Origin of the sequence: Pseudomonas sp. NFIX49 (genome assembly GCF_900115915.1) — a bacterium.
Lineage (GTDB): Bacteria > Pseudomonadota > Gammaproteobacteria > Pseudomonadales > Pseudomonadaceae > Aquipseudomonas > Aquipseudomonas pharyngis.
Map to the genome: position 1 here is coordinate 217,165 of NZ_FOYE01000009.1, position 115,343 is coordinate 332,507.

Below are 115,343 nucleotides of genomic sequence, written 5' to 3' on the forward strand. Positions count from 1 at the left end.
CCAGACCAGCCAGCGACGCTCCAGCACGGCCAGCAGGCCGTCGCTGAGTTTGCCCAGCAGCGCCAGGACGATGATCGCAGCCAGCACGATGTCCGGCCGCGAAGTTTCGCGACCGTCACTGAGCAGGTAACCCAGACCTCTGGTCGCGGCGATCAGCTCGGCCGCCACCAGAAACATCCACGACAGGCTCATGCCGCTGCGCAATCCTGTGAACAGGCCGGGCAGGGCGGCGGGCAACAGTATCCGTCGCACCAGTTGCAGCGGGCTGAAGCCGTAGATGTGCCCGACCTCCACCAGTTTGCGGTCGATGTTGCGGATCGCCGCGACCACGTTGACGTACACCGGGAAGAACGCGCCGATGGCGATCAGAACGATTTTCGAGGTCTCGTCGATCCCCAGCCATAGCAGTAACAGCGGCACCCAGGCCAGGCTGGGAATCGACCGCAGTGCGGCGAACGTCGGTTCCAGATAGGCCTCGGCCTCACGGCTCAGGCCGACCCACGCGGCAAACACCAGCGCCAGGCTCGCGCCGATGGCAAACCCCAGCAGCACGCGAATAAGGCTGGCGCCGATGTGATTCCACAGGGCGCCTTCGGCGAGGTCGGTGAGGGTCAGGGCAATCTCGCTCGGCGCCGGCATCTGGTAGGACGGCAGCCAGCCGATGCGTACGATAAATTCCAGGGCGATCACGATCAGCAGTGGCAGGGCCAGGCCTTTAAGGCGCCGACGCCAGAGCGGATTCAGCAGTGGGAGTCTTCGGCGTGGTGCCGGCACGGCGAGGCGGGCGGGCAAGTCGTTGCTCATGGACGGTTCTCCGCTCACGACAAATCCGCGACGGACGCGGACTTGTCATGAGCCTGATCGGTTACTGGGCGGCGGCGACTTGCTGGAAACCGGTGTCGATCAACTGATCGATGACCTGATCGACATTCACCCCACGGCGCACCAGTTCTTCGGAGACCAGAATCGGCGCGGCGGCTTTCGAGGCCAGCACGTCCCTGGCGGTCAACTGCGGGCTGCTCAGGTCGGTGCGCGACAATTGCAGTTTGGCCACGTCCAGCGGCAGACCGGATTCGCTGGCGAGCAATTTGGCCAATTCGTCGGGGTTCTTCACCGACCACTCGCGGGCCTGCTCATAGGCCTTGATCACGGTGTCGATGGTTTGCGGGTGTTGCTTGGCGTATTGCTCGGTGACGCTGACCACGCCGTAGCTGTTGAAGTCGCGATTGCGGTACAGCAGGCGCGAACCGGCCTGCACCTGACTGGCGGCCATGTGCGGATCGAGGCCGGCCCAGGCGTCGACATCGCCTTTCTCCAGCGCGGTGCGGCCGTCCGGGTGCTGCAGGTGCACCAGTTCCACGTCGTCCTTTTTCAGCCCGGCCTGTTGCAGGGTGCGCAGGGTAAACAGGTACGGATCGGTGCCTTTGGTGGCGGCGATTTTCTTGCCCTTGAGGTCGGCGACAGACTGGATCGGCGAGTCCTTGCGCACCACCAGCGCGGTCCACTCGGCGCGGCTGTAGACGTAGACCGATTTGATCGGGCTGCCATTGGCGCGACTGAGCACGGCGGCGAGGCTGGCCGACGAGGCGAAATCCACGCCGCCGCTGTTGAGGTATTCCAGCGAGCGGTTGCTGCCCTGGCTCAGCACCCAGCTGACTTTGCTCTGGGGCAAGGCTTTTTCCAGGTAGCCCAGATGTTTCAGCGCCAGGCTGACCGGCGAGTAATAGGCGTAATCCAGATGCACTTCGGCCGGCGGCGCTTCGGCAGCGTGGGCCAGAGGTTGCAGGCTCAGGGCTACAGCGCAGGCCGCGAGCAGCGTTTTGACGCGGGAAAACGGTAAGAAGGGTTTCATGGGCACGCTCCGGCAAGGCAACAGATTCTTATGTCCAAAAAGATATTTTTATCGAATGCTTCCTGCATGAATGGAATATTGCAGGCTCTGTGCCATGTACGTTTTGTCCCGTATTTACGGGGGGTGACGCCGGTTTTGCAGGTTTGAAGTGTTGCAGGGAAAACACTGTGCCGAGCCACTGTTGCTCGGCAAACAGTGCAACTGGAAGGTGCTGAGCTTATGCGCTAATAGAATTTCAAATCTCATTTGTAAGAGCGTTATGGTCTATAAAAATCCCTTCTGCAGGACTCGCCATGAAGCTCTCACGTTTCCTACGCGCCGCGTTGACCAGCGCACTGTTTGCCACGCCATTGACCTACGCTGCCGAACCCTTGGTCCTGCACGTCGGCGACCAGAATTACTACAACATCCGCGCGTCCATAGAAGCGTCCGGCGTATTGAAGGACACGCCTTACACGGTTGACTGGAAACACTTCCAGGCCGCTGCTCCGTTGGCCGAAGCGTTGCAGACCGGGTCGCTGGATCTGGGTTTCCTGGGGGATTCGGGTTTTCTGTTTCTGGCCGCTAAACAAGCGCCGGTTAAGCTGATCGGTGTGTCACGACAGAATCCGGACACCATCGCGCTGTTGGTGCCCAAGGATTCTCCGGTGAAAACTATCGAGGACCTGAAGGGCAAAAAAGTCGCTTACTGGCCGGGTGCCTGGAGTCAGCAACTGACCTTGCGGGCACTGGAGCAGGGCGGTTTGCCGGAAAATTACGTCGACTTCGTCAAACTGATGCCAATCGATGCGGCGGCCGCGCTACCGCAAGGCAGCATTGACGCGTTCCCGGTATGGGAGCCGTACATTTCCCAGCAGATCGTTTTCTCCGGCGCCCGGCCGATTCTCACGGCGAAAAACCTGATGCCGGGCTTGAGCGCCATCGCCGCGTCTGCGCCGTCCATCGACAGCAAGCGCGAAGCGATCGCCGATTTCCTCGGACGTTTGAAGCAGGCCAGGGCCTGGGTCGACAGCCACACCGACGAGTACGCCGACCTGTGGGCGAAGAAGGCCAACCTCGATCAACAGGTTTCGCGGCACTGGTTGCGCCAGGCGCACATGACGGTCGGCCCGGTGGATCAGCAGGCTGCCGCCGATCTGCAAAGCACGGCCGACTTCCTGTTCAAGGTCAAGGCGCTGCCGGCTCCGCTGGCCACGGCCGGTATCATCGACAGCTCGTTTCAACAGGCGCTGGCGCGCTGAGCGAGCGCCGGAACCAAACCCTGTGTATCTTTATCCAACCTCGGCCCATCTCAATGGGTCGCAGGGAGGCAGCAGCGGCGAAGGAGTTTTGCCAATCGACAACATGACCGCAACGGTCGGGCTCAAGGCAAAACATGACACAGTGGTTCAAGCTTTTCTGTGCGATGGCGGTAGCCGTCGGGTTGGCCGGATGCATCGCCGCTCCCATCGAAATGACCGCGCAGACCGAAGCCCGGCTCAAGACTCAGGCGCCTGTGCGCTTTCTATTGACCTTCGATGACGGCCCCAGCGCTTCCAGTCTTTTCAACCCCACCGACACCGTACTCGACAGCCTCAAGGACAACCCGCTGCAACCGGGGATCAAAGCGGTGTTTTTCGTCCAGACCCGCGCACCCCGAGCGGGCAACAGCGAGATCGGTCGGCGAGTCATGCGCCGCGAGCACGCTGAAGGGCACATTCTGGGCTTTCACACCGCCACCCATTGGCACACCAATCATCGATTGCTCGATCCCCAAGAACTCGAAACCTCGCTGACCAACGGTTCGGCGGACATCGCGGCAATCACTGGCGCGCCGCCGACGTTATTGCGTCCGCCATTCTGGAACTACGACAAACGCACCTTCGCCGCCTATCAGCTGCACCATATGCAGGTGTTGCTGACCGACCTGAGCGCCAACGACGGCAAGATCTGGGGCTTCAACGCCAGCCCCCGGCGGCGGGCGAACATGCTGCGACAACTGTCGGAAGTCCGCGAACGGATTGCTCTTGGCGAACTGCCCACTGTGGACGGGGTGATTCCGGTGGTGGTGACCTTCCATGACCTCAACCGCTACACCGCGCGCCACACCCGCGAGTATCTGCAGATTCTGCTCGACAGTGCCGCCGCCACCGGCGTACGACTGGCAGGCAAACCGTTCTATGACGATCGCGCGGCGCTGGAAAAAGCTGCGCTGGCGCGCACGGTGCGCGAGTCGTCGAAACCGGTGAATCTGCCGGGAATATGGAACTGGATCTGGGACCATGACGCCCATTGAGAACCGCGATTTGAAGTTGTGAAGCGGTTGGCAATTTTTACACTGGGCGGCAGGGGCGGGGCAGTGAAAGCTCATCTATGCTGATCGGGTCGCCCGAGCCAAAGCCTGTGAGGCGTGCCCCCATGATTGCCATTGCCGACATTTGCCGCATCGTCGAATCCGGCTTTTCGCCGTTGTATTGCGACTGCACCGAAACGGCGCAGGGCCTCTTGCAGATCAAGGTTTACGAACCCGACAGCGGGCGTGTCGAGTTGCTGCTCAATGGTGTTTCTCCTGAGCATCTGGTCACCATTCGTGACATCTCCAATTTCATCGGTGAATTGCGCACGGAAATGAGCGCCGGACGCCGGGCGTTCGCCGGCTGAGAGTCAAAGGCGTCGTTGAAAGGCGCGGACGATGCTCAGCGTGGCGTCACTGACGTTCAGATTCTGCACCGCATCCAGCGGGTGCCAGAGGCAGTCGACGATCTCGTTCAGCGGGCGAACCTGCTCAATGTTCAGCACCGACGCCTCGTAGACGTGGTGGCGGGTGCTGCCGTTCTGCAACTCCATCAGATAAAGCATGTCATCGCTGTCCAGGCCGGTCTCTTCCTTGAGTTCTCGGGCGGCGGCTTGCGCGCGGGTCTCTCCCGGTTCGACGGTGCCCCCCGGAAGCGTCCAGCGGCATCTGGGTTTGCGCACCAGGAGAATGTGTCGATCCTGTTCGCAGATGACGGTTGCTCGTACTTTCATGTGTTACCCGATTGCCGTTTGTCATAAATCTGTCATGAATTAGCAATATTTGGGCCGCTGCCGGTTTAGAGCTTCTGAGTGCCCGGCAGCGGCAAAAGTGCCGGAGACTTGACGCGGCTGCGGTGCGACGTCCGGTCGGCACGACTGCGTGTTGCGGGTGTAAGGTGCAAAAGTTCGTTAGAAGACAGGAGGTGCCTATGAGCATGGCGATGCTGAACAAAATGCACATGAATGGCTACGACGTACTCAGCGTGAACAACGGCCCGTGGCGGGTCTGCACGCAGGGTGACCGGCTCGCTTCGTTTGCCAGTCGCGAAGAAGCGCTGGCCTACGCCGCCGCACTGCCGGGGTACAAAAGCCGTGTACGCGGTCGCAAGACAGGCTGAAGGCCTGTGGAGAAAAAGCCCCGGATGTCCGGGGCTTTTTGTTGTGGACCGGGTGGGTTTCAGTGGACTTTGGTTCGGCTGATGGCGCGGGCTTTCACTTCCCGGGCATACAGCTGCAGGCGCTCTTCATCGCTTTGCAGCACCTCGCAGGATCGCAGTACCGCCTGGGCGTCCGCCTCGTTGCCCGACTGGCGCAATTGCTCGGCAATGCGCTTGAGGTCCACCGCCGACCATCTCAAGTCCGATGCCACGCTTTGCAGGTCACGTTGAAGTTCGTGTTCGTATTCATTGAGCCGCATGATCACCTCCGGAACATTCTCGGTAAAACAGAGTAGCCGCATTTTTTGGGAGTGGGGCAAGGTCATCTGTCGGTGAGCTGATTGGTCCGGTTTTCGAGGAGTACAGGCAGAGCGCTACGATGGATGTCCGAACAGTTACAGGTTACATTCGCGTTTTTTTCAGATGAAGGAATCACCATGCGGATGTTGATCGGGGGCATGCTGTTGGTAGCATTGGCCGGTTGTTCGTTGCCTGCGTCACTGGTGCCGGGCGAGCCGAATGTCAGCAAGACCAGCAACAAGACTCCCAAGGACTACGCCGCGTGTGTATTGCCGTTGTGGCAGCAGGACGTTGCCAAGACGTCCCAGACAGCGATTTCCAATGGCTACCGGATCACCGCGCCGAGCATCGTCACCGCTGACGAGATTCTCGATGTGGTCAAGTACAAGGACGGCAGCCGCGTTTCCCTGTATCAGGGGCCGCCGTGGGCGAAGTCCGGATCGTTGCGCAAAGCGGTGCGCGACTGCCTGTGAGGTCGAAATAAAAAAAGCAGAAACCGGAGATCGGTTTCTGCTTTTTTTTGCCTGCTGATCGAGCTCAGTCCGAGATGTCGGTGAGCGGAATGCCGGCGCCGCCGGTCTTCTTTTCCCGGCGATCCTGCATCCAGTCTTCCACCTGACTGTTGAACCCCGCCGGTGCCTTGCGCCCGACCTTTCTGGCGATGTCGAGGATGGTCTGCTGGGCGAGGGCTTCTTCCATGCGCTTTTGCGCGGTCATCATCGCGGCGTGAATCGAGCAGGTGCCGTCCAGCGCCCAGTCCGGCGGCGAGCCATCGAACAGCGCGCAGCGTCCGCGAATGTCCCGGCATTCGAAAATGTTCTTGGGACCATCGATGGCATTGACGATGTCGAGCAGGGTGATTTCTTCCGCCGGACGCGCCAGGGTGAAGCCGCCGCGCACGCCACCGGTGGATTCCACCAGCTTGCCTTTGGCCAGTTTGGTGAAGATCTTCGCCAGGTAATCCAGCGGCACCCCTTGCAGCTCTGCCAGGTCACGCACGCTGGCTTCACGACTGTCACCGCCGCTGCCCACCAGAAAGGCCAGGCAGTGAATGCCGTACTCGACCCCCGCACTGTAAAGCGACATAACTATCTCCGACTGTATTTGTCGCCGATGTTATCAGGGTTGTTCGTGGCAAACAAATCGAGAGCGCCTTGAGTGTTTGGCTATTAGGATCCCGGATTTCTTGATTTCAGCTGAATCAACGAGTCGAAGAGGGTGGCTCCGTTCAATCTGAGCTATCGAAGTTTTCGATGCTAATCATCACAAAATCTGACTTGTCGGATATAACGGCGACCAATACAGTCGCCGTTATCCGGTGAGCAGCCTTCCGCGTTCTTGAAAAATACAGACGTGTCCGCTCCCGATGATGTGAATCCTTCCACCTCATTCAGTGACTTGGCTTCGTGCCTGGAGAGAACAATGAAACAGCACATTCTGGTAATCGGCGCAGGTTTCGGTGGCATGTGGACGGCATTGAGCGCCACGCGTCTGGTCGACATTCACAATCGGGACAACATCGACGTAACCGTGTTGGCGCCGCAAGCCGAGCTGCGCGTTCGCCCACGTTTCTACGAGCCGAATGCCCACACACTGGCCGCGCCACTGGGCGATCTGTTCGACGCGGTTGGCGTCAATTTCATCAAGGGCGCCGCGAACACCATCGACGTACAGGCGAAAACCGTGGGCTACACCGACGCAGCCGGTGCGCAACAGGTGTTCAGCTACGACAAACTGGTGCTGGCCTCCGGCAGCGGCCTGGCCCTGCCGGACACCCCGGGTGTGGCGCAATATGCGTTTGACGTCGACCAGATCGAAGCTGCGATCCGCCTGGAAAACCATCTGGATTCCCTGATCGGCCAGCCTGAAAGCCAGGCGCGCAACACCGTGGTCGTCGCCGGCGGTGGTTTCACCGGTATCGAAACCGCCACTGAAATGCCGGCGCGTCTGCGGGCCGTGCTGGGCGACGATGCCAATATTCAAGTGATCATCGTTGATCGCGGGCAAAAAGTCGGCGCGTCCATGGGCGAAGCGATCAGCGTGTCGATTGCTGAAGCTAGCGAAGAGCTGGGCGTGGAATGGCGACTGGGTGTGTCGGTGGTGTCCGTCGATGAAAACGGCGTGACCTTGTCGGACGGCCAGCGTATCGAGGCAAAAACCGTGGTCTGGACCACCGGTGTACGTGCCAGCTCCCTGACCGAGCAGATTCCTGCCGAGCGTGATCGTCAGGGCCGTCTGCACGTTGATGCCAACCTGAAAGTCATCGGCCAGGACGACATCTTCGCCACCGGCGACGTGGCTTACGCGGCCACCGACGATGTCGGCAACTTCGCCCTGATGACCTGCCAGCACGCGATTTCCCTTGGTCGTCACGCCGGCAACAACGTCGCAGCGCAGATCCTCGGGGTCGACCCAACGCCGTACAGCCAGCCGAAATACGTGACCTGCCTCGACCTCGGCGCCTGGGGCGCGGTGTACACCGAAGGCTGGGATCGTCAGGTGAAACTGGTCAAGGAGGAGGGCAAGTCGCTCAAGACCCAGATCAACACCCAGTGGATCTACCCGCCGGCGGCTGACCGCGCGAGCGCGCTGGCGGCTGCGGATCCGATGATTCCCGTGGTCGCGTAAAACGACGTGTCGCAGACAATCCCGCCCGGTTGACGCTGGGCGGGATTTTTTTCGTTCAGATTCCGCAGACCTCTCCGGTAAGTACCACCCGACCGAACTCGGCGTTGGTCTCCTGAGGTGTGATGGCGAGCAACTGGTCGAGGCGAATTTCCTGTTGCGCGCCCTGTTGTTCGATCACCAGAAATTCTTCTTTGTCACTGCTGGTTCGCGTGGTCACGGCCCGGGCCATCAGACGCTGACCGTCGACCAGCTCGATGTCCAGCTGATAGCCGCGCAGGCAGGCGATTTCCAAGTAGTCGTGCAGATCACAGTTCAACGGCTGATAACGGGTCATGGCGTTACTCCTCGAAACCTTGCGCGATGATGAAACGATCCGGCTCGTGCATCAACCTTCATGCGGCGGTGTTGATGGCGGCAGGGAACGGCGCGGATCAGATTCTGCGGGAAGTGTAATGCGCGGTGACAGTTGATTGCGGGCTTTTTTCCCGCGAGCACTAGGCTTTGAATGCCGGACCATTACAGGCCGGGATTGCTGTTTTGGGAGGAGTGTTTCTTGATTCAAGGAGCGACCGATCATGGATGATCTGGTGAAGGAAGTGATTCCGCTTTTGCAATACCTGGTCCCGGGGTTTGTTTCGACCTGGATTTTCTACACGCTGACGGCCTTCAAGCGACCGGATACGTTCGGCCAGATTGTGCAGGCGCTGATTTTCACGTTTGTGATTCACGGGATGGTGCTGGGGATTGGGGCGGTTTGTGTGTGGGTGGGGGAGGAGGGGTTTTCCATAGGAAAGTGGGATGCGAAGGCTGAAGCGTCGTGGGCATTTTTTGCGTCGCTGGTACTCGGGTTGTTGGCCTGTTGCCTGTCAGCGAATGGCAAGTTACATGGTTGGTTGCGCAGCAGAAACGTCACGAAACAATCTTCCTACCCCAGTCAATGGTTCAGCGCATTTGCGAAATATGATCGCGTTATCACCCTGCATTTGGATGATGAAAGGCGCGTCCTGGGCTGGCCGGTGGACTGGCCACCCGAGTCAACCAGCGGGCAGTTTGTGATGCAATATCCCTGCTGGATCAACGAGGATGGAACGGAGGTGCCTATTAGTGCGGAATTTTTGCTGATAGATTCCACGAGGGTTAAATGGGTTGAATTCAGCCCTGTATCAGAGGGTTCATCATGACCGCCAGAGCATCACAACCAATACCGCCACATATAAAGCGTCTTTTTGTAGGGCCGGACGGAAAGCGGCTGGAGAAACCATTGATCGAGGCATCAAAGGCACCTCCACCGCCGAAATACCCTCCATATCCGCAAGCCCATTCCTAACCCCATCCATCCTTCACCGCCCGGCGAATGCCCTCCAGCAACATCGCAAACGCCGGGTTGTCGTTGTTCTCCCGCCAGATCAGATGCAGCTCGCTCTGCACCCCTTCGCCCAGATCGATCTCGCGAAACACCACATTCCTGAACACCACGCTGGTCGCGCAACGCGGCACCAGCGCCAGGCCCATGCCCGCATTGACCAGCGCCAGAATCGTCAGCGAAGACCCCAGCCATTGCACGTAATCCGGGGCGACCCGGGCCGAGCGCAGCATGCCGGTGAGCAATTCGTTGAACGGCGGATAGGCCGCGTGGGAATACATCAGGAACGGCTGCCCATCCAGATCCTTCACTGAAACCTCGTCGGCCTCGGCCAGTCGATGGCCGCTCGGCACCGCCAGCACAAACGGCTCACGCACCAGGCATTCGGTGGCGTAACCAGGCTCCAGCAACGGCGCGCGGACGATCCCCAGGTCGATGCGTCGGGCGCGCAAGGCCTCGTGTTGCTGATAGGTGTTCATTTCGGTCAGGTCGATCTTCACCTGCGGCTGCTTGAGGCGCGCCTCGGCGATCACCTTGGGCAGAAATTCATACACCGCGCTGCCGACAAAACTGATGTTCACCGAGCCGATATCACCCTCGGCAAAACGTCGGGCGGTGACGGCGGCCTGTTGTGCGCGTTCGAGCAGATTCTGCGCCTCGATGAAAAACGCCCGGCCGGCAGCGGTGAGCGCCACGCTGCGTGTGCTGCGGGTGAACAGGTCGACGCCCAGGTGATGTTCCAGTAACTGGATCTGCCGGCTCAGTGGCGGCTGGGTCATGTTCAACCGCTCGGCGGCGCGGCGGAAGTTGAGTTCGGTGGCGACAGTGGTGAAGCAGCGCAGTTGGGTCAATTCGAACATTGATCTAATCCAGGTATCAATCGAATGCCAAGTTAGATTAGACGGGATCAATCACCCCGTCCATGATCGCTCTACGCCTGAACAGGCCATCCCTACAAAAACAAAGATCGGGAGTCGCCCCTTGAATACCCTCCAGAGTCCGCCGGACATCACGGTACTCGCCCGCGCCGCCGCCAAGGTCAAGCGCCATGTGCTGCCGCTGTTCGTGGTGATGTTCATCGTCAACTACATCGACCGGGTCAACATCGGCTTCGTGCGCAGTCATCTGGAAACCGATCTGGGTATCGGCGTCGCTGCCTATGGCCTTGGCGCCGGTCTGTTTTTCATCGGTTACGCCTTGTTTGAAGTGCCGTCCAACATGCTTCTTCAACGCTATGGCGCCCGCGCCTGGCTGACGCGGATCATGTTCACCTGGGGCGCAGCGGCGATGGCCATGGCGTTCGTCAAAGGCGAAACCAGTTTCTACGTGCTGCGCTTCATTCTGGGCGCTGCCGAGGCCGGGTTCTTCCCGGGGATCATTTATTACTTCACCCAATGGCTGCCGGCCTCTGAGCGCGGCAAGACCATGGCGGTGTTTCTCAGCGGCTCGGCAATCGCTTCGGTAATTTCCGGTCCGGTGTCCGGAGCGCTGTTGCATATCAGCGGTCTGGGCCTGCACGGCTGGCAGTGGATGTTCCTGATCGAAGGTGCCGCGTCGGTAGTGCTCTGCGGGTTTGTCTGGTTCTGGCTGCAATCCCATCCGCGTCAGGCCAAGTGGCTGAGCGAGGAGGAGCGTGAAGCGCTGGTGACGGCAATCGCTGAAGAGCAGCGCGCCCGCGAAGCGACTCACGTCGCCAGACCTTCGATGTTCAAACTGCTGGCGGACCGGCAGATTGCGCTGTTCTGTTTCATCTACTTCTCCATCGCCCTGACCATCTACGGCGCCACTTTCTGGCTGCCGAGCATGATCAAGAAAATGGGCAGCCTCGGCGACTTCCAGGTCGGGCTGCTCAACTCGGTGCCGTGGATCATTTCCATCATCGCGATGTACGGCTTTGCGGCGCTGGCGGGCAAGTGGAAATTCCAGCAGGCGTGGGTCGCGCTGACCCTGGTGATCGCCGCGTTCGGCATGTTCATGTCCACCACCGGCGGGCCGATTTTCGCCTTCGTCGCGATCTGTTTTGCGGCCATCGGCTTCAAGGCGGCTTCGGCGCTGTTCTGGCCGATTCCGCAAAGCTATCTGGATGCGCGCATCGCGGCGGCGGTGATCGCGCTGATCAACTCCATCGGCAACCTCGGCGGCTTCGTTGCGCCGACCGCGTTCGGTTTTCTGGAACAGACCACCGGCTCTATCGAGGGCGGTCTGTATGGCCTGGCCGCGACTTCGCTGGTAGCGGCAGTAGTGATCTTCTTCGCCCGCATGGCGCCAGGCGCCAAAGGCAAAACCCCGGCAAAGCCTGAACCCGAAACTGCCGTTGTGCCGACGGCCAACCCGGTGGCGAGCCACTGATTCCGACTCAACAGGAGCGTCATTTTGAAAATCACTCGCGTAACCGTCACTCCGATCGCTTTCCGTGATCCGCCGCTGCTCAACGCCAGTGGCATCCATGAACCGTTCGCCCTGCGCTCGATCATCGAGATCGAGAGTGACAACGGCTACATCGGCCTCGGCGAAAGCTATGGCGATGCCCCGGCGTTGGCGATCCAGCAACAGTTGCAGTCGCAGTTGATCGGTCTCGATCCGTTCAACCTCAATCAGCTGCGTCGGATCGTTCAGGCGACGGTCGCTGCCAACAAACCGGCCACTCTGGCGGGGGCTGAACTCGCCCCCGGTTCTCACGCCAGCAAGGCCGTCAGCAACGCGTATTCGGCGTTCGAAGTGGCGTTTCTCGACTTGCAGGCCCGTTACCTGAATGTGCCGCTGGTGGATCTGCTGGGCGGTGCGGTGCGCGACGAAGTGCCGTTCAGTGCCTACCTGTTTTTCAAGTATGCGCAGCACGTCGATTCACCGTACAAACCGGACAACTGGGGCGAGGCGCTGAACGAGCAGCAAATCGTCGCCCAGGCGGCGCGGATGATCGAGGCGTACGGTTTCAAGAGCATCAAGCTCAAGGCCGGCACGTTGCCGCCGGAGCACGAAGTGGCGTGCATCAAAGCGCTGAAAAAGGCCTTTCCCGGTTATCCGCTGCGCATCGATCCCAACGGCAACTGGTCGCTGGAAACCTCGATCCGCATGGCCGAGTTGCTGGGTGATGATCTGCAGTATTACGAGGATCCGACCCCGGGTCTCGACGGTATGGCCGAGCTGCACAAACGCACCGGGCTGCCGCTGGCGACCAACATGGTGGTCACTGACTTCGACGAGTTCCGCCGCAGCGTGGCGCAGAACAGCGTGCAGATTGTTCTCGCCGATCACCATTACTGGGGCGGCCTGCGTGACACCCAGACCCTGGCGAAAATGTGCGACACCTTCGGCCTCGGCGTGTCGATGCATTCCAACTCACACCTGGGCATCAGCCTTATGGCCATGGCGCACGTGGCGGCCGCCGTGCCAAATCTGGACTACGCCTGCGACACCCATTATCCGTGGCAGGAGCCGGATGAAGAGGTGATCAAGGGCGGCAAACTGCCGATCGTCGATGGCTGCGTGACGATCACGCGTGCGCCGGGCCTGGGGTTGGAACTGGATCACGATCAACTGGGCAAGCTGCATGACCAGTACCTGACCTGCGGCATTCGCCAGCGCGATGATGTGCGGCAGATGCAACGCTATAAACCTGACTGGAAAGCGCTGAAGCCGCGATTCTGATCGAGCAAAACCAGAGGGCGCCAAACGGCGCCCTCGATTGTTTCAAAGCGTGCGCATTAACCAGTCGCGAAACGCCTTCAGCGACGCCAGCGACTCATTGCGCGCCGGGTACACCAGGTAATAGCTGCGCCGGCTGCTGATCGGTTCACCCAGTTGCAATAGCTCGCCGTTGTGCAATTCATCTTCCACCAGAATCCTCGGCACCAGCCCGATCCCGATATTGGCGCGCACGGCCTGGATCAAGTGCGAGGTCATCTCGAAACTTGGGCCAATGCGCATGCTGCGATGGGGCAGGGCATGATGGCTGAACCACTCGGACCAGGCCTGAGCGTTGCTACTGACATTGAGCAGCAGTTGCCCGGCGATGTCCTTGTCGGCCGCACGGCGTTCGGCATCGGACAGCTGCGCACTGGCGATCACCACCAGTTCTTCGGTGTGCAGGCGGTGAGCGGTCAGCCCCGGCCAGTCACCGCCACCGACGCAAATCGCCGCGTCGATTTCGCTGGTGTCGAAGTCAATCGTCTCGATGCGTGAATGCAGGTGAACGGTCATGCCAGGGTGCGCGGTGTAGAAATCCTTCAAGCGCGGCAGCAGCCATTTCGAGCCGAAGGTCGGCAGGGTCGCCAGGCGCAAACTGTGGATGCCAGAGCCAAACGCCATGGCCTGCAAGGTCGCACTTCGGATCTGGCCGAGGGCTTCGGACAGTTCGCGCTGATACATGCGCCCGACGTCGGTGAGAATCACCCGCCGGCCTTCACGGCTGAACAGGCGCATGCCGAGCATCTTTTCCAGAATCTGCACCTGCCGGCTGACCGCGCTTTGGGTCAGCGACAGTTCGTGGGCGGCGCGGGTGTAGCTTTCATGGCGTGCGGCGGCTTCAAATGCCAGCAGCAACGACATCGAGGGAGTGAGGGTTCGCGGATTCATTCGTTTTAGTCATGGATTGCGGGTCGATTTTACGGTTGTCCCGGCGTCGCTCTGCAATGAACATAAGGCCTATGAGATGGCGGGAGCGTGACGCAATCATTCATTGCGCACAACTGTTCACCGCCACACGGCCCGTTTTTGACCGAGATTGCACTTCCGATGATTGCTCAGCTGTCGCCTTCCACCCCGTTGAACACTGACTACCAACAGTTTCTCAAAGCCCTTGAAACCAGCGGCTTTCGTGGCGAAATCAGTGCCGACTACGCCAGCCGCGTGGTGCTGGCCACCGACAACTCGATCTATCAGCGCTTGCCGCAAGCGGCGGTATTCCCGCGTGACGCCGACGACGTGGCGCTGCTGGCCCGTCTGATCGCCGAACCGGCTTACCAGAAAGTGGTGATCACCCCTCGCGGTGGCGGCACCGGCACCAACGGCCAGTCGTTGACCGACGGCATAGTCGTCGACCTGTCGCGGCACATGAACCGCATTCTCGAAATCAACGTTGAACAGCGTTGGGTAAGGGTGCAGGCCGGCGTAGTGAAGGATCAACTCAACGCCGCCCTGAAATCCGCCGGGCTGTTTTTCGCCCCGGAACTGTCGACCTCCAACCGCGCTACGGTCGGCGGCATGATCAACACCGACGCCAGCGGCCAGGGCAGTTGCACCTACGGCAAGACCCGCGACCACGTGCTGGAACTGCACATGGTCCTGCGCGGTGGCGAGCGCTTGCACGGTCGCCCGCTGGAAGAAAGCGAGCTGACAGCGGAATGCGCCCGCGAGGGCCGGGCCGGCGAGGTGTATCGCTGTGCGCGGCAGATCATCGATGAGCAGGGCGAGCTGATCCGGGAAACCTTCCCCGATCTCAACCGCTGCCTGACTGGCTACGACCTGGCGCACCTGCGCGAGGCCGACAACCGTTTCAACCTCAACAGCGTGCTGTGCGGCGCCGAGGGTTCGCTGGGGTTTGTGGTCGAGGCCAAACTCAACGTATTGCCGATCCCCAAGCACACGATGCTGGTGAACATTCGCTACGCCGGCTTCATGGATGCCTTGCGCGATGCCCGGGCGCTGATGGCGCTCAAGCCGCTGTCGATTGAAACAGTGGACTCCAAAGTGCTGTTGCTGGCGATGCAGGACATCGTCTGGCACGGCGTCGCCGAGTACTTTCCGGAAAGCGCCGAGCGGCCGACGCTGGGGATCAACCTGGTGGAATTCTGCGGCGACGATCCCGAGGAGCTGCAACGCCGGGTCGAAGCCTTCGTCCAGCACTTGGGCAACGACGCCACGGTCGAGCGCCTGGGCCACACGCTGGCCGTCGGGCATGCGGCGGTGAATCGCGTCTACGGCATGCGCAAACGCGCGGTGGGTTTGCTCGGCAACGTCGCCGGTGAAGCGCGGCCGCAGCCGTTCGTCGAAGACACCGCCGTGCCGCCGCAGCACCTGGCCGAGTACATCGCCGAGTTGCGCGACCTGCTCGACAGCCACCAATTGCAGTACGGCATGTTTGGTCACGTCGATGCCGGCGTGCTGCACGTCCGGCCGATTCTCGACATGAAAGACCCACAGCAAGCCGCATTGGTGCGTCCCGTTTCGGACGGCGTCGCCGCGCTGACCCAGCGTTACGGCGGCCTGCTGTGGGGCGAACACGGCAAGGGCCTGCGTTCGGAATATGCGCCGGCGTTCTTCGGTGAGTTGTACCCGGCGTTGCAAGCCTTGAAGGCGGCGTTCGATCCATTCAACCAGTTCAATCCCGGCAAGATCGCTACGCCGGACATTCCCGGCGCGGCGTTGCTGAGGATCGACGAAGTGACCCTGCGCGGCGAACTCGACCGGCAGATCAACGAGAAAGTCTGGCAGGACTACGGCGCGGCCATGCATTGCAACGGCAACGGCGCCTGCTACAACTTCGATCCCGACGACGCCATGTGCCCATCGTGGAAAGCCACCCGCCAGCGTGCGCAATCGCCCAAGGGCCGCGCCTCGCTGATTCGCGAATGGCTGCGGTTGCAGGGCGAGGCGGGGGTCGACGTGTTGGCCGATGCCAGTCGCCGTCCGCCGTTTTTCAGCACGTTGCTGCAGCGCTGGCGTAACAGCCGTGCGCAGGAACAGGACTTCTCCCACGAGGTGTACGACGCCATGGCCGGGTGCCTGGCGTGCAAGTCCTGCGCGGGGCAGTGCCCGGTGAAGGTCAACGTGCCGGACTTCCGTTCGCGGTTCCTTGAGCTGTATCACACCCGCTATCTGCGGCCGGCGCGGGATTATCTGATTGCTTCACTGGAGTACACGATTCCGTACATGGCGCGGATTCCGTTTCTCTATAACGGCTTGATGGGCGCCTCGTTCAGCCGGCGCTTGATCGAACGTCTTGGCGGCATGGTCGATGTGCCGTTGCTCAGCCGTTTCGATTTCCACGCGGCTATGCGTCGCTGGCAGGTTCAGCCGGCATCGGTCGAGGCGTTGTCGGCGCTGTCTGCATCCCAGCGCGAACGCAGCGTGGTGCTGGTGCAGGACGCCTTCACCCGGTATTTCGAGGCGCCGTTGCTGGCGGATCTGATCGAGCTGATTTCGCGTCTCGGCTATCAGGTCTACCTGGCACCGTTCAGTGCCAACGGCAAGCCGCTGCATGTGCAGGGCTTCCTCTCGGCGTTCAATCGCGCGGCGTTGCGCAATGCCGGGCAATTGCGCGCGCTGGCCGAGATCGGTGTGCCGTTGGTAGGGCTCGACCCGGCCATGACCCTGGTCTATCGCCAGGAATATCTGAAAGTCCCGGGCATGGAGAAATGCCCGGAGGTGGCGCTGGTGCAGGAGTGGCTGCTCAAGATCATGCCGGAGCAAGTCGGAAAGCGCCGCGACGAAACCTTCCGCCTGCTGGCGCACTGCACCGAAAAAACCAACGCTCCGGCCGCCACTCGGCAATGGGAGCAGGTGTTCGAGCGTGTCGGTCTGAAGCTGGCGACCCAGGCCACTGGTTGCTGCGGCATGTCCGGCACTTACGGGCACGAAGCGCGTAATCGCGAGACCTCGGCGGTGATCTACGAGCAATCCTGGGCGAAGCAGATCGAGGCGCCGTTGGAGAAGGGCGAAGCACTGGCCACCGGCTATTCCTGCCGCAGTCAGGTCAAGCGCCAGGCCGATCGACAGTTGCGCCATCCGTTGCAGGTCGTGCTGGAAACCCTGCGCACCGCGTGATCGCTGTTTGAGAACCGCTAGCGATTAGATCGGTTTTTCATGTTATAAGGTAACGCAAATTTTACGGCCGCTTTCGGGCGGCTGCATCGATCAACCTTTCGATTGCGATACTTCCATGACGATTGCGGTTCCCCGTTCTGCCCCCTCGGCGACTGGCCGGTTGCTGTCCATTGATGCGCTGCGTGGCCTGGTGATTCTGTTCATGTTGCTGGACCACGTGCGCGAAACCTTTCTGCTGCATCGTCAGGTCACCGACCCGATGGACATCGCCAGCACGGAACCGGCGCTGTTCTTCAGTCGCACCCTGGCGCATCTGTGCGCGCCGGTGTTCGTGCTGTTGACCGGGTTGTCGGCGTGGCTGTTCGGCGAGAAGTACGACGGCAAGGCTGACGTCAGTGCCTTTCTGTTCAAGCGCGGTTTGTTTCTGGTGGCGCTCGAATTCACCCTGGTGAATTTTGCCTGGACGTTCCAGCTGCCACCGACTGTGATCTACCTGCAAGTGATCTGGGCGATCGGCCTGAGCATGATCGCGCTGTCGCTGCTGGTCTGGCTGCCACGCTGGCTGTTGTTGACGCTGAGCCTGGCGATCATCGCCGGGCACAATCTGCTCGACGGACTGCACTTCGCAGCGGAGTCGGCGCTGCACATACCGTGGGCGATCCTGCATGACCGGGGCTGGATCGAGGCCAGCGAGACCTTGCGTCTGCGCACCTCGTACCCGTTGTTGCCGTGGATCGGCGTGATCGGGTTGGGTTACGCGCTGGGGCCGTGGTTCGCTCGTGCGGCCGATGCCGGGGTGCGTCAGCGCCGTTTGTTGATCGGTGGCATCACCGGTTTGCTGGGCTTTGTGGCGCTGCGGCTGGTCAACGGTTACGGCGAGAAACCCTGGGCCTTCGGTGACAGCGGTGTGCAAACCCTGATGAGTTTTTTCAACATCACCAAATACCCGCCGTCGCTGTTGTTCATCACATTGACGGTGAGTGTCGGACTGTTGCTGTTGCTGGTGTTCGAACGCGCACAGGATCGGCGCTGGATTCGCTGGCTGACGGTGTTCGGCTCGGCGCCGATGTTTTTCTACCTGCTGCACCTGTATGTGCTGAAGGTGCTGTACCTGATCGGCGTGGCGCTGTTCGGGCTTAATCAGGGCACCTATTTCGGTTTCTCTTCGGTGACGGCGGTTTGGCTGGCGGCGATGGTGCTGGCGGTCGCGTTGTTCCCGGCCGTGCGCTGGTTTTCGGCATTGAAGGCCCGGCGTCGCGACATTGCCTGGCTGAAGTATCTGTAGAACGGCTCAGCCCGTTTTGCCATCGCGGGCATGGCGGGCGAAGTCGATAAACGCCTTGAGCGGCGCCGGCACATGGCGCCGGCTCGGGTAATACAGGTGCAGGCCGGGATAGTACGGGCACCAGTCCGCCAGTACCTGCACCAGCCGCCCGCTTGCCAAGTGCTCGCGGGCCATGTCCTCGAACACATACGCCAGTCCCAAGCCCTGCAACGCCGGGCCGACCATCAGGCTGACATCGCCCAGGGTCAGCGGGCCGTTGACTTCGATTTCCTGATCGATGCCACCGCGTTCGAATTCCCAACGATACAGCGCGCCGCTGGGAAAGCGGTGACGGATGCAGGGCAGGGCGTGCAGATCCTCGGGTTTTTGCGGCGCGGCGTGCCGCTCGAGAAATGCCGGCGAGGCGACCACCACCGAGCGCAAGGTCGGGCCGATCGGCAGCGACACCATGTCCGCCTCCAGCCGATTGCCGAACCGCACCCCGGCATCAAAACCTGCGGCGACGATATCCAGCAGCGCATCGCTTTCGACCACTTCCAGGCGGATGTCCGGATAGGCCTGCAGGAACGCCCCGGCAATCGGCAGCAACACCAGTTCGCAGGCCTGACGTCCGGCAGTGATACGCAGGTTGCCGGAAGGTTTGTCGCGAAAGTGATTGAGGTCTTCGAGCGCGTCGTCGATGTCGCGAAATGCCGGTTTCAGCCGCGCATATAACCGCTCGCCCGCTTCGGTCAGCGCCACACTGCGAGTGGTGCGATTGAACAGGCGCACGCCCAGGCGATTTTCCAGAGCGCGCAACGAATGGCTCAGCGCCGACGGTGTCAGGCCCAGATCCACCGCTGCACGGCTGAAATTCAGGTGCTGGGCGATGCAAAGAAAGATCGACAGATCCGCCGTGGACGGGTTTTTCATTTGTGAACACCTTTCACAAAGTCATGCAAATTTGTTGGGATTATCACATCAGTAGCACGGCTTTAAAGTCGACTCAACTCATCAAGAAGGCCCGGCAATCTCGCCAGGGTCACCGACAGGAGGAGTTGATATGCGTACCTGGCTGATTACCGGAGCTTCCCGTGGTTTTGGCATCCTTATCGCTGAACAGGCCCTGCGTGCCGGTGACGCGGTGATTGCCACCGCCCGCAACCCGCAAGACATCACCGACCGCCTCGGCGATCACCCGAACCTGCTGGCGGTGCGGCTGGACGTCACTCGCGAAGAGGAAGCCCATCAAGCGGTGGCACAGGGCATCAAGCGCTTCGGCCGCATCGACGTGCTGATCAACAATGCCGGCTTTGGCGTGTTGGGCGCCGTCGAAGAAACCAGCGCCAGCGAAACCGAGCGCCTGTTCGCCACCAACGTGTTCGGCCTGCTCAACGTCACCCGCGCCGTGTTGCCGCACATGCGTGCCCAGCGCAGCGGACGGGTCATCAACATCTCGTCGATTGGCGGTTATCAGGCCTACGTGGGCTGGGGTGTCTACGGCTCGACCAAGTTCGCAGTGGAAGGCATCAGCGAAGCGTTGCATCAGGAACTGGCGCCGCTGGGCATTCATGCCACGGTGGTCGAACCGGGCTTCTTCCGCACCGACTTCCTCGACGAACAATCGCTGATCAAGACCGCACTGGTGCTGCCGGACTACGACGAAACCGTTGGCAAGATGCGCACGTTTGCCGAAGCGGCCAACCATGCCCAGCCGGGCGATCCGCTGAAGTTTGCCGAAGCGATGCTGGCGCTGGTCAACGCGCCGAACCCGCCGCAACGGCTGGCGCTGGGCAGCGACACGATTGCGCGAATCGAAGCGAAGAACCGCTTGGTGGCGCAGGAGTTGGCCGAGTGGAATGAGCTGGCGTTGTCCACGGATTTCAAGGACTGACCTGGCCCCTCGTTGAAGCTATCGCAGGCTGCGCTCTATTGATCGCAGCCTGATTTTCTTTTCATTGGATGAAATCATGACAAACGTCTCCCAACACACGGGCGCGCGCGACAAGCTGCTGATCCTCGCAGCCATTTGCCTGTCGGCTCTGGTCCTTCCGTTAAGTTTCACTGGTGGCGCGGTGGCAACGCCGGCCATTGGCGGTGACCTGGGCGGCAGCCCGGTGGCGCTGACCTGGATCACCAATGCGTTCATGTTGTCGTTTGGCAGTTTGCTGATGGCAGCAGGGGCGTTGGCCGATGTCTATGGACGCAAGCGCCTGTTCACCAGCGGAATGCTGTTGTTCACCGCCGCGTCGATTGCCCAGAGCCTGGCACCTTCGGTGTTCTGGCTCGACGTATTGCGAGCGGTTCAGGGCGTGGCCGGTGCGGCGGCTCTGGCCAGTGGTTCGGCGGCGCTGGCGCAGGAATTCGAAGGTCATGCGCGCACCCGTGCGTACAGCATGCTCGGCACCACGTTTGGTATCGGTCTCGCGTTCGGCCCGTTGGTGGCCGGAGCGTTGATCGAGGCGTTCAACTGGCGCGCGATCTTTGTGTTCACCGCGCTGATCGGTGTGATCGCGATGGTCTTCGGTCTGCCGCGCATGCGCGAAACCCGCGACCCCGACGCCAGCGGTCTCGACTGGCCGGGCACCGTGACATTCAGTTCGATGCTGGCGCTGTTTACGTTCGGTGTGATTCAGGCACCCGAGAGCGGTTGGGGCAGTCCGTTGGTGGTTGGTCTGCTGGGTGCTTCGGCGCTGTTGCTGGCGCTGTTCGTCTGCATCGAAATGCGCGTCAAACGTCCGATGCTCGATCTGACGCTGTTCCGCTTTCCGCGCTTCGTCGGCGTGCAGATGCTGCCGATCGGCACCTGCTATTGCTACATCGTGCTCGTGGTCATGCTACCGCTGCGTTTTATCGGCGTCGAAGGCTTGAGTGAAATCGATGCCGGCCTGCTGTTGCTGGCGCTGTCGGCGCCGATGCTGGTGGTGCCGATGCTCGCGGCGTCCATGACCCGGTTTGTCTCGGCCGGCATCCTGTCGGGCGTGGGTTTCCTGATAGCTGCCATGGGGCTGCACTGGCTGAGCCTGTACAACGTCGGCGAGCCGAAATTTGCGCTGGTGGTGCCGATGGTATTGATCGGAATCGGTGCGGGTCTGCCGTGGGGTTTGATGGACGGACTGTCGGTCAGCGTGGTGCCGAAAGAGCGCGCCGGCATGGCGGCCGGGATTTTCAACACGGTACGGGTGGCGGGTGAGGGGATTGCACTGGCCAGTGTCGCGGCGATTCTTGCCTCGCTGCTGCATACCGATCTGCAAGCCGTAGCCAGCGGTGCAGACACCGCGCTGATTGCGGAGACGGCGCACCGGGTGACCACCGGCGACATGGCCCATGCGATCAACACGGTTCCGGGGTTGGATAATGAACGTCTGGTGCAGGGTTACGCCTCGGCGTTCCAATATCTGCTGCACATCCTGACGATCATCACCCTGGTGTCGGCGGCTGTGGTGCTGGGGCTATTAAGCAAAGATCGGACGGTGTCGGAACCCCAACAGGCTGCGGCATAAATGAAAAAGCCCGGAAGCGCAAAACGCTTCCGGGCTTTTTTCATTGGATCAGCGGCGATCCAGCCACACCGTCTGCGCATTGCAGAACTCGCGCACGCCGAAGTGCGACAGCTCGCGGCCGAAACCGCTTTTCTTCACGCCGCCGAAGGTCACGCGCGGGTCGCTGGCGGAGTAACCGTTGATGAACACGCCGCCGGTTTCCAGTTCGCTGGTCAGTTGCTGGGCCAGGGCGACGTTGGCGGTGTAGATCGTGGCAGTCAGGCCGAACTCGCTGTCATTGGCCAGCGCTACAGCGTGGGCGCAGTCGCGAGCGGTGATGATCGAGGCCACCGGGCCGAACAGTTCCTGCTTGAACGAGGTCATGCGGTCGGTGACGTCGGCCAGTACGGTCGGCTCGTAGTAGTTGCCCGAACCCTCTACTTTGCCGCCGCCGAGCAGCAGGGTGGCGCCTTCTTCCAGGGTGTCGCGCACTTGTTGATCGAGTTCGTCACGCAGATCGAAACGGGCCATCGGGCCGATGTAGTTGTCGGCGGACAATGGGTCGCCCATCTTCAACTGGCGGGTGGCTTCGACGAATTTGCGGGTGAATTCTTCGACCACACCTTCTTCGATGATCAGGCGTTTGGCGGCGGCGCAGACTTGCCCTGAGTTCTGGTAACGACCGATCACCGCCGCTTGCACGGCTTCGTCGATATCGGCGTCATTGAGCACGATAAACGGATCGGAGCCGCCCAGTTCCAGTACGCATTTCTTCAGCGCGGCACCGGCCTGTGCACCGATGGCCATGCCGGCGCGGACGCTGCCGGTCAGGGTTACGGCTGCAATGCGCGAATCGGCAATGGCGGTCGAAACGCCTTCCGGGGTGACGTTGATCACTTCAAACACGCCATCGGCAAAACCGGCGCGGGTGAAGGCGTCGCGCAGCAGGTAGGCGCTGCCCATCACGTTCGGCGCATGTTTGAGCACGTAAGTGTTGCCGGCGATCAGGGCCGGGACCGCACCGCGCAGCACTTGCCAGATCGGGAAGTTCCACGGCATCACGGCGAGGATCGGGCCGAGCGGACGGTATTCGATGCGCGCCTTGCCGCCTTCGACCAGCGTCGCTTCGGCGTTGAGCATGGCCGGGCCGTGTTCGGCGTACCACTCGCAGAGCTTGGCGCATTTCTCGATTTCGCCACGGGCCTGGGCGATCGGCTTGCCCATTTCCCGGGTGATCATGGTCGCCATGGCTTCGCTGCTGTCACGCAGAGCACCGGCCAGCGCAGTCAGGGCGCGGGAGCGATCCTGCAGCGGTTTGCGTTTCCACTTGTTGAAGCCGAACGCCGCGCGGGTCAGCGCAGCATCGAGGGCTTCGGCGGATTCGAAGGCGTAATGACCGATCTGCTCGCCGGTGGCGGGATTGATCGAGATAGCGTGGGTCTGGCTGGAAATCGGGCTCATGGCGTCGTCCTGCGAGGTCAGTGGATGCGCTCAGAGTAGGGTGGCGTTTGGTTTCTGGAAACTGAATAATAAAGAGCGTTTCTTTCACGATTGGAGAATGACTGTGGATCTGGTGCAACTGGAAATCTTCAAGGCCGTTGCCGAGCACGGCAGCATCAGCGCTGCGGCGGCGCAGATCCATCGCGTGCCGTCGAACCTGACGACGCGCATCAAGCAATTGGAGGAGGACCTGGGCGTCGACCTGTTCATCCGTGAGAAAAGCCGCTTGCGCCTGTCGCCGGCGGGCTGGAGTTTTCTCGAGTACGCGCGGCGTATTCTCGATCTGGTGCAGGAAGCGCGAGCCACGGTGGCCGGCGAGGAACCGCAAGGCGCGTTCCCGCTGGGCTCGCTGGAAAGTACGGCGGCTGTGCGGATTCCCGGTCTGCTGGCGACCTACAACCAGCAACATCCGAAGGTCGATCTGGACCTGTCGACCGGTCCGTCCGGGACGATGATCGACGGTGTGCTCTCCGGGCGCCTGGCGGCCGCGTTTGTCGACGGCCCGGTTTTGCACCCGGCGCTGGAGGGCATTCCGGCGTTCGAAGAGGAAATGGTCGTCATCTCGCCGCTTCACCACGGGCCGATCCAGCGCGCGGCGGACGTGAATGGCGAGAACATCTATGCGTTCCGCTCGAACTGCTCCTATCGCCATCACTTCGAAAAATGGTTCAGCACCGACGCTGCGGTGCCCGGCAAGATCTTCGAAATGGAGTCCTATCACGGCATGCTCGCCTGCGTCAGCGCGGGCGCCGGTCTGGCATTGATGCCGCGCAGCATGCTGCAGAGCATGCCCGGTTGCGCGACGGTCAGCGTCTGGCCGCTGGCGTCGGATTTTCGTTATCTGACGACGTGGCTGGTGTGGCGCCGGGGCACGGTGTCGCGCAGTCTGAGTATGTTTGTGCGTTTGCTGGAGGAGCGCGGTGTGGTGCGTGCAGAAGAGAATTGACGCTCTGGGTTCGGGTCTTCTCCATGAAGACCTGCTCATTTGATTGAAAAGCGTGCCCGGTTCGGTGATTCGCCGAACCGGGCATTTTTCATTGGCCGTCGATGCTGCGAGGCAGGTCGAGTGGATTGGCGTCGCGCAACACCTCCGGCAGCAATGCATCGGGAAAGCCCTGATACGCCACCGGCCGCAAAAAGCGCTCGATCGAGGTCATGCCGACCGAGGTGAAGCGGCTGTCCGAGGTGGCCGGGAATGGGCCGCCGTGTACGGTGGCGAAGGTCACTTCCTGGGGATGGGCGAAGGCGTTGACCACGATGCGTCCGGTGCGTCGTTCGAGGATCGGCAGCAGACGCTGGGCCAGATCCAGATCGCGGTCTTCAAGGTGAATGGCTGCGCTCAGTTGGCCCTTGAACGTGCGGGCAACTGCCAGCAGTTCTTCCTCATCGCTGACCGTCACCAGCAGTGCAGCCGGGCCGAACACTTCATGGGCCAGTGCGGTTTCGTTGAGAAAGTGCTGACCACCGACTTCCAGCAACGCCGAGCGGCCCTCAAACTGGCCATCCGACGGCGCGCCGACCGCCACCAGATTCGCCCCCACGCTTTCCATCGCCACCAGGCCGTTAACGTATGACCCGTGAATCCCCGGCGTCAGCATCGTACGCGCTGGCGCTTCGCTGACCCGTTTGATCATCGCATTGCGCAGCGCTTGCAGACCTTCGCCTTCAATCGCGATCAGAATCGACGGACACAGACAGGCCTGCCCGACATTCACCAGCATCCGCTCGATAAAGCCATCGCCGATTTCTCCGCCACGCGCGGACAGCGCTGCGGGCAAAATGAACGTCGGGTTGACGCTGGTCATTTCGGTGAAAACCGGAATCGGATCAGGCCGCAACTGCGCGCGGCGATAAAGCGCCATGCCGCCCACCTCTGAACCGGTGAACGTCACCGCTTTAATCAAAGGATGATCGACCAGCGCCTCACCGATCGCATTGCCGCCACCGCGCACCATGGAGAAAACCCCTTCATGCAAGCCATGCGACTGCACCGCTTTGCGGATAGCGCGAGCCTGGATTTCCGATGCGCCGGGATGTGCGTTATGCGCCTTGAGAATCACCGTCGCACCGGCCGCGAGTGCCGACGCAGTATCGCCACCGGCTACCGAATAGGAGATCGGAAAATTGCTCGCACCGAAGATCGCCACCGGGCCGATGGCGACTTTCTGCAGGCGATGATCCATCCGTGGTCGCGGCTGGCGATCAGGTTGCGCCGGGTCTATCGCCAGTTGCAGAAAGCGCCCCTTGCGCACCACCTCGGCGAACTGACGGAACTGGGTCGCGGCCCGGGCGGCTTCGCCTTCGAGCTGCGCCTGAGGCAGGCCGGTTTCCAGCGCGGCGCGGGCGGCCAATTCTTCGCGTACGGCGTCTAGGTTGTCGGCGATGCTTTCGAGAAACGCCGCACGTTCGGCCAGCGAAGTGTGGCTGTAGCTGTCGAAGGCCGCGTCGGCGAGGGTTGCCGCCTGATCGACCTGCGCTGCACCGCCGAAGGCGAATTCCGGTTCGATCAGCGTGTTGGTTGCCGGATTCAGCGCCTTCATCGTGCCCTCGGTGGCGGGGACGTCAGCGGCGCCGATCAGCATGTGGCCGGTCAGAGTCATTTTGCGTCACCTTGCGACTGAAGGTTGGCGATCAGTTCGTCTGTAGTGGTGATGACATGAGCGAAGGTCGGGCCGTTGAGTTCGTGGGCGGCGTGCATCATTTCCTCTTTAAACGCGGCGGTCGCATCGCGCACCAGCGTGACGTGATAGCCGAGTTCCGATGCATAGCGCGCGGTGGCCTCGATGCAGGTATTGGCCAGCAGGCCGACGATGATCACGTGGGTGACGCCTTGCTGTTTCAGGCGAAAGTCCAGGTCGGTGTTGGCGAAACCGCTGGAGCCCCAGTGTTCCTGGACCACGATGTCGCCGTCCTTCGGCGCGAAATCCGGGTGCCATTCACCGCCCCATTCGCCGCGCGCAAAGTGGTGCATGTGCATGATCTTTTGTTGGGTCGGGGTTGGATGATCCCAGTTCTCGTAGTCGCCTTTGACCCAGCGATGATGCGGTACGATGACCACCGGGATCGGCAGGGCCCGCACGGCGCGATCGAGTTTGCGCAGGTTGTCGAGCAGGCCGTTCTGCTCGGCCATCGGTTTGAGCAGCGGAAAGATCTTGCCGCCCTCGGAGAGAAAATCGTTGTACGGATCGACCAGCAGGTAGGCGGTTCTGTCGAGCGGATAGAGAGGTTTCGACATGACGATGGACTCCGGCAATGAGAGTGATCGATGCTCAGGGCTTGTTCCCGCATCGTGTTGATATGATAATCATAGTAACTGTGAAAGAGGCAAGCCCTGATGGCTGTAAACGATAGTCTTCCCGACACGCTGTGCCCGATTTCCCGGGCCGAGTCGATCGTCGGCGACCGCTGGACGGTGCTGGTTTTGCGCGAATTGTTCATGGGCAGCCATCGCTATGACGAGATCCTGGCGCAGACCGGCGGCACGCCGCAGATGGTCGCCGCCCGTCTGAAAAGCCTGGAGGCGGACGGACTGGTCGAGCGCCGCTTGTACAACGAGCGGCCGAAACGCTACGAGTACCACCTCACCGCGAAGGGCGAGGCGTTTTACCCGGTGATAATTGCGTTGCGCGCCTGGGGCGAGACCTGGTGCAAATCGCCGGAGGAGGGGCTGGCGGTGAACATGACCCACAAGAACTGCAACCACAGCGCCGGCCTCGGGCCGTTGTGCGATCACTGCGGTGAAGTGTTGCGGCGTGAGGATCTGATCAGCCAGCCGCAAGAGGCGTACGCCGCGGAACGACAGGCGCGGCGTGAGGCGTTCAAAGCGAAATAGGCGGCCCCATCCAAAACAAAAAAGGCCCTCATTTGCGAGGGCCTTCGTGTGTCAGCGCAGAACGAATGGCTTACAGACTGCCCGCCAGTTTCCCGGAGGTCAGCCGCCGACGATAAGCACTGTCACGGGTCGCCAGCCAGAAATACAGCGGCGAGGTCACCAGCAAGCCAACCAGCCACGACAGGTCCGCGCCGTTGATGTGCGCCGACACCGGCCCGACGTACAGCGGCGTGTTCATGAACGGAATCTGCACCGCGATACCGATCGCATAGGCCAGCAAGGCTTGCGGGTTGTAACGGCCGTAGATGCCGCCATCGACCTGGAAGATCGAGCCGATGTCGTACTGGCCTTTGTGGATGGCGTAGAAGTCGATCAGGTTGATCGCCGTCCACGGCACCAGCACGACCAGCAGCACCAGCACCATGTCGACGAAGTGGCCGATGAAGTCCGCCGAGGCGCCGACCGCAGCGAAGCAGCAAGCCAGCAGGACGATGATCGAAATCACTGCGCGGCTCTTGGCGGTTGGAATCCAGCGGTAGGCGAAGGTCTGCACCAGGGTGATCAGCGACAGCACCGCGCCGTAAAGGTTGAGGGCGTTGTGGCTGATGACGCTGAGCAGAAACAGCACCAGCATCAGCGGGCCGATGGCGCCGGTGGCGAGTTTCACCGCGTCCATGGTGTCCATGCCCACCGGGGTTGCCAGCACCGCGACGGCGCCGAACACGAACGACAGGCTGGAGCCCAGCGCCGATCCCAGATAGGTGGTCCAGAAGGTCGCCGCCACCGGCACGTTCGCCGGCAGGTAACGCGAGTAGTCCGACACGTAAGGCGCGAACGCGATCTGCCACAGCGCCGCCAGCGACACCGTTGCCAGCCAGCCCGAGAGGTTGAAGCTGCCGCGCGTGAGGAAATCATCGGTCTGGATGTGGGTGAGGATGTAGCCGAAACCGATCACGATGCCGATCCCCAGCACCCAGGTGCCGATGCGGTTGAGCACGTGGATGAAGCGGTAACCGATGATCCCGATGATCCCCGAGCCCAGCGCACCGATGACGATGCCGACGGGCACTGGAACGCTGTCGACCACGCCATGCAGGGACTTGCCGGCGAGCACGATGTTGGAGGCGAAGAAGCCGATGTACATGACGCCGGCAATCAACACCACCAGCAGCGCGCCGAGGGAGCCGAACTGCGCACGGCTCTGGATCATCTGCGGAATGCCCATCTGCGGGCCTTGCGCCGAGTGCAGCGCCATCAACACACCGCCGACCAGATGGCCGACCAGAATGGCGACGATGCCCCACACCAGATTCAGGTGAAACAGTTGCACGCCGAGAGCGCCGGTGACGATGGGCAGCGGCGCGATGTTGCCGCCGAACCAGAGGGTGAACAGATCCCGAACCTTTCCGTGGCGATCTTCGGGCGGCACGTAGCCGATCGTGTGTTTTTCAATGAGCGGTGCAGACGTTGATGCAGAGGTGGTCATGACGAACTCCAAGGCAAGGACGAGTACGTGGACGTACTTCAATGAGCGCCGGCACGGACGGCGCATTTCTTGTTGGGGTGATCATGGGCAAGGAAAGGGCAGAGATAAATTAGTAGTTTTGTTGCTTCAGGCGTTAAAAAAACGAGGCTCTCCGGTTAGCTGAAAACGCTCTGTCCCGGGTATTTCAGCCCGGTGAACGACAACGCAGCTGACCTCCATCGGAGCAGCTGTCTGTCGGTGAGCCTGCGGCTCGGCTGCGAACTTCAACCCGCAGCCAGACCGGTTTTTTCAGAGGCGAATCGAAACCAGCATCCGTTGCAGCATCTCATCGCAGGCCTCGAGTTGGTCGAGGCTGACGAACTCGTCCGGCTTGTGGCCCTGATCCATGCTGCCGGGGCCGCACACCACCGTGGGAATCCCCACCGCGTCGAACAATCCGCCTTCGGTGCCAAAGGCCACGGTGCCGAAATCGTCCGAGCCACAGAACGTGGCGATCAGTTCCGCAGCCTTGCTTCTGGCATCGGTTGCGAGCCCCGGATAGGCCGACAATTCGCTGAAACGGATATCGCTCTGCTCGCTGACGGCTCGCATGCGCGGCAGCATTTGCTGCTCGGCGTAGGCCTTGAGTTGCTGCGCGACCAACGCCGGATCCTGCGAGGGCAGGGCACGGATTTCGAAGTCGAAACGGCAATCGGCGGGGACGATGTTCAACGCCTTGCCACCGCTGATCACGCCGGTTTGCACCGTGGAGTACGGCGGGTCGAAACGCGGATCGAGGTGTTCATCCTTGAGCTGTCGGCCGATGCGTCCCAGCTCGCCGATCAGCTCGGCGGCGCATTCGATGGCGTTGACCCCAAGTGGCGCGTAAGCCGAGTGACAGGCGTGACCCTGGACATCGCAGCGCATCGCCAGTTTGCCCTTGTGCCCAAGCACCGGTTTGAGTTCGGTCGGCTCGCCGATGATGCACAGCAGCGGTTTGACCGGACGTTGCTCCAGCACCTTGAGCAGCGAGCGCACACCGAGGCAGCCGACTTCTTCGTCGTACGACAGGGCAATATGCACCGGCATACGCAGCGGTGCTTCGATCAGCGACGGCACCAGCGCGAGCACGCAGGCGATGTAGCCCTTCATGTCCGCGGTGCCGCGACCGTAAAGCTTGCCGTCGCGCTCGCTGAGTTCGAACGGCGGCATCGTCCACGGCTGGCCATCGACCGGCACCACATCGGTGTGCCCCGACAGCACGATGCCCGGTTGATCGGCCGGGCCGATCGTGGCGAACAGGTTGGCTTTGCTGCGCTCATCGTCGTAGATCAGCTCGCACGGCACATCGAAACCTTCGAGGTAGTTGCGCACGAACTCGATCAATTGCAGGTTGGACTCGCGGCTGGTGGTGTCGAACCCCACCAGCGTCTTGAGCAACGCGACGCTGTCGCTCATCGGTCGTCTCCGGCAACCCCGTAGCCCGGCGCCTTGGCCGGATCGAGGGCGCGGTCGATGTAGTCCTGAAGCTGCGGACGATAGGCGTCCCAGAGTTTCTGCAATTGCCCGATCGGGTCTTCATCGGCCCAGTCCACCCGCAGGTTGACGATGGGCCAGGTCAGTTCACCGACCACGACCACGGCCGCCGAATGCACCGGGCCCGCTTCACCGCCCAAGGCCTGGGCGGCGTGCAGGGCGTTGATCAGGCGATCCGCCAATTGACCTTCGCCTTCTTCGAACGCGCTGACCATGGCTTCGATCACCGAGCGCCCGGCGAGCATGTTACCGGCCGCCACGCATTGTTCGCCGGACACGGCGTTGTGCACGCCGAGGGTCTGCGCGCCGCTGAAATGTGCGGTCTGGCCGAGGTGATTGATCGCCGTGATCTGCCGGTACTGGCTGTAGCCGTTGCGGGTCAGCACCTTGTCCAGTGCAGCCTCGGGTGCCAGGCCTTGTTCCATCAGGGCAAGCACTTCCGGGCCGAGCGATGGCAGGGTGATGTTCTGGCTCGACACCGCACCAACCCCCGGCAACAGCCACGGGCAGCGGGCGCCGACGGCGATGCTGGAGGAACTGATGGCGATGCCGAACTGACCGGTTTCGGGGCAACGGGCGGCGATGGAAAATGTCATGTGTGGCCTCCTTTCGCTAAGGTCGAATTACTCGGGAATCACCGCAACCACATCAATCTCCATCAGCCACTGCGGCTGACCCAAAGCCGACACCACCAGCCCGGTGGAGATCGGGAACACGCCCTTCAGCCATTTGCCGACTTCCTGATACACCGGCTCGCGGTAGCGCGGGTCGATCAGGTAGGTGGTGGTCTTGACGATATGGCTCAGGTCGCTGCCGGCCTCTTCGAGCAGTTGCTTGACGTTGCGCATCGCCTGTTCGGTCTGCGCGCGCGGGTCGCCGAGGCCGACCAGTTCGCCATCGAAATTGGTCCCGACCTGACCACGGACGTACACGGTGTTACCGGCGCGCACGGCCTGGCACAGGTCGTTGTCCAGGGTCTGGTTCGGGTAGGTGTCCTTGGTGTTGAACATGCGAATGCGGGTGTGGGTTGGCTGACTCATGTGAGGCTCCTGACGAAATCGGACCCGGCGCGACGGGCGCCGGGATTGAAGAGGGAAATCAAGCGTCGACGGTGTCGACAGCGTGGTTGTGCAGCGCGGCTTCGCGTTGTTCGGCATCGCGATAGGCCAGGTATTTGCGTTGGGTGGCGATGTGATCGGCCACGTGTTTGGCGTCGTGCCACACGCCCCAGATGAACGACGACCCGCGCCGCGACTGCCACGGCAAACCGAGGAAATACACACCCGATTCGCTGGACACGCCGCGCTGATGTTGCGGCTTGCCGTTGTCGTCGAAAGCGGCGACTTTCAGCCACGAATAGTCCACGGCAAACCCGGTGGCCCAGATGATCGAGGTGATGCCGGCGGCGGCCAGATCGAGATCGGCCAGCGGGTTTTTCACGCATTCAGGGTCCGGATAAGTCTCGCGGGCTTCCGGTTCCAACGGCAGATCCAGACCGTTGCGTTCGATGTAGGCGTCGGCGGCATCCAGCAGCGCGAGGTAGTTCTCGTCGCCACGTTTGAGGTTGTCGCGCAGGTCCTGTTTGAAGGTCACCACGCCGTCGCTGAACGATTCGGTGACGCCAACCAGGGTCATGCCGCGATGGGCCAGACCACGGAAGTCGATGGTGCGGCCACCGTGGGCACCGCTGACGGCGATGGTCACGTGCTCGCGGCCGGGTTTCATCGCGGCCTGATCCCACTCGCCGAGCACGCCCAGCCACCAGCAGAAATCACGGTTGCGGTAAGCGCGGGGAGGGCGGTCGTGGGCGCCGACCGAGAGGTAAACCTGCTTGCCCGAGCGCTGCAATTCATCGGCGATCTGCACGCCCGATGAACCGGCACCGACCACCAGCACTGCGCCGGCCGGCAGTTGTTGCGGGTTGCGATAGTCGGCCGAGTGAATTTGCAGCAGACGCTCATCTTTTGGCGCAATGGCCGGGATCACCGGACGCTGGAACGGACCTGTTGCAGCGACGACGCGGGCGGCTTCGATCACGCCCTCGGAGGTCTCGACGGTGAAGCCCGGACGCCCGACATTGCGCACCACGCTTTTCACATCGACGCCGGTGCGGATCGGCGCATTGAATTTCTTCGCATAGGCTTCGAAGTAGTCGGCGACGCGTTCCTTGTGGGCGAAACCGTCCGGATCGACATCATCGAATTCCATCCCCGGAAAGCGGTCGTGCCACGCCGGACCGTTGGCCACCAGCGAATCCCAGCGCCCGGTGCGCCAGCGTTCGGCAATGCGGCTGCGCTCCAGCACCAGGTGCGGCACACCGAGTTTGCTCAGGTGTTCACTCATGGCCACACCCGCTTGACCGGCGCCGACAACAAGCGTGTCTGTTTTTATTATTTCAGTGGTCATCTCTGATCCCTTCTCACGAGGCCGTTGGATTCAGGTCGCTGTCGACCTGTTCTCTGTGCTTGGGATCAGACTAGGGAGGGGGTGGTTATCGGTAAAATATTATTAAGCTGGCATGTGAAGATAAAAACGTGATGCAGAGGTCTGAAAGCCCCGTAAACAAGGGGCTTCGCCCTGGCACCGGAATCCGGGACAACGAAAAAAAGGGCCGTCGACAGGTGTGTCGACGGCCCTTTTCAGTTGGCGCTTGATTTACATCGAATTCAACGATTGAGGAACGCCAGCAGGTCTTCGTTCAGTGCCTGCGCATGGGTCACGGCAAACCCGTGCGGCGCACCGGCATAAACCTTCAGCTCGGCACCCTTGATTTGCTCGGCGGCGCGTTTGCCGGTGGTTTCGAACGGCACGATGACGTCGCCGTCACCATGGATCACCAGCGTCGGCACATCGATTTTCGCCATGTCAGGACGGAAGTCGGTTTCCGAGAACGCAGTGACGCAATCCACGGTGCCTTTGAGCGAGGCCAGCAGGGCGATGTTCAGGGTTTGTGTCAGCACGCCGTCCGAAACTTTCTGACCTTTATCGAGGCCATAGAACGGCGTGTTGAAGTCTGCGATGAACTGCGCGCGATCCTTCAAAAGACCCGCCTTGATCCCGTCGAATACCGACTTGTCGACGCCCTCGGCGAAGTCCGGTTTCTTGCCGAACAGCGGCGTTACCGCGCCCAGCAACACCAGCCCGGCGACACGCTCGCTGCCGTGACGCGCGATGTAGCGGCTGACATCGCCGCCGCCCATGGAGAAGCCGACCAGGGTCACGTCACGCAGGTCGAGGTGCTCGATCAGTTGCGCGATGTCATCGGCGAAGGTGTCGTAGTCGTAGCCGGTCCACGGCTGCTCGGAACGGCCGAAGCCGCGGCGGTCGAAGGCGATGGTGCGGTAGCCACGGCTGCTCAGATATTCCATCTGGTATTCCCACATGTCGGCATCCAGCGGCCAGCCGTGGCTGAACAGCACGGGCTTGCCGCTGCCCCAGTCCTTGAAATAGATCTCGGTGCCGTCTTGGGTCGTGAAGGTGCTCATGAAAACTCCTTATGTCGGGGCGTGTGTGGTTGCCGGGATGGCATCGCTGACTATCGCGGTTAAGCGTCTGGTCTACTTGTACGCAGGTGCTAAGTTTCGCCAGCCGATCAGCGTAGACGCCTGCGGGCGTCAGAGTTGTAAGATGCAACCACGATTTGATGACCGTTTTGCTGGAGAACGCTGAATGAAACGCAAAAGCCTGGAGGGCAACATCTGCCCGGTTGCCCGGACACTCGACCTGATCGGTGACTGGTGGTCGTTGCTGATCATCCGCGACGCGCTGGAGGGCATCAGTCGTTTCAGCGATTTCGAGAAGAGCCTGGAAATCGCCAAGAACATGTTGAGCATGCGGCTCAAAGGGCTGGTGGAGCGGGGCATCCTGCGCCTGGTGCCGGCGTCCGACGGCAGCGCCTACAAGGAGTACGTGCTGACGGAAAAAGGCCGGGCGTTGCAAACCGTGATCGTTGCGTTGTCGCAGTGGGGTGGGGAGTTCATGTTCGAGCCTGGCGAGCCCGGGTCGGTGATGGTAGATGCGCAAAAGCGTCAGCCGATCAGGAAGCTTCAGTTGCTGTCGGCCGATGGTCGGGTGCTGGCGCCGGAAGATGTGGCGACGAAACTGGCGGTTGAGCACTGAGGTGAAGTAAGCGGGGTCTGTCGGATGTTTCGTTTTTCGGAACGTTCTCTGATTTGGTGACCGTTTTTCCTTGGTTGATCTACGAAACATCCTGCATCTCTGTCGGAGTCGGACGATTTCACCGATGCCGCTCGTCGGCCACACTATTTCGGTGAATCCTTAAATTGACGTCAGAATAGTGGCTCTTTAACATGGTGCCACTATTCTGATATCGCTTTCCGTCTCGAGGGATCGAACATGTCCTCACCCGCCCTCGTGGCGAGGTTGTGCCTGGCTTTGCTATGCCTGTCTCCGCTCCAAACCGCACTTGCAGCACCCACCCCCGGTGAAACCGACCTGATCCGCGAACGCCAGAACCGTCTGCTCGAAGAGCAGCAGCGACGGCTCGAAGAACTCAAGGATCTACCTGGCAAAGAGGCCAAACCGGCGCAGCCGGAAGCCCCCACCGACACGCGTTGCTTTCAGATCAACGACATCGAGCTCAAAGGCGCCGACAGCCTGTCGGAGAGCGACAAGAGCCGTTTGCTCAAACCCTACCTCGGCCAGTGCCTCGGTGTGCCTCAGCTGAATGAAGTGCTGAAGGTCATCACCGATCACTACATCGAGAAGGGTTGGGTGACCAGCCGTGCTTACCTGCCACAGCAGGATCTGTCCGGTGGACATCTCAAAGTACTGGTGGTGGAAGGCAAACTCGAGGGCTTGAAAGGCGCCGACAACAGCAAGCTTTCGGAGCGTGAGTTGTCGATGGCGTTTCCCGGCAAGGCCGGTGAGTTGGTGAACCTGCGCGAGATCGAGCAAATGGTCGATCAGCTCAATCGCCTCCCTTCCAACCAGGCCAAAATGGAGCTGTCGCCAGGCAAGAACGTTGGCGGCAGTGAGGTGCTGGTCACCAACACCCCGCAGAAACCATGGCGCGCCGGGCTGTCGCGTAGCAACGACGGCCAGCGCAGCACCGGTGAACAGCAGTGGGGCACCACGTTCGATTGGGACAGCCCGTTGGGTCTGGCTGACCAGTTGAGTCTGCGCGGTGGTCACGACGCGATGACCGATCACCAGCACACCTCCAACAACGCCATGCTCAACTACAACCTGCCGTGGGGCTGGTGGAACTTCAGCTACACCTACAGCCAGAGTGAGTACCGCTCGCAGATCGCTGCCAACGGCTACAACTTCAAGCAGACCGGCGACAGCGAGAACCATCAGTTGCGCGCCGAGCGGGTGATCCATCGCGACTCTGTCAGCAAGACCTCCCTCAACGCCGGCCTGTCGTATCTGCGCACCAACAACTTCATCGAAGACAGCAAGCTCAAGCTGAGCAGCAACCGCATCAGCGAAGCGCAGTTCGGCTTCAACCACGGACGTCGTGTCGGCAGCGCCTTCGTCAACTTCGACGCCGGCATGCAGGAAGGTATCGGTGCATTCGACGCTCAGGGCAGCCACGATCCGGGTCCCGGCGAGCCCGACGCGCGCTATCGCAAGTACACCGCGACCCTGAGCTATCTGCAGCCATTCAAAGTGTGGGGCGAGTCCTTCAGCTTCAGCAGCCTGATGACCGGCCAGCGCAGCGAAGACGTGCTGTTCAGCCCGCAGCGCACCAGCCTCGGCGGGTCGTCTTCGATCCGTGGCTACAAGGATCAATCGCTGTCAGGCGACAGCGGCGGCTATTGGCGCAACGACCTGCGCTGGTCGCGCCCGATCAACGCCGAATGGCTGCGCCCGGTGTTCGCCGAATACGGCACCAGCCTCGGCTACGACCAGGGCGTGATTCGTGGCGACCGTTACAACGGCGAGCAACACGGGCGCATGTCGAGCAACTCGCTGGAGCTGTTTGCGCGTGGCGAACACGTGGCAGCAAGTGTGACTTTTGCCCATTCCCTGGAACGCCCTGACGTGCTGACCGAGCGCGAAGCGCCGATCTATTTCCGCGTGGATTTCTTCCTCTAGTTTTTGCCCTTTCCGAGATTCTGCTATGGAGTTCCGCCAACTGGCCTTTCTGGCCAGTCAGCCTTCTGCTGCCGTAAAAAACCGTGAACACTTCTGGGGCATGCCCAAACGCGGACTGGCGTTCCTGCTGGCCAACGTCATGTTCTGGCAACCGATGTGGGCGCAGCAGCTGCGCAAACCATCCTCAACGAAGTCAACGGCGGCAGTCCGAGCCAGTTGCGCGGTTACACCGAAGTGGCAGGGCAGTCAGCGCGGGTGATCGTCGCCAACCCGTACGGCATCAGCTGTAACGGTTGCGGCTTCATCAATACACCACGCGTCACCCTCACCACCGGTAAACCGTTACTCGATGGCGCGGGTCGGCTGGATCGTTTCCAGGTCGATCAGGGCAGCGTTTCCATCGATGGCAAAGGTCTGGATGCCAGCGCCGTCGACAGCTTCGAAATCATTACCCGCAGTGCGCAGATCAACGCGCAGATCCACGCCAAACGCCTGAACATCACCACCGGTCGCAACGATGTAAACGCCGAAACGCTGAGCGCCACGGCGCGTGCCGATGACGGCAGCGCCAAGCCGCAACTGGCGATCGACTCTTCGGCACTCGGCGGGATGTACGCCGGGGCAATCAAACTGGTCGGGACCGAGGCCGGTGTCGGCGTGAAACTGGCAGGCGAACTGGCGGCCAGCGCCGGTGATATCCAGATTGACGCCAATGGCCAACTGACGCTGGCCAAAGTCACGGCCAGCAATGCGGTCGACATCAAGGCCAACAGTCTTGAGGCGCAGCAAACCGTTTACGCGGGCACGCAATTGACCGTGCAAACCGCTAAGGATCTGGTCAACCAGCAAAGCCTTGCCGCCAGGGACAGCGTTCGCCTGACCAACGGCGGCACATTGACCAACGCCGGCGTGATCGAAGCCGGAGTGAATGCGGATAACAGCCGTAACAGCAATGGCGATGTTTCCATCAACAGCGGCTCGGTGAGCAACCGTGGCAGTGTATTGGCCAGTCGCTCGCTGAGCGCGAGTGCCGCAGGTGTTTTCGATAACCAGAACGGTATCGTCCAGGCCAAAGACGTCGCCCTAAGCGCCACTCGCCTGGTCAACCAAGGGGCTGACGCACGGATCTACGGCGAAACCAGTCTCGCGTTCAACGTCCCGGCTATCGTCAACCTCAGTGGCTTGATCCGCTTCGCCGACGGTCAGACGGCGGCGCTCTCGGTCGACAATCTGGACAACCGCAAAGGCCGGATTGAAATCGCCGGCGGTAGTTTGAAACTCAATGCGCGGGCGCTGCACAACGACGACGGCAAGATCATCGCCGGACGTCTGGATATCGATACCCGGCGACTCGATAACGCTGGCGGCCTGCTTGCTGCCAGCCAAAGCGACACCAAAGTCGTTGCCCACGAACGTCTGGACAATGACAAAGGCAAGATCCAGGCAAAGACCGACCTCGTCGTTTCGGGCACCGAGTTGCTCAATCAGGGCGGCACGCTGGCCGCCGATTCGATCCGGATCACCGGCACTCGGCTGGACAACAGCAGCAAGGGTGTCATCAGTGCCGAAAACGGCAATGTTGATCTGACGCTGGATCAGGATTTCGATAACCACGACGGCAAGGTGCAGGCATCGAAACACTTGAGCGTCGCTACCCAGAGCATCAACAACCGCAATGCCAGTCTGACCGGTAAAACCCTTGAGCTGACCAGTCGCGGCAAGCTCGACAACACCCAAGGCACGATTTCATCCGACGACAGCGTGCTGTCCAGCGAAGACCTGGACAACACTCAGGGCTTGATTCAGGGCAAAACGACCCTGAACCTGACCGCACGCGATCTGGGCAACGCCAATGGCCAACTGCTCGGCGGTGTTGTCGATGCGACGCTGGACAATCTCACCAACAATGACAAAGGTGCGATCAGTGCCGAAACCGGCAAGCTCACGCTGGTCGTCAACAAGCACCTGAACAATGCCTTGGGCCGACTACAAGCCAGCCAGGGTGATGTAGATATTCACGCCGACAGTGTCGACAACCGCAAAGGCGTGGTGGCTGCGCAACAATTGCTGTTGGTCGCTCGCAATGGCCACATCGACAACCGTGGTGGACGGGTGATCGGCGATCGCTTCGACCTGCAAGCGACCAGCCTCGATAACAGCGACAGCGGTCTGCTGGCGGCAGGTGTTGACGGTGCCCGCTTGATTCTCAAGCAAGCCGTCGCCGGTCAATCGCAACTGCTCAATCAAAAGGGCCGGATCCAGAGCGACGCCGACCTGTACATCGAAAGCGATACGGTCGACAACAGTGCCGGTGTCCTGCTCGGTAAAACCCTCGAAGTCACCGCGACCCGACTGAACAACAGCGACAAGGGCGGCATCGTCGGCACGGGCGGCAACATTGCGCTGAAAATTGCCGGGGTCTTCAAAAACGTCACGGGCGTGGTCGATGCTGGCGAGCAACGCGTGCTGCTCGACCAATTGGTCGAACTCGACAATCGCGGCGGCACATTGCGCGGCCAGCGTCTGGACATCACCAGTACGTCGATCGACAACCGTGACGCGGGCCAGATCATTGCAGGCAGCGATGGTCTGAAAATCGTCGGCAGCACACTGCTGAACCAGCAGGGCGCAATCCTCGCCAATGGCAGCCACGCAGAACTCGCGCTGGGCACCGGCAACCTGCAGAACCAGGGGGGCACGCTGCAGGCCGACACCCTCGACATCACCAGCGCCGACCTCGACAACAGCGCAGTCAACGGCAAGGCCGGTTTGATCTCCAGCCTGCTGGGCGATTTGAAGTTGACGGTGACACGTCTGACCAACCGCGCCGGCAAGCTATTCGGCAAAGACCAGGTCGTTTTCGATGGGGCCACCCTGGACAACGCAGGCGGCGAAATCAGCGGCAATCGACTGGGCCTCGAGGCGGTCAGTCAGATTCTCAATCAGGGCGGACTGATCGAGTCGGGCACGGACCTGAAACTGATCAGCGGCCAACTGAACAACAGCGCTGGCGGGCAGATTCGCGCACTGGGCGGAGCGTCCAGCCAGATCAAACTGACCGGCAACCTGAACAACCAGAACGGCGTCATCGAGATCGGCAGTCAGGATCTGGAACTCGCCGGCATCCAGCTCAACAACCTCAGCGGCAGCGTGCGTCACGCCGCGCAAGGGCTGTTCAACCTGGATCTGAATAACCTGACGGGCACGCAGGGCAGCCTCACCGGTCTGGGCAAAGGCGTCTGGGATGTTGCGGCGGTCAATGGTGTGGGCACCTGGCAACTCAATGGTGGGCTGACTTACACCAGTTCGCAGGATTTGAACCTCAATGTCGGGGATCGCATCGCCAGTGCTTCGGCGCTGAACCTGAATGTCGCCAATCTGAACAACGCCGGGCAACTGCTCAGCGATGGCGACCTGACGCTGACCCTTGGCGGCAGCTTGATCAATAGTGGTCGAGTGTCGGCTCAACAAAAACTCACCATCAACGCCAACGACGTGATTCAACAGGACGGTCGACTCGTCAGCGGTGGCGATACCGTGATGACCTTGCGCGGCACGCTGGACAACCTCGGTCGGCTGATCGCCAACCAGAACCTTACGGTGACGGCTGCACAGATCAACAACAAAGGCACCTTGGGCGCCCAGGGCAATCTGGAATTCAACGCCGCCAACGGCATCTCCAACGTAGCCGATACGCTGCTGTTCAGCGGCGGCACGATGAAGTTGCATGGCAGCAGCCTGAGCAACTATTACGGCGACATCTACAGCCGGGGCAATCTCACGGTCGACGCCGTGGGTGGTGGTCGTGCTGCGTTGTTCAGCAACTTGTCGGGGACGGTCGAGGGCGAGGGGGATATCGACATCAATGCGGTGTCGGTGGAAAACGCCAAAGCGGTTTTCGAGATCTCTCATGGGCTGAACTCCGGCGACATCAGTTGGGTGTGTGGCCAGCATTGTGGCGGTCACGATGGTTGGAAGCGCGGCACTATTACGATCAACCGAACCTACAGGGATGTCGTACTCAAGGATTCGACCGCTGCGCGTTTTGTCGCCGGTAGAAACCTGACGATTCATGGCGGCAATGTCGAAAACCGCTACAGCCTGATGGCTGCCAACGGCAACCTCAGCCTGACCGCAGACAATCTGCTCAACCAAGGTGCCAAGTCTCGTGACGGCTACTCGACAGAGATCATCGGAACTCCTGGCCACATCGACAATAGTCTGTGGGACAGGATGGAGTTCATTGATGTCCCCGCGTTCAACGCAGCCACCGCTGCGGGACATTTCGATGAAGCCCGTTTCGAGGAACTGGTTGAAACCACGATGGACAGCCGGTTCAAACATCCTGACATGGTCGAGATCCATTGGCAGGACGCTGGCAGTACGGTGTATGCGGGAACCCTGCAGGCCGGGGGTAGCGTCAGCCTGAACGTGAGCAACAACCTTCAGAACGGTACGCTGCACGACAACACCTACGATCAGCTGACCGGCAAACTGGACAGCGATCAGACCTTGGGTGTCGGGGTTCTCAATATCAACCTGGGTAAACGCAGCGGCCCAGCGGACGCTCAGGTGGCCAGGGATGTGACGCGGATCGAGCGCCTGGACGCCGATGGCGTGAAGCAAATCAGTTTCGTACCCATCGACTTCAAGGGCGTTCCGTTTACCGCCGTAGACCCGACGGCATCGTCGACGTTCAGGCTGCCCAAGGGCCCGTACGGCATGTTCGTGCAGAGCCCGAATCCGCAGAGCCGCTACCTGATCGAAACCAATCCGGAGCTGACTCAGACCGCGCCATTCATGAGCTCGGACTACCTGCTGGGCAAACTCAATTTCAGCGCAGATGAGGCTGCCCGTCGCCTCGGCGACGGCCGCTACGAATCGCGTTTGATCAGCGATGCCGTCTTGGCTCAAACCGGCCAGCGTTTTCTGGCCGGTGGCTTGAACAACGATTACGAGCAATTCCGTTACCTGATGGACAACGCGCTCGCCAGCAAAAACGAGCTGAATCTGGCGGTGGGTGTCGCCCTCACGTCCGAGCAGGTGGCGGCGCTGACGCATGACATCGTCTGGATGGAAGAGCGCGTCGTCGATGGCCAGAAAGTACTGGTGCCAGTGTTGTATCTGGCGCAGGCCGAGTCGCGCAACGTGCGCGGCGGCAGCCTGATTCAGGGGCGTGATCTGGAAATGATCGCCGGCAATGACCTGGTCAACGTCGGCACTCTGCGGGCCACCAACAACCTCACGGCAGACGTCAAAGGCAGCCTCTATAACGGTGGTCTGGTCGAGGCCAACGAACGCCTGAGCCTGATGGCCACCGACAGCATCCGCAATGCGCTGGCCGGTGATATTCGCGGTAATCAGGTCAGTCTGAGCACCCTCAAGGGTGACATTGTCAACGACCGGACCGCCGTGACTTACAGCCCGGGGCAGGGGTTGCGCACTTCCCTTGATGACGGCGGCAACATCAGCGCCCGCGATACGTTGAGCATCAAGTCCGGCCGTGACTTGACCAACTCCGGCACGATCACCAGCGGCGCCGATGCAGACCTGAGCGCGACCCGCGACATCAACTTACTGGCGGTTCAGAACGTCAACGAGATCCACACAATCGAGAACGGCGGACATCGCTCGACCGTCACCACAACCGTGGAAAACCTCGCGTCCAGCGTGAAGAGTGGCGGCAACCTGAAGCTCGATGCCGGTCGTGACATCAACGTCCTTGCCAGTACTGCAGAAGCCAAAGGCGATCTGCTTGCCGACGCGAAACAAGACTTGAATATGGCTTCGGCGAGCGACGAACACAATGTCGAGACCAACAGCAAAAGTGGCAAGAAACGCGTCCACGAAGAAGACAACCACACCGTCCAGAAAGCCGCCGAGTTCATTGCGGGCGGCGACGTAAAAACCACTTCCGGTCGCGATACCACGTTGGTGGCGAGCAAGATCAGCGCGGGCAATGAAGCCTATGTGTATGCGGGTAATGACCTGAGTCTGCTGGCCGCGCAGAACAAGGACTACACCCTGTACGACATGAAAGAGAAGGGTGGTTTCGGCGCCAAGAAAATGAAGCGCGACGAGGTTACCCAGATCACTCATGTGGGTAGCGAGATCAAGACTGGGGGCAGTCTCACGCTGGTTAGCGAGGGGGATCAGCGCTATCAGGTGGCGAAGCTTGAAAGTGGCAAGGGCATCACGCTGGACAGTGGTGGGCAGATTTACTTCGAAGGGGTGAAGGATCTCCATGATGAAAGCCATGTAAAAAGCAGCGACAGCCTTGCCTGGACTTCGATGAAAGGGGAAGGCAACACAGACGAAACGTTGCGCCAAAGTGCTTTGGTTGCAAAAGGAAAGCTGACCATCCATGCCGTCGATGGTTTGAAAATCGATGTTCGCAAGCTGAATGAACAGACTGTCAGCCAAGCCGTTGATGCGATGGTCGCTACGGATCCTGAACTGGGCTGGTTGAAGGAGGCGGAAGCCAGGGGCGATATCGACTGGCATCGCGTGGAGGAAATACACAAGAGTTTCAAATACGAGCACTCGGGGCTTGGCGCTGGTGCGCAGTTGATATTAGCCATCCTGCTGGCGGCAGTGACGGGAGGGGCAGGGGCTGCGCTGGTTGGAGCGGCGGAAGGGACCATTTATGCGACCGCTGCAAATCTGGCCTTCGTTTCGTTGGAGACGACCGCGGCCAATAGTGCGATCAGCAATAAGGGCAAGTTAAGTGCAGTTGCCAAAGACACCTTCAGCAAAGAAAGCCTCAGGAATGCCGCAATTGCGGGAGCAACCGGTGCGTTTACTCAAGGGGTAATCGACCCGTATCTGGGAGGCAAAACAGTACCGTTCAATAACCTGACCAAAGGCTTCGACCTTAATACGGTCGGGGGCATTGGTGGTCTCGCAATTCATGCCGGGGCACAGGGGCTCGCTGCGGGGGCAATCAAGACGGCTATTGGAGGAGGCAGTCTCGGCCAGAATCTGCAACAGAGTCTGGTGGCGCAGGCCGGTAATGTCGTAGCCGCTACAGCGTTCAACTTTGTTGGAGGGTACGCCCAGAGTCATTGGCAAGAAGCAAAAGAAGCGGGCGATTCGGTCGGCATGGCGATGTGGAAAGAGGGTGGTATTGCTCGTACCGCCATGCATGCGTTGTTTGGCGGCGCTGTATCCAGTGCCACTGGGGGCGATTTCAAAACCGGTGCAGTTGCGGCGGGTGCCAATCAGGCAATGGCTGGCGTTCTGAACTCCACTTTCGAAAATAAACCAGAGTTACGCCAGGCCTTTTCTCAAATTGTCGGTTTGACCGCCGCTGGATTGGCGGGGGGGGGATGTCAATAAGGGGGCCTGGGTCGCGTTGATAGCTGACCAGTACAACCGTCAGCTCCATCTGAAAGAAACCGTAGCGCTGGAGAAGTTGCAGAAAGAGTCGCCGGATAAAGCATATGAGCTCAAAGCGGCTGCATGTGCGTTGGTTCATTGCAGTGAGTCAATACCAACGGGTGATCCGAATTATCAGGAGTTCAAGGATCTAGAAACCGCCGGCAAAGGCTTCAAGGGGGCGCAAGACGCTCTGCTCGCATCAGGGGCGTTTGACGAGTACTCAAAGTGGGACCAGGCCAACGATGCACTCGGGCGTAATGAAGAAAGCGCTCAGCGCTCAATTGCTGCGCGACAAGCGATCTTTGGCGCTGTGGGTGCTGTAACCGGTTACGGGGGCGCGGTAGCCTTAAGCCCGGCCTGTGTGAGTGTGGTTGGTTGCACGCTGCCAGCAATGTCCGCATTGGGGGGGGCCGTTTCCTTCAGGGATGGCTGGGAAGCCACTGGCCGACTGTTTGCACCTTACGAATACACGCAGGGCGACAGAGTAAGTGCGTCCTTCAGCAGTGATACATATCCCGGTGATGTAAATCCGCTTCGTGATTACGGCACGGAGGCTGCGAAAGCTGCGCTGGAAATGGCGTTGTTGAAGGGGGCAGCGAAGTATCTGGAGAGGACCGGGTCTTCGGTACTGGTTTCGGGGGGAAATGGACTGAAACCGAAGACTGGGGATAATCTGGCCGAGCCACTTGAAGCTGAGCAACTGGGTAGCGGGGCTAAGGGGACTGGTGCATTCCTCGAAGGTGTTAATGGCGGAACAGGCCTTGGTAAACTGACGGAGCGAAAAGTAAATGTTTCTGATAGAGGCTTATATATAGTAGAGAGCCATTTGGAAAAGTTTGGGGTTGTACCAGAGAATGAATTGATGGTTAATAGGCTGCGGGCAGCGCTAGCTGAAGGGCGACCAATAGAAGGTGCAGATGCGAGCTTCTATATTCATGAGTTGTCTGAATATACCATGATGAATAAGGGCTTGGACTATAGTTCTGCGCACCAAGGGGCACTTGGTAAATACCAGGTTTCACCATACAGTGTTTATCACCCAGATGTTATCAATGCTATTAACGCTGCTGAGCCTGGGTCTTTCAATCCTAATTGGTTAAAGTTTTGGGGGCAGCAATGATTGTTAGTGGTGGTTTTGGGCGACTGGGTAAATTTCGGTTTTGGTGCGATGAGCCTCATGTTTCTGATTGTAGATGGTTCAGAGCTCATAAGTCTGATTTCGCTGGTGTAAATGACCGGGCTGAACTGGCTGGAGTGCGAAGCATAGTGCTTGAAGCAATGGAGCCTAGAGGTGCCAGGACCTTGTACGCGATGCTTGGATTGCATTACCTAGCGGAAACTGGAGAGTTTAGAGTAAACGTTGTTAACCACTCACCGAATTCTGCAGTCTATGAGGGCTCTCTTATAGATGATTTTGAGGTGGCGCATTTTGGTTTGCCAGCAAATTATGCAGCCGCATCCGTTGCTGGCATGAAACGCGGGCTAGCTGATACCGTTGGTGCTGATGGAGGTCGGGTAGATATTTGTTGTGCGGCATATGGAAGTGTTTCTTCAAGTGAACCTTTTTTTGAAAAGCTAGGCTTTACCTTGGCTCACCTTTTACGGTTGTCATGTGATGATATTTCAGAGGGTTTGATTGGTTCTTATCTTTAATTTTTTTTATTAATTTATAACTAATTAATAAAAATAGAAAAAAGGAACAAAAGAAAGGGGGTGGATTTATTTGATTTATCTTTTGATTTAATAAATCTGTCCCCTTTTGTTTTCAAGGAAATTGGAAGGAAGATGACTACACCAAACAACGGCTCTATAATTTGTGTTCGTGGGGTTTGTAAATAGGTGACTTGTGGATTTAGATAAAATGATTGAGAATATTAAAACAAGAGAGGAGTTTGCAGATTTTATTTGTGGGCTTAAGGAAGACTTGGAGTTGAATTCAGGCGAGTGGGAAAACCCTACGCTGGAAAGGTTTTTGGATGCAATGGAAGCTTGGATTCGAGCAATGAATTTATATGCAATGAACTCTGGAGATGAGGAAGCCTTCACCCCTAGTTGGCAGACATTTGCAAAAATATTGTTTGCATCCAAGATTTACGAATAGTATTAGCGTTTTAATTGGTTCGTTGGTGCAGAAGTAAGCAGTTTTATACCTACATCAGGCGATCTTGACTTCAACGGATCAATTCCAATAAAAAGCCAAAAATAAAAAAAGGCAATAAAAAAAGGAATAAAAAAAGTAAAAAAAGGGGACAGATTTATTTAATTGTAAATCTGTCCCCTTTTTTGTCCATGGAGCCTAGAGGGGCCAGGACCTTGTACGCGATGCTTGGATTGCATTACCTAGCGGCAGCTGGAGAATTTAGAGTAAACGTTGTTAACCACTCACCGAATTCTGCAGTCTATGAAGGCTCTCTTATAGATGATTTTGAGGTAGCGCATTTTGGTTTGCCAGCAAATTATGCAGCCGCATCCGTTGCTGGCATGAAATGCGGGCTAGCTGATACCGTTAGTGCTGATGGAGGTCGGGTAGATATTTGTTGTGCGGCATATGGAAGTGTTTCTTCAAGTGAACCCTTTTTTGAAAGCTAGGCTCTACCTTGTCTCACCTTTTACGGTTGTTATGTGATGATATTTCAGAGGGTTTGATTGGTTCTTATTTTTGATTTTTTGGTTATCATTTATAGCTAAGTAAGAAGAAAAGGAAAAAAAGGAGGGCGGATTCATTTGATTTAATAAATCTGTCCCCTTTTTTTACCGAGTTTAAAACGGGAAGTTTGTACAAGGTTGAATTTACCGTGAAGCCGGGAGTGGGGTTCGCGAGGGAGCTGCAGGTGATATGTGGGACGCAGATCAAAAAGTTAGACTTTCAGGTGGTGCGCATCAAGTTAATTTCATGGATAAAACTCCTCGGACAAATCCTGAATTATATGATGTTGATGTTGATAGCTTGAGGTTATTGAAATGAATGATCTTGTTTTCTGTGTTCGGAATGAGATAGTCCATGCTGATGGAACAGTTTTTGAAGAGTTCTACGACTGGCAGGGATGCAAGACTGATTTTGAAGTTGAAATGAAACACCTTAAGTATGTAAAGGTTAGTCCAGTGGTAGATATGGTGACTTTTATAGTCGTTGAGGATGGTGAAGAGGTCCCATTCCTTGCTGCTGGTATTCCCTACATACTCCCTGATAGAACAGGAGTGTTGGTGGTGTTTGAGCAAAAACCTAACAAATTCAAATGCTCCAAGGCTCCATGGTTTTTTGGGTACCCAAACAATGCCGCGATTTATAATGCTGATGGTTCATTACGTTATCAGTTACGCAATTCGTACGGTGAAGGTAGTTATGTTGGTGCAATCCATTCAGGTGCGATGCCCGATCATCCTGAAACGTTAGGTGTTTTGATCGGTACGGTTGGTCATGAGCCAGAATGGCTTTATTTGGTTGATCCCGCTGGTCCAGCGTTAATACCTACAGGAAAGTGGATTCGTTATTAGGTCGGAGAGAAAAAAGAGAAAGAGAAAAGGGGGGCTGATTTATTTAGAGAAAAGGAGACGGATTTATTATATTTAATAAGTCTGTCCCCTTTTGTTTGGAAAAACAGGAAGGCCAAGATGAAGAGCGTTCGGGATATTTTTCACGGGTTAGTGCTGCGAGGAGTGATTTCAGAGCATAATCTTGTTGGTTGCTCCGAAGTGGATATTGCATCAGTTGAGCAACATTTTGGTTGTGAAATTCCGTTGGCATATCGTGATTTTTTGACGATTGCGGGACGTTCGGCTGGTAAGATTTTTTCTGGTGTAGATATATTTTATCCAAGATTACTTGACCTGGAGTTTGAAGCGGAAGAGTTGCTTGATGAGTTAAATCTCTCTGGTTTTTTGCCTGCGGATGCTAAGGTGTTCTGCATGCATCAAGGATATGAAATTAATTATTTCCTACCCGTCTCTGATGATCCGCCAGTATTTCAATTTTTTGAAGGGGAAAGTTCGAGCATTAAAGCTTGGAATAGCTTTTCAGACTTTTTAATGGCATCAATGGAAAGCCATCTTGCACAATGGCCGGACTTGAATTGACTCGGCCAAAATTGGATAGAAAAGGGGACAGATTCATTTAATTTAATAAATCTGTCCCCTTTTGTTCGCAAAGTTTGCTACGCAGTTCAACCGTCAACTACACAAGGAAGATAAGGACCTTGCTGCACAATTGGCCGCGCGGAGTGGTGGAAAGTACACGGTTGAGCAAATTGAAGCTCAACTGAGATTGTCTTCTGTCAATGGTACGAATATCACACCCGCAACAGACATAGTCGTGCCGAGTGGCGGAATCTACGATACCGGTGGTAATTGGATAGACTTGGGCAACGGGATGTTTCTGCAGAACTTTGCACCTGCTGACAGGGACATTATTGCCTTTATCAAAGAAAATACCGGCGCGTACGGTTGGACGCTAACGGCCCAAACCGGATTCGGCTCTCTGAATGACAAGCATGATTGGTCGAAGACGCCTGACGGACCGGGTAAAAGAGATCCATTGACAGGTTATCCCATGGATGACAAAGGCGGGTACAGAGTACCTGTTGTCATCGATGGCAACACCTACACCCCGCGCTATCATTCTTGTGCAAGCACGGATTGTCTTGCAGCGGGGGCCAACATCGACTTTGGTGATACGGCAACCCTTCAATGGATACGCGCCGCCAATATCGAAGCATTGAGCAATGCCGGATGGTTCATGGGCGCTGCATCAGTCCCGGCTGCAGGTTTGACAGCCACTCTGCTGTCCAACGGATCAACGCTGGCAGGGTTGTTATCTGGCTATTTGAAGGGGCCTGAGGATTTTAACAAGGCGTTGACGAGCACAGCGCTAAGTGCCGGTTTCGAAAAATTTGTTGTCGCCAGTGGTTTCTCGAAGGAGGTAGCCAGCAAGGCTTCGAATACTCTCGGCATGGCCAATACCTGGGATAAGCTTGCGGACAGAACGCTGGATTTTTTTAAGGACAAGTAAATGTTGGGAGAGCTCAAACGGTACAAACATGTAATTGGTCTGACATTACTGGTGGTCGCATTAGTCGCTGGCTTTATACGGTTCAACGGGGACCGGGAGCGTTTCTTTGCGATGGTCTTGGGACAGATATGGTTTGGTCAAGCGGTCTACAATTACTTGCGCGATGGATGGGTCACGATTGGGCCGGGAGGAATGGGCCCTGAAGATGATCCAATGCACCGAGCGGTGCTGGCGGGAGTAGCGATGTTTTTGTACATGCTTGTGTTTTTTCTCTTCTGAATACAAAACGTAAATAGGGCAGACCACGTTCAGAGATATTTCGATACGTGGTGTGTCCCGGTTTGTGCGCAAAGGATCCAGGATTTGAGTGAAGTAAAAAAATACCCGCGTCTGAAAGTGTTCCTGGCCTTTCTTCTCTGCCCACTGGTTCCAGGGTTTATCGCAAGCATCATCAAGACCCTTGCAACGATCTTCCATCTGGCCATGAACCCACGGCTGATGGGAGAGGTCGTGGGAGGGGAGTTGATGTTGATGCCGTTCCTCGGCCCCTTGCTCGCCGAAGTGGTATTTCTTGTACCGTTTTTGCTGTTCGCGATGGTGATTGCACTGATGAAGGTCAAACGGACGGGTCGATCCTGTTCAGTGATTGCTCTGTCGGGTGCCGCGTTGGCCACTTTATGGGTGACGCCGTTTGTTCTGGCCGTTGTATCGGATGTAAAGAGAGCGACCTTTTCGGATGAGATGTTCGCAATGGTCGTGCTGTTCGTCACGGCAATGGCGACATGCTGGCTGACAGCGCGCTTCTTTCTGCCTGATCCAACAGAGCCATCGTTGCCTTGACGCCCCAAATGAAAACGCCCCGAACATCTCGGGGCGTTTTCGTATTCCGGGCAGCAGGCCTATCTGAACGCCGGCACCACATGCTTGATAAACAACTCCAGCGACTTCTTCTTCTCCGCATGCGGCAAGCTGTTGTCGCACCAGAAACTGAACTCATCCACGCCCAGTTCCTGGTAGTACTTGATTCGCGGAATGATCTCTCCCGGCGTGCCGATCATGGCCGTCTCGTGCAGGCTCTCCAACTCAAACTCCGGACGCCCGGCAAATTTCTCTTCCGGGCTCGGGGCGAGGAAACCATTAACCGGCACTTCCTTGTTGCCGAACCACGCATCAAACGTACGATAGAAACGTGAGATGGCTTTCGCGCCGACCTTCCAGCCTTCCGGGTCATCCACTGAATGCACGTGGGTATGACGCAGCACCATCAATTGCGGACGCGGCACATCCGGGTTGTTGTCCAGCGCAGTCTGGAACTTGTTCTTCAGATCGAGAACTTCTTCGTCGCCCTTCATCAACGGCGTGACCATCACGTTGCAGCCGTTGGCCACGGCGAAGTTGTGCGAGTCCGGGTCGCGGGCGGCGATCCACATCGGCGGGTTGGGCTTCTGGATCGGTTTCGGCACGCTGGTGGAGGTAGGGAATTTCCATATCTCGCCGTTGTGGGCGTAGTCGCCTTGCCACAGCGCGCGGACTACCGGGACCATTTCCCGCAGTGCCTGTCCACCGCTGGAGGCGGGCATGCCGCCGGCCATGCGGTCGAATTCCACCTGATAGGCGCCTCTCGCCAGGCCGACTTCCATCCGGCCGTTGCTGATCACATCGAGCAGCGCGCATTCACCGGCGACCCGCAGCGGATGCCAGAACGGCGCGATGATGGTGCCGGCGCCCAGGTGAATGGTGGTGGTCTTGGCCGCGAGGTAGGCCAGCAACGGCATCGGGCTCGGCGAGATGGTGTATTCCATCGCGTGGTGTTCGCCGATCCACACGGTGCTGAAACCACCGGCCTCGGCCATCAACGTCAGTTCGGTCAGGTCTTCGAACAGTTGACGGTGGCTGACGCTTTCGTCCCAGCGCTCCATGTGTACGAACAGGGAAAATTTCATGACGCTACCTCGAATCTCTTGTGGTCGGCCGGTCGCTTGCCGGCCTGTTTAAGTGCAATCGTGCGGATCAGGCGAAGGCGGGCAGGGCGCCCATCTTGCCGTGGCAATACACCAGCGGGCCGGCGTCCTGCTGAGGGACGATGAGGTTTTTCACCGCGCCGACCATGATCGCGTGGTCGCCGCCTTCGTATTCGCGCCACAGCTCACATTCGATGATAGCTGTCGCATTGGCCAGGATCGGGTTGCCCAGTTCGCTCAGCGTCCACTGGATGCCCTGCGCCTTGTCCTTGCCTTTGCGGGCGAAGGCATAGGCTTCGCTCTGCTGGCCGCCGGACAGGACGTGAATGGCAAAGCGTTTGTTCTTGATCAGGACAGGGTAGGAATCGGAACTGTAGTTGGGGCAGAACAGCACCAGGGCCGGATCCATCGACAGCGAACTGAAAGCGCTGGCGGTCAGGCCGACGATCTGGCCGTCGTCATCCAGGGTGGTGATGACGGTAACGCCGGACGGGAACGAGCCCATGACTTGTTTGTAGACGGCAGCATCGATCATTGGTCAATCCTCGAGTGCGGTGAAGCGTGTTTTTATGTGTTTATGGGTCTGATGGTATACCGTAATACATCGATTGCAAGCGCTTTTTTGGTGAAACGATAAACGTGGTTCATCCGTCGGAAACTCAGCATTTACGGGGCTTTGCTCTAGCCGTGAACGCTGGCTATCAGGGAGGATGCCGGATCAGATGCCGTCGTAAACAGCGGATCAGTCTTGTGAAAATGTTGGAATACCATAATATGGTCTGCATCTGAGGGGCGACCACAAAGCACCCCCGGTTTGGCTTCATACAACGATAAGAACAGACCCAATCGAGTTCATTTTTATGTCCCAGATGTCCCGGCAAGATCCGTTGATCGAGAATCACACGGTCGACTACGTCCCACTCGCGGAACGCCACGGGAAGGCCCGCGATCTTTTCACCCTATGGTTCAGCACCAACATTGCGCCACTGCCCATCGTCACCGGCGCCATGGTGGTTCAGGTGTTTCATCTCGACCTGTTCTGGGGGCTGCTGGCCATTGCGCTGGGGCACATGATCGGCGGGGTGGTGATCGCCCTGGCGTCGGCGCAAGGCCCGCGCATGGGCATTCCGCAGATGGTCCAGAGTCGGGGTCAGTTCGGGCGTTACGGCGCGCTGTTGATCGTGTTCTTCGCGGCGATCATCTATATTGGCTTCTTCATTTCCAACATCGTGCTGGCCGGCAAGTCCATCGTCGGCATCGCGCCGTCGGTGCCGGCGCCGTTGAGCATTCTGATCGGCGCCCTCAGCGCCACGACCATCGGCGTGATGGGCTACAACTTCATTCACACGCTCAACCGCATCGGCACCTGGGTGATGGGCAGCGCGCTGCTCGCCGGTTTCATCTACATCTTTGCCCATGAGTTGCCGGCGGACTTCTTTACCCGTGGCAGCTTCAACCTGTCCGGATGGCTGGCGACGGTGTCGCTGGGGATCATCTGGCAGATCAGCTTTTCGCCGTACGTCTCCGACTATTCCCGTTACCTGCCGGCGGACATCGGGATCGGCAAACCGTTTATCGCGACTTATCTGGGCGCCACGCTGGGCACGATTCTGTCGTTCACCTTCGGCGCGGTCGCGGTGTTGGCGACCCCGGATGGCACCGAAGCGATGGCGGCGGTCAAGCAGTCGACCGGTTGGCTGGGGCCGATTCTGATGGTGCTGTTTCTGCTCAACATCATCAGCCACAACGCGCTGAATCTGTATGGTGCGGTGCTGTCGATCATCACCTCGATCCAGACCTTTGCCAGCCAATGGACGCCGAGCATCAAAGTGCGAGTGATCTTGTCGAGCGTGGTGCTGGCGGGCTGCTGCGTGGTGGCGCTGGGCGCGTCGGCGGATTTCATTTCCGAATTCATCGGTTTGATTCTGGCGCTGCTGCTTGTGCTGGTGCCGTGGGCGTCGATCAACCTGATCGACTTCTACCTGATCAAGCGCGGCAGCTATGACATCGCTTCGATCTTCCGCGCCGACGGGGGCATTTATGGGCGCTTCAACCTGCACGCGATCATTGCCTACTTCATCGGCATCATCGTGCAGCTGCCGTTCGCCAACACATCGTTGTATGTCGGGCCGTACGCCAATCTCGTGGAAGGTGCTGACTTGTCGTGGCTGGTCGGCCTGATCGTGACGTGCCCGCTGTATTACTGCCTCGCGACCCGTGGCCAGACTCAGCAGAGCAGGGCGGCGCGGTTGGGTTTTACCGACTGAGCGTTCGCAAGCTGTTCAAACAATGCCCGGCACTTCGCCGGGCATTGTTGTTTCCGCATCCCGGCGGTCACGCAAATTGGCCATTTCGATCCCCTTTTGGCCAACCGGCTACTGTGCTGCGTCTACGCTGTCAGGAAGAATCGAAGCCACAACTAGATGCTGCACCTTCCTTGCCCTTGGCTGATTTGCAAGCCGCTGCCGTGTACAGAACATAAAAACCATCGACTCACGCTGCATTCGGGGAAACACAACATGGTCACGATGAAACGCATTCTGGGCGCTACTGTTTGCGGGCTGACGCTGCTGGCTAGCGCCGTACAGGCCGAACAGCGCGAACTGCGGGTGTACAACTGGGCGGATTACATCCTGCCGTCGGTGCCCAAGGATTTCGCCGCCAAAAGCAACATCAAAGTGACCTGGGACACCTTCGACACCAACGAATCCCTCGAAGCCAAGCTGCTGACCGGTAACTCCGGCTATGACCTGGTGGTGCCGTCGAACCAGTTCCTCGATACCCAGATCAAGGCTGGCGTGTTCCAGAAGCTCGACAAGTCCAAGCTACCGAACTGGAGCCACCAGGACCCGGCGCTGCTCAAGTTGCTCGACGCCAACGATCCCGGCAATCAGTACGGCGTGCCCTACATGGTCGGCACGGTGCTGATCGGCTTCAACCCTGCCAAGGTCAAGGCTGCTCTCGGCGAGAATGCGCCGGTGGACAGCTGGGATCTGGTGTTCAAGCCGGAGAACATGGAAAAGCTGAAATCCTGCGGCGTGGCGATGCTCGATTCGCCGTCGGAAATCCTGCCGCTGGCTCTGCACTACCTGGGCCTGGACCCGAACAGCCAGAACCCGGCCGACTATGAGAAAGCCAAGGACCTGATGCTCAAGGTTCGCCCTTACGTCACCTACTTCAACTCGGCCAAGTACATGACCGACATCGCCAACGGCGATATCTGCGTGGCCATCGGTTACTCCGGCAGCTTCTACCAGTTCGGCAACCGCGCCAAAGAGGCGGGCAACGGCGTGGTGGTTGACTGGCGCCTCCCGAAGGAAGGCGCGCCGATCTGGTTCGACACCTTCGCCATTCCGAAGAGCGCGAAGAACGTCGAAGAGGCCCACGAGTTCCTCAACACCTTGCTCGATCCGAAAGTCATCGCTTCGATCAGCGACTTCCTCGGCTACCCGAATGCCAACAAGGATTCGCTGCCGCTGATCAACAAGGAAATTACCGGCAACCCGAACCTGACGCCGACCAGCGAAGCGCTGAAGAAACTGTACGTGGTGCAACCGTTGCCGCAGAAACTGGAGCGGGTGCGGACCCGAGTGTGGACCAGCATCAAGTCCGACAAATAGTCCCAAAACCGGGGGAGCGAACCACGTTTGCTCCCCCGACTGTTATTTCGCCTGACTTTCTTCGGGCGACTTGTCCTTCGTCAGCATCAGACTCAGCACCACCGACGCCAGAATCAGCCCGCCAACAATCGCCAGCGACCACTCCACCGGCATGTGAAACCATGGCATCGCCGTCATCTTCCCGCCGATGAACACCAGCACCAGCGCCAGTCCGTACTTGAGCAGATGAAAGCGGTCAGCCATGTCTGCCAGCAAAAAGTACAGCGCCCGCAGGCCCATGATCGCGAAGATGTTTGAGGTGAAAATGATGAACGGGTCGGTGGTCACCGCGAAAATCGCCGGGATGCTGTCGACCGCAAACATCAGGTCGCTGGCCTCGATCAGCACCAGCACCAGAAACATCGGCGTGGCCCAGCGCACACCGTTCTGCAGCACAAAAAAGCGCTCGCCGTGAAAGCCGTTGGTGATTCGCAGATGCCCGCGCACCCAGCGCAGGAGCGGGTTGTTATCGAGGTCCGGTTGCTGCTCGGCGAACACCAGCATCTTGATCCCGGTGATGATCAGGAACACGCCGAACACATACAGCAGCCACGTGAACTGCGACACCAGCCATACGCCGGCAAAGATCATCGCCGCGCGCATCACGATTGCCCCGAGCACGCCGTATAGCAGCACCCGGCGCTGCAACTCCGGCGGCACGGCGAAGTAGCTGAAGATCATCACAAAGACGAACATGTTGTCGATCGACAGCGACTGCTCGATCAGGTAACCGGTGAGGAATTCCAGGGTCTTGACTTTGGCGATTTCGGGGCCGAATTCGCCGTTCAGATACCACCAGAGCAATCCGGCGAAGGCCATCGCCAGCATGCACCAGGCGAACACCCAGGATGAGGCTTCACGTACCGAGACCCGATGCGCCTTGCGCCCACCGAAGACGAACAGGTCGACGGCCAGCATGGCGAGGACAAAAACGATGAAGGCGACCCACATCCAGGGTTCGCCGATGTTGATGGGGTGCATGCCGTTCTCCCTGTCTTTATGTTTTTCGGGGTAGACGGGGCCATGCTAGTAGGAGCTTTCCGACAAAGAAAAATCGTTTATTTCGTGGGTATTGTTCGTTATTAACGAAGTGTCTGCCTTGGCAACGGGGTGACGGAAGGTATTTCAGTCAGTGCTTCTTTGCTAACCTCCCTTCGAGTTAGTCCATCATCCCTTGGGAGTCACGATCATCGAAACGCCAGATCCTCAAGCCGTCTGCAGCCCGATCACCAGCGCTGCCATCTTCATCGTGGCGACCCTCAACGCCGAGGCCGAGGCCGCCGAAAAAGTCCGCGGCTGGTGCGCCGATGTCGCGGGGCTGACGCGCTCGGTCGGCAAGCGTGTCCCTTCGGGAAACCTGTCCTGTGTTTGCGGGTTCTCTTCCAACGCCTGGGATCGTCTGTTCGGCAGTCCACGCCCGGCGTCCTTGCACGACTTTCGCGAATTCGGTGTAGAAGGGCGGCGCGCCGTCTCCACGCCTGGCGATCTGTTGCTGCACATTCGTGCCGATCAGATGGACCTGTGTTTCGAGCTGGCAACGCAGTTGATGTCGGCGCTGGACGGCGCCGTGACGGTGACCGACGAAGTACAGGGTTTCCGCTATTTCGACATGCGCAGCATCATCGGTTTTGTCGACGGCACGGAAAATCCGGTCGGTCGCAAAGCCGAGCATTTCACCCTCGTGGGCGATGAAGATCAGCCGTTCAGTGGCGGCAGTTACGTGCTGGTGCAGAAGTACCTGCACAACATGAAGGCGTGGAACGAATTGTCGGTCGAAGCGCAGGAGCGGGTGATCGGGCGCACCAAACTGTCCGATATCGAACTGGACGAGACGGTCAAGCCGAGCAATTCCCACAGTGCGTTGACGACCATCACCAAGGACGGCGAAGAGGTGAAGATCCTGCGCGACAACATGCCGTTCGGCCGACCTGGCGCAGGCGAGTTCGGCACTTATTTCATTGGCTACGCGCGTTCGCCGGAGCCGCTGGAACAGATGCTGGAGAACATGTTTGTCGGCAAGCCGCCGGGCAACTACGACCGGTTGCTGGACTTCAGCACGGCGGTCACTGGCAGCCTTTTCTTTGTGCCTTCGGCGGATTTGCTGGAAGAACTGGCAGAACGATAAAAAAACGGCGGGATCAATCGATCCCGCCGTTTTGCATTTACTTGCCTGCCGCCAGTGCTGGCGTACGCGGCGGCACCAGACGCCTGGAACCGGTCGCTTCGAACGCCGCCGCCAGGCGCAACAGTGTCGAATCGTCATAGGCGCGACCGGCAAACGTCAGCCCCACCGGCATGCCGATGTCGGCCATCACGCCCATCGGCACGGTGACGGTCGGCACGCCGAGGTGGCGGATCGCGAGGTTGCCGTTGGCGACCCAGATACCGTTGCTCCAGGCGATGTCCGCCGAGGCTGGGTTGACGTCGGCGTCGGCCGGGCCCACGTCGGCGTTGGTGGGGAACAGCACGGCGTCGAGGCCGAGGCGATCCATCCAGTCTTCGAGGTCGAGCTTGCGGGTTTTCTCCAGGCCGCGCAGGCCGTCCGGCAGCGTCGGAATCTGATCCCACGGCGTGATACCGCGCTGGGCCATGCGCACGTATTCGTCCATGCCGGCAGCGAGGTCGCCTTCACGGTTGGGCAGGGTGCCAGGGTCGTGGGGGAAGATTTTCGGCCCGTCGACGTCTGCCAGTCGATTGAGTTTCGGGTCGCCGTTGGCGCGCAGGAAATCATCGAACGCCCAGGCCGACAGGTCCCACAGTTCGTGGTGCATGAACTCTTTGGAGACGATGCCGCGATTGAACACGGTCGGCGCGCCCGGACGATCGCCTTCGCAGTTGGAGACCAGCGGGAAATCCACTTCGATCACTTCGGCGCCGGCGGCTTCGAGGGCCTGACGGGCCTGTTTCCACAGATCGATCACCGAAGCGCGGGTGTTGATGCGTTGGCCGGTCGGGCCGCCGATACCCGGCGTTTCGCTGGTGCCGGCTTCAGGGTCGGCGTTGATGTACATGCGCGGCACGCCCAGGCGTTTGCCGGCCAGTGCATCGCTGTTCACTGCCAGATCGAGATAGGAAGCCGGGCGCACCGAGGCGACGCTCGGGATCGGCACCCACGGTTGCAGGCGCCACAGGTCGCCACGGGTGTCGGTGTCTTCGGCGACCACCACGTCGAGCACTTCCAGCAGGTCGGCCATGGTGCGGGCGTACGGCACTACCACGTCCATGGTCGGCGTCAGCGGCCAGTTGCCGCGTACCGAAATCACCCCGCGCGAAGGCGTGTAGGCGCACAGCCCGTTGTTCGAGGCAGGGCCACGACCGCTCGACCAGGTTTCTTCCGCCAGACCGAATGCCGAGAAGCTGGCAGCGGTGGCAGTGCCGGCACCGTTCGATGATCCCGAAGCAAACGGCGCGGTCAGGTAATCAGCGTTGTACGGGCTTTCGGCGCGGCCATAGACCCCGCGCTGCATCCCGCCATTGGCCATCGGCGGCATGTTGGTCTTGCCCAGGCAGATCGCACCGCCCGCACGCAGGCGCTCGATGGTGAACGCATCGCGCTGTGCCACCAGATCGGCGAAGGCCGGGCTGCCGGACGCGGCGGTCAGGCCTTTGACCAGATAGCTGTCCTTGGCGGTGTACGGGATGCCGTCCAGCGGACCGAGGGTTTCGCCCTTGGCACGACGGGCGTCCGAGGCTTGCGCTTCTTTCAGTGCGTCGGGGTTACGCACGATCACCGCGTTCAGCGCAGTGGCGGTTTCAGGGCCATCATAGGCGTCGATGCGCGCCAGATAGGCCTGCACCAATTCAACCGCCGTGGTCTGGCCGGACTCGAGCGCCGCGCGCAATTGGGCAATGGAAACTTCAGTGACTTCGATCATGCTGTTACCGCCGACAGGTTCGCTAAAGGGTGGTTGATCATTGTTATCGTCGAAAGATGTCAAAGGTTCTTGATGGGCGAAACTCTACCCTGAAATTTGCCCAATGGCATGTATAAAGTCGATAAATATCGGTTAATTTCATCGGAAAAACTCTCCCGGCGTCTCGCCGAACTGTTGGCGAAACGCCGCGATAAACGCCGATGTCGAGTCATAACCACAGGCCAAAGCCACGTCGGTGACGCGTTCGCCGCGTTCCAGCGGTGTCAGCGCACCCAGCAGGCGCAGGCGCTGGCGCCAGGTGCGGAAGGTCAAACCGGTATCGCGCAGGAACAGCCGAGTCAGAGTTTTCTCGGTAACGCCGAACTTTTCGCTCCAGTGCGCCAGGGTGGTCTGCTGTTCCGGATGTTGCTCCAGACTCTGATAGATCTGGCGCAAGCGACTGTCCTGCGGCAGTGGCAGCATCAGATCGATGGGCGGCGCATCGGCCAGTTGATCGAGGATCACCTGGGCCAGACGCCCGTGCGGGCCGCTCTGGTCATATTCGACAGGAATCTGACTGAAGGCCCGAATCAGCTCACGCAAAAGATCACTGACCCCGAGCACATGACAACGCTCCGGTGCCCAGCTGGCGACGCTGCAATCGATGTACAGGCTGCGCATTTCCGTGTGCGGCGAACTGAAAACCCGATGCGGTACGCCCGCCGGAATCCACACCGCCCGCTCCGGCGGCGCAACGAAACGACCGACGGCAGTCTGTACCTCGAGCACGCCCTGGATTGCGTAGGACAACTGCACCCACGGATGACTGTGACGGCGAGTCAACGCGCGATTGGGCAGCGATTCGGTGCGCCCATAGAGCGGACGCGGCAGGCTGGGCAGCCCGGGAATGCTGCGTCTGACGCTCTTTTCGTGTCCTTTTGGCGGCATCTGTGGGTTCTTCGGCGTTAGTCGGTAATTTCCAGTCACGTTAGAGTCGCTTCCACGTACTGGCAACCCCCCGGATGAGCAAACCATGACGCGCCCACGATTTTTGCCCGACAACTTCACCTTGACCCTGATCGGCGTGGTGCTGCTGGCCAGCTTCCTGCCCGCCAGCGGTCAGGTCGCGACCGGTTTCGGCTGGCTGACCAACATCGCCATTGCGCTGCTGTTTTTCCTTCACGGCGCCAAGCTGTCGCGGGAATCGATCATCGCCGGCGCCGGCCACTGGCGCCTGCATTTGCTGGTGTTCGGCCTGACCTTTGTCCTGTTCCCACTACTGGGTCTTGCGCTCAAGCCGCTGTTGTCGCCGCTGATCGGTGATCAGCTGTACATGGGCATGCTGTATCTGTGTGCGCTGCCGGCCACGGTGCAGTCGGCGATTGCCTTCACCTCTCTGGCGCGGGGCAACATTCCGGCGGCGATCTGCAGTGCGGCGGCGTCCAGTCTGTTCGGTATTTTCCTCACGCCGCTGTTGGTGACGCTGCTGCTCAACGTCCACGGCGACGGCGGCTCGACCCTCGACGCAATCGTGAAAATCAGCGTGCAATTGCTGCTGCCGTTCATTGCCGGCCAGGTTGCCCGTCGCTGGATCGGCGCCTGGGTCGGTCGCAACAAGAACTGGCTGAAATTCGTCGATCAGGGCTCGATTCTGCTGGTGGTCTACGGCGCGTTCAGCGAGGCAGTGAACGAGGGCATCTGGCACCAGATTCCGGTGATCGACCTGCTGGGGCTAGTGGTGGTGTGCTGCATTCTGTTGGCGCTGGTGCTGCTGGCGTCCACAGTGCTGGGCAAGCTGTTCGGTTTCAGTCTGGAAGACCGCATCACCATTCTGTTCTGCGGTTCGAAAAAGAGCCTGGCCACTGGCGTGCCGATGGCGCAGGTGTTGTTTGCCGGCAGCGCGATTGGCGTGCTGATTCTGCCGCTGATGCTGTTCCATCAGATTCAACTGATGGTCTGCGCGGTGCTGGCGCAGCGCTATGCGAAGCGGCAGGAATCGGTGCCTGAACTGATGGCGCAGGTTGATCCTTGATCCTCATCGAGCGGGCCAGCGGGTATGCAGGAACTCCTGCAAAAACTCGGTGAAGGCCTTGACCTTGGAAGTCATGGCGGCGCGCTCCTGCACGCAGGCGTAGATCTCGAGCGGTGCGGCGCTGGCAAAGGTCGAGCCGCCGCCCGGTTCGAATAAAGAGACCAGTTGACCACTCTCCAGATAGGGCGCGGCAACGAATTCCGCCAGTCGGGTGATTCCGGCACCATGAGCAGCCATTTGCGCCAGGGCGTCGATATCGTCGCTGATGGCGGTCGCATTGATCGCAGCCTCAAAGCGCTGACCCTGCTCAACGAACCACCAGCGCAGTAACCGTCCGTCCAGCGGATAGCGGAACGCCAGACAGGCGTGCTGTTGAAGATCCGCCGGAGTAGAAGGACGACCGGCCTTTTGCAGGTAGTCAGGGCTGGCGCAAATCACGAACGGCACCGTCGCAACCTTGCGCGCGATGATGCCGTCTTCCAGTTGCGGCTCGATGCGCAGACTCAGGTCGATACCTTCGTGGAGGTGATTGATTTTGCGGTCGGTGGTCGAGAGCTCAAGCGTCAACTGCGGGTAGCGTTCGGCAAAACCGGCAATGACCGGGGCCAGTACATGGCGCCCGAACCCGGCGGTGGAGGCGATACTCAAGTGTCCCTGGAGTTGCGTCTGCGCGTGGCTGATGGCGCTCTGCGCGGACTCCAGATCGAGCGCGATACGTTTTACTTTCTCGAAATACACCGAACCGCTCTCCGTCAGCGCCATGCTGCGGGTGGTGCGTTGCAGCAGGCGTGTGTCGAGGTGAGTCTCAAGGCGACCAAGGGTCTGACTGACGGCGGCGGCACTCACCCCGAGGGTTTTGGCGGCGCCGACAATCGATCCCGCCTCAACGACTTTGATAAAACAATCGATTGCACCCAAGAGGTTCATGCGTGGATCCCGGCGAGGATGAATTAATAAGATTTTGTTTATAAATTGCTCACGGCGATCAGTCTAGTTACGGCTTGGCAGACTTGTTAGGGTGCTTGGCGCCTATCCACTTCGGTCAACAAGGACTGACATGAATCAGAGACTATCCCCAAGAACCAAGGCGTTCAGCCCGCGCAAGCTGTCTGCCCGTGCCATGCCGTACGTATTTGCGTTGTACATGGCGACCATCATGGCGTTTCTGATGTCGCTGGTGATCACCGCCTCCAATTTCGGAATTGATGCCGATTACCTTAGCAATGCGCTGCACGCCTACAAACTGGCGATGCCCGTGGCATTTCTGTGCATTCTCGTGGTCCGGCCGATTGTGGTGAAACTGGTCGCACTGACCGTCCACCCGCACGGCTGACCTGGAGGCCGGCTACAAGGCTCCGGAGTATTTCACCGCTGCTGCGGCGCGCGACGGCACGTTGAGCACCCGCAACAACGACGAAACATGAATCCGCACCGTGAACGGCGAAATATCCAGTTCGCGGGCGATTTCCTTGTTGGTCTTGCCCTGGGCGATCAGCCGCAGCACCTCTTGCTGACGCGGGGTGAGGGCGGTGCCGGTGTCCAGCGGCAGCAGGCCGGACGGGGCGAACTTCACCAGCACCTCACCTTCACGAATCGCCCGGATCGCCTGACCGATCTCATCGGGGGCGATGTTCTTGCCGATGAATCCATCGATGCCGGCCGCCATGACGTCGCCGATCAGCGCCTCGTCATCGACCATCGACACAACGATCAGGGTGGTTCGCGGCAAACGCCGGCGCAGTTCCGCGAGCTGGGTCACACAGGTCAGGCCGGGAAAGCGCAGGTCGAGGATCAAGGTGTCAGGCTCATCGCCCACCGGCAGCAGGGCGAGCACGGTGTCGAGGTCGCCGGCTTCTTCGATCAGGGCTTCGGGCAGCAGACGCTGGACGGTGCGCAGCAGCGCTTCGCGAAACAACGGGTGATCGTCGGCTATGATGATTCGGCACGCCATGGCGCAACCCTCCCTGGGTCTGCATTGCTCATGGCATGCACCTTAGCATCGGGCGAAGGCATTGCCTGTTGATTCGTGCGTTTATGACGACTGCTGCACAAGGACGTTCCCCCATGAAGTTCGAAAAGAACACCGAGCTTGACCAGGCCAATCTGCGCATCATCATCGCCAGCATTGCGCTGGTTTACATGGCCGTGCTCGGTTTTTTGCCGGGCCAGCGCTTCGATACTTACCTGCCGGTGGTCACCTACATTTCCCTGTTTCTGCTGGCCTCCGTCGTGCTGCGCCAGGCCATTGTGCGCTGGCCGGGGCATTATCCGGCGCGGCGGATTTTCGGCATGCTCCACGATTACACCGGCACCAGTTTCGGGCTGGTGGTCGGCGGCGAGGCGGCGCTGCCCATCTACGCCGTCATGGTCTGGGTCAATCTCGGCAACGGCATGCGCTACGGCTCGCGCTATCTGGCGATCGCCACGGTGTTGGCGTTGCTGGCGCTGCTGGCGGTCTATCGGTTGACGCCGTACTGGCAGGCGCAACCGTTCATGGTGTTGATGCTGATGATCACCAGCACGGTGATTCCGGTGTATGCGCACCTGCTGCTGGAGCGCACGCGCAAGGCGTCCGAAGAGGCGGTCGCCGCCAACCTTGAAAAATCACGGTTCCTGGCTCAGGCCAGTCATGATCTGCGCCAGCCGATCCACTCCATCGGCCTGTTTACCGCGTGCCTGCGTGAGTCGCGGCTGGGCGAAGAGGAGCGGCGGCTGGTGGACAGCATCGACCGTTCGCTGCTCAACGTGTCGCAGTTGTTTCGTTCGATTCTCGATCTCTACACCCTCGACAACGGGCGGATTCTGCCCCGGTTGCAAACGCTTGAGCTGGGCGAATGGCTGGCGGATCTGATCCGTCAGAACGCCGAAGCCGCACGCTGGGCGGGTGTTGAACTGCGCTTGCGGCCTTGCGAACACTGGGTGCGCACCGATCCGGCGCTGCTCGCGACCATGGTCCAGAACGTGCTCTCCAATTGCTTCAAATACGGTGCGCACCGACCGGTGTTGATCGGTGTGCGCAAGCGCGGCGCGGGGTTGGCCATCGCGATCTATGACCGGGGCAGCGGCATCGCCGAAGAGCATTTGCCCAAGGTGTTCGAGGAGTTTTATCGGGTTCGCCAGTTGCGCGACAAGGACGTCGAAGGTGTGGGCCTGGGGCTGTCGATTGTTCGGCGTCTGGGGCAATTGATAGGTGTTGATGTCGCGATCCGCTCACGGCTGGGGCATGGCACGGCGGTGACCTTGCATGGACTGCCGCTGGCGCCGCCGCAGGTGCCGGTCAATCGGGAGGAGGCCCGACAGGTCGGGTTGCTGACGGGGTTGAAGGTGTGTCTGGTGGAGGATGATCGCAACGTTTTGCTGGCGACTTCGGCGTTACTCGAGCGTTGGGGTTGCGTGGTGCAGGCCGAGCTGAGCGGGCAGGGCCTGGTCACGGACTGCGACATCATCGTTGCCGACTATGACCTCGGCTCCCACAGTACCGGCATCGAGTGCATCGACGAGGTTCGTCGTCAGCGCGGTTATGCGGTGCCGGCCATGATCATCACCGGGCACGACATCGAAAAAATTCAGGCGGCCCTGCACGATCGCCAGATCGCCATTCTGTCCAAACCGATACGCCCGGCCGAGCTGCGCGCGACCCTGCGCGCGCTGCGCGACCGGCAGGCCGAAGCGGTCAGCGCTTACACAGATAGTCCTGCGTGATGGTGGTTTGCAGGCAGTTGTACTGGCCCATGGTGCGGCAGATGTTTTTCTCCGAGCCGGACACTTCGGCGCTCTTGTAGCCCCAGACCTTGCAACGGCCTTCTGCCGCGGCCAACCCTTGAGCGGCGGAGGTTTGCCCGCTTTCGAACTGCCCCAGTTCATAGGAGACCTGGACAACGCCGTCGGTCTTGCTGCCGCCGGTGGCTTCCCATTGCTTGGGGGTGGCGCAGCCGGTGAGAACGACGGCCGCGAGGCTGAGGGTGGCGATGAGTGTTTTCATGGTCGAACGGAATCCTTTACCGGATGAGAAGAGGCGTTGAACGGTTTTCCTGCGCCGGATTACTGGTACGGAATCGGCGACGCGCCTTTGGGCAGGCAGGACAGCGGAGGCGTCATGATGCCCATGCTGGCCACCGCGATGATCGCGCCGCTGGGCAACTCGCAGTTGTATTCGCCGGCGGCGGTGTAGGCGGTGTAGTAGGTCAGCGTGCTGTCGTTGCGGATGTTGCCGATCTTGGTGACCGGTTGGCCGATGACGGTCTGGGCACGTTCGCGCATGCTGTCTTCGGTGGGTTTGGCGGTCTGGCAACCGCTGGCGCCGAGGAGCAGGGCACCGAGAACTGTAATCTTGGCGAGGCTGAGCTGAAGTTTCATGGTGTTTCTTCCTTGGTGTTGTTGTTTTTCCAGGCACAACGATCCCGCGCACTGCACAGCGGCAATGTTGGGGAGCGTCGGGGGTTGCGAGGGAATATAACGCCAGGGAACGGGGTGGTCGATTAGCACAAATGTGCTAGTGCGGCGCAACCAGCGGTGGGCTGATTGCGCCGATAGCGGTTATTGAGGGCTGTTGAACTGGTCGGAATAGCTGCCGCTCATGAGGGCGGAAGCCACCTGGTCCGAACCGACGCCTGCGCGGGAGTAGGCGAGTCGGTTGGCACCGACCTTGTCTGCGCCATCGGCGGCGAGAGCGCCTGCGCCGACGTGGTCGGAGCCGTCAGAGGCAACGGCCCGAGCGCCGACATGATCTGCGCCGTCAGAGGCGACGGCCCGAGCGCCGACATGATCTGCGCCGTCAGAGGCGACGGCCCCGGCGCCGACATGATCCGCGCCGTCAGAGGCGACAGCCCCGGCGCCGACATGATCTGCACCGTCAGAGGCGACAGCCCCAGCGCCGACATGATCCGCGCCGTCAGAGGCGACGGCCCGAGCGCCGACATGATCTGCGCCGTCAGAGGCGACGGCCCCAGCGCCGACATGATCTGCACCGTCAGAAGCGACGGCCCCGGCGCCGACATGATCCGCGCCGTCAGAGGCAACGGCGCCTGCGCCGACATGATCTGCACCGTCAGAGGCGACGGTCCCGGCGCCGACATGATCCGCGCCGTCAGAGGCGACGGCCCCAGCGCCGACATGATCTGCGCCGTCAGAGGCTACGGCCCCCGCCCCCACATGATCCGCCCCATCCGACGCCAATGCCTGCGCCTGCGCAGCCCAGACACTGGGCATTGCCACTGTTGCCGCAACTGCCAGGACGAGGCCCGGCCAAAGCGTGTGCTTCATGATGTTCTCCACGCCCCATCAGCCACACAGCAACCGAGCTTCCCCGTCATTCGTTCATTGGCGGAAGGCTCGTCGGCCCGGGGTCAACCAGATGATTGGTGAGTGGCACGGGGGCACCGGAAGGTGCACGGGTGTCGACGGTTTACAGGAAATCTGGACAGCGAACTGAAAAGTATAGTTCGCCCTTGGCGGGAGGCAGGCTGAAGGGTCGTGAAGGCGATAGTCGGTTAGCTTCCTTGCAGGCCGGCGCTTGAAAACAATCAGTCTAAAAACCGCGTAGCGCAATGCAGCGTGTTTGCTAGGCTCAAGAATGTAGGCGAAGACGCAGACTGATGCGCAAGCGGATAGCAAGGGGACGTGGGGCGCGTTCCGAAGGGTACACGGTTAGAAAGATCTCCGCGCTGAGATCCAGCCCTTATGCCGTGTGAAGCAGCCGAGACCGTACCCCTTTCAATTTGGTCCGGTACTGTGAGAAGCCTGATAAACCTTGTAAGCCAGAGACCAGCACTGGCCGCCTACTCGAACACCAAAGCCCGCCTTGTGCGGGCTTTGACGTTTTCGGGCGTTAAATGCTGGCCAGCGCCTGCGCCAGATCGGCACGCAGGTCTTCGATGTCCTCGACGCCCACCGACAGACGCACCAGGCTGTCACCGATGCCGAGCTTGGCGCGGGTTTCGGCCGGGATGGTCGCGTGGGTCATGATCGCCGGGTGTTCGATCAGGCTTTCCACACCGCCAAGGCTTTCGGCCAGGGCGAAGATCTGCACGTTCTCCAGGAAGCGCCGGGCGCCTGCCAGATCACTGTTCAGATCCAGGGAAATCATTCCGCCGAAACCACGCATCTGACGCTTGGCCAGTTCGTGCTGCGGGTGGGATTCCAGACCCGGGTAGTAGACGCGTTTGACCTGCGGTTGCTGTTCCAGCCAGCGCGCCAGATCCAGTGCGTTGCTGCAATGACGCTCCATACGCAGCGCCAGCGTCTTCACGCCACGCAGGGTGAGGAACGCGTCGAACGGGCCGGAGATAGCACCGACTGCGTTCTGCAGAAAGCCCAGACGCTCGGCCAGCGCAGGATTGTCGCCAACCACGGCAATCCCCCCGATCACGTCGGAGTGACCGTTCAGGTATTTGGTGGTCGAGTGCAGCACGATGTCGAAACCCAGTTCCAGCGGACGCTGGATCCACGGGCTGGCGAAGGTGTTGTCGGCCACGCAGATGATCCCGCGCGCCTTGCAGATACGGGCGATGGCGGCGAGGTCGGACAGACCCAGCAGCGGGTTGGTCGGGCTCTCCACGATCACCATGCGCGTGTCGTCCTGCAACGACGCTTCGAACGCCGACAGATCCGCCAGATCGACGTAGCTGAAACGATGCCCGGCACTGCGCTGACGCACCTTGTCGAAGAGACGGAACGTGCCGCCGTACAGGTCATTGCCGGACACGATGTGCGAGCCGGCGTCGAGCAGTTCGAGCACGGTGGAAATCGTCGCCAGCCCGGACGCGAAGGCGAACGCCCGGGTGCCGCCCTCCAGATCCGCCACGCAGCGCTCCAGGGCAAAACGCGTCGGGTTGTGCGAGCGGCCGTAGTCAAAACCCTTGTGCACGCCGGGGCTGTCTTGCAGGTACGTGGAGTTGGCGTAGATCGGCGGCATCAGCGCGCCGGTGGTCGGGTCCGGCGTTTGCCCGGCGTGGATCACGCGGGTGGCGAAGCCTTGTTGACGGGCGTTCTTGTCATGCTGGCTCATGCCAGGGATCTCCGTAATTGATTGAGCATGTCGACGCGGGTGATCAGGCCGTGGAAGCCTGAGGCGTCGGCGATGATGGCCACCAGGCCGCTGCTGAGCACGGCTTCCAGTTCAGCCAGCGTGGCGCCGGGGGCGAGGGTTTGCAACTTGTCGGTCATCGCGCTGGCGACGGGTTTGCTGAAGAGGGAGGCGTCTTCGTGTACGCGCACCAGAATGTCCGACTCGTCGATCACGCCGACCAGTTGCTTGCCATCCACCAGCACCGGCAGTTGCGAAACATCGGCCAGGCGCATGCGCTGGAACGCGGTCATCAGCGTATCGTCCGGGCCGACGCTGACGACTTTGCCGTCTTCGAAGCGTCGGGCGATCAGATCGCGCAGGTCGCCGTAGCGTTTGCGCTGCAGCAGGCCCTGATCGGTCATCCACTGGTCGTTGTAGACCTTCGACAGATATCGGGTGCCGGTGTCGCAGACGAAGCTGACCACGCGTTTCGGCTCGGTCTGTTCGCGGCAGTAGCGCAGCGCGGCAGCGAGCAGGGTGCCGGTGGACGAACCACCGAGAATGCCTTCGGCTTTCAGCAGCTGGCGCGCGTGATCGAAGCTTTCCTCGTCGCTGATCGAGTAGGCGCTGCGCACGCTCGACAGGTCGGTGATCGACGGAATGAAGTCCTCACCGATGCCTTCCACTGCCCAGGATCCGGCGGTGCCCAAGTGCTTGCTGCGGCTGTATTCAGCCATCACCGAACCGACCGGGTCGGCCAGGATCATTTCCAGATCCGGTTGTACGCGCTTGAAGAAGCGGGTCAGGCCGGTCAGCGTGCCGGCCGAGCCAACGCCAACCACGATCGCGTCCAGGTCATGCTCGGTCTGGGCCCAGATTTCCGGCCCGGTGCTGCACTCGTGGGCCAGCGGGTTGGCGGGGTTGTTGAACTGGTCGGCGAAGAACGCGCCGGGAATGTCCTTGGCCAGACGCGCGGCGACATCCTGGTAATACTCGGGATGACCCTTGCCGACATCGGAGCGGGTGATGTGCACTTCGGCGCCCATGGCCTTGAGGTGCAGGACTTTCTCGGTGGACATTTTGTCCGGCACCACCAGCACGACGCGGTAGCCCTTGGCGCGGCCGACCAGGGCCAGGCCCAGACCGGTGTTGCCGGCGGTGGCCTCGACGATTGTGCCACCGGGTTGCAGGCGACCGTCGCGCTCAGCGGCGTCGATCATGGCCAGACCGATGCGGTCCTTGATCGAGCCGCCGGGGTTCTGTGATTCGAGTTTGAGAAACAGGGTGCAGGGACCGGTATCGAAGCGGGTGACTTGTACCAGCGGCGTATTGCCGATCAGCCCAAGTACGGCAGGGCGTGAATCCTTTGACATCTCTTCACCTCTTTGTGGTGTTGATCGCGTTCCATTCGCGGGGAAAAAGCTCGCGTGCAACATAGGCTCAGACCTGAGCTGTCGCAACCTTTATACAGCCGGAAATACTGCCATTTCGATCTAACGATAGAACGAAATCGGAGAGGTGAAGGAAGTGATTTGCAGGGGTTTATACGCAGGCGTCATCGAGTATTGAAAGGGCGTCTTCAGCGTCACGAAGCGCTTGATCCGGTAGTAAAAATCTTGCAGCGAAAAATGCTGATTGATGCTCGTCAGAACCAGTCTCCGGTGCCGGGAAGATTTTTTCTCAGCGACTTACCGGGTATGCAGCGTTTGCAATCCCGAGCGACACACGATTAATATACGATCCATATACACTTCGTATCGGATATTGCCATGGGCATCGTAAAGATTTCAGAGGACATGCACGAGAATCTGCGCATTTCCAGCAACGCACTCAGCCGCTCGATCAACGCGCAGGCCGAACACTGGATGCGCATCGGCATGCTCGCCGAGCTGTATCCAGACCTTGATCACCACGCCATTTGCCGGTTGCTGATTCGCGCCGAGCAGTCGGGCGGTCTGGATCTGCAGCAAGTCTGCGCACTGGCGGATGCCGCGCAGAACGCCTCGGTCAAAGAGGCGGTAAAGGCATGAGAAACCCGATCAAGATCAACACCCAGGCCGAAATCGCTCAATCCCGCGAGGCCGGCAGACTGGCCGCCGAGGTGCTGGCGATGCTGGTGCCGCACGTCAAGGCTGGCGTCACCACCGATCAACTCGACCAGTTGTGCAACGACTACATCGTCAATGTGCAGAAAGCCATTCCGGCCAACGTCGGTTACCACGGCTTCCCGAAAACCGTCTGCGCGTCAGTCAACGAAGTGGTCTGCCATGGAATTCCTTCGAAGCGCGTGCTGAAGGACGGCGACATCGTCAACCTCGATATCGCGGTGATCAAGGACGGCTGGTTCGGCGACACCAGCCGCATGTACGTGGTCGGCAAGCCGACGCCCGAGGCGCGGCATCTGATCAAGACCACTTACGACGCCATGTGCGCCGGCATCCGCGTGGTGCGTCCGGGCGCTACGTTGGGTGACATCGGTCATGCGATCCAGACGTTGGCGGAAAAAGAAGGGTTCAGTGTGGTGCGCGAGTATTGCGGGCACGGGATCGGCAAGGTTTATCACGATGAACCGCAGGTGCTGCATTACGGTTATCCGGAGCAGGGCATGAAGCTGAAGGCGGGGATGATCTTTACCATTGAGCCGATGCTCAATGCTGGCAAGCGGCATGTGAAAAGTCTGGCGGATGGCTGGACGGTGGTGACCAAGGATCAGTCATTGTCGGCGCAGTGGGAGCATATGGTGGCGGTGACGGAGGACGGGTTTGAAGTGTTGACGGCTTGGCCTGATCAGATTGAGGGGTTTGCGGCTATCAAGTGAGACCGAGTCGGCCGCTGGCCCTCACCCCAGCCCTCTCCCGGGGGGAGAGGGAGCCGATTGGGGAATATTCGAGAAGTACGCCGACCTGAAAGCTCCGCAGTGAATCCATAATCGCCGCCGACCAGAATGCTGTGCCGAATCCATAATCAACTCGGTTTTTCAGGTCGATGTACAGCGCAAGACACCTCGGTCGGCTCCCTCTCCCTCCGGGAGAGGGCTGGGGTGAGGGCGGGCAGGCGACTCGGTGTTAATGAGCCCCCGCCGCTTTGTTCAAATCGCTCTCCGCCCACTCTGTATAGACGCATGCATCCGCCGTCGCCCAACGCACCCGAACCGGATCTCCAGCCCTCAGCGGCATCCCCGCCGCCGACAACGCCTTCACCGTCATCGAAGTCCCGCCTGACGTCACCACACTGCACGTCTGACTCTCACCCAGAAACAACACCTCGACCACCTTCGCCGAAACCTCGTTCCAACCCGCCGCCAGCGGTTCATCGATCGCCTGCTGCACACTCAACGCCAAAGCCTTTTCCGGACGCACCATCAGCAAAACATCCTGCCCGGTCTGCAATCCGGCAGTCAGGCGAATCGACAGCGACTGCCCCTCAAAACTCGCCGCCGCATTGCCCTGCGCCTTGAGCTTGAGAAAGTTCGAGTTACCCAGAAACGACGCCACAAACGCATTCGGCGGATTCTGATAAAGGTCATAACCGCTGCCGAGCCCGACAATCTTGCCGTGACTGAAAATCGCGATGCGCTGGGACAGGCGCATGGCTTCTTCCTGGTCGTGGGTCACGTAGACGATGGTGATGCCGAGGCGGCGGTGCAGTTGGCGCAATTCGTCCTGAAGGTCTTCGCGCAGTTTCTTGTCCAGCGCACCGAGCGGTTCGTCCATCAGCAGAATGCGTGGCTCGTAAACCAGAGCGCGAGCGATGGCGACCCGTTGCTGCTGGCCGCCGGACAGTTGCGAAGGGCGGCGATGGGCGAATTGTTCGAGCTGCACCAGTTTCAGCATCGCATCGACGCGCTTGTCACGTTCAGCGGCGGCGAGTTTGCGGATCGCCAGCGGGAACGCAATGTTGTCGCGCACCGACAGATGCGGGAACAGCGAATAACGCTGGAACACCATGCCGATGTCGCGCTTGTGCGGCGGCACGTTGACCAGCGACTGGCCGTTGACCAGGATCTCGCCGCTGCTCGGGGTTTCGAAGCCGGCGAGCATCGACAGCGTGGTGCTTTTGCCCGAGCCGCTGGAGCCGAGGAAGGTGAGGAATTCGCCGTCCTTGATGTCCAGCGAAATGTTGTCCACGGCCGCGAAATCGCCGTAGTGCTTGTTCAGGTTGCGCAGGCTGACCAGGGGTTTGTCGTTCTGCTGGGATGCGTCTTTGATCACGGCACTCATGTCGTACTCCTGGGCGCTCAGGCGCTGATTTCGTTGCGCCGGCGCAGGGCGGCGGCGATCACCATGACCAATACCGACAGGCCGATCAGCAGCGTCGAGGCGACGGCGATCACGGGCGTCAGGTCCTGGCGCAGGGTGGTCCACATTTTCACGGGAAGGGTTTGCAGGGTCGGGCTGGCCATCATCACGCTGAGCACCACTTCGTCCCACGAAACCAGGAAGGCGAAGAGGGCGCCGGCCACCATCCCCGGGCGAATCGCCGGGAAGGTCACCTTGAACACCGCTTGCAGGCGTGACGCACCGCAGATCACCGCCGCGTCTTCAATCGACTGATCGAACAGCTTCAGCGAATTGATGATCGAGATGATGGTGAACGGCAGCGCGACGATCACATGGCTGACGACGAAGGCAAACATCGTCCCGGTGTAGCCGAGCTTGAGGAACAGCGCGTACACCGCCACGGCGATGATCACCAGCGGCACGATCATCGGCAGGGTGAACAGACCGTAGAGCATTTCCCGGCCGGGGAAGCGTCCGCGTACCAGCGCAAAGGCCGTCGGCAAACCGAGGGCGACGGCGCAGATTGTGGTCAGCACCGCGACCTTGAGGCTGGCCAGTGCTGCGCTCATCCAGTCGGCGTTGGAGAAGAACTGCACGTACCATTTCAGCGTCCAGCCCGGTGGCGGGAACACCAGCCACTGGGACGAACCGAACGACAGCAGGACGATGAACACGATCGGCAACAACAGGAACAGGCCGATCAGCCCGGTGGTGAAATACAGGCCGAAGCGCATCCGGCGACTCATGGCATTGGGCGTCAGGAGCATCTCGGCTTACCTCGCGTTACTGGCGCCAACCGGGGATTCCGGTTGCAGCTTCAGGTAGACGTAGAACAGCACCAGCGTGATGACGATCAGCAACGCGGCGCCGGCGCTGGCCAGGCCCCAGTTGAGGAACGACTGCACCTGCTGAATGATGAATTCCGGCAGCATCATGTTCTGCGCCCCGCCCAGCAGCGCCGGAGTGACGTAGTAACCGAGCGACATCACGAACACCATCAACCCACCGGACGCCAGACCCGGCCGGCACAGCGGCAGGAACACCCGGAAGAAGTTGGTCCAGGGACTCGCGCCACAGATCGAACCGGCCTGCAGGATCATCGGGTCGATGGCCTGCATGGTCGCCTGCAACGGCAGCACGATGAACGGGATCATGATGTAGCTCATGCCGATCACCACCCCGGTCAGGTTGTGCACCATTTCCAACGGCTGATCGATGATGCCCAGCGCCATCAGCGCCTTATTGATGACGCCCGAAGCCTGCAACAGCACCAGCCACGAATAGGTGCGGGCGAGGAGGCTGGTCCACATCGACAGCAGCACGATGTTGAGGATCCAGCGGCCCCAGCCCCGTGGCACCAGGGTGATTGCCCAGGCCAGCGGAAAGCCCAGCAGCAGGCTGAACACCGTCACCAATCCCGCCACCGAAAAGGTGTTGAACAGCACACGGGCATACGCCGAGTTGGCGAACAGTTGTTCATAGTTGCCAAGGCCCGGCACCGGCTCCAGCACGCCGCGCAGCAACAAGCCAATCAGCGGTGCGAGAAAGAACAGACCGAGGAACAACAGCGCCGGCGCGAGATTGCCGGCGCCGCGCCAGCGTTGCTTGAGGGACGGGGCTTGCGCCATTGCACTCGCCTTGCCGGATGCCAGGCCGGTAGCGCTCGCGGCGCTCCCGGTGGCAGTGGAGGGACGGGACGCGGTGGCCGCCATTTTCATTTGACCAGCCATTCGTTCCACCGTGTCGCGATGGCCGGACCGTTCTTGGCCCAGTACGCGAAATCAAGAGTGATCTGATCCTTAGCGTAGGCAGTCGGCAGGTTCGGGGCCAGCGTCGAATCCAGACGCTGCACACTGTCGACGTTGACCGGGGCGTAGGCGGTCAGGTTGGAGAAGTCGGCCTGGCCCTTCGCGCTACTGGCGCTGGCCAGGAACTTCATCGCCGCGTCCTTGTTTTTCGCGCCCTTTGGCACCACCAGAATGTCGGCCATGACCAGGTTCTGTTTCCAGCTCACGCCGACCGGTGCGCCGTCTTCCTGCAGGGCGTGAATCCGGCCGTTCCAGAACTGCCCCATGCTCGCTTCACCGGAGGCCAGCAGTTGCTGCGACTGCGCGCCGCCGCCCCACCAGACGATGTCTTTCTTGATGGTGTCGAGTTTCTTGAAGGCGCGATCGAGGTCCAGCGGGTAGAGCTTGTCGGCTGCTACGCCGTCGGCGAGCAGGGCCAGTTCAAGTACGCCGGGGCTTGGCCATTTATAGAGGGCGCGTTTGCCGGGGAAAGTCTTGGTGTCGAACAGCGCGCTCCAGTCCTGCGGCTTGTTGGCGCCGAGCTTGCCCTCGTTGTAGCCGAGGACGAAGGAGAAGAAGAACGAGCCGACGCCGTGGTCGCTGACAAAACGCGGGTCGATCTTGTCGCGCTGGATCTGTTTGAAATCGAGGGGTTCGAGCAGGCCTTCGGCGGCGGCGCGCAGGGCGAAGTCAGCTTCGACATCGACCACGTCCCATTGCACGTTGCCGCTCTCGACCATGGCCTTGAGTTTGCCGTAGTCGGTCGGGCCGTCCTGCACGACGGTGATGCCGCTGGCCTTGCTGAACGGATCGGCCCAGGCCTGTTTCTGCGCATCCTGGGTGCTACCGCCCCAGCTGACAAAGTTCACACTCTCGGCGGCCATCGCGGCCTGACCGGTCACGCTCAGCAGTCCCGCGAAAAAGATCGCGGTTGCAGCTTTGTTCAACACCATTTTTACGCCCTCATTGTTGTGTTTTTGAGCGGGCTTGCGTTGTTGCCCGCCTGTCGGGAGCAGTAGCTGGACGGTTTTTCAGGTCGTCCGGTCTATGGAATATCATATTATGGTATTCCAAACTTTGTGCAAGCACTTTGCCGTACCGGCTATCTGGCGGCTTATGGTTTTTGAGGTGTTCGATGTGGGGATTTTGGCTGAATTTTAGATCCAACCCCTCACCCCAGCCCTCTCCCGGAGGGAGAGGGAGCAGATCTCTATGCTGTTCAAAACTCGAGTTCGACTCTGAGTTTCAGGTCGATGTATAGCGGTAAAACAACTCGGTCGGCTCCCTCTCCCTCTGGGAGAGGGCTGGGGTGAGGGCAGCATTAGCCGCTTGAAATGCAACATCGAATCACTCGGTGAACGGAATGCTCTCAACCACCTCAAGATCGTAGCCAGTCAACCCGGCATATTTCAGCGGCGGCCCCAAGTGGCGAAGCTTGCCGACGCCCAGATTCTGCAGAATCTGCGCCCCGGTGCCGACTTCCGAATAGATCCGCGATTGCGAGCGACTGAACTGCCGAGGCGGCTGAGTCAGTTGCGGAATGCGCTCCAGCAACGCCTGCGAAGACTCATGATTGGCCAGCACCACCACAACGCCATGCCCTTCGGCAGCGACCCGTTGCAGCGCCGCCCACAACGTCCAGTTCGTCGGCCCGCTGTACTCGGCACCCACCAGATCCCGCAGCGGATCGATCACGTGCACGCGCACCAGCGTCGGCTCTTCACGGCGCAGCTCACCCATGACCATCGCCATGTGCACGCCGCCCTCGATGCGATCTTCGAAAGTGATCAAACGGAAGGTGCCATGCACCGTCGGCAGTTCCCGCTCGCCGATGCGCTCGATGGTGTGTTCGGTGCTCAGGCGATAGTGGATCAGGTCGGCGATGGTGCCGATCTTGATCCCGTGCTTGCGCGCGAAGATTTCCAGATCCGGGCGACGGGCCATGGTGCCGTCGTCGTTCATCACTTCGACGATCACCGAGGCCGGCGTGAAACCCGCCAGCCGCGCCAGATCACAACCAGCCTCGGTGTGACCGGCACGGGTCAGCACGCCACCTTCCTTGGCGCGCAACGGAAAGATATGACCGGGCTGCACCAGGTCTTCTGCGCGTGCGTTCGGCGCCACCGCAGCGGCCACCGTACAAGCGCGGTCAGCGGCGGAAATCCCGGTAGTCACGCCGACCGCCGCTTCGATGGAGACCGTGAACGCGGTGCTGAACACGCTGCCATTGCTCGGCACCATCTGCTCCAGCCCGAGACGCTGGCAATGATCGTCAGTCAACGTCAGGCAGATCAGCCCCCGAGCCTCACGGGCCATGAAACTGATCGCCTCGGACGTGCAACGGTCGGCGGCCAGCAGCAGGTCACCTTCGTTTTCCCGGTCTTCGTCATCGACCAGCAACACCATTTTGCCGAGGCGATAATCTTCGATGATTTCTTCGATGCTGTTGAAGGCCATGCTGGACTCTCGATGTGGATGAAATTCGTGGTATACCATAATACAAAATCAACCAAGAGGTCACTATGAAGGCGTACTGGATTGCTCACGTGGACATCACCGATCCCGATCACTACAGCCAATACACCCAGCGCGCGCCGAAAGCGTTCGCCGAATTCGGCGCGAAGTTTTTAGCCAGAGGCGGGCGCAGCGAAGCGATGGAAGGCAGGGCGACGCCGCAGCGCAGCGTGGTGATCGAGTTCGACAGCTACGAGCAGGCGGTGGCGTGCTATCGCTCGGCGGCGTATCAGAAAGCGAAGAGCTACCGTGAGGAGTGGGCGCGGGCAGAGATTGTCATCGTTGAAGGGATGGCGCCGTAAGCGCTTGTTTACGATTCCAGAGGAACTGGCGAATCGATGGTGGCTGCGATCTTTTGATGCTCTTTTTCGTGATCAGAAGATCGCAGCTATCAGCGGTTAAGGACTGTGATTCGTTGCTCAGCCTTGTGCTTGAATCTTCCGCCCTAATACGTCCATTACATCACAGCCATCACGAAGCAAAATCGCTGCTGCGTGGGCGAGTTGCTGCACATCGACACCCTTGGCAGCTGAAATATCCAGGCTGGCGAGGCTTTCCATCATCTGTGTAGCTGCCAAAAACCTGCTCGCCGCGCTGCTGTGCAAAACGTCCAGCGGCGCCTGTGTTGAGACCAGGAGCACTGGAATGCTGTCTTCGTTGTGGGTCATTGAAATGTGGGTATTCATACGCCAGCACCTGCCTGAAGATTGCCTGTGAAGGTTCTTCTCAGCGCTATCGACATATTGTCGACCAGGAATTGTCTGAGTCGATCGCGGCGAGTGTAGGGGATGAGTTCTATGGTCGATTCCGTCATGGGTGTAGCTCCGTAAGATCCAGTAGAGCTGCCACAAAAACGCCGTCAAACGAAATTGGGTGGCAACTGTGCGTGGGTTGACGGACCGGCTCTCACGGACACCGGCGCACCCGAAGATGCCCCGCGCACAGTCGCCATAAAGAATGCATCGGACACAGGAGTGCTCGAGCAGAGAAGGCTATGCACGTCGTGAGAAGATTACGGGCCGTCAAACCCGATCACGAATGAGTCGTGACAGGCGTGAGGATAGGGAGTGGGGCTAGGGCCGTCAACCAGCGGCACGCCGGAAAACGCAACCAGTCCTGTAAGCCGGTTCCGTTTCGTATTTTGCTCGTTCAGGAGTGATCAAGGATCGGTTACTATCCAGCCATTGTGACGTTCAAAGGAGAGAAACGATGGCAGGAAAGCCAGTCGCACGACTTGGAGACCCAGGAAGTCACGGCGGAAATATCACCACTGGATCGAGCCCTATTTTCGTTAACTCAATGCCTGTTGCTTTGGTAGGAGACACATATTCCTGCCCGGTTCACGGCAGTAATCCCATAACGACGGGTGCTCCTCACGTGTTCGGTCTGGGAAAAGATGTAGCACACGTAGGCTCGCAGACAGCCTGCGGAGCGACGATCACTGCCGGGTCTCCCGATACCTTCGTGGGTGAATCCGGTGGGGGGGCGCCCACTAGCTTTTTCTCGCAGTTCCTGAAAGAAAAGACGTTTGTCGAGTTTCAGTTGCTGAACGATAGAGATGAGCCTGTTGCCAACGAGGCGTACGAACTGACACTCCCCGATGGAACGTTGATGACAGGTGTCCTTGACGAAAACGGCTTCGTGCATGTTGCAAACATCCCTAGGGGAAGTTGCAGTATTAAATTCCCGAAACTTGAAGATACGGAACATCTTTAATGGTTCAGCCTACTAAAACTACCAGCACGACACAGGCAGCAAAAAGTACAGGCGCATCGGGGAAAACTACAAAAACCAACCAAGTAGTCGTGTCGGGTGCATATATGGAGATACTTGTGGGTGGCCCTTACACCCGTGACAAGGAAGAGCATCCTTTCGGACATGCTGCTTTACACGTAGTGGTTGGTTCTAAAGACATCACCTATGACTTTGGGCGCTATGGAAAAACCTGGGGGACGTTTGATAGCGAAGGGGAGGGAGTGCTGAACGTTTGGACATCCTTCAAAGCGTACATCTCGGGTGAGAACAGCTTGGGGCGCACAACAACTGGATTTGTTTATTTTTTGGATAGTGCAACCGCTGAGGCCGTTATCGCTCACTTCGACGGTATTGTCGCCCAGAAAAAGGAGCTGAGAAGAAAGACAGCAACGTCTGCGCGCTATGTATTGCCGTCCAACTATCATCCAACCACCAATAACTGCACAACTGTAACGATAGCGGGAGCCAAAATTTCGGGTAAGCCAATCGTGCAGAATCCGTCCAAATATAGCGAAATGCGTGGATTGTCATTCCTGGAAAGGCAGGCTGCGCGCACGCAGACCAAACCTCAGGACGGGATTTTCATGCCTGCGGATTTACAAGCCATGCTCGAAGGGAATACTGAGGCGCACTATGATAAAAAGAATGTTTACAAATAGGCAGATTGGCTTTTGGCTGACGGCGGCCTTATTTGTAAATGCAGTCTTTATGGCTTTTCTGATTTTTGGCGATACTGCAAAGGAACACACTATGAAGATGATTAAAACTAAAGAGCCACTGCTGATCGAAGGGCAAGGTGGCGATGACAATTACTATGTCCTGCCGATGGGAACAACGCTATATCACGATAAAAGCTTTCCTGAAGGGCACGATCGTTATGTTGTGTATCTGAATCACAAAGGTGCCATTGCCCACGAAGAAGTCCCAATGAAACCTGAATATGGCGGTTCTTTTATCGATCCTCTTTGGCTGGCCAATATTGATGCCGATACCTTGAAAGACATTTTCAAGCGTTTCCCGCTCTCCAAGAAAGACATCTCCGCTGCTCTCAAAGCCAATGAAATCACCAAAGATGATCTGGCGGATATCATTCGTGCGATGCCGGACTGAGCACCTATCTACCGAGGAATCGGGCCGGGCTCTGTATCTCTTGCAAGTGACGGCTGATCAACGCATGAAATGAATCTTGCCGCTGTCGTCGTTGCCCATGTACATGCCATACACCCCGGCCTGGCGTTCCTCGATGTAGCGTTCGAGGATCTGCCGGATCGCCGGGTAGTAGATCTGCTCCCACGGGATGTCTTCCGGGGCGAAGAATTTGCAGGCGAGGGTTTCCGGGCCGTACTCGCCAGTGATTTCCAGTGCGAGGGCGCGGAAGATGATGTAGACCTCGCTGATTTTCGGCACGCTGAAGATCGAATAGGGCGAGACGATTTCCGCGCGTACGCCGCTTTCTTCCCGGACTTCGCGCAGGGCGGCCTGTTCAGTGGTTTCGCCGCTTTCCATGAAACCGGCGGGCAGGGTCCAGGTGCCCGGGCGCGGGGGAATCGCCCGTTGGCACAAGAGGTATTTGCCGTCCTGCTCGATGATGCAGCCGGCGATGATTTTCGGGTTCACATAGTGGATGTAGCCGCAGCCGCGGCACATCAGGCGCTCGTGCGTATCGCCCGGCGGCACCTGCTGACCGAGGTCGGCGCCACCGCATTTCGGGCAAAAGCTCGGGCTGAACATGTCAGTGACCTATGCGTGGTTCTTTCAGCGCGATGGGCAGGGTGATGGCCGGTGTGGCGCCGGTCTCTTCCTGTTTGCGCTTCAGATAATCGAGGGCCACGGCAGCGGCGGCGCGGACGTGATCGACGCAGGCCTGATGCGCCGCGAGTGCGTCGCCGCTCTTGATCGCCTCGACCATTTTTTCCATTTCCTGGTTGCTCGCGCCACGACGGTTTTCCTGGGACACCGAGGTCGCCCGCAGGTAGCTGATGCGCGCCTGCAACTGACGCAACTGGGTGGCCGCGACATGGTTGCCCGAGCCTTCCAGCAGCACGTCGTAGAAACCCTGCACCGAGTCGATCACCTGCTGCAGTTCGCCGTCCTTGAGCGCCTTGCGGTTCTCGTCGAGGGCTTTTTCCAGGGCCTTGATGTCCTTGGCCTTGGCGCGCAGGGTAAACAACTGGACGATCAGGCCTTCGAGCACGCAGCGCAGTTCATAGATGTCGACGGCATCGGCGAGGGTGATGATCGCCACGCGCGGGCCCTTGGCGTCAGCGAACTCCACCAGACCTTCGGATTCCAGGTGACGCAAGGCTTCACGCACCGACGTACGGCTCACGCCCAGGCGATCGCACAGATCGCGCTCCACCAGGCGGTCGCCCGGCAGCAGCTGGAAGTTCATGATGGCGCTTCGCAGTTTATCCAGCACGATTTCGCGCAGGGTGACGGGGTTGCGATTGACCTTGAAGCTGTCGTCGAGTGGCAGGCGTTTCATGGGGTCCGCTCTTTAAGGTGGCTGTCCATGCCAGACGGGCATCAAAACAGCCGAGGGGTTAACTGGAGGCCTCGGCGTCGGCTTCGGCGAAGGCTTCACGGGCGAGCCGGAAACTGTCCACGGCTGCCGGGACGCCGCAATAAATACCGACCTGAAGCAGAATTTCGCGTATTTGCTCACGACTCAGGCCGTTACGCAAGGCGCCGCGCACATGCAGTTTCAGTTCGTGCGGGCGGTTGAGCGCCGAGATCATCGCCAGGTTGATCATGCTGCGCTCCTTGAGCGACAGGCCTTCACGTCCCCAGACGTGGCCCCAGCAGTATTCGGTGACCATTTCCTGCAGCGGGCGGGTGAAGTCGTCGGCATTCTCGATCGAGCGCTGCACATAGGCTTCGCCCAGTACCTGGGTGCGGATCTTCAGGCCTTGCTCGTACTTTTCGTTGCTCATGTGTTTCTCCGCTCAACCCAGTGTCGGCAACGCGCCGAGCTTGCCCTTGTGATAAATCATCGGCGTCACCGGCTGCTCCGGCAGGATCAGGTTCTTCACCGCGCCAACGATGATCGCGTGATCGCCACCGTCGTATTCGCGCCACAGTTCGCATTCGATGATCGCCGTGGCCTTGGCGAGGATCGGGTTACCGAGCTCGCTCAAGTGCCACTCGATGCCGTTGGCCTTGTCCTTGCCTTTGCCGGCGAAAGCATAGGCCTCGGCGGTCTGGTCGGCGGACAGCAAATGGATCGCGAAACGCTTGCTGTCGCGCAGCACCGGGTAGGTGTCGGAGGCGTAGTTGGGGCAGAACAGCACCAGCGCCGGATCAATCGACAGCGCACTGAAGGCGCTGGCGGTGATGCCGACGATGCCGCCGTCCGGGTCGAGGGTGGTGACCACCGTGACCCCGGACGGAAACGAGCTCATGACGTCTTTGTAAATGCCGGGTTCGATCATGTCGCAGGACTCCTAACGCATCACAAACGGATCAGGCATCGGCGCCTGGGAGAGGTTGATCCACACCGTTTTCAGTTCGGTGTAGGCCAGCACCGAATCGATGCCGCTTTCGCGTCCATAGCCACTGTTCTTGAAGCCGCCGATCGGTGCCATCGCCGACACCGCGCGGTAGGTGTTGACCCAGATAATTCCTGAACGCACGTCCCGGGCCAGGCGATGGGCCCGGCCCAGATCGCGGGTCCAGATGCCGGCGGCGAGGCCGAACTGCGAGTCGTTGGCAATCGCCAGCGCTTCTGCTTCGTCCTTGAAACGGATCACCGAGGCCACCGGACCGAACACTTCTTCCTGCATGATCTTCATCGAGTTGCGATCGCATTCGAACAGCGTCGGCTCGTAGAACCAGCCGTCACCGACGCCGCTAGGCCGCTTGCCGCCCAGACGCAGACGCGCACCTTCAGCGATGGCATCAGCCACCAGACCTTCGACCACCGCCAGTTGCTGCGCGGTAGCCATCGGGCCCATTTCGCTGTTGTCGTCTTGCGGGTTGCCGATGCGGATGCGCTGGGCGCGTTCCACCAATCGGCTGACGAATTCGTCGTAGATTTCATCCTGCACCAGCAGTCGCGAACCGGATACGCAGCTCTGACCGGATGCGGCGTAGATCCCGGCGATGGCGCCGTTGATCGCACTGTCGAGATCAGCGTCGGCAAAGATGATGTTCGGCGATTTGCCGCCCAGTTCCAGCGACAGCTTGGCGAAGTTCTCGGCGCTGCTGCGCACCACGTGCCGGGCCGTGGCCGCGCCGCCGGTGAAGGCGATCTTGCGGATCAGCGGATGACGGGTGAGGGCGGCGCCAGTGCTCGGGCCGTAGCCGGTCACGACGTTGACCACCCCCGGCGGAATCCCGGCTTCGAGGGCCAGACGCGCCAGCTCCAGAATGGTCGCCGAGGCATGCTCGGACGGTTTGATCACGATGGTATTGCCGGCAGCCAGCGCCGGCGCCAGTTTGATCGCGGTCAGGTAAAGCGGGCTGTTCCAGGGAATGATCGCGGCGACCACGCCCATGGCTTCGTGCACGGTGTAGGCGAACAGATCGGGTTTATCCAGCGGCAGGGTGCCGCCTTCGAGCTTGTCGGCGAGGCCGGCGGTGTAGTGGAAGAACTCCGGCAGATAACCGACCTGACCCCGGGTTTCGCGGATCAGTTTGCCGTTGTCGCGGCTTTCCAGCTGCGCCAGTTGTTCCTTGTTTTCAGCGATCAGGTCACCGAGACGACGCAGCAGTTTGCCGCGCGCGGTGGCGGTCAGACCACGCCATGCCGGGCTGTCGAAGGCGGTCTGCGCGGCTTGCACGGCGCGTTCGACGTCGGCCTCGTCAGCGTCGGGCAGTTCGGCCCAGGGTTCGGCCAGCGCCGGGTTGAGGCTTTCGAACGTCTTGCCGGAGAGGGCGTCGACCCATTCTCCGCCGATGCACATCTGGAAGCGTGCGAGCGTCATGCAACGATCCCCTTTATATGGTTTTGTCGGGCGTGTGCGGTGTCGAGAAATTCCAGCAGCGTCTGGTTTACCAGCCGTGGCGACTCTACCGGCATCATATGCCGTTGCTCGGGCAGCACGGCAACCTTCGCGCCGGGAATGCGCGCGGCCAGTTGCTCGGCCATTTCCGGGGTCGATCCGGGGTCCAGCTCGCCGGTGGCGATCAGCGTCGGCGCCTGGATGCTGCCCAGGTCGTCGGCGCGGTACATGTCCTGGGTGGCGAACAGTTCGTAGGTGGTCAGGTAGCCTTGCGGATCATTGCCGGCCAGGGTCTGGCGGATCGCAGCGATCTGCGCCGGGTTGGCCGCCTGATATTCACGGCTGAACCAGCGCGACAGCGCCGCTTCGGCATTCGCGTCCGGTCCGTGTTCGGCCGCTTGCGCAGTGCGGGCGATAACCCCGGCGCGCTGCTCTTCGCTGCGGTTGAACACGCTGTTGAGCACTACCAGGCTTTTCAGGCGCTCCGGGTAATGCAGGGCAAACGCCCGCGCCACCAGACCGCCCATGGAAAAGCCGATCACTGATGCCTCGGGCAATTGCAGGTGGTCAAGCAGCTCCAGCAACTGATCAGCGTAACCGAGCAGGGCGGTGCCGCTGGCCGGGCGCGGGCTGGCGCCATGACCGAGCATGTCGTAGGCGATCACCCGGTATTGCGTGGCCAGGCCAACAATCTGGCCGCCCCACATTTCTTTGTTCAGGCCCACGCCGTGGATCAACACCACGGGTTGGCCAACGCCTGTCGCCAGATAACTGGTGCCGGCCGGGGTGAGTTCAGCGGTGAGCCGAATCATGGAGCGCTCCTGCAATGCCTTTTTTATTGTGGTTACTGGGCTTTTTCGGCGGCCAGTTCTTCCAGATCGATGTAGCGGTTGCCGATGCGCGGGTGCAGGCGACCACCGTCGGCGCAACCGAGCACCACGACGATTTCGTCGGCGCGCGGGGCGTCTTCGATCTGCATTTCCAGGGTGATGTAGTGCGAGCGCAGGCCTTCGTCGTCCTTGTGCATCATCGGGATCTGAATCGAAGTGCCCGGACCACCGCGCTTGTTGGTGAAGCTCAGGTAGCTCTTGGCCTTGACCGCTTCGCGGTAGTGGTTGCCGAAGCGCAGGGTGTGGATCACCGCCGACGCGTGTTCGATTTCGCCATCGGCACCGACCACCGCGGCTTTGCCGTAAGCCTCGATCTTCTCGGCGCCGCCGATGATCCCCACCAGACGCTCGACCATCATCGCGCCGAGGTCCGAGCAATTGGCGCGGATCTGCGGCTTGAGGTCTTCGACAAAGCCATTGCCGACCCACGGGTTCTTCATCACGACAGCCAGGCCGACCATGGTCACCGGGGTGTCGGACGCCTTGCCGCCTTCAATGAAGGTCTCTTCGACATAGCTGACGATCTTGCGAATTTCGAAACTCATGAGCTGCTCCGTAGGGGGTAAAGAGTGTCTGTGCGTCTGATGGTATACCATAATACCGATCGCGCAAGTCCCCCTCGCAAGAATCCCTGCCATCAGTCGGACGAATGCCCGCGCATTCAGCTGCCGCTGTAGTCCCTTTCGGTTAACAAAAGATAACGTTGCGCCGATTGTCAGACGTTTCGAATGCCCGATAGGATGAGCCAGCTTCCGAAGGGGCTCTGGACAGCGGGTTTCAGGACTATGCTTGTGACCAGGCAGTCACCGTGAGCACCCTTGCGGCGCCCTTAAGGTCCATGACCAACAATAATAAACAGGGGAAGGTCTATGAGTCGTTGCCGCCCGCCGGCGTTACGCAACACCGCGTTGCTGGCCACAGCACTCTCTCTGCTGGGCTTTGCCACATTGTCGGCGCCGGTTCTCGCCGCCGAAGCGCCCGCCGACGTGGTCTATGCCACCGAATCGGCCAAGGCCTCGAAAAGCCTGATGCTCGATGTCGTTCACGCCGGAACCCGGCTGGTGGCGGTCGGGGATCGCGGGCACATTCTCTATTCCGACGATCAGGGCAAGACCTGGACCCAGGCCAAAGTGCCGAGCCGCCAGTTGCTGACCGCCGTTTATTTCGTCGATGACAAGCACGGCTGGGCCGTCGGCCACGACGCACAGATCCTCGCCAGCGAAGACGGCGGCCTGACCTGGACCAAACAGTTCGAAGACCTCAAGCGCGAATCGCCGCTGCTCGACGTCTGGTTCAAGGATGTCAACAGTGGCCTCGCCGTGGGTGCCTACGGCGCGCTGCTGGAAACCACCGACGGCGGCAAAAACTGGGAAGACGTCAGCGATCGCCTCGACAACGAAGACCAGTTCCACCTAAACGCCATCGGCGCGGTAAAAGACGCCGGTCTGTTCATCGTTGGCGAGTCGGGCAGCATGTTCCGCTCCGCCGACTGGGGCCAGACCTGGGAAAAACTCGAAGGCCCGTACGAAGGCTCGCTGTTCGGCGTGATCGGCACGGCGCAGCCGCAAACCCTGCTGGCCTACGGTCTGCGGGGCAACCTTTACCGCTCCACCGATTTCGGCAGCACCTGGGAGCAGGTCGAACTGAAAGCCGCGCGCGGTTCGCTGGAGTTCGGCCTGTCCGGTGCCACACTGCTTGCGGACGGCTCCATCGTCATCGTCGGCAACGGCGGCTCGGTGGTCAGCAGCAGTGACAACGGCGAAACCTTCAGCGTGTTCAACCGTCCGGATCGCATCTCGCTGTCGTCGGTCACCGCCGCCGGCAACGGCAATCTGATCCTGAGCGGGCAGGGTGGCGTTCGGGTCACGACTGCGAACGGCGCCGAGCTGGGCAAATGAGCCGAATCAATAATAAGAAGGCGGGGCTATGACTTCCTTGAGCACTCATCATCAGGACAAGGCGACGTTTCTCGAGCGCCTGATCTTCAACAACCGCCCGGCAGTGATCGTGATCTGCCTGCTGGTCAGCATTTTCCTGTTCTGGCAGGCCACGCTGATCCGTCCGTCCACCAGTTTCGAAAAGATGATCCCGCTCAAGCATCCGTTCATTGAAAAAATGATGGAGCACCGCAACGATCTGGCGAACCTGGGCAACACCGTGCGCATTTCGGTGGAAGCGAAGGACGGCGACATTTTCTCCAAGGAGTACATGGAGACCCTGCGTCAGATCAACGACGAGGTGTTCTACATCTCCGGCGTCGACCGTTCCGGCCTCAAGTCGCTGTGGAGCCCGAGCGTGCGCTGGACCGAAGTGACCGAGGAAGGTTTTGCCGGCGGCGAAGTGATCCCGCAGAGCTACAACGGCTCCCAGGACAGCCTCGATCTGCTGCGTAACAACGTGCTCAAGTCCGGTCAGGTCGGGCGTCTGGTGGCCAACGACTTCAAGTCGAGCATTGTCGACATCCCGCTGCTGGAGTCCTACCCGGACCCGCAGGACCAGGGCAAGCTGCTGGCGCTGGACTATCGCCAGTTTTCCCATGAGCTCGAAGACAAGATCCGCAACAAGTTCGAAGCGCAGAACCCCAACGTCAAGATCCACATCGTCGGTTTCGCCAAGAAGGTCGGTGACCTGATCGACGGCCTGGTGATGGTGGTGATGTTCTTCGGCATCGCCTTCGTCATCACCCTGATCCTGCTGTTGTGGTTCACCAACTGCCTGCGCAGCACCGTGGCGGTGTTGAGCACCACGCTGGTGGCGGTGGTCTGGCAACTCGGGTTGATGCACTTCTTCGGCTTCGGCCTCGACCCTTATTCGATGCTGGTGCCGTTCCTGATTTTCGCCATCGGCATTTCCCACGGCGTGCAGAAAATCAACGGTATCGCCCTGCAATCCGGTGAGGCGGACAACGCGTTGACGGCCGCACGGCGGACCTTCCGTCAGTTGTTCCTGCCGGGCATGATCGCGATTCTGGCGGACGCCGTCGGCTTCATCACGCTGCTGATCATCGACATCGGCGTGATTCGCGAGCTGGCCATCGGCGCTTCCATCGGCGTGGCGGTGATCGTGTTCACCAACCTGATCCTGTTGCCGGTGGCGATTTCCTATGTCGGCATCAGCAAGCGTGCGATCGCCAAGAGCAAGAAGGACGCGCACCGCGAACATCCGTTCTGGCGCCTGCTGTCGAACTTCGCCAACCCGAAAGTCGCCCCGATTTCCATCGCTTTGGCGCTGGTCGCTTTCGGTGGCGGCCTCTGGTACAGCCAGAACCTGAAGATCGGCGACCTTGACCAGGGCGCGCCGGAACTGCGTCCGGACTCGCGCTACAACAAGGACAACAACTTCATCATCAGCAACTATTCGACCAGCTCCGACGTGCTGGTGGTGATGGTCAAGACCAAGTCCGAAGGCTGCTCGCGCTATGAAGCCATGGCGCCGATTGACGAACTGATGTGGAAGATGCAGAACACCGAGGGCGTGCAGTCGGCGATCTCGCTGGTGACCGTGTCCAAGCAGATGATCAAGGGCATGAACGAGGGCAACCTGAAATGGGAAACCCTGTCACGCAACCCTGACGTGCTGAACAACTCCATCGCCCGTGCTGACGGCCTGTACAACAACAGCTGCTCGCTGGCGCCGGTGCTGGTGTTTCTGAACGACCACAAGGCTGAAACCCTGGATCGCGCGGTGCATGCGGTGCAGGACTTCGCCAAGGAAAACAACAAGGAAGGCCTGGAATTCATCCTCGCGGCCGGTAACGCCGGGATCGAGGCGGCCACCAACGAGGTGATCAAGAAGTCCGAGCTGACCATCCTGATCCTGGTGTACATCTGCGTGGCGGTCATGTGCATGATCACCTTCCGCTCGTGGGCGGCGACCCTGTGCATCGTGCTGCCGCTGGTGCTGACCTCGGTGCTGGGCAACGCGCTGATGGCGTTCATGGGTATCGGCGTGAAGGTGGCGACGTTGCCGGTGGTGGCGCTGGGCGTGGGGATCGGCGTGGACTACGGCATCTACATCTACAGCCGTCTGGAAAGTTTCCTGCGTGCCGGTTTGCCGTTGCAGGAAGCCTATTACCAGACCCTGAAATCCACCGGTAAGGCAGTGCTGTTCACCGGTCTGTGCCTGGCCATCGGCGTGTGCACCTGGATCTTCTCGGCGATCAAGTTCCAGGCCGACATGGGCCTGATGCTGACCTTCATGTTGCTGTGGAACATGTTCGGTGCGCTGTGGCTGCTGCCGGCACTGGCGAAGTTCCTGATCAAGCCGGAGAAACTGGCGGGGCAGAAGGGCAATTCTCTGTTTGCTCACTGATCCGTTTGGCTGAAATGAAAAAGCCGCAACCTTGAAGGGTTGCGGCTTTTTTTATGGTGTGAGATCAAAAGCCCCCTCACCCTTGCCCTCTCCCAAGGGAGAGGGGACCGACCGCAATGTCTCGCGTGATACATCGACCTGGAAAACCGAGTCGATTATGGATTCAAAGCAGGTCGTTCAAGTCGGTGTAGATCGCTAATATCCCCGGATCGGTTCCCTCTCCCTCCGGGAGAGGGCTAGGGTGAGGGCAGGCGGTCTCAAGGCTTACGAAAGATCCGCCCCCAGCACAACACTCAAGGCACTGCGCGCATCATCCAACTGCACCAACGTCGCATGCCGTGCCCCCAACGCATCCCGATTCTCGATAGCCGTCAAAATCGCCTTGTGCCGAGGCAACGCCAGTTCATGCAGATTCGGCCGCTGGTTCGAATGCTTCAACGCCTCGGCAATCGCCACCGCAAGCATGTTGCACAGGTTGGCCAGCAAATCGTTGTGGGTCGCGTCGGCAATCCGGCTGTGAAAGTCCAGATCCGGTTGCAGCAAGGCCTCAGGCGTTGGCGCTGCTTCCATGCGCTGGTAAGCCTCGGCAATCGACGCAATGTCGGCATCGGTGGCGTGCTGGGCGGCGAGGGCGGCGGCGGCCGGTTCGATGATGCTGCGCACGCTGGTCAGAACATTGAAGAACTCGTTCTGCGGGCTGCTTTGCATCAACCAGTGCAATACGTCCGGGTCGAGCATGTGCCATTCGCGGCGCGGCTTGACCACGGTGCCGACGCGCGGTTTCGAATACACCAGGCCCTTGGCGACCAGCACTCGGGTGGCTTCGCGCAACACCGGCCGGCTGACCGCGTACTCCTCGCAGAGCAGGGCTTCGGCGGGCAGTTTGTCGCAGGGCAGAAAGCGTCCGGAAACAATCTGCATGCCCAGTTCCTGGACGATGCGCGAGTGCATGCTTTTACGGTCGGAAGGTTTGCGGTAATCCATGGGGAGTGACGCGATCCTGAGCGATGGAGATGCCGCGCATCATAGCAGGCACGGCGTAATCTGGAGCGAGGCAATGATCGTTCCCACGTCGAGGCGTCGAACCGTCTGCGTGGGAATGCCTGAAGGGACGCTCTGCGTTCCAGCTCTCGAATGGGACGCAGAGCGTCCCGGGCTGCATTCCCACGCGGAGCGTGGGAACGATCAGTCGGCGGTTTTAGTGGGAATGGCGCGGGACTTCAGCCCCTCGGCAACCAACGAGGAAGTCGAAATCGCAACCCTGATCCGCCTGTAGCACATGGTCGATGTACAACTGACGATACCCACCCACCAAGAGTTGCTGCGGCGGTTGCAGATCCGCCATGCGCGCTGCCAGTTCGGCGTCCGGAATGTCCAGGTGCAAGCGCCCGCTGGCACAATCCAGCTCGATCCAGTCACCTTCCTTCACCGCTGCCAAAGGCCCGCCGGCCGCTGCTTCCGGGGCGACGTGCAAAACAACGGTGCCGTAAGCGGTGCCGCTCATCCGTGCATCGGAGATGCGCACCATATCGGTCACGCCCTGCGCCAGCAGCTTGGCCGGCAAACCCATGTTGCCGACTTCGGCCATGCCCGGATAACCCTTCGGCCCGCAGTTCTTCATCACCAGAATCGAGTTCGCATCGACGTCCAGTTCCGGGTCGTTGATCCGCGCCTTGTACATGTCGAAGTTCTCGAACACGACGGCGCGGCCACGGTGCTGCATCAGTTCCGGCGTGGCGGCTGACGGCTTGAGCACCGCACCCAGCGGTGCCAGGTTGCCGCGCAACACGCAGATGCCGCCGTCGGCGCGGATCGGATTGTCGAGGGGGCGGATCACTTCGTCTTCACCGTAAATCGGCGCGTCCTTGGTGTTCTCGCCGATGGATTTGCCGTTGACGGTCAAAGCGTTCGGGTTGGGAATCAGATTGGCCTCGCCAAGACGCCGCAGCACGGCCGGCAAACCGCCCGCGTAGTAGAACTCCTCCATCAGGAAACGCCCGGACGGTTGCAGGTCGACGATGGTCGGCATGCCGCGACCGATGCGCGTCCAGTCGTCCAGATCCAGCTCGACGCCGATGCGCCCGGCGATGGCTTTGAGGTGGATCACCGCGTTGGTCGAACCACCAATCGCTGCGTTGACCCGGATCGCGTTTTCGAAGGCTTCCTTGGTCAGGATCTTCGACAGTTTGAGATCCTCACGAACCATCTCTACCGCGCGCATGCCGGACATGTGCGCCAACACATAACGCCGCGCATCCACTGCCGGAATCGCCGCGTTGTGCGGCAGGGACGTGCCCAGTGCTTCGGCCATGCAAGCCATGGTCGACGCGGTGCCCATGGTGTTGCAGGTGCCGGCCGAGCGAGACATGCCGCCCTCGGCCGCGAGGAAATCGTCAATCGTGATGGTGCCGGCCTTGACCTGTTCGCTGAGCTGCCAGACCACGGTGCCGGAGCCGATGTCCTTGCCCTTGTGCTTGCCGTTGAGCATCGGCCCGCCGGTGACGACAATCGCCGGTACGTCGCAACTGGCCGCGCCCATCAGCAGGGCCGGGGTGGTCTTGTCGCAACCGGTCAGCAGCACCACGCCGTCAATCGGGTTGCCGCGAATCGCTTCCTCGACGTCCATGCTCGCCAGGTTGCGGGTGAGCATGGCGGTCGGGCGCAGGTTCGATTCGCCATTGGAGAACACCGGGAATTCCACCGGGAAGCCGCCAGCCTCGATCACCCCGCGTTTGACGTGTTCCGCGATCTGGCGGAAGTGCGCGTTGCACGGAGTCAGTTCCGACCAGGTGTTGCAGATGCCGATGATCGGCTTGCCGTGAAACTGATGGTCGGCGATGCCCTGATTCTTCATCCAGCTGCGGTACATGAAGCCGTTCTTGTCGGCCGTGCCAAACCATTGGGCGGAGCGCAGGGTGGGTTTCTTATCAGACATGATCGATTCTCTTATTGTAAGACTATTGTTTGCGAGCTTTGGCTAAACATAAGCGCAAAATCGCCGGTTTGGAAGTGTTGTTGCGTAATTAGTATTACTATATAGTCGTTTTCGACGGAGGGATGGCCCTGGCGGTTTTCCGCGAGAGGCGTCCCCCGAGGTTCCATAAAAACAACAATCGGAGACCGATCTCATGAGCCAGGAACTGCGGCTTGTCCGGCGCATCACGCTGAAACTGATTCCCTTCCTGATCCTGCTGTACCTGATCGCCTATGTGGATCGCTCCGCCGTCGGCTTCGCCAAGCTGCACATGGGCGCCGACATCGGTATCGGCGATGCCGCCTACGGCCTCGGCGCCGGGCTGTTTTTCATCGGCTACTTTCTGTTTGAAATCCCCAGCAACCTGATGCTCGAACGCTTCGGCGCGCGGCGCTGGTTTGCGCGGATCATGATCACCTGGGGCGCGATCACCATCGGCATGGCCTTCGTCCAGGGCCCGCACAGTTTCTACGTGATGCGCTTTCTGCTCGGCGCGGCGGAGGCGGGGTTCTTTCCCGGCGTTCTTTACTACATCACCCAATGGTTCCCGGTGCGCCATCGCGGCAAGATCCTCGGGCTGTTCATCCTTTCCCAACCCATCGCGATGATGATCACCGGCCCTGTGTCCGGCGGCCTGCTGGGCATGGACGGCATCCTCGGCCTGCACGGCTGGCAGTGGTTGTTCATCGTTATCGGCACCCCGGCGATCCTGCTGACCTGGCCGGTATTGCGCTGGCTGCCGGACGGCCCGCAGCAAGTGAAATGGATGGACCAGGCCGAGAAGGACTGGCTGACCGGCGAGCTGAAAAAGGACCTGCAGGAATACGGCCAGACCCGTCACGGCAATCCGCTGCATGCGCTGAAAGACAAACGCGTATTGCTGCTGGCGCTGTTCTACCTGCCGGTGACCCTGAGCATCTATGGCCTGGGCCTGTGGTTGCCGACCCTGATCAAACAGTTTGGCGGCAGTGATCTGGTCACCGGTTTCGTGTCCTCGGTGCCGTACATCTTCGGGATCATCGGCCTGCTGATCATTCCGCGCAGTTCCGACCGCTTGAACGACCGCTACGGCCATCTGGCGGTGCTCTATGTGCTGGGTGCCATGGGCCTGTTCCTCAGCGCCTGGCTGTCCTTGCCGGTGGCGCAACTGGCGGCGTTGTGTCTGGTGGCGTTTGCGCTGTTTTCCTGCACGGCAGTGTTCTGGACGCTGCCGGGCCGATTCTTTGCCGGTGCCAGCGCGGCGGCCGGGATCGCCTTGATCAACTCGGTGGGCAACCTCGGCGGTTACATCGGCCCGTTCGTGATCGGCGCGCTGAAGGAATACACCGGCAACCTCGCTTCGGGCCTGTACTTCCTGTCCGGGGTGATGGTGTTCGGGCTGATTCTGACGGGTGTCGTCTATCGCTTGCTGGAGCGCAAGCATGTGCTGCCAGTCGAGCAATTTGCAGCGAGCGCACGCGGTGCGACACGCACCTGATTTCGATCCAGGATTTGTTTTAACAGGAGAACATCATGCATCTGGTTCAATTCGAATTGAGTAACGGCGAGCGCCGTGTCGGGGTGGTCGAGGGCGGTCTGGTGCGTGAAGTGCAGGATGCGCGCACGGTTCGTGATCTTGCCTTGGCGGCAATCGAGGCCGGCAACACGCTCGCGCAGCAAGTGCAGACCCTCGGCCTGGGCATCAGCCATGATTACGCCGAGTTGCTGGCCCAACTGCGGATCCTGCCGCCACTTGATCACCCGGACCCGGCGCACTTGCTTGTCAGCGGCACGGGCCTCACGCACCTCGGCAGCGCGTCGGCCCGGGACAAGATGCACCAGCAGGCCGGCGACGAAGCGGCGATGACCGACACCATGCGCATCTTCAAATGGGGCGTGGAGGGCGGCAAACCGGCTGCGGGGCAGGCCGGGGTGCAGCCGGAGTGGTTCTACAAGGGCGACGGCAGCATTGTCGTGCGTCCCGGTCAGCCGTTCCCGCTGCCGCCGTTTGCCGAAGACGCTGGCGAGGAACCGGAGATGGCCGGCCTCTACATCATCGGCCACGACGGCAAGCCGTATCGCCTCGGGTTTGCGGTGGGCAACGAGTTTTCCGATCACGTCATGGAACGCAAGAATTACCTGTACCTGGCCCACTCCAAGCTGCGCAGTTGCAGCTACGGCCCGGAACTTCGCACGGGTGAATTGCCTCAACACCTGGCGGGCACCAGCCGCATCCTGCGCGACGGCGAAGTGCTGTGGCAGAACGAGTTCCTCAGCGGCGAGGCCAATATGTGCCACAGCCTGGCGAACCTCGAATACCACCACTTCAAGTACCGCCAGTTCCTGCGTCCTGGCGACGTGCACATTCACTTTTTCGGCACCGCGACCCTGTCGTTCGCCGATGGCATCCGCACTCAGCCGGGCGACGTGTTCGAGATCAGCCAGGCCGAATTCGGCGCACCGCTGGTCAACGGCATCGCCCCGGTCGCAGCGGCATTCGAACCGGACAGCATTGGCACCCTTTAAGGAGATCCCATGACTCAGATTCTCGGTCACAACTACATCGGCGGTCGTCGCAGCGCGGCGGGCAGCGTCAAGCTGCAGAGCGTCGACGCCACCACGGGCGAGGCACTGCCCCACGATTTCATTCAGGCCACGGAAGCGGAAGTCGACGCTGCCGCCAAGGCCGCTGCGGCGGCGTATCCGGCGTATCGCAGCCTCAGCGCCGAACGCCGCGCGCAGTTTCTCGATGCGATTGCCGATGAGCTGGACGCACTGGGTGATGATTTCGTCGCCGTGGTCTGTCGCGAAACCGCGCTGCCGGCCGGGCGGATTCAAGGCGAAAGAGGGCGCACCAGCGGCCAGATGCGCTTGTTCGCCAAAGTCCTGCGGCGCGGTGATTTCTACGGTGCGCGGATCGACCTGCCGTTGCCGGATCGTCAGCCGTTGCCGCGTCCGGATCTGCGCCAGTACCGTATCGGCCTGGGGCCGGTGGCGGTGTTCGGCGCTAGCAATTTTCCGCTGGCGTTCTCTACTGCTGGCGGCGATACCGCATCGGCGCTGGCGGCCGGTTGCCCGGTGGTTTTCAAGGCCCACAGCGGCCACATGGCCACCGCTGAGCTGGTCGCCGATGCGCTGATTCGTGCAGCAGAAAAAACCGCGATGCCGGCCGGTGTGTTCAACATGATCTACGGTGGTGGCGTCGGTGAATGGCTGGTCAAACATCCGGCCATTCAGGCGGTTGGTTTCACCGGTTCGCTGCGGGGCGGACGGGCGCTGTGCGACATGGCCGCCGCGCGGCCTCAGCCGATCCCGGTGTTCGCCGAGATGTCGAGCATCAACCCGGTGATTGTGTTGCCCCAGGCGCTGGCCGTGCGATCGGAAACCGTCGCCCGCGATCTGACCGCGTCGGTGGTACAGGGCTGTGGTCAGTTCTGTACCAATCCGGGCCTGGTGATCGGCATCCGTTCGCCACAGTTCACCGCATTCGTTGAGCAAGTCGCGGCGCTGATCGGTGATCAACCGGCGCAAACCATGCTCAATGCCGGCACCCTCGGCAGCTACGGCAAAGGCCTGGAAAAACTCCTGGCGCACGCCGGCATCGAGCATCTGGCGGGCAATCCGCAGCAGGGCAATCAGGCGCAGCCGCAGTTGTTCAAGGCCGATGTCAGCCTGCTGATCGATGGCGATGAAGTGCTGCAGGAAGAAGTGTTCGGCCCGACCACGGTGATTGTCGAAGTGGCCGACAAGGCGCAGTTGAGCGCGGCGTTGCAGGGCCTGCACGGGCAACTGACGGCGACCATCATCGGCGAGCAGACGGATTTCGAGCGCTTCCCGGAGCTGACGCCGTTGCTGGAGCAGAAGGTCGGACGGATCCTGCTCAATGGTTATCCGACCGGTGTCGAAGTGTGCGATTCGATGGTGCACGGCGGGCCTTATCCGGCGACGTCCGATGCCCGCGGCACTTCGGTGGGCACGCTGGCGATCGATCGATTCCTGCGTCCGGTGTGCTTCCAGAACTACCCCGACAGTCTGCTGCCGGAACCGCTGAAAAACGCCAACCCGTTGCGCATACAGCGGCTGGTCGATGGCAAGCCATCGCGCGAAGCCCTTTAACTCACACACCATGATCGTTCCCACGTCGAGGCGTCGAACCGTCCGCGTGGGAATGCAGCCCGGGACGCTCCGCGTCCCATTCGAGAGCTGGAACGCGGAGCGTCCCTTGAGGCATTCCCACGCAGAGCGTGGGAACGATCAAGAGCAGGGGCTTTGAGCTATCATTGCCCCTTTCCCCCTGAAAGACATGATTGCCATGACTGCCGTAACCGAAACCCTTCTCAACGCCCTCGAACACTGCGGTATGGTCGAAATCGACGGCCTGCACGCTTTCGAATTCGCCCTCGACGAAGACGACAACCTGCACATCGAATGCATCGATGGCCGGGCAGCCAAGCATTGGGAGTTCACCCCGGCGCAGGTGGCAGCGGCGACGTTTGATCAAGATTTGCAGAGTTGGCTGATCGTCGGTTTTGCCAGCGACACCAAAACCGTCGGCGAGCACCGTCTGGTGTGCCTCGGTGATGTACTGAGCAGTGCCGACGACGAGGACGAAACTGAATGAACATGCGTAAATTCTGGCCATTGCTGATAGCCGGCAGCGTCGGCGCGATGGGCCTTTCCAGTGCCTCGGCCGAGAGCTTCCAGTTTTTGGTGGGCTCCTACACCGCCGATACCAGCGAAGGCATTTACCGGATGAACTTCAACAGCGCTACCGGCCAGATCGACGCCAAGCCGCTGCAAGTGATCAAGAGTGAAAACCCGTCATGGCTGACCCTGTCGAAGGATCAGCGTCGGCTGTTTGTGGTCAACGAAAACGGCCCTGGGCAGAAAGACCCGGTCGGTCGCGTCAGCAGTTATTCCATCGATCCGAAGACCCACGCACTGACCCTGATCAATCAGGTCCAGAGCCTGGGCAACGAGCCGACCCATTCCAGCCTCAGCGGCGACGCCAGCCATCTGTTCGTCAGCAACTATTCGGTGATGGAAGATCCGGGCGGCACCCTTGCGGTATTGCCGGTGGGCAGCGACGGCAAGCTCAAACCGGTGGTGCAGATGAGCGCGCACCCGGCGAGCCGGATCAATCTCGAGCGTCAGGCCTCGAACCACGTGCACTCGACAGTTTCCTCGCCGGACGGTCGTTATGTGTTCTCCAACGATCTGGGCGCGGACAAGGTCTTTGTCTACCTGTTCGATCCCAAGGCCAACCCGGACTTGCCATTGACGCCGGCGATGACCGCTTCTGTGCCTTTGCCCGCCGGCAGCGGCCCGCGTCATCTGTTGTTCAGCGCCGAAGGCAAACACGCCTGGCTGACCATGGAAATGAGCGCCCAGGTTGCGGTGTTCGATTACCACGACGGCGTGCTGACCCAGACGCAACTGGTCGATCTGGCGGCCGGCCAACCCACCTCGGACAAGGCTGCCGCCGCGTTGCACGCGTCCGCCGACGGCAAATTTCTCTATGTCAGCAACCGTGGCACCGCCAATCAGCTGCTGGTATTCGCTATTGATCCGGCCAGCGGCCAGCTCAAGGAACTGCAACGACGTTCGGTGGAAGGCGATCACCCCCGTGAGTTCAGCCTCGACCCAAGCGGCAAATTCCTGCTGATCGCCAACCAGAAGAGCAACCAGATTGTCGTGGTCGAGCGCGACAGCAAGACCGGTCTGCTGGGCAAAACCGTACAAAAACTGCCGATGGACGCCCCGAGCGATATCAAGTTCCTCATGCGTCAATAAGCCGCAGGCCCCGTTCTACGGGGCCTGAAGCTATGTATTAATCCTGCTGATAACAGGTAATGTTGCAAAGCATTTCAAGCGATCGACCCTCGAGCGTTAAGTTTGCTCCACGGCCCAACCGGGCAAGCAAGCCAACTGAACACGAGGGTTACCGCCATGAACTTCAATCTCTTCTCCGTAATTGCCGCTTCCGCCATCTCCGCCACCGTGGCTCTGCCAGCCAGTGCCAACGTTGAAATCAGCGACAAAAAATCCCACACCCAGAGCTACACCCAGAAATACCTGCAACAAAGCGCCAACTTCTACGCCGCGCTGGATCACAAAGCTCAACACTGAAATTTCCGTTACGCCCTGGAACTGCCCAAGGCTGCGATCCTTTGATCTTGTTTCCTGAAAAAGCAAAATCAAAAGATCGCAGCCTTGGGCAGTTTTTTGCCTGCGCAACGACCGACGATAGCTATTTTCAAACGACGAGATAGATCGGCTAAATAATCAACGAAGCTGATGGTTACTATGGAAAACCCTGAGTGGATACCCCGGCTTTTTTGATCGATTCTGTGGACCTCGAAACATTGTCCACGGAGCACACATCATGGCCACTTCAATCATCACTTCCGCCAAACGCGGCGCCTACGTGGCCATCGGTCTGTACCTGGTCATGGTGCTGTTTGTCAGTCTGGCGTCGCAGTCGCAACACAGCTTCGAAGCACCGATCGACGTTGCACATCCCGGCATCCAGTTCGAACTTCGCTCACAAAACGCAGCGGTCGGTTCAGCTGAGCTCGCGGGAGTCGGCGGAGCATGAAAGGCTACAGACTCTGGGTCATTGCCGGACTGGCGTTCATGACCAACGGCGCTTCCCTGTTGGGATTCGGCCAAGGCTCGGTCGGCGGGCTGGCCCGGGCCATAGAGGCCAACCACAACATCGCGCACAACATCGAACGGGCCAATGCGCTGGGGCTGCTGGCCGGCAATCCGCCGGCGAAAACCGCCAGCGGTTTTCTCGGCCCGTTCGAAGTGGATTGCTCGGTCATCGGCATGTGTGAAGTGTTGGCGTAACGCGCCTACTTTTTCATGATGCCGGTGAACAGTTCCGACTCCAGAAACCGCTGCAACCAGGCCTGCAACCGCACGTAAGGCGTCTGTGCAAACCAGTCACGATCAACGTGAGCAAACTGGCGAACGAACGGCAACAGCGCGATATCGGCCAGGCTCGGATGCGCGGTCAACAAGTAATCGCGACCCTCGAGCAACTCATCCAGTTTCTGCAAGAACAGAGCACCTTCGGCGCGATAAACCTCCATCGGCTGTTCCGGATAACGCTCGGCGTACTTGTAGCGATTCAAGTGAATCTTGAACACTTGATCGTTGGCTTCAATCAACTCGGCGATCCTTGAATCGCCACCCAGCAACCAGTCATCCGGATCATGCTGCGCCAGCGCCCAGTGCATGATCTCCAGGCTCTCGTCGATCACCTGACCGTCCGCATCCAGCACCGGCACCGTGCCCTTGGGCGAGATCGCCAGCATCTGGGCCGGTTTGGCCTTGAGGCTGACTTCGACGATCTCCACCGGCACGCCCGAATAACGCAGGGCCATCCGTGCCCGCATCGCGTACGGGCAGCGGCGGAAGGAATACAGCGTGTTCATTTCACCTCCAGTGTGCTCAGACCGTTGCCCTGGCGCTGTACCTGAATCTGCACCGGAATCCGCTCGTGCATTTCCTGCACGTGGGAAATCACCGCGACCTTGCGGCCCTGCGCCTGCAAGCCATCGAGGGCGTCCATGGCCAGTTGCAGGGATTCCGGATCGAGACTGCCGAAGCCTTCGTCGATGAACAGCGATTCGATCTTCAACGTACTCGACGCCATCGAGGCCAGGCCCAGGGCGAGAGCCAGCGACACCAGAAACGTTTCTCCACCGGACAGCGAATGCACCGAACGCAGTTCGTCGCCCATTTCGGTGTCCATCACCAGCAAGCCGAGCATGCTGCCGCCGCGCTTGAGGCGGTAGCGCTTGACCAGCTGCCGCAGCTGCACGTTGGCGTGATGCACCAGCAGGTCGAGGTTGTAAGCCTGGGCGATCTTGCGGAAGGTGTCGCCAGTGGCCGAGCCGATCAGCGCATTGAGCCGCGCCCAGCGCTGATATTCGGCATAGGCATCGGCGATCTGCTGCGCCAGCGCCTGATTGGCGTTCTGGCGGCGCTGGTCTTCGGCCTGCTCGGCGCGCAGTTCGGCGCATTGCTGTTCGCTGGCCGTGCACTGGTTTTGCAGGTCGGCGAGGGCGCTGGCGAGTTGTTCGGCGTCCAGGTTGCCGTTGTGTTGGCCCTGATGTTCGAGCAGACGCTGATCGCGTTCCTGCACCAACACCGTGGCCTGTTCAACGGCTTTTTCGTTGCGCTGCAAGCGCTGGCGCAGCTCATCAACTTGCGCGTCATCAATCCGCAGCAGGTCTTCGAGGCCACCGTCATCCAGCTCCGGATGACGGGCGCGCCAGTCGGCAATCTTGCCGGCCAGATCACGATCTTCGGTTTCCAGCGCTTGCAGACGTTCCTGCTGCGCTTTCAGCTCGGCGGCGATTTGCACGAGCTGCGTACGCGCGTCCTGCAGCGCCTGAGTCGTGGTGGATTCGGCGTTGCGTGCCTGTTCCACGGCCTGTTCCAGTTGCTGCTGCCAATGCTCGGCGCAGGTGTGATCGCCCAGCAATTGCGCAAGCTTCTCTTGGCTGGTCTGTTGTTGCCCGGTCAGCGTGTTGAGTTGCTGTTCAGCGTTTTGCAGCTGCTGCACACGGCCCTGTTGGCGGTCCTGTTCTTTCTCGAGCGTCTGCTGGCGTTGTTGCTGTTCGGCCAGTTCTTCCTTCTGCTGATCGACTTGCGCCAGACGTTCGGCGATCTGCCGGTCAAGCTGCATGAAGGTCGCCGCCGGTTCGGCGCGCACGGCTTCGAGGGTGTCGCTGGGCAGCAGTGTGGCGAAGGCCGCCAGCTCTTCGTCCAGACGCTGGCGGTCAGCGCTCAGTTCGCGTTGCTGATTGCTCAGGTGCTGCGCCGCTTGCTGGTGCGCCGTCTCGGCCTGACGCAATTGCTGGGTCAGGCGCGCCGCGTCCTGTTGCAGCGTGAGCAGGGCGGTCTGGCGTTGTTCGTCCTGGGTGATGCTCTGGTTCAGTTGTTCATTCTGGCGAGTCAGCCACGCAGCGCGTTTGTCACTGTCCTGATTCAGCAAGGACGCCGCCAGCGGATGCGCCTCGATACTCGGCGTCAGCGCCTGCTGCTGGGCGGCCAGTTGTTCCTGCTGTTGCAGCAACTCTTTCTGTTGGGCAATCACGCCACCGACACTGGCACGCAGCTCGGTGAGTTTTTCCTTCAGTTGATCGACTGCTTGCTGCGCGCTGGCCTGCTCGTTTTCATCGTGACGGCCGAGGCTTTGCAGCAAGGCTTCCGGCTGGTGGTACGGATGCTCGTTGCTGCCGCAGACCGGGCACGGGTGGTCGTCCTGCAACTGCGCGCGCAGCTCTTCGACACTGGCACTGCGGGCCAGACGCTGACGCTCGAGCAGTTCACGGGTGACGTTGAGGGTCTGTTCGGCGACGGTCAGCTCGGACTTGGTCTTCACCCCGTCCTGGGTCAGGCGCTCGCGTTCCTGTTGCGCATCGAGCTGACGCTGTTGCAGCTCGGCACTGCGTTTGTCCAGCTCCTGCTGACTGGCCCACAGGCGCGTCAGGTCCTCGACGGCGCGCAATTGCTTGCGGTTGTCCTGCAACAGAGTGCCGAGGATGCCGATCTGCTCGGCGACCGCGTCCGGTTCGGCGCCGGCCTCTTTGAACAGCACTTCAAGCTGTTGCTTCTGCGTGGCGAGCGCTTCGGTGGCGCGGGCGGCGTTTTCTTCGAGGGAAGCGAGTTCGCTTTGGCCCTTGTTCAACCGGTTGCCGATCAGCATCAGTTGCTGCAAGCGGTCGCGGTAGGCATTCCACGCTTCGCTCAACGGTGCCAAGTGAGCGCTTTGCTCAAGATCGGCGGCAATGCGCTGCAAGCGTTCGGCGACCTGTTTTTGCTGATCGAGCAGGGTCTGGATCGCGCTCTGGCCCTGGGCACAGGCTTGCTCAGCGGCTTGCTTCGCTTCGGTGCCGGACGCAACGTCCTTGGCGAGGCGGGCGAGGGTGCTCTGCTCCTCGAAGGCCTGACGCAACAGCGGCGCGCTTTCGCTCAGTTGCGTTTGCGCCTGGGTCAGGGCGATCTGCGCTGCGGCGAGATCCTGTTCCAGTCGTGTCTGGCGCTCGGTCAGCTCGCCATGTTGCCGGGTGTGCGCGTGGATCTGTGCGGCCAGCGGCGTCAGCTGTGCATCGAGTTCGGTCTTGCGGGCGAACTGGTGCCGTTGCGGGGCAAGTTGTTCCAGGCGGGTGAGCTTCAGGCGCTCGCCGGCCAGCGACTCTCGCTCGTGCTCGGCGCTGCGCAGTTGCTCGGCAGCGGCTTGTTGCGAGTCTTGCAGCCGCAGCAGCTCCTTGAGCCAGTCGTGCTGTTGCTCGATCTGCTTGAGCTGCGCCTGCTGCAACTTCAGTTGTTGCTGGGCGGCGTTGAAGCGCTCGTCCAGCTCCGCGCGGGCCTCGGGGGCCAGCGGAGTCACGCCGGTGGCCTGATCCTGCAACTGCTTGTGGGCTTCGCGGGCCTCTTTGGTCTTGTCGAACGCGCGGCGGCCGAGGCGGGTGTAGAGCGCGGTGTCGGTGAGCTTTTCCAGCAGTTCGCTGCGGTCGTTGTCATCGGCCTTGAGAAACGCACTGAATTCGCTCTGGGCCAGCAGCACGGCGCGGGTGAATTGTTCGAAGTTCAGGCCCAGCGCGGCCTCGAGCTGAGTCTTGTACTCGCCTTTCTGGCTGGCGAGCAGTTGATCCTGATCGATGTCGCGCAGGCTCTGACGGCTGGCCTGCAACTTGCCACCGGCCTTTTCCCGGGCGCGATTGGCTTCCCAGCGCGCACGATAGCGACGGCCATCGACGCCGACAAAATCCACTTCGGCAAAGCCTTCACCGGTGCCGCGACGCAGCAGGGTGCGCGGGTCGCCGGTGGCGATTTCGCCGTCGGCGTCCGGCACCTTGGCGTCACGGCTAGTGTTGTTCAAGCGCGGCACAGAGCCAAACAACGCCAGGCACAGCGCATCGAGCAAAGTACTTTTACCGGCGCCGGTCGGGCCGGTGATGGCGAACAGGCCAGCGCTGGCCAGCGGTTCGGCGGTAAAGTCGATCTCGAACGGGCCGGCCAGCGACGCGAGGTTCTTCAAACGAATGGCGAGAATCTTCATGGCTGCTCGCCCTCCATTTGTACGTCTTGCAGCAGTTCGGCGAAGTCCTTGAGGGTTTGCTCGTCGACCTCGTTGCCGTAGTTGTCGAGCCAGGCGCGGCTGAACAATTCCTGCGGCGTAAGCTGGTCCAGCTCGATCAGCGCGCTGCCGTCCTCGGCGCCGTCAGCGCCCCGATTGCCGGCGTACTCCGCGGCAATTCGCACCAGTCGCACAGCCTTGCCTTGCAGGGCGCTTTCGATCTGATGGCGCAGATCCGGTTGCGGCTCGTCGAGGCGCACCCGCACTTCCAGCCACGGTTGGCGCTGGGTTTCGGCCAGCAGATCGATGTTCGGCAGGTCCGCCAGTTGCAGCAGGATTTCCGCCAATGGTGCAGGGCCGAGGCGTTGCAGATTGACGGAGCGAGGGATCAGCATTGGCTCGACGCTGACCAGGGTTTCGCCGTCCAGAACGACGTCGAGCACCTGGTGCTGATAACTGATTTCCGAAAACGACAACGGGATCGGCGAGCCGCTGTAGCGAATCCGCTCTTCGCCGTTGACCTTCTGCGGCTTGTGCAAGTGGCCGAGCGCGACATAACTGATGCTCGGCCCGAACAGGCTGGCGGGCAGCGCTTCGGCGTTGCCGATGATCAGGCTGCGTTCGGAGTCTTCCGACACCGAGCCGCCGGCCATGTGCGCATGGCTGATGGCGACCAGCGCCTGGCCCGGTTGGCGTTTGGCATTGGCCGCTTCGATCAGCCATTCATGCACCTGGCCAATGCCGCGCAAATAGTTGTCGCCCAGATGCGCGCCGGTGACCTCGGCAGGCCGAAGGAACGGCAGCGCCAGGCACCACGCGGCGATCTCGCCGGACGCATTCGGCAACGGCAACAGCAGACGTTCTGCATCCAGTTGTCCGTCATCCAGCCACAGTACCCGACCCAACGCATGGGTGCGCAAACGCCGCATCAACGGCGCGGGCAGCTCGATCCGCGAACCGGAATCGTGGTTGCCGGCGATCATCACGATGGTCAGCAACGGTTGCTGTTCGTGGGCGCTGACGATGAAATCGTAGAGGCGTTCCTGGGCTTTGACCGGCGGATTGACCGTGTCGAAGATGTCGCCGGCGATCAGCAGCACGTCCGGCTGCGCCAACTTCAATTGGCGCAGCAGCCACTCGAGAAAACAGGCGTGCTCGAAATCGCGCTCCTGGCCGTGCAGGTTCTGCCCAAGGTGCCAGTCGGAGGTGTGAAACAGACGCAAGGCTGACTCCGCAATATAAAGAGGTGATGGCCGCCGGGATGAGAGGGCGGCGAAAGAGGGGAGAGTTTACAGATTATTGTGTCAGGAGGGCTGACCGAGGCCGGGAGGACGGTCTTATTGACGCTCAACTTGGCCATGACCGTTCATCGGCAGCGCACCGCTGTTGCATTCAATAATTGACGTCAAAATAGTGGCCATCTAATATCGCGCCATTAATTTGATATCAGTGTGCCGCTACGAGGGAACGAACAGGTTTTCATGGCATTTGCCGTGATCGACTGGGCGACGCTGGATTGCCTTGCGCAACTTTCTCCCTAACCCACTTCGCTCTGACTGGCGCTGACCGTGCGCCCGTCGGGGTTGTCGCGCCTGCCTTCAAATCGCCCATCCTGCCTGTTGCATTGAGACTTTTACATGGACGTTCGTCAGTACGCCTTTCTTGCTCGCCTGCCATCTGCTGCCGTAAAAAGCCGTGATCAGTTCTGGGGCATGCCCAAGCGCGGGCTGGCGTTTTTGCTGGCCAACGTCATGTTCTGGCAACCGATGTGGGCCCAGGCCGACGGCATTGTGGTGGCCAACCCTGGCACTACGCTCGACCGCGCCGGCAACGGCGTGCAGATCATCAACATCGCCACACCCAACGGGGCAGGTCTGTCGCACAACCAGTTTCATGACTACAACGTCGGCGCGCAGGGCGTCATCCTCAACAACGGCTCCAACCAGGCTTCGTCCACCCAACTGGGCGGGTACATCGTTGACAACCCGCACCTGAAAAACAGTGGTTCGGCACAGGCGATCCTCAACGAAGTCATCGGTGGCAGCCCGAGCCAGTTGCGCGGCTACACCGAAGTGGCGGGGCAGTCGGCGCGGGTGATCGTCGCCAACCCGTACGGCATCACGTGCAATGGCTGCGGTTTCATCAATTCGCCACGGGTCACGCTGACCACCGGCAAACCGGTGCTGGATGGCAGCGGTCGCCTGGACCGTTTCCAGGTCGATCAGGGCAGCGTCGCGATCGAAGGCGCCGGGCTTAACGCAACCAATGTCGACCGCTTCGAAATCATCACCCGCAGCGCAAAGATCAACGCCGAGATTCAGGCGAAAAACCTGACCATCGTTGCCGGGCGCAACGACGTCAACGCCGACAACCTCAATGCTACGGCCCGCGCCGACGACGGTAGCACCAAGCCGCAACTGGCCATCGACTCTTCGGCGCTGGGCGGCATGTACGCCGGGGCGATCAAACTGGTCGGCACCGAGGCCGGGGTCGGGGTGAAGCTCGACGGCAAACTGATCGCCAGCGGCGGCGACATCCAGCTCGACGCCAACGGCCAGTTGAGCCTGGCCGAAACCTCGGCCACCGGCGCGGTCAACGTCAAGGCCGCCAGCCTGGAAACTCGCTCGGCGGTCTACGCCGGCACCTCGCTGAATGTGCAGACTCAGGGCGATCTGACCAACCGACAGACGCTTGCGGCGCGGGACAGCATCAGCCTCAGTGCGGGCGGTCAGTTGACCAACGCCGGGGCCATTGAAGCCGGGGTCAATGCTGACGGTGGTCGTAATGCCAATGGGGATCTGAGCCTGAGTGCGCAAGCCATCGACAACCGCGGCAAAGGCCTGGTCGCGAGCCGCAACCTGACTGTCAACGCCGCACAGACTCTGAATAACCAGAGCGGCACACTCAGCGGCCAGAACACTAGTGTTACCGCCGGCACGCTGGACAACCGCAATGCCGGCCGCGTGCTGGGCAGCGCTTCTCTGAACCTCAACGCCGGTCAGGTGCTCAACACCCAAGGCGTCATCAACAGCGCGGGCAACCTGACCGGCACGGTCGGACAGCTCATCAATCGCAACGGTGAACTGAGCAGTCAGGGCGATACCGTGTTGACCGTCACGTCGCTGGATAACGTCGCCGGCCTGTTGATGGCCGGGCGGATGCTGGACATCACCGCGTCGGGAGCGATTAACAACGCCACCGGCAAACTCGGTGGCAAGACTGCCCTGAACGTGCGTGCACAGAATCTCGACAACAGCCAGCAAGGCCAGTTGACCAGTGAAGGTGCACTGACCACCCGTATCAGCGGCCAGTTGAACAACCAGAACAAGGGCCTGATTCAGGCGAACGGTGCCATGGACGTGCAGGCCACTCGCCTGGACAACCGCGCCGGCAAGATTTCCGGCCTCGACAACCTGACGGTCAGCAGCGCCAACACGGATAACCGGGGTGGTGTGATTCGCTCGGACAAGGCGTTGAAGGCGCTGGTCGGTGAACTGGACAACCGCGACAAGGGCCGGCTCGAAAGCAAAGCGGCACTGACCTTCGAAGGCAACAAATTGGACAACCGCAATGGCGGCCTGCTGACCTCGACCGGGTTGATGACGCTCAAGGCCAGCGAAGTGAACAACGCCGCCGGGCGAATGTCCGGCAAGGCTGATATCGACGCCAACATCGACACCCTGAACCAGCAGGGCGGTGAACTGGTCGCCGAAGGCAATCTGCTGCTCACCGGCAAAAACCTCGACAACCGCCAGGACGGTCTGGTCGGCTCACTGAAAAATCTGACCGTGAATGTCGAGCAGATCGACAACCGCGGCGGTTCGCTGTCCAGCCAGCAAGCGCTGTTGGTCAACGGCACACGTCTGGATAACAGCGAAGGCGGCAAGGTGTTGTCCGACACTACGCTGGGCCTGAAGGTCGCGCAGATCATCAACGCCACCAATGGCCTGATTTTCAGCAAGGGCGCGAGCACCCTGAGTGGCATTGGTTTGAGCAACGTCGGCGGGCGGATCGTCAGCCAGGCGGATCTGCAAATGACCTTCGATGAGGCCATGGACAACCAGGGCGGTCTGGTCAGCAGCGAAGGGCGGCTGACCCTCAAGGTCGGCAGCCTCGACAATCGCCTGGGCAAACTGTCCAGCCTTGAGGCAATGGCGCTGACCTCGACCGGCGCGGTGCTGAACCAGGGCGGTCTGATCGCTTCGCAAAAAGGCCTGGTGTTCAACAGCGGCAGTCTCGACAACAGCGACCAGGGCATCATCAGCGCCAAGGCCGATTCGACGCTGACCACCGGTGAATTCAAGAACCGTCACGAAGGCAGTCTGGCCACCGACGGCACCCTGCAGCTGAAAGCCGCCCACCTGGACAACTCCGGCGGGCGCATCGGCAGCCAGCAGCAACTCGACGTGTCGGTCAATTCGCTGGAGCAGGATGGCGGCGAGCTGTTCAGCAACGCCGACCTGACGCTGGACATGAACCACGGCTTGTTGAACAACCAGCGCGGCAACCTGCATACGCCGGGTCAGCTGCTGCTGAAAAACCTTGCCGAGGTGAACAACAGCGCAGGTGAAATCTCTGGTGCGAACGCCTGGAGCCTGAATGCGCAAAGCCTGAACAACGACGGCGGCAAGTTGCTGAGTAACCAAAAGCTGACCCTGGTTGTCGATCAGGCCTTGAGCAACATCAAGGGCCTGATTGCCTCTGCCGGCCTCGACAGCCGCAGTGCCAGCCTGGACAACACCGGCGGCGAAATCCGTGGGCGCGGCGAGGTCGACCTGACCGTGACCGACCTGTTCGACAACCAGGCCGGCGTAGTCATCGCCGACGATGGCCTGCGCGTCACGGCCGCCCGTCTGGACAACCGTCAGGAAGGTCTGGTGGGGTCCACAAAAGCGCTGACACTCACCGTTGACCGCGTCGACAACCGCAGCGGTGAGCTGTCGAGCAAGGCCGGTGTGAGCCTGATCGGCGCCTGGCTCGACAACAGCGACAGCGGCTACATCGCCGCCGGCAGCAATCTGGCGCTGACTGTGGGTCAGGTCATCAACCACAACAAGGGCCTGATGAGTGGTGACACCGGCCTCACGCTGACCGGGCAGACGCTGGAAAACAGCGGTCGCCTGAGCAGCGGCAAAGACCTGGCGATCACCCTGTCATCGGACTTGAACAACAATCAGGGCAGCCTGATCAGCGAAGGCGCGCTGGCGATCAATGCCCAAAGCCTGAGCAACAACGGCGGCACGCTCTCCAGTGCCAGAAACCTCACGGTCGACACCCGAGGCGCCGTCAGCAACCAGGGCGGCAAACTGCTCACCGACACCGCGCTGACGATCAACAGCAGTGCCCTGGATAACCAACAAAAAGGCGTCATCAGCAGCAAGACCGGCCTGAACATCAACACCGGTGACTTCAACAACAGTCAGGGCAGCCTTTACTCGGCCGATCAACTGGAGTTGAACGCAGGTCAAGTGACCAACACCTCCGGCAGCATCGGCGCAGCCAATGCTCTGGTGGCTAACATCAAGGGGCTCGATCAGCAGGGCGGCAAGCTGTTCAGTACCGGCGACCTGAGTCTCAACCTGAAGGGCGGTGCGCTGAACAACCAGGACGGCTTCGTCTCCGCACCCGGTCAATTGCGACTGAAAAACCTCGGTGACGTGAACAACCGGGGCGGCGAGATTTCCAGCGAGCAGGCCTTTGACCTGATCGCCGCGTCGCTGGACAACAGCGGCGGCCAGGTGCTGAGCAACCAGAAACTCACCTTGACCATCGACAAGACCCTGACCTCGATCAAGGGCAAGATCGCCGCCGCCGCGTTGCGGATCCGGGCGGCGAGCCTGGATAACAGCGATGGCGGCGTGTTGCTGAGCGACAGCGATCTCGAGGTGACCGTCGACGGCCTCTTGAGCAACCGCAACAAAGGCAGCATCAAGGCAGCGCAAAAACTGACGCTTAACAGCACCGGTCTGGACAACCAGGGCGGTACGCTGGTGGGCATCGCCGGCTTGGCCATTGACCTGGGCACCACCGCACAAGACCTGAACAACCAGGACGGCATGATCAGCAGCACAGGCCTGCTGAGCATTGCCCACCTACGCGACCTCAATAATCAGAGCGGTGTGATCAACAGCAAGGGCGTGCTGAGCATCGCCACGCTGCGTGCCCTGAATAACCAGAAAGGTGAAATCTCCAGCGTCAACAGTTTCAGCCTCACCGGTAACAGCCTGGACAACCGTGGTGGCAACCTGATCAGCAACGATCAACTGACCCTCACCGCGCCCGAGCTGAAAAACCAGGGCGGTCTGATCTCTGGCTGGAAGGGCGTGACCGTCAATGGTGGCACCCTCGACAACAGCCAGGAAGGCAGCATCTCCAGCCTGCTCGGCAACCTGAACATCGACCTCAGCGGTGCGTTGATCAACCACAGCAACGGCGGGCTGGGCGGCATCGGTGAGGTGACCATCAAGGCCACCCGCCTGGACAACACCAGTGGCACCGTCACCAGTGGTGGCAAACAGACCCTGACCATCACCGGCGGCACGATCAGCAACGGCGCCGGCGGTTTCATTGAAAGCGGTGACACCCTGGATGTCCGCGCGGCCACCCTGAACAACGCCGGTGGCCGGATCACGGCCAGCAAAGCGCTGACCTTCACCGGTACGCAACTGGACAACAGCGGCGGCAGTCTGGTCGGCAAGGACAGCGTCACCCTCGACCTGCTTGGCGCCCTGACCAACGTCAACGGCGCGCTCGGCAGCACCGGGCCGCTGGTGATCAAGCGCTCGGCCAGCCTCGACAACCGCGGCGGCCAGTTGATCAGCCAGAGCCTGCTCGACCTGTTGACCCACGGTGATCTGAACAACAGCGCGGGCGGCACGATTTCGGCCAACGGCCAACTCGACCTCAAGGCCGATGGCACCCTGCACAACAACGCCGACGGCCTGATCTCCAGCCGTGATGCCGCCGTCAACCTGACCGCCGCAGCACTGAACAACGGCAAAGGTGCGGTGCAGAGTTTCACCGCGATGACCGTAAACACCGGCACCGGGGCCATCGACAACCAGGTCGGTAAACTCATCGCCCAGACCGGTGACCTGAACATCACCGCCGCCAGCCTCGACAGCCGGGGCGGGGTGCTGTCCAGCCTCAAGGGCTTGCTGCAAACCCGTCTGACCGGTGTATTGCGCAACGGCCAGGGCGGCAAGATCGAAGGCAGCCGCCTCGACCTGCGCGCCCTCGGCGGCATCTATAGCGACGGCGGCCGTATTGCTGCCAACACCGGCGACATCCTGCTGGATGCGGGCGCCAATGCGCTCGACAACAGCGCTGGCGGCATCTACGCCAAAGGCCAGGTGAAAGTCAGCGCCGGCTCGATGAACAACAACGCCGGCCAGGTCAGCGGCAGCGTTATCGACCTCGGTGCCGGGACAGGTCTGAGCAACCGTGGCGGTCTGATCGAAAGCGCCAGCACCCTGGCCGTGCGTGCCACCAACCTCGACAACCAGAGCGGCAAGCTGCGTGCCCTGGGCACCAGCGGCAAGACTGACTTCCAGATCGGCAGCCTATTCGATAACCGCAACGGCCTGGTGGAAACCGCCAACACCCACTTCACCCTGGCAGCGCCGAGCTTCCTCAACGCCGGCGGTTCGGTGGCCCACGTGGGCGTGGGCGAGTTCGACATCTCCACCGCCAACGTGATGAACGCCGGCGGCTTGCTGGTGACTCGTGGCGGCCTGACCCTCAACGCCGACAGCTGGACCAACAGCAGCGTGATTCAGGCCGGGCGCCTGACACTCAACATCAACAACTTCACGCAAACGGCCAGCGGCCAGGTGCTGGCCTCGAACCAGCTCACAGGACGCGGGGTGAACTGGTACAACGACGGGTTGATTGCCAGTGATGGCGGGATGGATATCCAACTGGGTGGTAGCTACGGCGGGAATGGCCGAGTGAGCAGCCTGGGCGATTTGACCTTCAATACGGCACAAATGAATTTGAGCAGTGCCGCAACAATCGGCAGCGGCGGGCCAGGCACGTTCAATATTGGCGGGCTACTAAACAATGCCGGTGGTCGACTGACATCCAATGGTGACCTGACGATCGCCGCCGGTGGCGTGAGCAACACCGGTACGTTGGGCGCCGGGCAAAACCTGACGATCAAGACCGCCAGTCTGGTGAACAATCGCAGTCTGATCTTCAGCGGCGGCAATATGAATTTGCTGACCAATGATTTCACCAACCAGACCGCCGATGTTTACAGCATTGGTAATCTGACCATTGCCGGAAGTGATGGCGGACGTGCCAATACCATCAACAACCTGGCGGCGTCGATCAATGTCGACGGTGATTTTTCGCTGTCGGCCAACAGCTTCAATAACAAGACAGAAGGTGTGATCGGGGAGGAGAAGTTTGTCTCTGGTGACATTACTTTTTCCGGCACCACTTTCTACGTTAATGAAAGTTTTGAATCGACCTCCAAGATCACGGGGCCCCAGGCAACGCTTTCGGTAGCGGGAAACCTGACCGCTAACGTCGGTTCTTTTACCAATACGGCATCGCTGATTTCGGCGGGCAAGAGCATCAAGCTGGATGTCGATACCTTCGATAACTTTGGATTGCAATCGGGCAACTTCACGCGGATGCGTGTTTACCAGATTGGTGGCCTTCCCAACAAACGACCGAGTTGGATAACCGATGATCTGCAGAATTATGCCGATCGGAATTCCAAGTATCAGTATGACTATATTGATTCTTGGCACGAACCCGACAAAGGCGGAACACACTGGGATTACCAGGCGCTGAACAAGCAGTTGCTCAGCAAAATCAACACAAAGTTCGGTATAGGGCCCGAGGTCGCAGTACCTGCGCCTATTCTGGCGGGCGTGAAGCAGCGTGACGACCGTATTTTCACCAACGGTGGGGGCAGCGTTCCTTCTATTATTCAGGCGGGACAAGCGGTAACCGTCAACGCTAAAAGCACGATCAATAACGGTAACCTCAATCCATACACAAACTTTGACGGAACGGCCAAGGCTGGGGCCGATACCGGGGTTAAAAGCTCGGCCAAGCCGACCGTGGTTTTCTTGAATCAGCAGTTGCCACCGGACCTGGCCCAGCAACAGGTCAACCCGCTGGCCCTCCCAGGATTCACCTTGCCAACCGGTGACAACGGTCTGTTCCGTCTCAGCCGCAAGGACGGCAGCGATCAGGAACTCGTAGCAGGTCGCGACTGGACCATCGGCACCATTGCTGCCAGTTCCACCCAGCGCTCGGACGGCATGCCCGTAAGGTCGGCCACCCAGCTGCAGTTCGACCAGAACGATCCGGTCTCGATGAAGAAACGTGACCTGACGCTGGCCTCGCGTCCGTCGCTGAACCTTAACGACAAAACCGCGCTGATCAATGTCAACGCGGTCGCCGGTGACGGCCCGGTTGGCGTGATGGCGCCGAACCGTGGACAGGTTTCGTTCGACGTACCACGTGTGCAAGGCCTGCCCGACACCAGCGTGCGTTCCAACCCGCACAAATATCTGATCGAGACCAATCCGGCGCTGACCAACCTCAAGCAGTTCATGAGTTCGGACTACCTGCTGGGCAAGCTTGGCTACGACCCCGACACCAGCGCCAAGCGCCTCGGTGATGGGTTGTTCGAACAGCGCCTCGTGCAGCAGGCTGTAGTTGCCCGCACGGGGCAGCGATTCATCGACGGCCAGACCTCAGACGAAGCAATGTTCAAGTACCTCATGAACAACGCCGTCACCAGCAAGAATGAACTCAACCTGTCGCTGGGCGTCACCCTGACTGCCCAGCAAGTGGCGGCGCTGACCCACGACATCGTCTGGCTCGAAGAGCACGAAGTTAACGGCGAAAAAGTCCTGGTGCCGGTGTTATATCTGGCCCAGGCCAACAATCGCCTGGCGCCAAATGGCGCGCTGATCCAGGGCGGTGATGTGACCCTGATTGCCGGTGCGGACCTGAACAACGCCGGCACACTTCGGGCTTCGAATAATTTGTTGGCGGAAGCGGGCAACAACCTCACCAACAGTGGTTTGATCGAGGCCGGTGACCGTCTGACCCTCAAGGCCGGTAACAACATCGTCAACAAGGGCGGCGGTGTCATCTCCGGTCGTGACGTCAGCCTGACGGCCACCAACGGTGATGTGATCAACCAGCGTGATGTCTACGGATATGACACCAACTACGGCGGCACGCTGCAACATCGCGACGTACTGAACAACGCTGCGCGGATCGAAGCGGCCAATGACCTGAAAGTCGACGCAGGGCGTGATATCAGCAATATCGGCGGTGTATTGCAAAGCAGTCGGGACATGACGCTCGATGCCAGCCGTGATGTCAACATCACCTCGGTGCAGGATCGCCGCACTGATTCGCGTGGCAGCAACTTCCTCAATCAGACCATCACCCAGCATGGGGCTCAGGTAAAGTCCGGGCGGGATCTGACGATCAGTGCCGATCGTGATGTGGCGGTTGTTGCCAGTCGGCTGGATGCCAAGCGGGATCTCAAGGTCGATGCCGGCAAGGACATCGTCATTACCTCTGCTGCTGACGAAAGCGATTACGTCTCGCGCGGGAAGAAGTTCGCCAACGAAACCCACAGCATCACTCAACAAGCATCCGTACTGAACGCCGGGCGGGACGTTGCACTGAAGGCGGGCAACGACCTGGGCATCATTGCCAGTCGTATCAAGGCAGAGGAAAACGTCAGCCTGGATGCGGATCAGGACATCACGGTTGCTTCCGCCAAGGACGAGAGTTCGTCCTACTACTACAAGAAGAAAAACGGCTCGTTCGGGCGCAGCAAGACGACCGAGCGCCAAAGCTATGAAAGCGAGAATGTCGCCTCGGTGATCGAGGCGGGCCGCGACCTCACCGTTAACACCTCCAAGGATGAGGATGGCTCGGTCAGTCTCGATGGTGGACGCAACGTCACCATCATCGGCAGCCAGTTGAAGGCCGGTAATGACCTGGTGGTGGGGGCAACTCAGGATGTGGCGGTACTTTCCGCCACCGAAGAATCTGGCTCCTACAGCAAGAAGACCAAGACCGGGCTGTTCGGTATGTCGAAAAGTGGCAGCAGCCAGTTGCAGACCGCTGTGACACAGGTCGGTAGTCAATTGGATGCCGGACATGATGCGGTGATTCTGGGGGGGCGAGATGTTCGTCTGAACGCCAGTGAAATCAGCGCCAAAAACGACGCCGAATTGCATGCCGGTCTGGTAGACAAGGAGGGCGATATCACCCTGTCGTCCGCAGATGATCAGGCCTACAGCCGTGCAGAGGAATACAAGAAAAAAGTCGGTCTTTCGTTGAAGGACGCTATTGGGTGGGCTGCCGGAACGCCTGGGTTCGGTGCCGACATGACATTCGCAACTTCTCACAATAGGGGACGTGAAGTTGTCAGTGCTGTGAGTGTCGGAAGTCAGGTCAGTGCCGGCAACGATGCGTTTCTCAATGCGGCTCACGATATTAACGTCATTGGCAGCGGGATCAGTGCCGTCAACAACGCTTCGCTCGATGCAGGTCGCGATGTCAATGTGGTTGCTTCGATTGACAGTCAGCGCAGCAACAGCTGGGAGACGGACAAGAGCGTTGGTATCAAACAGACCATCGACAGCAACGCGTTCACGACGTTCGTCGGCGGTGAAACCGTACAGCATGGCGTCAATAGCAAGGGATACACCGCTGCGAGCAGCGCCATCGATGCCGGGATGAACATCAATGTAAACGCCGGTCGCGATATCAACCTGCAAGGGTCCGACGTGGTGGCGGAGAACAATATCCGCTTCAAGGCCGAACGCAATATCAATATCGATGCCAAGGAAGAGGCTAGCGAAGTCACCATCCGTGACAGCATCAAACGCAACGGCATAACGGTGAGCACCGCCTATAACATCGGCAATACGATCGATGGGCTCAAAGGGACGGGCAAAGGCGAAGACGGAGTCAGCAAAGGTTCAAGCGTACTGAAAGCGGTTGATACCCTTGATCAGTTCTTCAGCGGGCCGAAGTATGACGGACACATTGGCGCATCCAGTGTCAGTTCCAGTAACACTCAGACCTCCGTGACACAACGGCCTTCGACACTTTCGGCAGACAATGACATCTCGCTGGACGCCGGAAACAACGTCAATGTCATCGGCAGCCGGTTCAATGCCGGGCGTGATATCAACGTCAAAGGCAAAGACATCACCTTCGATGTCGCGCATGGCTCGCAAGACAGCTCCGGACATTCGACTCAGAGCAAGGGCGGTGTGAAGGGCGGTACCAACGGTGGCTTCAAGCTGGGTGTGGGTGTCAGCAATGCGGGTACCGAGGACAAATCGACTCAAGGGACTTCGACGGCGACTCAACTGAATGCCGGCGGCAGTATTAACCTGGATGCCAAAAACGATCTGACCCTGATAGGCACCCGTGCGATTGCCGAGCGGGACATTTCCCTCAAGGCCGCTAACGATCTGAACATTCTGTCGGCGCAAAACGCCTATGAGAGTTCACACGATCGCCGTAGCTGGGGTGCCGAAGGCGGCATCATCGCCGGCCAGGATGGATTCGGCGTTTATGGCTCGGCAAATGTCGGTATCGGCGATCTGAACCGCGAGGGCGTGAAGCAGCAGGAAGCGTACCTGTATGCAGGTAACAAGCTGAACTTCGAAAGCAAGCGTGACACCACGATTGCTGGCGCCACTCTGCGCGGTGATGAAGTCCTTGGAGATGTAGGACGCAACTTAACCGTGTCCTCTGTTCCGAACACCGGCAAGGTCGAGGGCAAAGAGTTCGACGCCAGCCTGACTGTCGCGTTCAGCATCGGTGCAACGGTCAGTGGTTCGCTGGGTTACGGCGAAACCAACGGCAAAACCAATTGGGTCGACAACCAGACGGTTATCAGCGGCAAAAGCAAAGTCGATATCCGTACCGAAAAACATACTCAACTTGATGGTTCGGTGGTCACTGCCGACAACGGCAACCTCAAGCTCGACACCGACACCCTCGGCTACCGCAACATTACCGGCAAGGATAATGAGCACGGCTACTACTTGAACGTAAGTGGTAGCTACACGGGAGCCAGTGCCAACGGTGGCAGTGGTGGCGCTCAGGCCGACAAACCCAACAAAGGGATGGAAGGAGAGAGCAAGAGCAGTTGGGCAGTTGAGGGTTACAAGTACGACAAGGATCGTCAGCAGACGCTCAATGCCACCGTGGGGGCGGGGCAGATTGTTGTACGGCACGACAAGACCACGGGGCAGGACTCCACGAGCGGTCTCAATCGCGATGTGAACAGGGCGTATGAGATTACCAAGGACGAAGAGCATCGTACGGATCTGTATGTCAGCAGCAGTTCCATAGACGCGATCAGCCATCCTGGAAAGACGCTCGATAAATGGGAAAACAGCGTTACCGACTTTACGGAAAATCA

General features: G+C 60.1%; 98 protein-coding genes (2 of these 98 only partly in view). 50 read left to right on the forward strand and 48 right to left on the reverse strand.

The genetic code is table 11. The annotated features are described in order from the left end of the window. On the reverse strand, positions 1 to 804 hold the 5' portion of the coding sequence (locus BMZ46_RS24930) for an ABC transporter permease (protein WP_074688683.1). The gene continues 36 nt to the left of window position 1, outside the view; only the first 804 of its 840 coding nucleotides appear in the window; it begins with the start codon at positions 802 to 804; its stop codon lies beyond the left edge, outside the window. A 61-nt stretch (positions 805 to 865) separates the two neighbouring features. After that, complete coding sequence (locus BMZ46_RS24935) at positions 866 to 1,852, reverse strand: aliphatic sulfonate ABC transporter substrate-binding protein (RefSeq protein ID WP_039766977.1); 987 nt, start codon at positions 1,850 to 1,852, stop codon at positions 866 to 868. Positions 1,853 to 2,145: 293 nt separating this feature from the next. On the opposite strand from BMZ46_RS24935, the gene BMZ46_RS24940 reads away from it, so the two are divergent. From BMZ46_RS24940 to BMZ46_RS24950, 3 genes are all read left to right on the forward strand, one after another. Continuing rightward, positions 2,146 to 3,093, forward strand: a complete 948-nt coding sequence (locus BMZ46_RS24940; RefSeq protein WP_039766976.1) for an ABC transporter substrate-binding protein — start codon at positions 2,146 to 2,148, stop codon at positions 3,091 to 3,093. 134 nt (positions 3,094 to 3,227) lie between these two features. After that, a complete protein-coding gene (locus BMZ46_RS24945) occupies positions 3,228 to 4,127 on the forward strand; it encodes a polysaccharide deacetylase family protein (protein ID WP_074688681.1) in 900 nt (299 codons plus the stop codon). Between the two features lie 122 nt (positions 4,128 to 4,249). Next, on the forward strand, positions 4,250 to 4,492 hold the full coding sequence (locus BMZ46_RS24950) for a DUF1652 domain-containing protein (RefSeq protein WP_011334667.1): 243 nt from the start codon (positions 4,250 to 4,252) through the stop codon (positions 4,490 to 4,492). Between the two features lie 3 nt (positions 4,493 to 4,495). Here the strand turns inward: BMZ46_RS24950 and BMZ46_RS24955 are convergent, their stop codons facing one another. Next, positions 4,496 to 4,858 carry an NUDIX hydrolase gene (locus BMZ46_RS24955; RefSeq protein WP_039766972.1) on the reverse strand — a complete coding sequence of 121 codons (363 nt, stop codon included), beginning with the start codon at positions 4,856 to 4,858 and terminating at the stop codon, positions 4,496 to 4,498. Positions 4,859 to 5,055: 197 nt separating this feature from the next. Between BMZ46_RS24955 and BMZ46_RS24960 the strand changes: the two genes are divergently transcribed. Then, entirely contained in the window at positions 5,056 to 5,244 is a 189-nt protein-coding gene (locus tag BMZ46_RS24960) for a hypothetical protein (protein WP_039766970.1), read from the forward strand. 59 nt (positions 5,245 to 5,303) lie between these two features. Here BMZ46_RS24960 and BMZ46_RS24965 read toward each other — a convergent pair whose 3' ends face one another. Further along, positions 5,304 to 5,543, reverse strand: coding sequence for a hypothetical protein (locus tag BMZ46_RS24965; RefSeq protein ID WP_007950501.1), 240 nt, complete (start codon positions 5,541 to 5,543; stop codon positions 5,304 to 5,306). Positions 5,544 to 5,720: 177 nt separating this feature from the next. Here BMZ46_RS24965 and BMZ46_RS24970 point away from each other — a divergent pair, with 177 nt between their 5' ends. Continuing rightward, the gene (locus BMZ46_RS24970; protein WP_039766968.1) at positions 5,721 to 6,056 is read left to right on the forward strand and encodes a hypothetical protein; all 336 of its coding nucleotides are present in this window, start codon (positions 5,721 to 5,723) and stop codon (positions 6,054 to 6,056) included. A gap of 64 nt (positions 6,057 to 6,120) precedes the next feature. Here BMZ46_RS24970 and BMZ46_RS24975 read toward each other — a convergent pair whose 3' ends face one another. Further along, positions 6,121 to 6,669, reverse strand: coding sequence for an RrF2 family transcriptional regulator (locus tag BMZ46_RS24975; RefSeq protein ID WP_074688679.1), 549 nt, complete (start codon positions 6,667 to 6,669; stop codon positions 6,121 to 6,123). A 336-nt stretch (positions 6,670 to 7,005) separates the two neighbouring features. Here BMZ46_RS24975 and BMZ46_RS24980 point away from each other — a divergent pair, with 336 nt between their 5' ends. Continuing rightward, on the forward strand, positions 7,006 to 8,211 hold the full coding sequence (locus tag BMZ46_RS24980; RefSeq protein ID WP_074688677.1) for an NAD(P)/FAD-dependent oxidoreductase: 1,206 nt from the start codon (positions 7,006 to 7,008) through the stop codon (positions 8,209 to 8,211). A gap of 55 nt (positions 8,212 to 8,266) precedes the next feature. On the opposite strand, the gene BMZ46_RS24985 is transcribed toward BMZ46_RS24980, so the two are convergent. Continuing rightward, a complete protein-coding gene (locus BMZ46_RS24985; protein ID WP_074688675.1) occupies positions 8,267 to 8,545 on the reverse strand; it encodes a Rho-binding antiterminator in 279 nt (92 codons plus the stop codon). Between the two features lie 241 nt (positions 8,546 to 8,786). On the opposite strand from BMZ46_RS24985, the gene BMZ46_RS24990 reads away from it, so the two are divergent. Next, a complete protein-coding gene (locus tag BMZ46_RS24990; RefSeq protein WP_039766964.1) occupies positions 8,787 to 9,392 on the forward strand; it encodes a DUF6338 family protein in 606 nt (201 codons plus the stop codon). Positions 9,393 to 9,534: 142 nt separating this feature from the next. Here the strand turns inward: BMZ46_RS24990 and BMZ46_RS24995 are convergent, their stop codons facing one another. Continuing rightward, positions 9,535 to 10,434: a LysR family transcriptional regulator gene (locus BMZ46_RS24995; protein ID WP_039766962.1), complete on the reverse strand. Its 900-nt coding sequence runs from the start codon at positions 10,432 to 10,434 to the stop codon at positions 9,535 to 9,537. A gap of 121 nt (positions 10,435 to 10,555) precedes the next feature. Here BMZ46_RS24995 and BMZ46_RS25000 point away from each other — a divergent pair, with 121 nt between their 5' ends. Further along, complete coding sequence (locus BMZ46_RS25000) at positions 10,556 to 11,923, forward strand: MFS transporter (protein WP_074688672.1); 1,368 nt, start codon at positions 10,556 to 10,558, stop codon at positions 11,921 to 11,923. Positions 11,924 to 11,947: 24 nt separating this feature from the next. Beyond that, a complete protein-coding gene (locus BMZ46_RS25005) occupies positions 11,948 to 13,222 on the forward strand; it encodes a glucarate dehydratase family protein (RefSeq protein ID WP_074688670.1) in 1,275 nt (424 codons plus the stop codon). Positions 13,223 to 13,264: 42 nt separating this feature from the next. On the opposite strand, the gene BMZ46_RS25010 is transcribed toward BMZ46_RS25005, so the two are convergent. Beyond that, complete coding sequence (locus tag BMZ46_RS25010; RefSeq protein ID WP_011334658.1) at positions 13,265 to 14,149, reverse strand: LysR substrate-binding domain-containing protein; 885 nt, start codon at positions 14,147 to 14,149, stop codon at positions 13,265 to 13,267. A 159-nt stretch (positions 14,150 to 14,308) separates the two neighbouring features. Between BMZ46_RS25010 and BMZ46_RS25015 the strand changes: the two genes are divergently transcribed. After that, a complete protein-coding gene (locus BMZ46_RS25015) occupies positions 14,309 to 17,338 on the forward strand; it encodes a D-2-hydroxyglutarate dehydrogenase YdiJ (protein WP_074689292.1) in 3,030 nt (1,009 codons plus the stop codon). A 115-nt stretch (positions 17,339 to 17,453) separates the two neighbouring features. Then, positions 17,454 to 18,623 carry an acetyltransferase domain-containing protein gene (locus BMZ46_RS25020; protein ID WP_074688668.1) on the forward strand — a complete coding sequence of 390 codons (1,170 nt, stop codon included), beginning with the start codon at positions 17,454 to 17,456 and terminating at the stop codon, positions 18,621 to 18,623. A gap of 6 nt (positions 18,624 to 18,629) precedes the next feature. On the opposite strand, the gene BMZ46_RS25025 is transcribed toward BMZ46_RS25020, so the two are convergent. Then, entirely contained in the window at positions 18,630 to 19,535 is a 906-nt protein-coding gene (locus tag BMZ46_RS25025; RefSeq protein ID WP_074688666.1) for a LysR family transcriptional regulator, read from the reverse strand. Between the two features lie 130 nt (positions 19,536 to 19,665). Here BMZ46_RS25025 and BMZ46_RS25030 point away from each other — a divergent pair, with 130 nt between their 5' ends. After that, on the forward strand, positions 19,666 to 20,496 hold the full coding sequence (locus tag BMZ46_RS25030; RefSeq protein WP_074688664.1) for an oxidoreductase: 831 nt from the start codon (positions 19,666 to 19,668) through the stop codon (positions 20,494 to 20,496). 76 nt (positions 20,497 to 20,572) lie between these two features. Then, the gene (locus BMZ46_RS25035; protein ID WP_074688662.1) at positions 20,573 to 22,105 is read left to right on the forward strand and encodes an MFS transporter; all 1,533 of its coding nucleotides are present in this window, start codon (positions 20,573 to 20,575) and stop codon (positions 22,103 to 22,105) included. Between the two features lie 48 nt (positions 22,106 to 22,153). On the opposite strand, the gene BMZ46_RS25040 is transcribed toward BMZ46_RS25035, so the two are convergent. After that, a complete protein-coding gene (locus tag BMZ46_RS25040; RefSeq protein ID WP_074688660.1) occupies positions 22,154 to 23,545 on the reverse strand; it encodes an aldehyde dehydrogenase family protein in 1,392 nt (463 codons plus the stop codon). A gap of 103 nt (positions 23,546 to 23,648) precedes the next feature. On the opposite strand from BMZ46_RS25040, the gene BMZ46_RS25045 reads away from it, so the two are divergent. Beyond that, positions 23,649 to 24,530, forward strand: a complete 882-nt coding sequence (locus BMZ46_RS25045; protein WP_074689290.1) for a putrescine utilization regulator PtrR — start codon at positions 23,649 to 23,651, stop codon at positions 24,528 to 24,530. Positions 24,531 to 24,618: 88 nt separating this feature from the next. Here BMZ46_RS25045 and BMZ46_RS25050 read toward each other — a convergent pair whose 3' ends face one another. Both BMZ46_RS25050 and BMZ46_RS25055 read right to left on the reverse strand, forming a co-directional pair. After that, positions 24,619 to 26,184, reverse strand: a complete 1,566-nt coding sequence (locus tag BMZ46_RS25050) for an aldehyde dehydrogenase (NADP(+)) (RefSeq protein WP_074688658.1) — start codon at positions 26,182 to 26,184, stop codon at positions 24,619 to 24,621. Beyond that, entirely contained in the window at positions 26,181 to 26,819 is a 639-nt protein-coding gene (locus BMZ46_RS25055) for a cysteine hydrolase family protein (RefSeq protein WP_074688656.1), read from the reverse strand. The genes BMZ46_RS25050 and BMZ46_RS25055 overlap by 4 nt, the downstream gene beginning before the upstream one ends. A gap of 99 nt (positions 26,820 to 26,918) precedes the next feature. Here BMZ46_RS25055 and BMZ46_RS25060 point away from each other — a divergent pair, with 99 nt between their 5' ends. Further along, a complete protein-coding gene (locus BMZ46_RS25060; RefSeq protein WP_039766945.1) occupies positions 26,919 to 27,416 on the forward strand; it encodes a winged helix-turn-helix transcriptional regulator in 498 nt (165 codons plus the stop codon). Between the two features lie 70 nt (positions 27,417 to 27,486). On the opposite strand, the gene BMZ46_RS25065 is transcribed toward BMZ46_RS25060, so the two are convergent. From BMZ46_RS25065 to BMZ46_RS25090, 6 genes are all read right to left on the reverse strand, one after another. Beyond that, positions 27,487 to 28,902 carry a purine-cytosine permease family protein gene (locus BMZ46_RS25065; protein ID WP_074688654.1) on the reverse strand — a complete coding sequence of 472 codons (1,416 nt, stop codon included), beginning with the start codon at positions 28,900 to 28,902 and terminating at the stop codon, positions 27,487 to 27,489. A 288-nt stretch (positions 28,903 to 29,190) separates the two neighbouring features. Further along, the gene (gene argE, locus BMZ46_RS25070; protein ID WP_074688652.1) at positions 29,191 to 30,339 is read right to left on the reverse strand and encodes an acetylornithine deacetylase; all 1,149 of its coding nucleotides are present in this window, start codon (positions 30,337 to 30,339) and stop codon (positions 29,191 to 29,193) included. Beyond that, the gene (locus tag BMZ46_RS25075) at positions 30,336 to 31,013 is read right to left on the reverse strand and encodes a DUF1028 domain-containing protein (RefSeq protein ID WP_074688650.1); all 678 of its coding nucleotides are present in this window, start codon (positions 31,011 to 31,013) and stop codon (positions 30,336 to 30,338) included. Before BMZ46_RS25075 ends, argE begins: the two co-directional genes overlap by 4 nt. Before the next feature lie 27 nt (positions 31,014 to 31,040). Next, a complete protein-coding gene (locus BMZ46_RS25080) occupies positions 31,041 to 31,457 on the reverse strand; it encodes a RidA family protein (RefSeq protein ID WP_007950460.1) in 417 nt (138 codons plus the stop codon). A gap of 58 nt (positions 31,458 to 31,515) precedes the next feature. Continuing rightward, on the reverse strand, positions 31,516 to 32,823 hold the full coding sequence (locus BMZ46_RS25085; RefSeq protein ID WP_074688648.1) for a flavin-containing monooxygenase: 1,308 nt from the start codon (positions 32,821 to 32,823) through the stop codon (positions 31,516 to 31,518). Positions 32,824 to 33,083: 260 nt separating this feature from the next. Then, positions 33,084 to 33,902, reverse strand: coding sequence for an alpha/beta fold hydrolase (locus BMZ46_RS25090; RefSeq protein ID WP_064597308.1), 819 nt, complete (start codon positions 33,900 to 33,902; stop codon positions 33,084 to 33,086). 184 nt (positions 33,903 to 34,086) lie between these two features. On the opposite strand from BMZ46_RS25090, the gene BMZ46_RS25095 reads away from it, so the two are divergent. The 12 genes from BMZ46_RS25095 (at position 34,087) to BMZ46_RS25135 (ending at position 49,705) form a co-directional block, all read left to right on the forward strand. After that, entirely contained in the window at positions 34,087 to 34,536 is a 450-nt protein-coding gene (locus BMZ46_RS25095; RefSeq protein ID WP_039766933.1) for a winged helix-turn-helix transcriptional regulator, read from the forward strand. A gap of 237 nt (positions 34,537 to 34,773) precedes the next feature. Further along, on the forward strand, positions 34,774 to 36,480 hold the full coding sequence (locus BMZ46_RS25100; RefSeq protein WP_074688646.1) for a ShlB/FhaC/HecB family hemolysin secretion/activation protein: 1,707 nt from the start codon (positions 34,774 to 34,776) through the stop codon (positions 36,478 to 36,480). A 156-nt stretch (positions 36,481 to 36,636) separates the two neighbouring features. After that, positions 36,637 to 43,818, forward strand: a complete 7,182-nt coding sequence (locus tag BMZ46_RS25105; RefSeq protein ID WP_254778408.1) for a two-partner secretion domain-containing protein — start codon at positions 36,637 to 36,639, stop codon at positions 43,816 to 43,818. A gap of 16 nt (positions 43,819 to 43,834) precedes the next feature. Then, positions 43,835 to 44,980, forward strand: coding sequence for a hypothetical protein (locus BMZ46_RS29465; RefSeq protein ID WP_074688644.1), 1,146 nt, complete (start codon positions 43,835 to 43,837; stop codon positions 44,978 to 44,980). A gap of 191 nt (positions 44,981 to 45,171) precedes the next feature. Then, entirely contained in the window at positions 45,172 to 45,513 is a 342-nt protein-coding gene (locus BMZ46_RS29210; protein ID WP_139203592.1) for a hypothetical protein, read from the forward strand. A gap of 208 nt (positions 45,514 to 45,721) precedes the next feature. Next, entirely contained in the window at positions 45,722 to 45,961 is a 240-nt protein-coding gene (locus BMZ46_RS25115; RefSeq protein ID WP_207273881.1) for a DUF7660 family protein, read from the forward strand. 221 nt (positions 45,962 to 46,182) lie between these two features. Continuing rightward, positions 46,183 to 46,449, forward strand: coding sequence for a hypothetical protein (locus BMZ46_RS29215; protein WP_134333931.1), 267 nt, complete (start codon positions 46,183 to 46,185; stop codon positions 46,447 to 46,449). Between the two features lie 372 nt (positions 46,450 to 46,821). Continuing rightward, positions 46,822 to 47,355, forward strand: coding sequence for a hypothetical protein (locus BMZ46_RS29220; RefSeq protein ID WP_134333932.1), 534 nt, complete (start codon positions 46,822 to 46,824; stop codon positions 47,353 to 47,355). A 117-nt stretch (positions 47,356 to 47,472) separates the two neighbouring features. Then, entirely contained in the window at positions 47,473 to 47,934 is a 462-nt protein-coding gene (locus BMZ46_RS25120; protein ID WP_081353100.1) for an SMI1/KNR4 family protein, read from the forward strand. 61 nt (positions 47,935 to 47,995) lie between these two features. Next, a complete protein-coding gene (locus BMZ46_RS25125; RefSeq protein ID WP_074688640.1) occupies positions 47,996 to 48,865 on the forward strand; it encodes a hypothetical protein in 870 nt (289 codons plus the stop codon). Beyond that, a complete protein-coding gene (locus tag BMZ46_RS25130) occupies positions 48,866 to 49,144 on the forward strand; it encodes a hypothetical protein (protein ID WP_074688638.1) in 279 nt (92 codons plus the stop codon). A gap of 84 nt (positions 49,145 to 49,228) precedes the next feature. After that, on the forward strand, positions 49,229 to 49,705 hold the full coding sequence (locus BMZ46_RS25135; protein ID WP_239065517.1) for a hypothetical protein: 477 nt from the start codon (positions 49,229 to 49,231) through the stop codon (positions 49,703 to 49,705). Positions 49,706 to 49,764: 59 nt separating this feature from the next. On the opposite strand, the gene BMZ46_RS25140 is transcribed toward BMZ46_RS25135, so the two are convergent. Both BMZ46_RS25140 and BMZ46_RS25145 read right to left on the reverse strand, forming a co-directional pair. Then, complete coding sequence (locus tag BMZ46_RS25140; RefSeq protein WP_074688636.1) at positions 49,765 to 50,808, reverse strand: LLM class flavin-dependent oxidoreductase; 1,044 nt, start codon at positions 50,806 to 50,808, stop codon at positions 49,765 to 49,767. Between the two features lie 67 nt (positions 50,809 to 50,875). Further along, positions 50,876 to 51,361, reverse strand: a complete 486-nt coding sequence (locus tag BMZ46_RS25145) for a flavin reductase family protein (protein WP_039766925.1) — start codon at positions 51,359 to 51,361, stop codon at positions 50,876 to 50,878. A 325-nt stretch (positions 51,362 to 51,686) separates the two neighbouring features. On the opposite strand from BMZ46_RS25145, the gene BMZ46_RS25150 reads away from it, so the two are divergent. Together BMZ46_RS25150 and BMZ46_RS25155 are read left to right on the forward strand one after the other, a co-directional pair. Next, a complete protein-coding gene (locus tag BMZ46_RS25150; RefSeq protein WP_074688634.1) occupies positions 51,687 to 53,093 on the forward strand; it encodes a purine-cytosine permease family protein in 1,407 nt (468 codons plus the stop codon). Positions 53,094 to 53,345: 252 nt separating this feature from the next. After that, positions 53,346 to 54,446 carry a polyamine ABC transporter substrate-binding protein gene (locus BMZ46_RS25155; protein ID WP_074688632.1) on the forward strand — a complete coding sequence of 367 codons (1,101 nt, stop codon included), beginning with the start codon at positions 53,346 to 53,348 and terminating at the stop codon, positions 54,444 to 54,446. Between the two features lie 42 nt (positions 54,447 to 54,488). Here the strand turns inward: BMZ46_RS25155 and BMZ46_RS25160 are convergent, their stop codons facing one another. After that, on the reverse strand, positions 54,489 to 55,466 hold the full coding sequence (locus tag BMZ46_RS25160; RefSeq protein ID WP_074688630.1) for a TerC family protein: 978 nt from the start codon (positions 55,464 to 55,466) through the stop codon (positions 54,489 to 54,491). Between the two features lie 193 nt (positions 55,467 to 55,659). On the opposite strand from BMZ46_RS25160, the gene BMZ46_RS25165 reads away from it, so the two are divergent. Beyond that, positions 55,660 to 56,610, forward strand: a complete 951-nt coding sequence (locus tag BMZ46_RS25165) for a Dyp-type peroxidase (protein ID WP_039766920.1) — start codon at positions 55,660 to 55,662, stop codon at positions 56,608 to 56,610. Positions 56,611 to 56,647: 37 nt separating this feature from the next. Here the strand turns inward: BMZ46_RS25165 and BMZ46_RS25170 are convergent, their stop codons facing one another. Continuing rightward, the gene (locus BMZ46_RS25170; RefSeq protein WP_074688628.1) at positions 56,648 to 58,360 is read right to left on the reverse strand and encodes an amidase; all 1,713 of its coding nucleotides are present in this window, start codon (positions 58,358 to 58,360) and stop codon (positions 56,648 to 56,650) included. 138 nt (positions 58,361 to 58,498) lie between these two features. Next, on the reverse strand, positions 58,499 to 59,287 hold the full coding sequence (locus BMZ46_RS25175) for an AraC family transcriptional regulator (protein ID WP_074688626.1): 789 nt from the start codon (positions 59,285 to 59,287) through the stop codon (positions 58,499 to 58,501). Between the two features lie 85 nt (positions 59,288 to 59,372). On the opposite strand from BMZ46_RS25175, the gene BMZ46_RS25180 reads away from it, so the two are divergent. Continuing rightward, positions 59,373 to 60,371: a bile acid:sodium symporter family protein gene (locus BMZ46_RS25180; RefSeq protein ID WP_039766914.1), complete on the forward strand. Its 999-nt coding sequence runs from the start codon at positions 59,373 to 59,375 to the stop codon at positions 60,369 to 60,371. A gap of 3 nt (positions 60,372 to 60,374) precedes the next feature. Here BMZ46_RS25180 and BMZ46_RS25185 read toward each other — a convergent pair whose 3' ends face one another. Next, positions 60,375 to 61,298 (reverse strand): LysR family transcriptional regulator, encoded by a 924-nt coding sequence (locus tag BMZ46_RS25185; RefSeq protein ID WP_074688624.1) that lies wholly within the window; start codon positions 61,296 to 61,298, stop codon positions 60,375 to 60,377. A gap of 130 nt (positions 61,299 to 61,428) precedes the next feature. Here BMZ46_RS25185 and BMZ46_RS25190 point away from each other — a divergent pair, with 130 nt between their 5' ends. Next, positions 61,429 to 61,704, forward strand: coding sequence for a DUF2798 domain-containing protein (locus BMZ46_RS25190; RefSeq protein WP_074688621.1), 276 nt, complete (start codon positions 61,429 to 61,431; stop codon positions 61,702 to 61,704). 12 nt (positions 61,705 to 61,716) lie between these two features. Here the strand turns inward: BMZ46_RS25190 and BMZ46_RS25195 are convergent, their stop codons facing one another. Beyond that, the gene (locus tag BMZ46_RS25195) at positions 61,717 to 62,322 is read right to left on the reverse strand and encodes a LuxR C-terminal-related transcriptional regulator (protein WP_074688619.1); all 606 of its coding nucleotides are present in this window, start codon (positions 62,320 to 62,322) and stop codon (positions 61,717 to 61,719) included. Between the two features lie 113 nt (positions 62,323 to 62,435). Between BMZ46_RS25195 and BMZ46_RS25200 the strand changes: the two genes are divergently transcribed. Beyond that, positions 62,436 to 64,073, forward strand: coding sequence for an ATP-binding response regulator (locus BMZ46_RS25200; protein ID WP_074688617.1), 1,638 nt, complete (start codon positions 62,436 to 62,438; stop codon positions 64,071 to 64,073). Here the strand turns inward: BMZ46_RS25200 and yecR are convergent. The 5 genes from yecR to BMZ46_RS25230 form a co-directional block, all read right to left on the reverse strand. Then, positions 64,045 to 64,353 (reverse strand): YecR family lipoprotein, encoded by a 309-nt coding sequence (gene yecR / locus BMZ46_RS25205; RefSeq protein WP_011334629.1) that lies wholly within the window; start codon positions 64,351 to 64,353, stop codon positions 64,045 to 64,047. The genes BMZ46_RS25200 and yecR overlap by 29 nt on opposite strands. A gap of 59 nt (positions 64,354 to 64,412) precedes the next feature. Beyond that, complete coding sequence (locus BMZ46_RS25210) at positions 64,413 to 64,727, reverse strand: hypothetical protein (protein WP_039766904.1); 315 nt, start codon at positions 64,725 to 64,727, stop codon at positions 64,413 to 64,415. Between the two features lie 218 nt (positions 64,728 to 64,945). Further along, the gene (locus BMZ46_RS29430) at positions 64,946 to 65,485 is read right to left on the reverse strand and encodes a hypothetical protein (protein WP_170844906.1); all 540 of its coding nucleotides are present in this window, start codon (positions 65,483 to 65,485) and stop codon (positions 64,946 to 64,948) included. 713 nt (positions 65,486 to 66,198) lie between these two features. Beyond that, positions 66,199 to 67,377, reverse strand: a complete 1,179-nt coding sequence (locus BMZ46_RS25225; protein WP_074688613.1) for a trans-sulfuration enzyme family protein — start codon at positions 67,375 to 67,377, stop codon at positions 66,199 to 66,201. Beyond that, a complete protein-coding gene (locus tag BMZ46_RS25230) occupies positions 67,374 to 68,750 on the reverse strand; it encodes a pyridoxal-phosphate dependent enzyme (protein ID WP_074688611.1) in 1,377 nt (458 codons plus the stop codon). The genes BMZ46_RS25225 and BMZ46_RS25230 overlap by 4 nt, the downstream gene beginning before the upstream one ends. A 396-nt stretch (positions 68,751 to 69,146) precedes the next feature. Here BMZ46_RS25230 and BMZ46_RS25235 point away from each other — a divergent pair, with 396 nt between their 5' ends. Next, positions 69,147 to 69,407, forward strand: a complete 261-nt coding sequence (locus BMZ46_RS25235; protein ID WP_039766896.1) for a ParD-like family protein — start codon at positions 69,147 to 69,149, stop codon at positions 69,405 to 69,407. After that, positions 69,404 to 70,195, forward strand: a complete 792-nt coding sequence (gene map, locus BMZ46_RS25240; protein ID WP_074688609.1) for a type I methionyl aminopeptidase — start codon at positions 69,404 to 69,406, stop codon at positions 70,193 to 70,195. Before BMZ46_RS25235 ends, map begins: the two co-directional genes overlap by 4 nt. Positions 70,196 to 70,442: 247 nt before the next feature. Here map and BMZ46_RS25245 read toward each other — a convergent pair whose 3' ends face one another. The 5 genes from BMZ46_RS25245 to ribBA all read right to left on the reverse strand — a co-directional run bounded on the left by BMZ46_RS25245 (position 70,443) and on the right by ribBA (position 75,901). Then, positions 70,443 to 71,597, reverse strand: a complete 1,155-nt coding sequence (locus BMZ46_RS25245; RefSeq protein WP_074688607.1) for an ABC transporter ATP-binding protein — start codon at positions 71,595 to 71,597, stop codon at positions 70,443 to 70,445. 17 nt (positions 71,598 to 71,614) lie between these two features. Further along, on the reverse strand, positions 71,615 to 72,424 hold the full coding sequence (locus tag BMZ46_RS25250; protein WP_007957396.1) for an ABC transporter permease: 810 nt from the start codon (positions 72,422 to 72,424) through the stop codon (positions 71,615 to 71,617). Between the two features lie 6 nt (positions 72,425 to 72,430). Next, positions 72,431 to 73,375: an ABC transporter permease gene (locus tag BMZ46_RS25255; protein ID WP_074688605.1), complete on the reverse strand. Its 945-nt coding sequence runs from the start codon at positions 73,373 to 73,375 to the stop codon at positions 72,431 to 72,433. Continuing rightward, on the reverse strand, positions 73,372 to 74,397 hold the full coding sequence (locus BMZ46_RS25260) for an ABC transporter substrate-binding protein (RefSeq protein ID WP_074688603.1): 1,026 nt from the start codon (positions 74,395 to 74,397) through the stop codon (positions 73,372 to 73,374). Before BMZ46_RS25260 ends, BMZ46_RS25255 begins: the two co-directional genes overlap by 4 nt. A 394-nt stretch (positions 74,398 to 74,791) precedes the next feature. Beyond that, positions 74,792 to 75,901, reverse strand: a complete 1,110-nt coding sequence (gene ribBA, locus BMZ46_RS25265) for a bifunctional 3,4-dihydroxy-2-butanone-4-phosphate synthase/GTP cyclohydrolase II (protein WP_074688601.1) — start codon at positions 75,899 to 75,901, stop codon at positions 74,792 to 74,794. 65 nt (positions 75,902 to 75,966) lie between these two features. On the opposite strand from ribBA, the gene BMZ46_RS25270 reads away from it, so the two are divergent. Beyond that, the gene (locus BMZ46_RS25270) at positions 75,967 to 76,260 is read left to right on the forward strand and encodes a DUF1330 domain-containing protein (protein ID WP_074688599.1); all 294 of its coding nucleotides are present in this window, start codon (positions 75,967 to 75,969) and stop codon (positions 76,258 to 76,260) included. Between the two features lie 117 nt (positions 76,261 to 76,377). On the opposite strand, the gene BMZ46_RS25275 is transcribed toward BMZ46_RS25270, so the two are convergent. Continuing rightward, positions 76,378 to 76,644: a short-chain dehydrogenase gene (locus BMZ46_RS25275; RefSeq protein ID WP_074688597.1), complete on the reverse strand. Its 267-nt coding sequence runs from the start codon at positions 76,642 to 76,644 to the stop codon at positions 76,378 to 76,380. Positions 76,645 to 77,167: 523 nt separating this feature from the next. On the opposite strand from BMZ46_RS25275, the gene BMZ46_RS25280 reads away from it, so the two are divergent. The 3 genes from BMZ46_RS25280 (at position 77,168) to BMZ46_RS25290 (ending at position 78,823) form a co-directional block, all read left to right on the forward strand. Beyond that, the gene (locus BMZ46_RS25280) at positions 77,168 to 77,674 is read left to right on the forward strand and encodes a PAAR domain-containing protein (protein WP_074688595.1); all 507 of its coding nucleotides are present in this window, start codon (positions 77,168 to 77,170) and stop codon (positions 77,672 to 77,674) included. After that, entirely contained in the window at positions 77,674 to 78,372 is a 699-nt protein-coding gene (locus BMZ46_RS25285; protein WP_052912742.1) for a hypothetical protein, read from the forward strand. Before BMZ46_RS25280 ends, BMZ46_RS25285 begins: the two co-directional genes overlap by 1 nt. 91 nt (positions 78,373 to 78,463) lie before the next feature. Next, on the forward strand, positions 78,464 to 78,823 hold the full coding sequence (locus BMZ46_RS25290; protein ID WP_236676608.1) for a hypothetical protein: 360 nt from the start codon (positions 78,464 to 78,466) through the stop codon (positions 78,821 to 78,823). 57 nt (positions 78,824 to 78,880) lie between these two features. Here BMZ46_RS25290 and BMZ46_RS25295 read toward each other — a convergent pair whose 3' ends face one another. From BMZ46_RS25295 to BMZ46_RS25325, 7 genes are read right to left on the reverse strand one after another with little or no spacing between them, the layout of a single operon-like run. Continuing rightward, positions 78,881 to 79,444: an NUDIX hydrolase gene (locus tag BMZ46_RS25295; protein ID WP_074688593.1), complete on the reverse strand. Its 564-nt coding sequence runs from the start codon at positions 79,442 to 79,444 to the stop codon at positions 78,881 to 78,883. 1 nt (position 79,445) lies between these two features. Continuing rightward, complete coding sequence (locus BMZ46_RS25300; protein WP_074688591.1) at positions 79,446 to 80,198, reverse strand: GntR family transcriptional regulator; 753 nt, start codon at positions 80,196 to 80,198, stop codon at positions 79,446 to 79,448. 58 nt (positions 80,199 to 80,256) lie between these two features. Beyond that, on the reverse strand, positions 80,257 to 80,646 hold the full coding sequence (locus BMZ46_RS25305; RefSeq protein ID WP_007957404.1) for a carboxymuconolactone decarboxylase family protein: 390 nt from the start codon (positions 80,644 to 80,646) through the stop codon (positions 80,257 to 80,259). 12 nt (positions 80,647 to 80,658) lie between these two features. Then, positions 80,659 to 81,144: a flavin reductase family protein gene (locus BMZ46_RS25310; protein WP_074688589.1), complete on the reverse strand. Its 486-nt coding sequence runs from the start codon at positions 81,142 to 81,144 to the stop codon at positions 80,659 to 80,661. 12 nt (positions 81,145 to 81,156) lie between these two features. Next, complete coding sequence (locus tag BMZ46_RS25315) at positions 81,157 to 82,638, reverse strand: aldehyde dehydrogenase (RefSeq protein WP_074688587.1); 1,482 nt, start codon at positions 82,636 to 82,638, stop codon at positions 81,157 to 81,159. Beyond that, on the reverse strand, positions 82,635 to 83,468 hold the full coding sequence (locus tag BMZ46_RS25320; RefSeq protein WP_039766874.1) for an alpha/beta fold hydrolase: 834 nt from the start codon (positions 83,466 to 83,468) through the stop codon (positions 82,635 to 82,637). Before BMZ46_RS25320 ends, BMZ46_RS25315 begins: the two co-directional genes overlap by 4 nt. 32 nt (positions 83,469 to 83,500) lie before the next feature. Next, positions 83,501 to 84,091 carry an amino acid synthesis family protein gene (locus tag BMZ46_RS25325; protein ID WP_007957412.1) on the reverse strand — a complete coding sequence of 197 codons (591 nt, stop codon included), beginning with the start codon at positions 84,089 to 84,091 and terminating at the stop codon, positions 83,501 to 83,503. 324 nt (positions 84,092 to 84,415) lie between these two features. Here BMZ46_RS25325 and BMZ46_RS25330 point away from each other — a divergent pair, with 324 nt between their 5' ends. Both BMZ46_RS25330 and BMZ46_RS25335 read left to right on the forward strand, forming a co-directional pair. Continuing rightward, positions 84,416 to 85,444, forward strand: coding sequence for a WD40/YVTN/BNR-like repeat-containing protein (locus BMZ46_RS25330; RefSeq protein WP_039766872.1), 1,029 nt, complete (start codon positions 84,416 to 84,418; stop codon positions 85,442 to 85,444). A gap of 28 nt (positions 85,445 to 85,472) precedes the next feature. Continuing rightward, the gene (locus BMZ46_RS25335) at positions 85,473 to 87,857 is read left to right on the forward strand and encodes an efflux RND transporter permease subunit (RefSeq protein ID WP_007957414.1); all 2,385 of its coding nucleotides are present in this window, start codon (positions 85,473 to 85,475) and stop codon (positions 87,855 to 87,857) included. Between the two features lie 264 nt (positions 87,858 to 88,121). On the opposite strand, the gene BMZ46_RS25340 is transcribed toward BMZ46_RS25335, so the two are convergent. Beyond that, positions 88,122 to 88,841: a FadR/GntR family transcriptional regulator gene (locus tag BMZ46_RS25340; protein WP_011334609.1), complete on the reverse strand. Its 720-nt coding sequence runs from the start codon at positions 88,839 to 88,841 to the stop codon at positions 88,122 to 88,124. A gap of 214 nt (positions 88,842 to 89,055) precedes the next feature. Next, positions 89,056 to 90,792 carry an IlvD/Edd family dehydratase gene (locus BMZ46_RS25345; RefSeq protein ID WP_039766867.1) on the reverse strand — a complete coding sequence of 579 codons (1,737 nt, stop codon included), beginning with the start codon at positions 90,790 to 90,792 and terminating at the stop codon, positions 89,056 to 89,058. Positions 90,793 to 90,985: 193 nt separating this feature from the next. Here BMZ46_RS25345 and BMZ46_RS25350 point away from each other — a divergent pair, with 193 nt between their 5' ends. From BMZ46_RS25350 to BMZ46_RS25385, 8 genes are all read left to right on the forward strand, one after another. Next, positions 90,986 to 92,308: an MFS transporter gene (locus BMZ46_RS25350; protein ID WP_074688585.1), complete on the forward strand. Its 1,323-nt coding sequence runs from the start codon at positions 90,986 to 90,988 to the stop codon at positions 92,306 to 92,308. Positions 92,309 to 92,343: 35 nt separating this feature from the next. Further along, a complete protein-coding gene (gene araD1, locus BMZ46_RS25355) occupies positions 92,344 to 93,336 on the forward strand; it encodes an AraD1 family protein (protein ID WP_039766864.1) in 993 nt (330 codons plus the stop codon). 9 nt (positions 93,337 to 93,345) lie between these two features. Then, the gene (locus tag BMZ46_RS25360) at positions 93,346 to 94,926 is read left to right on the forward strand and encodes an aldehyde dehydrogenase (NADP(+)) (RefSeq protein WP_074688583.1); all 1,581 of its coding nucleotides are present in this window, start codon (positions 93,346 to 93,348) and stop codon (positions 94,924 to 94,926) included. Between the two features lie 196 nt (positions 94,927 to 95,122). Next, positions 95,123 to 95,431, forward strand: a complete 309-nt coding sequence (locus tag BMZ46_RS25365) for a DUF5629 family protein (protein WP_074688579.1) — start codon at positions 95,123 to 95,125, stop codon at positions 95,429 to 95,431. Next, positions 95,428 to 96,603: a lactonase family protein gene (locus BMZ46_RS25370; protein ID WP_074688577.1), complete on the forward strand. Its 1,176-nt coding sequence runs from the start codon at positions 95,428 to 95,430 to the stop codon at positions 96,601 to 96,603. Before BMZ46_RS25365 ends, BMZ46_RS25370 begins: the two co-directional genes overlap by 4 nt. A gap of 156 nt (positions 96,604 to 96,759) precedes the next feature. Next, the gene (locus tag BMZ46_RS25375) at positions 96,760 to 96,939 is read left to right on the forward strand and encodes a hypothetical protein (RefSeq protein ID WP_007941320.1); all 180 of its coding nucleotides are present in this window, start codon (positions 96,760 to 96,762) and stop codon (positions 96,937 to 96,939) included. A gap of 256 nt (positions 96,940 to 97,195) precedes the next feature. Further along, a complete protein-coding gene (locus BMZ46_RS25380; protein ID WP_039766857.1) occupies positions 97,196 to 97,408 on the forward strand; it encodes a hypothetical protein in 213 nt (70 codons plus the stop codon). Beyond that, entirely contained in the window at positions 97,405 to 97,662 is a 258-nt protein-coding gene (locus BMZ46_RS25385; RefSeq protein WP_074688575.1) for a hypothetical protein, read from the forward strand. The genes BMZ46_RS25380 and BMZ46_RS25385 overlap by 4 nt, the downstream gene beginning before the upstream one ends. Positions 97,663 to 97,667: 5 nt before the next feature. On the opposite strand, the gene BMZ46_RS25390 is transcribed toward BMZ46_RS25385, so the two are convergent. Genes BMZ46_RS25390 through BMZ46_RS25400 form a run of 3 tightly spaced genes read right to left on the reverse strand, consistent with a single transcriptional unit; the run spans position 97,668 to position 103,131 of the window. Beyond that, positions 97,668 to 98,252 carry a glutathione S-transferase gene (locus tag BMZ46_RS25390; RefSeq protein ID WP_074688573.1) on the reverse strand — a complete coding sequence of 195 codons (585 nt, stop codon included), beginning with the start codon at positions 98,250 to 98,252 and terminating at the stop codon, positions 97,668 to 97,670. Further along, complete coding sequence (locus BMZ46_RS25395; RefSeq protein ID WP_074688572.1) at positions 98,249 to 101,890, reverse strand: AAA family ATPase; 3,642 nt, start codon at positions 101,888 to 101,890, stop codon at positions 98,249 to 98,251. Before BMZ46_RS25395 ends, BMZ46_RS25390 begins: the two co-directional genes overlap by 4 nt. Further along, the gene (locus tag BMZ46_RS25400) at positions 101,887 to 103,131 is read right to left on the reverse strand and encodes an exonuclease SbcCD subunit D C-terminal domain-containing protein (protein WP_074688570.1); all 1,245 of its coding nucleotides are present in this window, start codon (positions 103,129 to 103,131) and stop codon (positions 101,887 to 101,889) included. The genes BMZ46_RS25395 and BMZ46_RS25400 overlap by 4 nt, the downstream gene beginning before the upstream one ends. 414 nt (positions 103,132 to 103,545) lie before the next feature. Here BMZ46_RS25400 and BMZ46_RS25405 point away from each other — a divergent pair, with 414 nt between their 5' ends. Further along, a protein-coding gene (locus tag BMZ46_RS25405; RefSeq protein WP_254778407.1) for a hemagglutinin repeat-containing protein crosses the window boundary here: on the forward strand, positions 103,546 to 115,343 show its 5' portion. It continues 1,129 nt past the right edge of the window; only the first 11,798 of its 12,927 coding nucleotides appear in the window; it begins with the start codon at positions 103,546 to 103,548; the stop codon falls past the right edge of the window.

What these genes read in the sequence shown, in the direction of transcription:
- map (WP_074688609.1), top strand. Translation starts at nt 69,404, where the DNA reads ATGAGAAACCCGATCAAGATCAACACCCAGGCCGAAATCGCTCAATCC.
- BMZ46_RS24970 (WP_039766968.1), top strand. Translation starts at nt 5,721, where the DNA reads ATGCGGATGTTGATCGGGGGCATGCTGTTGGTAGCATTGGCCGGTTGT.
- BMZ46_RS25305 (WP_007957404.1), bottom strand. Translation starts at nt 80,646, where the DNA reads ATGAGCAACGAAAAGTACGAGCAAGGCCTGAAGATCCGCACCCAGGTA.
- BMZ46_RS25030 (WP_074688664.1), top strand. Translation starts at nt 19,666, where the DNA reads ATGCGTACCTGGCTGATTACCGGAGCTTCCCGTGGTTTTGGCATCCTT.
- BMZ46_RS25330 (WP_039766872.1), top strand. Translation starts at nt 84,416, where the DNA reads ATGAGTCGTTGCCGCCCGCCGGCGTTACGCAACACCGCGTTGCTGGCC.
- BMZ46_RS25145 (WP_039766925.1), bottom strand. Translation starts at nt 51,361, where the DNA reads ATGATCGATGCTGCCGTCTACAAACAAGTCATGGGCTCGTTCCCGTCC.
- BMZ46_RS25025 (WP_074688666.1), bottom strand. Translation starts at nt 19,535, where the DNA reads ATGAAAAACCCGTCCACGGCGGATCTGTCGATCTTTCTTTGCATCGCC.
- yecR (WP_011334629.1), bottom strand. Translation starts at nt 64,353, where the DNA reads ATGAAAACACTCATCGCCACCCTCAGCCTCGCGGCCGTCGTTCTCACC.
- BMZ46_RS25130 (WP_074688638.1), top strand. Translation starts at nt 48,866, where the DNA reads ATGTTGGGAGAGCTCAAACGGTACAAACATGTAATTGGTCTGACATTA.
- BMZ46_RS29210 (WP_139203592.1), top strand. Translation starts at nt 45,172, where the DNA reads ATGCTTGGATTGCATTACCTAGCGGAAACTGGAGAGTTTAGAGTAAAC.
- BMZ46_RS25300 (WP_074688591.1), bottom strand. Translation starts at nt 80,198, where the DNA reads ATGAAACGCCTGCCACTCGACGACAGCTTCAAGGTCAATCGCAACCCC.
- BMZ46_RS25280 (WP_074688595.1), top strand. Translation starts at nt 77,168, where the DNA reads ATGGCAGGAAAGCCAGTCGCACGACTTGGAGACCCAGGAAGTCACGGC.
- BMZ46_RS25335 (WP_007957414.1), top strand. Translation starts at nt 85,473, where the DNA reads ATGACTTCCTTGAGCACTCATCATCAGGACAAGGCGACGTTTCTCGAG.
- BMZ46_RS24935 (WP_039766977.1), bottom strand. Translation starts at nt 1,852, where the DNA reads ATGAAACCCTTCTTACCGTTTTCCCGCGTCAAAACGCTGCTCGCGGCC.
- BMZ46_RS25340 (WP_011334609.1), bottom strand. Translation starts at nt 88,841, where the DNA reads ATGGATTACCGCAAACCTTCCGACCGTAAAAGCATGCACTCGCGCATC.
- BMZ46_RS25365 (WP_074688579.1), top strand. Translation starts at nt 95,123, where the DNA reads ATGACTGCCGTAACCGAAACCCTTCTCAACGCCCTCGAACACTGCGGT.
- BMZ46_RS24950 (WP_011334667.1), top strand. Translation starts at nt 4,250, where the DNA reads ATGATTGCCATTGCCGACATTTGCCGCATCGTCGAATCCGGCTTTTCG.
- BMZ46_RS25395 (WP_074688572.1), bottom strand. Translation starts at nt 101,890, where the DNA reads ATGAAGATTCTCGCCATTCGTTTGAAGAACCTCGCGTCGCTGGCCGGC.
- BMZ46_RS25320 (WP_039766874.1), bottom strand. Translation starts at nt 83,468, where the DNA reads ATGATTCGGCTCACCGCTGAACTCACCCCGGCCGGCACCAGTTATCTG.
- BMZ46_RS25010 (WP_011334658.1), bottom strand. Translation starts at nt 14,149, where the DNA reads ATGAATCCGCGAACCCTCACTCCCTCGATGTCGTTGCTGCTGGCATTT.
- BMZ46_RS25270 (WP_074688599.1), top strand. Translation starts at nt 75,967, where the DNA reads ATGAAGGCGTACTGGATTGCTCACGTGGACATCACCGATCCCGATCAC.
- BMZ46_RS25230 (WP_074688611.1), bottom strand. Translation starts at nt 68,750, where the DNA reads ATGTCAAAGGATTCACGCCCTGCCGTACTTGGGCTGATCGGCAATACG.
- BMZ46_RS25190 (WP_074688621.1), top strand. Translation starts at nt 61,429, where the DNA reads ATGAATCAGAGACTATCCCCAAGAACCAAGGCGTTCAGCCCGCGCAAG.
- BMZ46_RS25380 (WP_039766857.1), top strand. Translation starts at nt 97,196, where the DNA reads ATGGCCACTTCAATCATCACTTCCGCCAAACGCGGCGCCTACGTGGCC.
- BMZ46_RS25250 (WP_007957396.1), bottom strand. Translation starts at nt 72,424, where the DNA reads ATGCTCCTGACGCCCAATGCCATGAGTCGCCGGATGCGCTTCGGCCTG.
- BMZ46_RS25195 (WP_074688619.1), bottom strand. Translation starts at nt 62,322, where the DNA reads ATGGCGTGCCGAATCATCATAGCCGACGATCACCCGTTGTTTCGCGAA.
- BMZ46_RS24985 (WP_074688675.1), bottom strand. Translation starts at nt 8,545, where the DNA reads ATGACCCGTTATCAGCCGTTGAACTGTGATCTGCACGACTACTTGGAA.
- BMZ46_RS25150 (WP_074688634.1), top strand. Translation starts at nt 51,687, where the DNA reads ATGTCCCAGATGTCCCGGCAAGATCCGTTGATCGAGAATCACACGGTC.
- BMZ46_RS29220 (WP_134333932.1), top strand. Translation starts at nt 46,822, where the DNA reads ATGAATGATCTTGTTTTCTGTGTTCGGAATGAGATAGTCCATGCTGAT.
- BMZ46_RS25020 (WP_074688668.1), top strand. Translation starts at nt 17,454, where the DNA reads ATGACGATTGCGGTTCCCCGTTCTGCCCCCTCGGCGACTGGCCGGTTG.
- BMZ46_RS25095 (WP_039766933.1), top strand. Translation starts at nt 34,087, where the DNA reads ATGAAACGCAAAAGCCTGGAGGGCAACATCTGCCCGGTTGCCCGGACA.
- araD1 (WP_039766864.1), top strand. Translation starts at nt 92,344, where the DNA reads ATGCATCTGGTTCAATTCGAATTGAGTAACGGCGAGCGCCGTGTCGGG.
- BMZ46_RS25390 (WP_074688573.1), bottom strand. Translation starts at nt 98,252, where the DNA reads ATGAACACGCTGTATTCCTTCCGCCGCTGCCCGTACGCGATGCGGGCA.
- BMZ46_RS25245 (WP_074688607.1), bottom strand. Translation starts at nt 71,597, where the DNA reads ATGAGTGCCGTGATCAAAGACGCATCCCAGCAGAACGACAAACCCCTG.
- BMZ46_RS25200 (WP_074688617.1), top strand. Translation starts at nt 62,436, where the DNA reads ATGAAGTTCGAAAAGAACACCGAGCTTGACCAGGCCAATCTGCGCATC.
- BMZ46_RS25350 (WP_074688585.1), top strand. Translation starts at nt 90,986, where the DNA reads ATGAGCCAGGAACTGCGGCTTGTCCGGCGCATCACGCTGAAACTGATT.
- BMZ46_RS25345 (WP_039766867.1), bottom strand. Translation starts at nt 90,792, where the DNA reads ATGTCTGATAAGAAACCCACCCTGCGCTCCGCCCAATGGTTTGGCACG.
- BMZ46_RS25060 (WP_039766945.1), top strand. Translation starts at nt 26,919, where the DNA reads ATGGCTGTAAACGATAGTCTTCCCGACACGCTGTGCCCGATTTCCCGG.
- BMZ46_RS24995 (WP_039766962.1), bottom strand. Translation starts at nt 10,434, where the DNA reads ATGTTCGAATTGACCCAACTGCGCTGCTTCACCACTGTCGCCACCGAA.
- BMZ46_RS25285 (WP_052912742.1), top strand. Translation starts at nt 77,674, where the DNA reads ATGGTTCAGCCTACTAAAACTACCAGCACGACACAGGCAGCAAAAAGT.
- BMZ46_RS24940 (WP_039766976.1), top strand. Translation starts at nt 2,146, where the DNA reads ATGAAGCTCTCACGTTTCCTACGCGCCGCGTTGACCAGCGCACTGTTT.
- BMZ46_RS24975 (WP_074688679.1), bottom strand. Translation starts at nt 6,669, where the DNA reads ATGTCGCTTTACAGTGCGGGGGTCGAGTACGGCATTCACTGCCTGGCC.
- BMZ46_RS25055 (WP_074688656.1), bottom strand. Translation starts at nt 26,819, where the DNA reads ATGTCGAAACCTCTCTATCCGCTCGACAGAACCGCCTACCTGCTGGTC.
- BMZ46_RS25140 (WP_074688636.1), bottom strand. Translation starts at nt 50,808, where the DNA reads ATGAAATTTTCCCTGTTCGTACACATGGAGCGCTGGGACGAAAGCGTC.
- BMZ46_RS24980 (WP_074688677.1), top strand. Translation starts at nt 7,006, where the DNA reads ATGAAACAGCACATTCTGGTAATCGGCGCAGGTTTCGGTGGCATGTGG.
- BMZ46_RS24955 (WP_039766972.1), bottom strand. Translation starts at nt 4,858, where the DNA reads ATGAAAGTACGAGCAACCGTCATCTGCGAACAGGATCGACACATTCTC.
- BMZ46_RS25035 (WP_074688662.1), top strand. Translation starts at nt 20,573, where the DNA reads ATGACAAACGTCTCCCAACACACGGGCGCGCGCGACAAGCTGCTGATC.
- BMZ46_RS25290 (WP_236676608.1), top strand. Translation starts at nt 78,464, where the DNA reads ATGAAGATGATTAAAACTAAAGAGCCACTGCTGATCGAAGGGCAAGGT.
- BMZ46_RS25170 (WP_074688628.1), bottom strand. Translation starts at nt 58,360, where the DNA reads ATGATCGAAGTCACTGAAGTTTCCATTGCCCAATTGCGCGCGGCGCTC.
- BMZ46_RS25310 (WP_074688589.1), bottom strand. Translation starts at nt 81,144, where the DNA reads ATGATCGAACCCGGCATTTACAAAGACGTCATGAGCTCGTTTCCGTCC.
- BMZ46_RS25370 (WP_074688577.1), top strand. Translation starts at nt 95,428, where the DNA reads ATGAACATGCGTAAATTCTGGCCATTGCTGATAGCCGGCAGCGTCGGC.
- BMZ46_RS25090 (WP_064597308.1), bottom strand. Translation starts at nt 33,902, where the DNA reads ATGAGCACCTTCACGACCCAAGACGGCACCGAGATCTATTTCAAGGAC.
- BMZ46_RS24960 (WP_039766970.1), top strand. Translation starts at nt 5,056, where the DNA reads ATGAGCATGGCGATGCTGAACAAAATGCACATGAATGGCTACGACGTA.
- BMZ46_RS25225 (WP_074688613.1), bottom strand. Translation starts at nt 67,377, where the DNA reads ATGAGCCAGCATGACAAGAACGCCCGTCAACAAGGCTTCGCCACCCGC.
- BMZ46_RS25260 (WP_074688603.1), bottom strand. Translation starts at nt 74,397, where the DNA reads ATGGTGTTGAACAAAGCTGCAACCGCGATCTTTTTCGCGGGACTGCTG.
- BMZ46_RS25080 (WP_007950460.1), bottom strand. Translation starts at nt 31,457, where the DNA reads ATGAGTCAGCCAACCCACACCCGCATTCGCATGTTCAACACCAAGGAC.
- BMZ46_RS24990 (WP_039766964.1), top strand. Translation starts at nt 8,787, where the DNA reads ATGGATGATCTGGTGAAGGAAGTGATTCCGCTTTTGCAATACCTGGTC.
- BMZ46_RS29215 (WP_134333931.1), top strand. Translation starts at nt 46,183, where the DNA reads ATGCTTGGATTGCATTACCTAGCGGCAGCTGGAGAATTTAGAGTAAAC.
- BMZ46_RS25315 (WP_074688587.1), bottom strand. Translation starts at nt 82,638, where the DNA reads ATGACGCTCGCACGCTTCCAGATGTGCATCGGCGGAGAATGGGTCGAC.
- BMZ46_RS25115 (WP_207273881.1), top strand. Translation starts at nt 45,722, where the DNA reads ATGATTGAGAATATTAAAACAAGAGAGGAGTTTGCAGATTTTATTTGT.
- BMZ46_RS25295 (WP_074688593.1), bottom strand. Translation starts at nt 79,444, where the DNA reads ATGTTCAGCCCGAGCTTTTGCCCGAAATGCGGTGGCGCCGACCTCGGT.
- BMZ46_RS25065 (WP_074688654.1), bottom strand. Translation starts at nt 28,902, where the DNA reads ATGACCACCTCTGCATCAACGTCTGCACCGCTCATTGAAAAACACACG.
- BMZ46_RS25375 (WP_007941320.1), top strand. Translation starts at nt 96,760, where the DNA reads ATGAACTTCAATCTCTTCTCCGTAATTGCCGCTTCCGCCATCTCCGCC.
- BMZ46_RS24945 (WP_074688681.1), top strand. Translation starts at nt 3,228, where the DNA reads ATGACACAGTGGTTCAAGCTTTTCTGTGCGATGGCGGTAGCCGTCGGG.
- BMZ46_RS25275 (WP_074688597.1), bottom strand. Translation starts at nt 76,644, where the DNA reads ATGAATACCCACATTTCAATGACCCACAACGAAGACAGCATTCCAGTG.
- BMZ46_RS25185 (WP_074688624.1), bottom strand. Translation starts at nt 61,298, where the DNA reads ATGAACCTCTTGGGTGCAATCGATTGTTTTATCAAAGTCGTTGAGGCG.
- BMZ46_RS29430 (WP_170844906.1), bottom strand. Translation starts at nt 65,485, where the DNA reads ATGTCGGCGCTGGGGCCGTCGCCTCTGACGGCGCGGATCATGTCGGCG.
- argE (WP_074688652.1), bottom strand. Translation starts at nt 30,339, where the DNA reads ATGAGCGACAGCGTCGCGTTGCTCAAGACGCTGGTGGGGTTCGACACC.
- BMZ46_RS25085 (WP_074688648.1), bottom strand. Translation starts at nt 32,823, where the DNA reads ATGACCACTGAAATAATAAAAACAGACACGCTTGTTGTCGGCGCCGGT.
- BMZ46_RS25155 (WP_074688632.1), top strand. Translation starts at nt 53,346, where the DNA reads ATGGTCACGATGAAACGCATTCTGGGCGCTACTGTTTGCGGGCTGACG.
- BMZ46_RS25255 (WP_074688605.1), bottom strand. Translation starts at nt 73,375, where the DNA reads ATGAAAATGGCGGCCACCGCGTCCCGTCCCTCCACTGCCACCGGGAGC.
- BMZ46_RS25075 (WP_074688650.1), bottom strand. Translation starts at nt 31,013, where the DNA reads ATGACATTTTCCATCGCCGCCCGTTGCCCCGAAACCGGTCAGTTCGGC.
- BMZ46_RS25175 (WP_074688626.1), bottom strand. Translation starts at nt 59,287, where the DNA reads ATGCCGCCAAAAGGACACGAAAAGAGCGTCAGACGCAGCATTCCCGGG.
- BMZ46_RS25015 (WP_074689292.1), top strand. Translation starts at nt 14,309, where the DNA reads ATGATTGCTCAGCTGTCGCCTTCCACCCCGTTGAACACTGACTACCAA.
- BMZ46_RS25235 (WP_039766896.1), top strand. Translation starts at nt 69,147, where the DNA reads ATGGGCATCGTAAAGATTTCAGAGGACATGCACGAGAATCTGCGCATT.
- BMZ46_RS25100 (WP_074688646.1), top strand. Translation starts at nt 34,774, where the DNA reads ATGTCCTCACCCGCCCTCGTGGCGAGGTTGTGCCTGGCTTTGCTATGC.
- BMZ46_RS25360 (WP_074688583.1), top strand. Translation starts at nt 93,346, where the DNA reads ATGACTCAGATTCTCGGTCACAACTACATCGGCGGTCGTCGCAGCGCG.
- BMZ46_RS25120 (WP_081353100.1), top strand. Translation starts at nt 47,473, where the DNA reads ATGAAGAGCGTTCGGGATATTTTTCACGGGTTAGTGCTGCGAGGAGTG.
- BMZ46_RS25180 (WP_039766914.1), top strand. Translation starts at nt 59,373, where the DNA reads ATGACGCGCCCACGATTTTTGCCCGACAACTTCACCTTGACCCTGATC.
- BMZ46_RS24965 (WP_007950501.1), bottom strand. Translation starts at nt 5,543, where the DNA reads ATGCGGCTCAATGAATACGAACACGAACTTCAACGTGACCTGCAAAGC.
- BMZ46_RS25040 (WP_074688660.1), bottom strand. Translation starts at nt 23,545, where the DNA reads ATGAGCCCGATTTCCAGCCAGACCCACGCTATCTCGATCAATCCCGCC.
- BMZ46_RS25160 (WP_074688630.1), bottom strand. Translation starts at nt 55,466, where the DNA reads ATGCACCCCATCAACATCGGCGAACCCTGGATGTGGGTCGCCTTCATC.
- BMZ46_RS25050 (WP_074688658.1), bottom strand. Translation starts at nt 26,184, where the DNA reads ATGACTCTGACCGGCCACATGCTGATCGGCGCCGCTGACGTCCCCGCC.
- BMZ46_RS25385 (WP_074688575.1), top strand. Translation starts at nt 97,405, where the DNA reads ATGAAAGGCTACAGACTCTGGGTCATTGCCGGACTGGCGTTCATGACC.
- BMZ46_RS25210 (WP_039766904.1), bottom strand. Translation starts at nt 64,727, where the DNA reads ATGAAACTTCAGCTCAGCCTCGCCAAGATTACAGTTCTCGGTGCCCTG.
- ribBA (WP_074688601.1), bottom strand. Translation starts at nt 75,901, where the DNA reads ATGGCCTTCAACAGCATCGAAGAAATCATCGAAGATTATCGCCTCGGC.
- BMZ46_RS25325 (WP_007957412.1), bottom strand. Translation starts at nt 84,091, where the DNA reads ATGAGTTTCGAAATTCGCAAGATCGTCAGCTATGTCGAAGAGACCTTC.